This window comes from Sphingomonas hankookensis, assembly GCF_022664465.1.
Classification (GTDB): domain Bacteria; phylum Pseudomonadota; class Alphaproteobacteria; order Sphingomonadales; family Sphingomonadaceae; genus Sphingomonas; species Sphingomonas hankookensis.
Genome location: NZ_JAKREV010000002.1, coordinates 660,609 through 775,477 on the forward strand (window position 1 = coordinate 660,609; position 114,869 = coordinate 775,477).

The 114,869-nt window shown below is 67.3% G+C and carries 102 protein-coding genes and 1 pseudogene (1 of these 103 only partly in view); 58 read left to right on the plus strand and 45 right to left on the minus strand.

The features are described from left to right. Positions 1 to 105 precede the first annotated feature (105 nt). The gene (locus tag MF610_RS08575) at positions 106 to 543 is read left to right on the plus strand and encodes a copper chaperone PCu(A)C (RefSeq protein ID WP_242194881.1); all 438 of its coding nucleotides are present in this window, start codon (positions 106 to 108) and stop codon (positions 541 to 543) included. Then, positions 540 to 998, plus strand: a complete 459-nt coding sequence (locus MF610_RS08580) for a vgr related protein (RefSeq protein ID WP_242194883.1) — start codon at positions 540 to 542, stop codon at positions 996 to 998. The genes MF610_RS08575 and MF610_RS08580 overlap by 4 nt, the downstream gene beginning before the upstream one ends. Before the next feature lie 10 nt (positions 999 to 1,008). Here the strand turns inward: MF610_RS08580 and MF610_RS08585 are convergent, their stop codons facing one another. Then, complete coding sequence (locus MF610_RS08585; protein ID WP_242194885.1) at positions 1,009 to 1,812, minus strand: energy transducer TonB; 804 nt, start codon at positions 1,810 to 1,812, stop codon at positions 1,009 to 1,011. A gap of 118 nt (positions 1,813 to 1,930) precedes the next feature. Between MF610_RS08585 and MF610_RS08590 the strand changes: the two genes are divergently transcribed. The 9 genes from MF610_RS08590 to MF610_RS08630 all read left to right on the plus strand — a co-directional run bounded on the left by MF610_RS08590 (position 1,931) and on the right by MF610_RS08630 (position 8,335). Next, on the plus strand, positions 1,931 to 2,737 hold the full coding sequence (locus tag MF610_RS08590; protein ID WP_242194887.1) for a DUF1206 domain-containing protein: 807 nt from the start codon (positions 1,931 to 1,933) through the stop codon (positions 2,735 to 2,737). After that, on the plus strand, positions 2,734 to 3,105 hold the full coding sequence (locus MF610_RS08595) for a GCN5-related N-acetyltransferase (RefSeq protein WP_242194889.1): 372 nt from the start codon (positions 2,734 to 2,736) through the stop codon (positions 3,103 to 3,105). Before MF610_RS08590 ends, MF610_RS08595 begins: the two co-directional genes overlap by 4 nt. Further along, positions 3,102 to 6,062: an excinuclease ABC subunit UvrA gene (gene uvrA / locus MF610_RS08600; protein WP_242194892.1), complete on the plus strand. Its 2,961-nt coding sequence runs from the start codon at positions 3,102 to 3,104 to the stop codon at positions 6,060 to 6,062. Before MF610_RS08595 ends, uvrA begins: the two co-directional genes overlap by 4 nt. Continuing rightward, entirely contained in the window at positions 6,059 to 6,604 is a 546-nt protein-coding gene (locus MF610_RS08605) for a hypothetical protein (RefSeq protein WP_242194895.1), read from the plus strand. Before uvrA ends, MF610_RS08605 begins: the two co-directional genes overlap by 4 nt. Continuing rightward, on the plus strand, positions 6,585 to 6,782 hold the full coding sequence (locus tag MF610_RS08610; RefSeq protein ID WP_242194898.1) for a hypothetical protein: 198 nt from the start codon (positions 6,585 to 6,587) through the stop codon (positions 6,780 to 6,782). The genes MF610_RS08605 and MF610_RS08610 overlap by 20 nt, the downstream gene beginning before the upstream one ends. 95 nt (positions 6,783 to 6,877) lie before the next feature. Next, positions 6,878 to 7,297, plus strand: a complete 420-nt coding sequence (locus MF610_RS08615) for a hypothetical protein (protein ID WP_242194901.1) — start codon at positions 6,878 to 6,880, stop codon at positions 7,295 to 7,297. Between the two features lie 187 nt (positions 7,298 to 7,484). After that, on the plus strand, positions 7,485 to 7,697 hold the full coding sequence (locus tag MF610_RS08620) for a cold-shock protein (protein WP_242194904.1): 213 nt from the start codon (positions 7,485 to 7,487) through the stop codon (positions 7,695 to 7,697). A 56-nt stretch (positions 7,698 to 7,753) separates the two neighbouring features. Further along, entirely contained in the window at positions 7,754 to 7,957 is a 204-nt protein-coding gene (locus MF610_RS08625) for a hypothetical protein (protein ID WP_125654449.1), read from the plus strand. 51 nt (positions 7,958 to 8,008) lie between these two features. Further along, on the plus strand, positions 8,009 to 8,335 hold the full coding sequence (locus MF610_RS08630; RefSeq protein ID WP_242194905.1) for a hypothetical protein: 327 nt from the start codon (positions 8,009 to 8,011) through the stop codon (positions 8,333 to 8,335). Between the two features lie 215 nt (positions 8,336 to 8,550). On the opposite strand, the gene MF610_RS08635 is transcribed toward MF610_RS08630, so the two are convergent. Genes MF610_RS08635 through MF610_RS08680 form a run of 10 tightly spaced genes read right to left on the minus strand, consistent with a single transcriptional unit; the run spans position 8,551 to position 16,957 of the window. Next, positions 8,551 to 10,581: a TonB-dependent receptor gene (locus tag MF610_RS08635; RefSeq protein ID WP_242194908.1), complete on the minus strand. Its 2,031-nt coding sequence runs from the start codon at positions 10,579 to 10,581 to the stop codon at positions 8,551 to 8,553. Positions 10,582 to 10,603: 22 nt separating this feature from the next. Further along, complete coding sequence (locus tag MF610_RS08640) at positions 10,604 to 10,951, minus strand: HesB/IscA family protein (protein WP_055817866.1); 348 nt, start codon at positions 10,949 to 10,951, stop codon at positions 10,604 to 10,606. Further along, the gene (locus MF610_RS08645; RefSeq protein WP_242194911.1) at positions 10,951 to 11,409 is read right to left on the minus strand and encodes an SUF system Fe-S cluster assembly protein; all 459 of its coding nucleotides are present in this window, start codon (positions 11,407 to 11,409) and stop codon (positions 10,951 to 10,953) included. Before MF610_RS08645 ends, MF610_RS08640 begins: the two co-directional genes overlap by 1 nt. Continuing rightward, entirely contained in the window at positions 11,406 to 12,611 is a 1,206-nt protein-coding gene (locus MF610_RS08650; protein WP_242194912.1) for a cysteine desulfurase, read from the minus strand. Before MF610_RS08650 ends, MF610_RS08645 begins: the two co-directional genes overlap by 4 nt. Next, positions 12,608 to 13,684: a SufD family Fe-S cluster assembly protein gene (locus MF610_RS08655; RefSeq protein WP_242194914.1), complete on the minus strand. Its 1,077-nt coding sequence runs from the start codon at positions 13,682 to 13,684 to the stop codon at positions 12,608 to 12,610. Before MF610_RS08655 ends, MF610_RS08650 begins: the two co-directional genes overlap by 4 nt. Then, on the minus strand, positions 13,684 to 14,427 hold the full coding sequence (gene sufC, locus MF610_RS08660) for a Fe-S cluster assembly ATPase SufC (RefSeq protein WP_242194916.1): 744 nt from the start codon (positions 14,425 to 14,427) through the stop codon (positions 13,684 to 13,686). Before sufC ends, MF610_RS08655 begins: the two co-directional genes overlap by 1 nt. 40 nt (positions 14,428 to 14,467) lie before the next feature. After that, on the minus strand, positions 14,468 to 14,764 hold the full coding sequence (locus MF610_RS08665) for a hypothetical protein (protein ID WP_242194918.1): 297 nt from the start codon (positions 14,762 to 14,764) through the stop codon (positions 14,468 to 14,470). Further along, positions 14,761 to 15,069, minus strand: a complete 309-nt coding sequence (locus tag MF610_RS08670) for a hypothetical protein (RefSeq protein ID WP_242194920.1) — start codon at positions 15,067 to 15,069, stop codon at positions 14,761 to 14,763. Before MF610_RS08670 ends, MF610_RS08665 begins: the two co-directional genes overlap by 4 nt. Further along, positions 15,066 to 16,529 carry a Fe-S cluster assembly protein SufB gene (gene sufB / locus MF610_RS08675; protein WP_242194923.1) on the minus strand — a complete coding sequence of 488 codons (1,464 nt, stop codon included), beginning with the start codon at positions 16,527 to 16,529 and terminating at the stop codon, positions 15,066 to 15,068. Before sufB ends, MF610_RS08670 begins: the two co-directional genes overlap by 4 nt. Further along, positions 16,529 to 16,957, minus strand: coding sequence for an SUF system Fe-S cluster assembly regulator (locus tag MF610_RS08680; RefSeq protein WP_242194925.1), 429 nt, complete (start codon positions 16,955 to 16,957; stop codon positions 16,529 to 16,531). The genes sufB and MF610_RS08680 overlap by 1 nt, the downstream gene beginning before the upstream one ends. A gap of 398 nt (positions 16,958 to 17,355) precedes the next feature. Between MF610_RS08680 and MF610_RS08685 the strand changes: the two genes are divergently transcribed. Together MF610_RS08685 and MF610_RS08690 are read left to right on the plus strand one after the other, a co-directional pair. After that, the gene (locus MF610_RS08685) at positions 17,356 to 18,342 is read left to right on the plus strand and encodes a quinone-dependent dihydroorotate dehydrogenase (protein WP_242194929.1); all 987 of its coding nucleotides are present in this window, start codon (positions 17,356 to 17,358) and stop codon (positions 18,340 to 18,342) included. Next, positions 18,339 to 19,019, plus strand: coding sequence for an HPP family protein (locus tag MF610_RS08690; RefSeq protein WP_242194932.1), 681 nt, complete (start codon positions 18,339 to 18,341; stop codon positions 19,017 to 19,019). Before MF610_RS08685 ends, MF610_RS08690 begins: the two co-directional genes overlap by 4 nt. A gap of 41 nt (positions 19,020 to 19,060) precedes the next feature. On the opposite strand, the gene ggt is transcribed toward MF610_RS08690, so the two are convergent. Further along, entirely contained in the window at positions 19,061 to 20,815 is a 1,755-nt protein-coding gene (gene ggt, locus MF610_RS08695; protein ID WP_242194935.1) for a gamma-glutamyltransferase, read from the minus strand. Between the two features lie 101 nt (positions 20,816 to 20,916). On the opposite strand from ggt, the gene MF610_RS08700 reads away from it, so the two are divergent. From MF610_RS08700 to MF610_RS08720, 5 genes are all read left to right on the plus strand, one after another. After that, positions 20,917 to 22,707 carry an AMP-dependent synthetase/ligase gene (locus MF610_RS08700; protein WP_242194938.1) on the plus strand — a complete coding sequence of 597 codons (1,791 nt, stop codon included), beginning with the start codon at positions 20,917 to 20,919 and terminating at the stop codon, positions 22,705 to 22,707. Further along, positions 22,704 to 23,024, plus strand: a complete 321-nt coding sequence (locus tag MF610_RS08705) for a low molecular weight protein tyrosine phosphatase family protein (RefSeq protein WP_242194942.1) — start codon at positions 22,704 to 22,706, stop codon at positions 23,022 to 23,024. Before MF610_RS08700 ends, MF610_RS08705 begins: the two co-directional genes overlap by 4 nt. Before the next feature lie 220 nt (positions 23,025 to 23,244). Next, positions 23,245 to 23,676 carry a hypothetical protein gene (locus tag MF610_RS08710; RefSeq protein WP_242194945.1) on the plus strand — a complete coding sequence of 144 codons (432 nt, stop codon included), beginning with the start codon at positions 23,245 to 23,247 and terminating at the stop codon, positions 23,674 to 23,676. A gap of 161 nt (positions 23,677 to 23,837) precedes the next feature. Next, positions 23,838 to 24,371: a hypothetical protein gene (locus tag MF610_RS08715; protein WP_242194948.1), complete on the plus strand. Its 534-nt coding sequence runs from the start codon at positions 23,838 to 23,840 to the stop codon at positions 24,369 to 24,371. 60 nt (positions 24,372 to 24,431) lie between these two features. Beyond that, on the plus strand, positions 24,432 to 25,652 hold the full coding sequence (locus MF610_RS08720) for an MFS transporter (protein WP_380870929.1): 1,221 nt from the start codon (positions 24,432 to 24,434) through the stop codon (positions 25,650 to 25,652). Positions 25,653 to 25,936: 284 nt separating this feature from the next. Here the strand turns inward: MF610_RS08720 and MF610_RS08725 are convergent, their stop codons facing one another. Continuing rightward, entirely contained in the window at positions 25,937 to 28,855 is a 2,919-nt protein-coding gene (locus MF610_RS08725) for a M16 family metallopeptidase (RefSeq protein ID WP_242194954.1), read from the minus strand. A gap of 104 nt (positions 28,856 to 28,959) precedes the next feature. Further along, positions 28,960 to 29,679 (minus strand): Crp/Fnr family transcriptional regulator, encoded by a 720-nt coding sequence (locus tag MF610_RS08730; RefSeq protein WP_242194959.1) that lies wholly within the window; start codon positions 29,677 to 29,679, stop codon positions 28,960 to 28,962. 141 nt (positions 29,680 to 29,820) lie between these two features. Here MF610_RS08730 and MF610_RS08735 point away from each other — a divergent pair, with 141 nt between their 5' ends. The 7 genes from MF610_RS08735 to MF610_RS08765 all read left to right on the plus strand — a co-directional run bounded on the left by MF610_RS08735 (position 29,821) and on the right by MF610_RS08765 (position 34,206). Continuing rightward, positions 29,821 to 30,393 carry a NifU family protein gene (locus tag MF610_RS08735; RefSeq protein WP_242194963.1) on the plus strand — a complete coding sequence of 191 codons (573 nt, stop codon included), beginning with the start codon at positions 29,821 to 29,823 and terminating at the stop codon, positions 30,391 to 30,393. Next, positions 30,393 to 30,983: a malonic semialdehyde reductase gene (locus MF610_RS08740; RefSeq protein ID WP_380870931.1), complete on the plus strand. Its 591-nt coding sequence runs from the start codon at positions 30,393 to 30,395 to the stop codon at positions 30,981 to 30,983. The genes MF610_RS08735 and MF610_RS08740 overlap by 1 nt, the downstream gene beginning before the upstream one ends. 8 nt (positions 30,984 to 30,991) lie before the next feature. After that, complete coding sequence (gene tsaB, locus MF610_RS08745; RefSeq protein WP_242194965.1) at positions 30,992 to 31,609, plus strand: tRNA (adenosine(37)-N6)-threonylcarbamoyltransferase complex dimerization subunit type 1 TsaB; 618 nt, start codon at positions 30,992 to 30,994, stop codon at positions 31,607 to 31,609. Next, on the plus strand, positions 31,606 to 32,088 hold the full coding sequence (locus MF610_RS08750) for a GNAT family N-acetyltransferase (RefSeq protein ID WP_242194968.1): 483 nt from the start codon (positions 31,606 to 31,608) through the stop codon (positions 32,086 to 32,088). Before tsaB ends, MF610_RS08750 begins: the two co-directional genes overlap by 4 nt. Before the next feature lie 463 nt (positions 32,089 to 32,551). Then, a complete protein-coding gene (locus MF610_RS08755) occupies positions 32,552 to 32,965 on the plus strand; it encodes a Ros/MucR family transcriptional regulator (protein ID WP_242194971.1) in 414 nt (137 codons plus the stop codon). An 85-nt stretch (positions 32,966 to 33,050) separates the two neighbouring features. Then, on the plus strand, positions 33,051 to 33,473 hold the full coding sequence (locus MF610_RS08760) for a Fur family transcriptional regulator (RefSeq protein WP_242194974.1): 423 nt from the start codon (positions 33,051 to 33,053) through the stop codon (positions 33,471 to 33,473). A gap of 4 nt (positions 33,474 to 33,477) precedes the next feature. Beyond that, the gene (locus tag MF610_RS08765; RefSeq protein ID WP_242194977.1) at positions 33,478 to 34,206 is read left to right on the plus strand and encodes a lysophospholipid acyltransferase family protein; all 729 of its coding nucleotides are present in this window, start codon (positions 33,478 to 33,480) and stop codon (positions 34,204 to 34,206) included. Positions 34,207 to 34,253: 47 nt separating this feature from the next. Here the strand turns inward: MF610_RS08765 and MF610_RS08770 are convergent, their stop codons facing one another. Continuing rightward, positions 34,254 to 35,186, minus strand: a complete 933-nt coding sequence (locus MF610_RS08770) for a Gfo/Idh/MocA family protein (RefSeq protein WP_242194980.1) — start codon at positions 35,184 to 35,186, stop codon at positions 34,254 to 34,256. Positions 35,187 to 35,246: 60 nt separating this feature from the next. Continuing rightward, a complete protein-coding gene (locus MF610_RS08775; protein ID WP_242194983.1) occupies positions 35,247 to 36,002 on the minus strand; it encodes a competence/damage-inducible protein A in 756 nt (251 codons plus the stop codon). Positions 36,003 to 36,066: 64 nt separating this feature from the next. Between MF610_RS08775 and map the strand changes: the two genes are divergently transcribed. From map to MF610_RS08795, 4 genes are all read left to right on the plus strand, one after another. Further along, on the plus strand, positions 36,067 to 36,894 hold the full coding sequence (map, locus tag MF610_RS08780) for a type I methionyl aminopeptidase (protein WP_242194986.1): 828 nt from the start codon (positions 36,067 to 36,069) through the stop codon (positions 36,892 to 36,894). A gap of 321 nt (positions 36,895 to 37,215) precedes the next feature. Then, positions 37,216 to 37,554 (plus strand): P-II family nitrogen regulator, encoded by a 339-nt coding sequence (locus tag MF610_RS08785; protein WP_055759592.1) that lies wholly within the window; start codon positions 37,216 to 37,218, stop codon positions 37,552 to 37,554. Between the two features lie 89 nt (positions 37,555 to 37,643). After that, positions 37,644 to 39,056 (plus strand): type I glutamate--ammonia ligase, encoded by a 1,413-nt coding sequence (gene glnA / locus MF610_RS08790; RefSeq protein ID WP_242194989.1) that lies wholly within the window; start codon positions 37,644 to 37,646, stop codon positions 39,054 to 39,056. A 522-nt stretch (positions 39,057 to 39,578) separates the two neighbouring features. Continuing rightward, on the plus strand, positions 39,579 to 40,529 hold the full coding sequence (locus tag MF610_RS08795) for a metallophosphoesterase (RefSeq protein ID WP_242194992.1): 951 nt from the start codon (positions 39,579 to 39,581) through the stop codon (positions 40,527 to 40,529). Here MF610_RS08795 and MF610_RS08800 read toward each other — a convergent pair. The 4 genes from MF610_RS08800 to MF610_RS08815 are packed head-to-tail and all read right to left on the minus strand — an operon-like array spanning position 40,519 to position 48,334. Continuing rightward, positions 40,519 to 41,943, minus strand: a complete 1,425-nt coding sequence (locus MF610_RS08800; protein WP_242194995.1) for a short-chain fatty acid transporter — start codon at positions 41,941 to 41,943, stop codon at positions 40,519 to 40,521. The two genes, MF610_RS08795 and MF610_RS08800, sit on opposite strands and share 11 nt — an antisense overlap. A gap of 24 nt (positions 41,944 to 41,967) precedes the next feature. After that, positions 41,968 to 46,125 carry a translocation/assembly module TamB domain-containing protein gene (locus tag MF610_RS08805; RefSeq protein ID WP_242194997.1) on the minus strand — a complete coding sequence of 1,386 codons (4,158 nt, stop codon included), beginning with the start codon at positions 46,123 to 46,125 and terminating at the stop codon, positions 41,968 to 41,970. Further along, entirely contained in the window at positions 46,122 to 48,059 is a 1,938-nt protein-coding gene (locus MF610_RS08810) for an autotransporter assembly complex protein TamA (protein WP_242195001.1), read from the minus strand. The genes MF610_RS08805 and MF610_RS08810 overlap by 4 nt, the downstream gene beginning before the upstream one ends. Positions 48,060 to 48,115: 56 nt before the next feature. After that, positions 48,116 to 48,334, minus strand: a complete 219-nt coding sequence (locus tag MF610_RS08815; protein ID WP_242195004.1) for a hypothetical protein — start codon at positions 48,332 to 48,334, stop codon at positions 48,116 to 48,118. 168 nt (positions 48,335 to 48,502) lie between these two features. Here MF610_RS08815 and MF610_RS08820 point away from each other — a divergent pair, with 168 nt between their 5' ends. Continuing rightward, complete coding sequence (locus MF610_RS08820; protein ID WP_242195007.1) at positions 48,503 to 48,673, plus strand: hypothetical protein; 171 nt, start codon at positions 48,503 to 48,505, stop codon at positions 48,671 to 48,673. On the opposite strand, the gene MF610_RS08825 is transcribed toward MF610_RS08820, so the two are convergent. Further along, positions 48,648 to 48,980: a hypothetical protein gene (locus MF610_RS08825; protein ID WP_242195011.1), complete on the minus strand. Its 333-nt coding sequence runs from the start codon at positions 48,978 to 48,980 to the stop codon at positions 48,648 to 48,650. The two genes, MF610_RS08820 and MF610_RS08825, sit on opposite strands and share 26 nt — an antisense overlap. 1 nt (position 48,981) lies before the next feature. Then, positions 48,982 to 49,593 (minus strand): outer membrane protein, encoded by a 612-nt coding sequence (locus tag MF610_RS08830; protein ID WP_242195014.1) that lies wholly within the window; start codon positions 49,591 to 49,593, stop codon positions 48,982 to 48,984. A 97-nt stretch (positions 49,594 to 49,690) separates the two neighbouring features. Here MF610_RS08830 and MF610_RS08835 point away from each other — a divergent pair, with 97 nt between their 5' ends. Continuing rightward, on the plus strand, positions 49,691 to 50,314 hold the full coding sequence (locus MF610_RS08835; RefSeq protein WP_242195016.1) for a hypothetical protein: 624 nt from the start codon (positions 49,691 to 49,693) through the stop codon (positions 50,312 to 50,314). Then, positions 50,314 to 50,550: a helix-turn-helix domain-containing protein gene (locus MF610_RS08840; RefSeq protein WP_242195019.1), complete on the plus strand. Its 237-nt coding sequence runs from the start codon at positions 50,314 to 50,316 to the stop codon at positions 50,548 to 50,550. Before MF610_RS08835 ends, MF610_RS08840 begins: the two co-directional genes overlap by 1 nt. Here the strand turns inward: MF610_RS08840 and MF610_RS08845 are convergent. Continuing rightward, entirely contained in the window at positions 50,545 to 51,159 is a 615-nt protein-coding gene (locus tag MF610_RS08845; RefSeq protein ID WP_242195022.1) for a S24 family peptidase, read from the minus strand. The genes MF610_RS08840 and MF610_RS08845 overlap by 6 nt on opposite strands. A gap of 99 nt (positions 51,160 to 51,258) precedes the next feature. On the opposite strand from MF610_RS08845, the gene MF610_RS08850 reads away from it, so the two are divergent. After that, positions 51,259 to 51,444, plus strand: a complete 186-nt coding sequence (locus tag MF610_RS08850) for a hypothetical protein (protein WP_242195025.1) — start codon at positions 51,259 to 51,261, stop codon at positions 51,442 to 51,444. Beyond that, entirely contained in the window at positions 51,441 to 51,743 is a 303-nt protein-coding gene (locus MF610_RS08855) for a hypothetical protein (RefSeq protein ID WP_242195028.1), read from the plus strand. The genes MF610_RS08850 and MF610_RS08855 overlap by 4 nt, the downstream gene beginning before the upstream one ends. Before the next feature lie 139 nt (positions 51,744 to 51,882). On the opposite strand, the gene MF610_RS08860 is transcribed toward MF610_RS08855, so the two are convergent. The 3 genes from MF610_RS08860 to MF610_RS08870 are packed head-to-tail and all read right to left on the minus strand — an operon-like array spanning position 51,883 to position 55,367. Beyond that, a complete protein-coding gene (locus MF610_RS08860; RefSeq protein ID WP_242195031.1) occupies positions 51,883 to 52,695 on the minus strand; it encodes a hypothetical protein in 813 nt (270 codons plus the stop codon). Next, positions 52,692 to 53,933, minus strand: a complete 1,242-nt coding sequence (locus tag MF610_RS08865) for a TIGR04063 family PEP-CTERM/XrtA system glycosyltransferase (RefSeq protein WP_242195034.1) — start codon at positions 53,931 to 53,933, stop codon at positions 52,692 to 52,694. Before MF610_RS08865 ends, MF610_RS08860 begins: the two co-directional genes overlap by 4 nt. Before the next feature lie 57 nt (positions 53,934 to 53,990). Further along, positions 53,991 to 55,367, minus strand: coding sequence for a helix-turn-helix domain-containing protein (locus tag MF610_RS08870; protein WP_242195036.1), 1,377 nt, complete (start codon positions 55,365 to 55,367; stop codon positions 53,991 to 53,993). 153 nt (positions 55,368 to 55,520) lie between these two features. Here MF610_RS08870 and aceA point away from each other — a divergent pair, with 153 nt between their 5' ends. From aceA to MF610_RS08885, 3 genes are all read left to right on the plus strand, one after another. Then, positions 55,521 to 56,795 (plus strand): isocitrate lyase, encoded by a 1,275-nt coding sequence (aceA, locus tag MF610_RS08875; RefSeq protein WP_242195039.1) that lies wholly within the window; start codon positions 55,521 to 55,523, stop codon positions 56,793 to 56,795. Between the two features lie 24 nt (positions 56,796 to 56,819). Then, a complete protein-coding gene (locus MF610_RS08880; protein WP_242195360.1) occupies positions 56,820 to 56,969 on the plus strand; it encodes a hypothetical protein in 150 nt (49 codons plus the stop codon). Positions 56,970 to 57,162: 193 nt separating this feature from the next. Continuing rightward, entirely contained in the window at positions 57,163 to 57,945 is a 783-nt protein-coding gene (locus tag MF610_RS08885; RefSeq protein ID WP_242195041.1) for an SDR family oxidoreductase, read from the plus strand. A gap of 331 nt (positions 57,946 to 58,276) precedes the next feature. Here the strand turns inward: MF610_RS08885 and MF610_RS08890 are convergent, their stop codons facing one another. Further along, positions 58,277 to 58,987 carry an SDR family NAD(P)-dependent oxidoreductase gene (locus MF610_RS08890; RefSeq protein ID WP_242195044.1) on the minus strand — a complete coding sequence of 237 codons (711 nt, stop codon included), beginning with the start codon at positions 58,985 to 58,987 and terminating at the stop codon, positions 58,277 to 58,279. Positions 58,988 to 59,112: 125 nt separating this feature from the next. On the opposite strand from MF610_RS08890, the gene MF610_RS08895 reads away from it, so the two are divergent. Beyond that, positions 59,113 to 59,832 (plus strand): hypothetical protein, encoded by a 720-nt coding sequence (locus tag MF610_RS08895; RefSeq protein WP_242195047.1) that lies wholly within the window; start codon positions 59,113 to 59,115, stop codon positions 59,830 to 59,832. A gap of 250 nt (positions 59,833 to 60,082) precedes the next feature. On the opposite strand, the gene MF610_RS08900 is transcribed toward MF610_RS08895, so the two are convergent. Beyond that, positions 60,083 to 62,338 carry an NADP-dependent malic enzyme gene (locus MF610_RS08900; protein WP_242195050.1) on the minus strand — a complete coding sequence of 752 codons (2,256 nt, stop codon included), beginning with the start codon at positions 62,336 to 62,338 and terminating at the stop codon, positions 60,083 to 60,085. A gap of 168 nt (positions 62,339 to 62,506) precedes the next feature. Between MF610_RS08900 and mutS the strand changes: the two genes are divergently transcribed. Next, positions 62,507 to 65,077 carry a DNA mismatch repair protein MutS gene (gene mutS / locus MF610_RS08905; protein WP_242195333.1) on the plus strand — a complete coding sequence of 857 codons (2,571 nt, stop codon included), beginning with the start codon at positions 62,507 to 62,509 and terminating at the stop codon, positions 65,075 to 65,077. Positions 65,078 to 65,104: 27 nt separating this feature from the next. On the opposite strand, the gene MF610_RS08910 is transcribed toward mutS, so the two are convergent. Continuing rightward, entirely contained in the window at positions 65,105 to 65,440 is a 336-nt protein-coding gene (locus MF610_RS08910; protein WP_242195052.1) for an EF-hand domain-containing protein, read from the minus strand. A 190-nt stretch (positions 65,441 to 65,630) separates the two neighbouring features. Between MF610_RS08910 and MF610_RS08915 the strand changes: the two are divergent. Continuing rightward, positions 65,631 to 66,776 (plus strand): annotated as a pseudogene (locus MF610_RS08915) (acyltransferase family protein). Positions 66,777 to 66,821: 45 nt separating this feature from the next. Continuing rightward, a complete protein-coding gene (locus tag MF610_RS08920; RefSeq protein WP_242195055.1) occupies positions 66,822 to 67,751 on the plus strand; it encodes a glutaminase in 930 nt (309 codons plus the stop codon). A 97-nt stretch (positions 67,752 to 67,848) separates the two neighbouring features. Here the strand turns inward: MF610_RS08920 and MF610_RS08925 are convergent, their stop codons facing one another. The 4 genes from MF610_RS08925 to MF610_RS08940 all read right to left on the minus strand — a co-directional run bounded on the left by MF610_RS08925 (position 67,849) and on the right by MF610_RS08940 (position 71,919). Continuing rightward, entirely contained in the window at positions 67,849 to 68,199 is a 351-nt protein-coding gene (locus MF610_RS08925) for a hypothetical protein (RefSeq protein ID WP_242195058.1), read from the minus strand. Positions 68,200 to 68,291: 92 nt separating this feature from the next. After that, the gene (locus MF610_RS08930) at positions 68,292 to 69,593 is read right to left on the minus strand and encodes an amidohydrolase family protein (protein WP_242195061.1); all 1,302 of its coding nucleotides are present in this window, start codon (positions 69,591 to 69,593) and stop codon (positions 68,292 to 68,294) included. Then, complete coding sequence (locus tag MF610_RS08935) at positions 69,590 to 70,993, minus strand: amidohydrolase (RefSeq protein WP_242195339.1); 1,404 nt, start codon at positions 70,991 to 70,993, stop codon at positions 69,590 to 69,592. Before MF610_RS08935 ends, MF610_RS08930 begins: the two co-directional genes overlap by 4 nt. A gap of 47 nt (positions 70,994 to 71,040) precedes the next feature. Further along, positions 71,041 to 71,919 (minus strand): hypothetical protein, encoded by an 879-nt coding sequence (locus MF610_RS08940; protein ID WP_242195064.1) that lies wholly within the window; start codon positions 71,917 to 71,919, stop codon positions 71,041 to 71,043. A 59-nt stretch (positions 71,920 to 71,978) separates the two neighbouring features. Here MF610_RS08940 and MF610_RS08945 point away from each other — a divergent pair, with 59 nt between their 5' ends. From MF610_RS08945 to MF610_RS08980, 8 genes are all read left to right on the plus strand, one after another. Then, positions 71,979 to 72,653: a DUF4129 domain-containing protein gene (locus MF610_RS08945; protein WP_242195065.1), complete on the plus strand. Its 675-nt coding sequence runs from the start codon at positions 71,979 to 71,981 to the stop codon at positions 72,651 to 72,653. Next, complete coding sequence (locus MF610_RS08950) at positions 72,650 to 73,864, plus strand: hypothetical protein (protein ID WP_242195069.1); 1,215 nt, start codon at positions 72,650 to 72,652, stop codon at positions 73,862 to 73,864. The genes MF610_RS08945 and MF610_RS08950 overlap by 4 nt, the downstream gene beginning before the upstream one ends. Continuing rightward, complete coding sequence (locus MF610_RS08955) at positions 73,861 to 74,817, plus strand: AAA family ATPase (protein ID WP_242195072.1); 957 nt, start codon at positions 73,861 to 73,863, stop codon at positions 74,815 to 74,817. Before MF610_RS08950 ends, MF610_RS08955 begins: the two co-directional genes overlap by 4 nt. Then, a complete protein-coding gene (locus tag MF610_RS08960) occupies positions 74,814 to 76,043 on the plus strand; it encodes a DUF58 domain-containing protein (protein WP_242195075.1) in 1,230 nt (409 codons plus the stop codon). Before MF610_RS08955 ends, MF610_RS08960 begins: the two co-directional genes overlap by 4 nt. Then, positions 76,040 to 77,032 (plus strand): stage II sporulation protein M, encoded by a 993-nt coding sequence (locus MF610_RS08965; protein WP_242195078.1) that lies wholly within the window; start codon positions 76,040 to 76,042, stop codon positions 77,030 to 77,032. Before MF610_RS08960 ends, MF610_RS08965 begins: the two co-directional genes overlap by 4 nt. After that, entirely contained in the window at positions 77,019 to 77,924 is a 906-nt protein-coding gene (locus tag MF610_RS08970) for an RDD family protein (protein ID WP_242195081.1), read from the plus strand. Before MF610_RS08965 ends, MF610_RS08970 begins: the two co-directional genes overlap by 14 nt. Before the next feature lie 44 nt (positions 77,925 to 77,968). After that, positions 77,969 to 79,735 carry a sensor domain-containing diguanylate cyclase gene (locus tag MF610_RS08975; RefSeq protein WP_242195084.1) on the plus strand — a complete coding sequence of 589 codons (1,767 nt, stop codon included), beginning with the start codon at positions 77,969 to 77,971 and terminating at the stop codon, positions 79,733 to 79,735. 101 nt (positions 79,736 to 79,836) lie between these two features. Beyond that, positions 79,837 to 80,505 (plus strand): hypothetical protein, encoded by a 669-nt coding sequence (locus MF610_RS08980; protein WP_242195086.1) that lies wholly within the window; start codon positions 79,837 to 79,839, stop codon positions 80,503 to 80,505. Between the two features lie 108 nt (positions 80,506 to 80,613). Here MF610_RS08980 and MF610_RS08985 read toward each other — a convergent pair whose 3' ends face one another. The 7 genes from MF610_RS08985 to MF610_RS09015 all read right to left on the minus strand — a co-directional run bounded on the left by MF610_RS08985 (position 80,614) and on the right by MF610_RS09015 (position 89,070). Then, positions 80,614 to 81,456: an HpcH/HpaI aldolase/citrate lyase family protein gene (locus MF610_RS08985; RefSeq protein WP_242195089.1), complete on the minus strand. Its 843-nt coding sequence runs from the start codon at positions 81,454 to 81,456 to the stop codon at positions 80,614 to 80,616. Further along, positions 81,453 to 81,902, minus strand: coding sequence for a MaoC family dehydratase (locus MF610_RS08990; RefSeq protein ID WP_242195091.1), 450 nt, complete (start codon positions 81,900 to 81,902; stop codon positions 81,453 to 81,455). Before MF610_RS08990 ends, MF610_RS08985 begins: the two co-directional genes overlap by 4 nt. Next, positions 81,899 to 83,758: an acetyl/propionyl/methylcrotonyl-CoA carboxylase subunit alpha gene (locus MF610_RS08995; RefSeq protein WP_242195093.1), complete on the minus strand. Its 1,860-nt coding sequence runs from the start codon at positions 83,756 to 83,758 to the stop codon at positions 81,899 to 81,901. The genes MF610_RS08990 and MF610_RS08995 overlap by 4 nt, the downstream gene beginning before the upstream one ends. A 121-nt stretch (positions 83,759 to 83,879) precedes the next feature. Then, positions 83,880 to 84,791 (minus strand): DUF3088 domain-containing protein, encoded by a 912-nt coding sequence (locus MF610_RS19155; RefSeq protein ID WP_242195095.1) that lies wholly within the window; start codon positions 84,789 to 84,791, stop codon positions 83,880 to 83,882. Between the two features lie 265 nt (positions 84,792 to 85,056). Beyond that, entirely contained in the window at positions 85,057 to 86,652 is a 1,596-nt protein-coding gene (locus MF610_RS09005; protein WP_242195097.1) for a carboxyl transferase domain-containing protein, read from the minus strand. Next, positions 86,649 to 87,809, minus strand: a complete 1,161-nt coding sequence (locus MF610_RS09010) for an acyl-CoA dehydrogenase family protein (protein ID WP_242195099.1) — start codon at positions 87,807 to 87,809, stop codon at positions 86,649 to 86,651. Before MF610_RS09010 ends, MF610_RS09005 begins: the two co-directional genes overlap by 4 nt. Positions 87,810 to 87,876: 67 nt before the next feature. After that, positions 87,877 to 89,070: an MBL fold metallo-hydrolase gene (locus tag MF610_RS09015; RefSeq protein WP_242195341.1), complete on the minus strand. Its 1,194-nt coding sequence runs from the start codon at positions 89,068 to 89,070 to the stop codon at positions 87,877 to 87,879. Positions 89,071 to 89,168: 98 nt separating this feature from the next. Between MF610_RS09015 and clpB the strand changes: the two genes are divergently transcribed. Further along, positions 89,169 to 91,745: an ATP-dependent chaperone ClpB gene (gene clpB / locus MF610_RS09020; RefSeq protein WP_242195101.1), complete on the plus strand. Its 2,577-nt coding sequence runs from the start codon at positions 89,169 to 89,171 to the stop codon at positions 91,743 to 91,745. A 73-nt stretch (positions 91,746 to 91,818) separates the two neighbouring features. Here the strand turns inward: clpB and MF610_RS09025 are convergent, their stop codons facing one another. The 4 genes from MF610_RS09025 to folD form a co-directional block, all read right to left on the minus strand. Then, positions 91,819 to 94,770 carry a TonB-dependent receptor domain-containing protein gene (locus MF610_RS09025; protein ID WP_242195102.1) on the minus strand — a complete coding sequence of 984 codons (2,952 nt, stop codon included), beginning with the start codon at positions 94,768 to 94,770 and terminating at the stop codon, positions 91,819 to 91,821. Positions 94,771 to 95,229: 459 nt separating this feature from the next. After that, positions 95,230 to 98,208, minus strand: coding sequence for a TonB-dependent receptor domain-containing protein (locus tag MF610_RS09030; RefSeq protein WP_242195104.1), 2,979 nt, complete (start codon positions 98,206 to 98,208; stop codon positions 95,230 to 95,232). 195 nt (positions 98,209 to 98,403) lie between these two features. Further along, on the minus strand, positions 98,404 to 99,024 hold the full coding sequence (locus tag MF610_RS09035) for a MarC family protein (RefSeq protein ID WP_242195106.1): 621 nt from the start codon (positions 99,022 to 99,024) through the stop codon (positions 98,404 to 98,406). Beyond that, entirely contained in the window at positions 99,021 to 99,896 is an 876-nt protein-coding gene (folD, locus tag MF610_RS09040) for a bifunctional methylenetetrahydrofolate dehydrogenase/methenyltetrahydrofolate cyclohydrolase FolD (protein WP_242195108.1), read from the minus strand. Before folD ends, MF610_RS09035 begins: the two co-directional genes overlap by 4 nt. A gap of 219 nt (positions 99,897 to 100,115) precedes the next feature. Here folD and otsB point away from each other — a divergent pair, with 219 nt between their 5' ends. Genes otsB through MF610_RS09055 form a run of 3 tightly spaced genes read left to right on the plus strand, consistent with a single transcriptional unit; the run spans position 100,116 to position 104,025 of the window. Next, positions 100,116 to 100,859 carry a trehalose-phosphatase gene (gene otsB / locus MF610_RS09045; protein ID WP_242195109.1) on the plus strand — a complete coding sequence of 248 codons (744 nt, stop codon included), beginning with the start codon at positions 100,116 to 100,118 and terminating at the stop codon, positions 100,857 to 100,859. Continuing rightward, entirely contained in the window at positions 100,856 to 102,652 is a 1,797-nt protein-coding gene (locus MF610_RS09050; protein WP_242195111.1) for a glycoside hydrolase family 15 protein, read from the plus strand. The genes otsB and MF610_RS09050 overlap by 4 nt, the downstream gene beginning before the upstream one ends. After that, positions 102,649 to 104,025 (plus strand): alpha,alpha-trehalose-phosphate synthase (UDP-forming), encoded by a 1,377-nt coding sequence (locus tag MF610_RS09055; protein ID WP_242195114.1) that lies wholly within the window; start codon positions 102,649 to 102,651, stop codon positions 104,023 to 104,025. Before MF610_RS09050 ends, MF610_RS09055 begins: the two co-directional genes overlap by 4 nt. A gap of 504 nt (positions 104,026 to 104,529) precedes the next feature. Here the strand turns inward: MF610_RS09055 and MF610_RS09060 are convergent. After that, entirely contained in the window at positions 104,530 to 106,050 is a 1,521-nt protein-coding gene (locus MF610_RS09060; protein ID WP_242195117.1) for a fumarate hydratase, read from the minus strand. 119 nt (positions 106,051 to 106,169) lie between these two features. On the opposite strand from MF610_RS09060, the gene MF610_RS09065 reads away from it, so the two are divergent. The 5 genes from MF610_RS09065 to MF610_RS09085 form a co-directional block, all read left to right on the plus strand. Continuing rightward, positions 106,170 to 108,221 carry an EAL domain-containing protein gene (locus tag MF610_RS09065; protein ID WP_242195120.1) on the plus strand — a complete coding sequence of 684 codons (2,052 nt, stop codon included), beginning with the start codon at positions 106,170 to 106,172 and terminating at the stop codon, positions 108,219 to 108,221. Positions 108,222 to 108,515: 294 nt separating this feature from the next. Next, on the plus strand, positions 108,516 to 110,654 hold the full coding sequence (gene ligA / locus MF610_RS09070; protein ID WP_242195122.1) for an NAD-dependent DNA ligase LigA: 2,139 nt from the start codon (positions 108,516 to 108,518) through the stop codon (positions 110,652 to 110,654). Between the two features lie 154 nt (positions 110,655 to 110,808). After that, positions 110,809 to 113,301, plus strand: coding sequence for a TonB-dependent receptor (locus tag MF610_RS09075; RefSeq protein ID WP_242195125.1), 2,493 nt, complete (start codon positions 110,809 to 110,811; stop codon positions 113,299 to 113,301). Positions 113,302 to 113,427: 126 nt separating this feature from the next. Beyond that, positions 113,428 to 114,528 (plus strand): sensor histidine kinase, encoded by a 1,101-nt coding sequence (locus MF610_RS09080; protein WP_242195128.1) that lies wholly within the window; start codon positions 113,428 to 113,430, stop codon positions 114,526 to 114,528. Continuing rightward, positions 114,525 to 114,869, plus strand: the 5' portion of a protein-coding gene (locus tag MF610_RS09085; protein ID WP_242195131.1) for a LytR/AlgR family response regulator transcription factor. Its footprint extends 459 nt past the window's final position; 345 of the gene's 804 nt are visible here — the first part of the coding sequence; the start codon lies at positions 114,525 to 114,527; the stop codon falls past the right edge of the window. Before MF610_RS09080 ends, MF610_RS09085 begins: the two co-directional genes overlap by 4 nt.

Sequence of the window (114,869 nt, forward strand, 5' to 3'; positions counted from 1 at the left end):
GGGGAGGTGCCGTCCGGGTCGTTCCGAGGGCGGATATAGGCAGGGTTCGGCTTGCCGCAAGATTATGTGGCGCTTAGGGAACCGTATCGAAACGGGAGCGTGGGCGTGAAGACACGGTGGATGGCGCTGGCGGGAGTGGCGGTCACGCTGGCGGGATGCCAGAACCCGCCGCGGGTCGAGGATGCCTGGGTCCGCCTGCCCGCCGTGCCGGGACGGCCAGCCGCGGCCTATGCGACTGTGTCGGGTGGATCGTCGACCATCGCGCTGATCGGCGTCACCACGCCGGCGGCGGCGCGCAGCGAACTGCACGAGAGCATGACCGGCCATGGCGGCATGGCGGCGATGCGCCCGCTGAAGGAACTCTCGTTTGCGCAGGACAACAAGGTCCTGCTGCAACCGGGCGGCGCGCACGTCATGCTGTTCGACCTGAAGGGCGAGGTGCGGCCCGGCGGCACGATCCCCCTAACCTTCCGGTTCGACGGGTGGGAGGACATCACCGTGAATGCGAAGCTGGTCGGCGCGGGCGATCCGGCGCCCGAATGAAACGTCTGCTGACCCCGGCCGAAACCGAACTCGCCCGGACGATGTTCGGCGACAGCATCGATTACGGCCGGGCGCGGGTGGCGCATGCGAAATGGGCGTTCTTCCAGCCGAAACAGGTCGCGATGGCGCCAACCGGCTGCATCCATTTCCATCCGGGCGGCACGCTCTACCGCGACGACTTCGCCAGCGCCGGTCGCGACCTAGCCGCGCTGTTCCTGCACGAGATGATGCACATCCACCAGACGCAGCATCGCGGCCGCTACTGGTTGCCGCTGATGCGCCATCCGTTCTGCACCTATCGCTACACGATCGTGGCCGGCAAACCGTTCGAGGCGTACGGCATCGAACAACAGGCGGAGATCGTCCGCCACGCCTTCCTCCTGCGGCAGGGGGTGGCGGTGCAGGACAAGCCGCCGCGGGAGGTCTACGAGGCGCTGCTGCCGTTCGGGCGGTGAGGCGTGTTGATCAGCGCGGCAATACCCAGTTGAAATTCAAACTCTTGTAGGATTCGATCGGCTTGCCATTCGCATCCTGGCCCGGATGAAAGCGGATGCGTTCGACCAGTATCGGACAGGTCGCCTGATCGAGGGCGGCAGCGCCGGACGTCTGCAGGATCCGACAATCGCTGATGCGACCGTCGGGTGCGACGGTCATCCCGACAAACGCCTTTCCCTGCTGTTTCGCCTTCAATGCCGCCTGGGGATAATCGCGATCGGTAAGCCAACTGGCCATGTCGCCACTCGGCGGTGTAGCGACCCGGGCCACCTTTTCCGGATCATAGCCGAACTTCTGGAGGAGATCGGTTTCGCAACGGCGCAGCGCCGCCACGGTCGATTTACCGAGCGACAGCGCAACCGTGACAGGCGGACCATTCGCCGTATCGATCGTTATCGACGGTACGCCAGCTAATGACTCGAAGGCGTCGGGGGACAGAATATATTGCATCACTGCGCGGCCGCCGGTCGGTAAATGGACCCGCGTACCGGGCGTCTTGATCGGCCCGTCGCGCCCCGGGATCGCCAGCGTCACGTTTACGGAACCCGGTTTCCCCAACTGGCTCGCAGTACCCATCGCGAATGCCTTCATCACCCCGCCGAAGATATTCGGCTGGAACGCCAGCGTGATCGGCGACGCGGCATCGCCATAGGCACGACTGAGCGTACACAGGCTATCGGCATATTCGACGCCCCATGGTGCGGAGGGTTGCAGCGCCGGGGCCTCCCCGCCCGCCTGCCCCGCCATCAACGCCGCCAACATCACCGTCCGCATCGCATACCCCCTTGCCTTGCTGCGAATGGTGCCATCACGCCATGCCGTTCGCAATCGCCGGAACCGTCCCCGACCCAGGCTGTTGAGACCGCGAAACGATTTCGAAAGTCCGCTCCCCATGTCGATGCGCATCGGCGCTACCCTGCTCGCCCGTCTGGGGTTCGCCGCCCGCGGTATCGTCTATTGCATCGTCGGCTGGTTCGCGATCGATGCGGCGCTGCGCGGGGGCAAGGCGGGCGACAATCAGGGCGCGATCGCCAGCCTGGCCGACGAGCCGTTCGGCGAATGGCTGCTGGCGGCGATGGCGGCGGGGCTGGCAGGCTATGCGCTGTGGCGACTGACCGAGGCGCTGTTCGATCCCGAAGCGCAAGGCAGCGATGCGAAGGGCGCGTTCCGCCGCGCAGGGCACGCGGTCAGCGGCATCGCCCATGTCGTGCTGGCGTGGACCGCCGCGCGACTGGCGGTACACAGCGCGCGGGCGACCGGTCGGGTCGGCGGGGAGGACAGTGCGCAGGACTGGACCGCGTGGCTGCTCGACCAGCCGGGCGGGCAGTTGCTGGTGGCGCTGGTCGCCATCGCGTTGCTGGCGGCGGCGGCGCAGCAGGCGAAGAAGGCATGGACCGGCGAGTTCGCCCGCACCTTGTCGGGTGGCACGCCGGTGCCCGGCTATGTCTGTACCATGGGCCGCATCGGCTATGGCGCGCGCGCCGCGGTGTTCGCGGCGATCGCGGTCCTGTTCGTGGGCGCGGCATGGGCGGCGGATGCCGACGAAGCCGGCGGGATGGCGAGCGGCATGGCATTGTTGCAGCGGCAGGCGGGCGGACAGTTGCTGCTGACCGCGATCGGCATCGGCTTCGTTGCGTTCGGCGCGTTCAGCTTCGTCGAGGCGCGCTGGCGGCGGTTGCAGGTGCGGTTGCCGGCATGACCTTGCGGGCGGCGCTGGAAGCGCGTTGGCTCGACCTGACGCGGCGTGAGTTGCCGGCGGTGGCGCGGGCACTCGGATGGCAGGTGGTGGCGGACCATTGTTTCCAGCGAATCCTGCTCGACAATGCGTTCGGCGGCGTCTGGTATGACCATGTCGCCGGGCGCCCCGCCTATGCCCATGCCGACCCAGCCGCGCTTGCCCGTGCAGTTGCGCTGGGCGAAGCGGCGATCACGGGCGAGACCGATCTGGCTGAACTCAACCGCCGCTCGCTCGACTGGCGCGGGAAAGCCCCCTCGCAACGGCGGTCGACCGACCCCATGTCAGCGTCTAGCCAATCCAAAAGAACGAAGATAGAACGGACCGCATGAGCCTGACCCATATCTCCGTCCGCGGTGCGCGGGAGCATAACCTCAAGGGCGTCGATATCGACATCCCGCGCGATACGCTGACGGTCATCACCGGCCTGTCGGGATCGGGCAAGTCGTCGCTCGCCTTCGACACCATCTATGCCGAGGGGCAGCGGCGCTATGTCGAGTCGCTGTCGGCCTATGCGCGCCAGTTCCTCGAACTGATGCAGAAGCCCAATGTCGAGCATATCGAGGGGCTGTCGCCGGCGATCTCGATCGAGCAGAAGACGACGTCGCGCAACCCGCGTTCGACCGTCGCGACGGTTACCGAAATCTACGACTATATGCGCCTGTTGTGGGCGCGGGTCGGCGTGCCGTTCTCTCCTGCCACCGGCCTGCCGATCAGCGCGCAGACGGTCAGCCAGATGGTCGACCGCGTGCTGGCGCTGCCCGAGGGGACGCGGCTGTTGCTGCTCGCGCCGGTCGTGCGCGGGCGCAAGGGCGAGTATCGCAAGGAACTGGCCGAGTGGCAGAAGGCCGGGTTCCAGCGCGTGCGCGTGAACGGTGAAGTGCATCTGATCGAGGACGCGCCGGCGCTCGACAAGAAGTTCAAGCATGACATCGAGATCGTCGTCGATCGCCTGGTCGTCAATCCGGAGGCGGCGACGCGGCTGGCCGAGAGTTTCGAGACGGCGCTGAAGCTGGCTGATGGCCTCGCCTATGTCGATCTGGTCGATACGACGGTGGCGCAGGCGCAGTCGGGCAACCCGCCGCTGGACAGCGAACAGGGCGACCGCGCGACCGAGGCCGCGCCGCAGACCGGCAAGCTGAAGGGCGCCGGCATTCCCGACAACCGCATCGTGTTCTCGGAAAAATTCGCCTGTCCGGTCAGTGGCTTCACGATCAGCGAGATCGAACCGCGCCTGTTCAGCTTCAACGCGCCGCAGGGGGCTTGTCCCGCGTGCGATGGTCTTGGCGAACGGCTGGAGTTCGACGAGGATTTGATCGTCCCCAACCATGAACTGTCGATCAAGAAGGGTGCGGTGGTGCCGTGGGCGAAGTCCAACCCGCCCTCCCCCTATTACATGCAGGTGCTGGGGTCGCTGTCGAAGGCGTACGGCTTTTCGCTCGACGCGGCGTGGAAGGATTTGCCCGAGGAAGCACAGCGGGTGATCCTGCACGGGACCGCGGGCAAGCCGGTGACGCTGACCTTCATCGACGGCAAGAAGTCGTACGACGTCAAGAAGCCGTTCGAGGGCGTGCTGGGTAATCTCAACCGGCGGATGCTGTCGACCGAGAGCGCGTGGATGCGCGAGGAATTGTCGAAATACCAGGCGTCGCAGCCGTGCGAGACCTGTCATGGCGCGCGTTTGAAGCCCGAGGCGCTGGCGGTGAAGGTGGCGATGCAGGATATCGCCTATGCCACGCACCTTTCGGTGGTCGACGCGCTGCGGTTCTTTGAAGCGCTGCCTGAGCATTTCAACGACCAGCAGAAAGCGATCGCGCAATCGATCCTCAAGGAGATCGTCGAGCGGCTGGGGTTCCTCAACAATGTCGGGCTAGATTACCTGAACCTCGACCGGACCAGTGGGACGCTGTCGGGCGGCGAGAGCCAGCGTATCCGCCTCGCCTCGCAGATCGGCAGCGGTCTGTCGGGCGTGCTGTACGTCCTCGACGAACCGTCGATCGGGCTGCACCAGCGCGACAACGACATGCTGCTGGCGACGCTGCGGCGGCTGCGCGACCTCGGCAACACCGTGCTGGTGGTCGAGCATGACGAGGATGCGATCCGTACCGCCGACTATGTCATCGATATGGGACCGGGTGCCGGCGTCCATGGCGGCGAGGTCGTCGCCAAGGGAACGCTGAAGCAGATTTTGAAGGCCAAGGGGTCGGTCACCGCCGATTACCTCAACGGTACCCGGATGGTGCCGCTGCCGGAAAAGCGGCGCAAGGGCAATGGCAAGAAGCTGACGGTGCACAATGCCACCGCCAACAACCTGACCGGCGTCACCGCGTCGCTGCCGCTCGGCACCTTCACCTGCATCACCGGGGTGTCGGGATCTGGCAAGTCGAGTTTCACGATCGACACGCTCTATGCTGCCGCCGCGCGCACGCTGAACGGTGCGCGGATCGTGCAGGGCAAACACGACAAGATCACCGGGCTGCAACATCTCGACAAGGTGATCGACATCGACCAGTCGCCGATCGGCCGCACGCCGCGGTCGAACCCGGCAACCTATACCGGTGCCTTCACCCAGATTCGCGACTGGTTCGCCGGACTGCCCGAAGCGCAGGCGCGCGGCTACAAGCCCGGCCGGTTCAGCTTCAACGTCAAGGGCGGTCGCTGCGAGGCGTGCCAGGGCGACGGCGTGCTCAAGATCGAGATGCACTTCCTGCCCGACGTCTATGTGACGTGCGACGTGTGCCACGGCGCGCGCTATAATCGCGAAACGCTGGAGGTGAAGTTCAAGGGGATGAGCATCGCCGATGTGCTCGACATGACGGTCGAGGACGCAGTCGAGTTCTTCAAGGCGGTGCCACCGATCCGCGACAAGATGGCGATGCTGGCCGAAGTCGGCTTGGGATACGTCAAGGTCGGGCAACAGGCGACGACGCTGTCGGGTGGCGAGGCGCAGCGGGTGAAGCTGGCCAAGGAACTGGCGCGGCGTGCGACCGGCAATACGCTCTACATCCTCGACGAACCGACGACGGGCCTGCATTTCGAGGATGTGCGGAAATTGCTGGAGGTGCTCCACCAGCTGGTCGAGCAGGGGAATACGGTGGTGGTCATCGAGCATAATCTCGACGTCATCAAGACTGCCGACTGGATTCTCGACATGGGTCCGGAGGGCGGCGTCAAGGGCGGCCGGGTGGTTGCGGAAGGAACGCCGGAGGTGGTCGCGGCGGTCGAGGGCAGCTTTACCGGACGGTATCTCAAGCCGTTGCTGACGCCGAGGGCGCAGGCGGCGGAATGACGGTCTGGCGCGCTCCGTTCGAGGCGGCGTTGCTAATGTTCGCTGCCGTCAGCGAAGCGTTGCGCGCCACCGGCCAGCCCCGACCGATCCTGGTGGGCGGGGCAGCAGTCGAATATTGGTCGGGTAGCGCGGTTGCGACGGGTGACTTCGACCTGTGTTCGCCCGTACAGTCCGAACTGGAGGCGGTGATGCGCGATCACGGCTTCGTCCGTCCCAGCGGAGCAGGCGTGGCTACGCGTGGCTGGATACATCCGGAGCTGGCGCTAGGGTTCGAAATCGTCGGCAGCGTGCCGCTCGACGGCCTCGTCGATCGTAACCGCATTCCCCTGATCGAAAACATCCTGCCTGATGCGACATTCGCCATTCTCGGCGTGGAGGATTTGATCGCCGATCGGATGGGACAATATGCATCCGGCACCGCGCCGGATCGGATCGAACAGGCAAGGCTGCTGTTCCATCTTCATCCCGACCTCGATCGAGACTATCTTGAGCGCCGGGTACGGGAAGAAAGTTCAGGCGATTATGGCGTCGGCGATTTGTAATTCAGACAGCGAAGACTGGCCCGGTCCGCGGGTTGATCACGCGACCTTTGCCGCGCGCCTTGCCGAACGCCGCGCCGCGCTCGGCAATCCCGAACTTCCCCGCAACGCCGGCACCAACCGGACCGAAAGCAAGCGCGCGCTGCTCGCTGCGATCGAGGCGGCCGGCGGACGCTGGTAACCGGCCAACCAAACGACGACGCGCGGTATAATGTCGGAACCTACGCCGGTCCCCCGCATTCGGGATTGATCGATATCAAGCGAAGGATGCTCGACATGCGTGCGCTCACCCTCGGCCTTGTGGCCGCTGCCACCCTTGTTTCCGGCTGTACCGATTATGGCATGGGCGGTCCGCGCTATGCCGATGCGGGCTATGGCCGCTATGACTATGACCGGCCTGATCCGGCCTATAACGGCTATGACGCCGCCCGCTATTACCGCGACGACCGTCGCTATCGCGAACGCCGCCTGTCGCGGAACGACCGGGTCTATGTCGGGCAGGACGGGCGCTATTATTGCCGCCGCAACGACGGCACCACCGGCCTGATCGTCGGCGGTCTCGCCGGCGGTGTGCTGGGCACGGCGCTGCGTCCGGGCGGCTCTGGTCTGCTAGGCGCGATCCTCGGCGGCGCGGCTGGCGCGGCCGGCGGTCAGGCGATCGACCGCAGCAACGGCAACAATGTACGCTGCCGCTGATCCGGCACGATAGCGTCGGAACTAAATCGGCTCGCTCCTTGTCCGGGGGCGGGCCGATACCCATATCTATTTCGCTACAGTCGCAAATCGATGGTTTCCTGCTTTGCGGCAAGTTCCTTCTTTCCCTGCTGCCTAAGGCACGGGTGACGGGCAATTCCGCCGCCCGAAACATCCGGAAGGAACTCATATGGCCACGCTTGGCACCGTAAAATTCTTCAACATCGACAAGGGCTATGGCTTCATCGCGCCTGACAATGGCGGCGGCGACGCCTTCGTCCACATCTCAGCCGTCGAGCGCGCCGGCATGGTGACGCTGAACCAGAACCAGCGCGTCGGCTACGAGCTGGAAGAGGATCGGCGCGGCCGCGTCAGCGCGGTCAACCTGACCGCCGCAGACTGATTCATGAGGGCGGGCGGAGCAATCTCCGCTCGCCCTTTCTCTACGGGAGGATAATCTTGGCCGATACCGCCGAAGCCTACCGCGCCCGCGCCGCCGTGGAACGGGCCAATGCCGAAGCCGCGACGCTCGACAATGTCCGCGATCGTTGCCGCCGGGCCGAACATGCCTGGACCGAAATGGCCGACCGCGCCGAACGCACGACCGAACAGCGGCTGATCCGCGAAGCGGCGACCGCGCGCCGGAGCGACACCGTCGATTGAACCTGTCCGCCCGCCGGTCGTTGGACCGGCGACAGGTGAAAAGGATCGACGATGCCCAAGCATAAGAAACACAAGCCGAAATCCCGCACCGCCGGGGTATCGACCCTGCGCACCGTGGCACTGGCGGCGACGGGTGTCGCGGTCGGGCTGTTCGGCGTCCTGCTGGCGCGCCGCAAGCCGAGCGAGGGCCATGCCGCGCCCGACCTCGCGCTCGACAAGCCGCGTCCGGAGGCCGGCGATCGGGCACCGGAAGCGTTCCGTCCCGATCCGACTGCCCCCGTGTCCGCCGCCGATCGTGAAGCGTTGCGGCCCGCCACCGGTCCGGTGCCGTCGATGGTCGAACCGCGCGGCAGTATGGCGTCGCAGACCGGGGCTTGAGGGCAGCATCTCGCCCGCTGAGGCGACGCCGATGCTTGCGCTGGAGATTTGGCGTTAGACTGAGATGACGGTCATCAGAACCGTTCGTGCCGAGTAGGGGTTGCGCGAAGTCGAAGACCCGTATCGAAGCACCCGCCCCAGAAGGTCCTTCAATACGCCGCTTCGACAAGCGCAGCGGCTACTCAGGACGAACGGCTAATCCTGACGTAAACCTCCTAGCCGCCCAGCCGGACCCCCAACCACAGCGTACGCGGCGTTGCGCGTTCGACCACGCCGTCCCCGCCGATCGCCGCCTCGACCCGTGTATCGGTCACATTCTCCGCCCGCGCCTCGAACGCCATCCAGCGGGTCGCGGGCAGCGTTGCGATCAGGTCGAGGGTGGTCGCCGCCGCCAGCCTTCGCTGGTTCGCGTCGTCCTCGAACTGGCCGGCGATATGGCGCACGGTCGCCGCGGCCTGCCATCGCGCCTGCCGCCAACCGAGCGTCGCCGAAGCACTATGCGCCGGCGTCTGTGCCGGCCGCAACCCATCGAGCGTGCCGCCGTCGCGCACACGCGCATCGGTATAGGCATAGGACAGCCGCGCCTCGACTGCACCCCAGCGGCCCGACGCGTCGACTTCCGCTCCGCGTACACGAACATGGTCAAGGTTCGCGCGACGGCGGAAGACACCCGAAGCAGAGACGAAGCCGACCCCCGGAAAGGTCCCCGGCCCGTTGGCGACGGTCACGTTGGCGATAGCGTTCCGCAAGTCGTTGGCGAAGGCCGTCGCCGCGAGCCGAATGCCGCTGTCAGGCCGCACCTCGACTCCCGCCTCGCCGCCCCACAGCGTTTCCGGCGCCAGCGCGGCATTGGCGGCGGTGGCATCGGCCCCGACGCGAAACGGACGGTAGAGTTCGTTGAGCGTCGGCAGGCGCCAGCCGCGATAGCCCGCCATCCGCAGCGTCACCGCCGGATCGGGCGTCCACGCCACGCCGGCGCGGCCGGTCGGTTGCCACCCCCGTCGGTTGGCGAAGCGCTGGTCGGTCAGCGTCGCGCCGGTCAGCGCCGCCTCCTGCAACCGGCCATCGGCGATCGTCCAGCGATCGATCCGGCCACCGGCGGTGAACAGCAGGTCTCCCGCGGTCGCGCTGGCATCGGCGAACAGCCCGGCGGTCGTGTTGCGCCCGCCTGCGACGCGGCGCCGCGTCGGACTGCCCGCGACATAGGTATAAAGCTCCTGGGTCTCGCCGGTCACGACGCGCAGGTCGCTGCCCAGCCGCAGCGACACCGCGCCGAGGGCCGGTGCGATCTCGGCCCGCCCGCCGATGCCGGTGGCGGGGACGTTATACTGGTCGAGCGTCGGCGCGGTCGATGCCCGCCCTGCCCCGACGCTGGCGAAGCGGCTGGCGAAGGCACGCGTCTGGAGATAGCCGAGCAACGACCAGCCGAGCGGCCCCCGGCCCACCAGCCGGACACTGGCATCGGCACCTTCGCTGCGATTGTGGGTGAAGTCGAGCCCGCGGTCGCGGCGGTCGGTGAAGGCGGAGACGTTCGCCTGTAGTTCGGTGGCCCTCCCCACCTGTACGACCGCGCGGGCGGCGGCGCTGGCCTGTTCGAACGGTGCGGCGCGATCGGCGGGGCCGCGATTTTCGGGGACGACGGGAATGAAACCGTCGCCGCGCGCGTACGCGCCGGACAGCGTTGCGAACCCGCCGCTGCGCGTCAGGCTGGCGGTACCACGCGCGTCGAGCGAGGCGCGGCTGCCATAGGCGAACGATCCCGATAGCGGCGACAAATCGCCGGGACCGGCGCTGTCGAGCTCGACCGTGCCAGCAAGCGCCCCGGGGCCAGCCACGCCGCTGCCTCCGCCGCGCGTGACGCGCACCCGGCCCAACCGGTCGGTGGCATAGGCCGGAAAGGCGACCCAGCCGCCGAACGGATCGGCCTGCGGCACGCCGTCGAGCAGCAGCAGCGCGCGGCTCGACGCGTTGCCGCCAAGGCCCCGTAGCGTAATCCCCTGCGACGTCGGATTGGCGCTGCGCGAATCGGAGCGGCGGAATTGCTGGAGGCCTGCGACGTCGCGCAGCACGTCCTCGACCCGGCCACTGGCCGACGACAGGATGCGGTCGCGGTCCAGCGTCACGATGTCGAACGCACGGTCGCCCGGCGCATCGGCAAGGCCTCGCCCGGTAACGACGATCTCCGGCACGTCCTGCGCTGCCGCGACGCCCGGCCAAGCGGCCAGCAACCCAAGAAAACGCCTCACACCCTACCCCTTCAGGGGACGATCAGACCGTGAAGCTTTCCCCGCACCCGCACGCGCCCTTGGCATTCGGATTGGCGAAGACGAAGCCCGCGGTGAAATCGTCCTCGACCCAGTCCATCGTCGAACCGATCAGGTAGAGGATCGATCCGCCATCGACGAAGAAGGTCCCGCCCGGCGTTTCGATCCGTTCGTCCATCGCGTTGGCGGTGGTGACGTAGTCGACCGAATAGGCAAGACCCGAACAACCGCGCCGCGGAGTCGACAGCTTGACGCCGATCGCATCTGCCGGCGCCTTCGCCATCAGGTCGGCGACACGGCGTTCGGCGTTGGCGGTCAGGTTGATCGCGGCGGGGCGGACGCGCGTGGCCATTACAGCATTCCCAGTTCGAGCTTGGCGTCGTCGGACATCTTCTGCGGGTCCCATGGCGGGTCCCAGACGAGGTTGACGTCGGCGGTCGCGACGCCCGGCACCGCCGAGACGCGCAGTTCAACCTCCGCAGGCATCGATTCCGCGACCGGACAATGCGGCGTGGTCAGCGTCATGGTCACCGCGACATGGCCGTTGTCGGCGACGTCGACGCCGTAGATCAGCCCGAGATCGTATATATTGACCGGAATTTCGGGGTCGAAGATTTCCTTGAGCGACTGGACGACCGCTTCATAAATGTCGCCGCCGGGTTCACCGGTCGAGACCGGCTCGGGCTTCTTCGCAAGGAAGTCGCCCAGATAGTCGCGACGGCGCGGTTCGTCCGCATCGGTCACGCGGGCACGGGGCGGCGACGGGACCGCCGTCACTTCCTCGACCTCGATGTGATGTTCGTTACTCATCCGAAAATCCTGCTTACCCGTTCCAGTCCGCGCACCAGCGCGTCGACATCGGCCCGTCCGTTATACACGCCAAAGCTCGCCCGCGCGGTGGCGGGGACGTCCAGCACGTCCATCAGCGGCTGCGCGCAGTGATGGCCGGCACGGATCGCGACGCGTTCCTCGTCCAAGATGGTGCCGACATCGTGCGGATGCACCCCCTCCACCACGAAACTGACGATTCCGGCGGCATCGTCCGGCCCCAGCAGCCGTACCGAATTGATCCGGCCGAGCGCCTCGCGGGTGGCGGTGACCAATGCGGTTTCATGAGCATGGATCGCGTCCAGCCCGATCCCCTCGACATAGTCGACCGCGGCGTGCAGCCCGAGCGCACCGACGATATGCGGCGTCCCTGCCTCAAACCGGGCGGGCGGCGGGGCATAGGTGGTGCGTTCGAATGTGACGCGATCGATCATCGCGCCGCCGCCCTGCACCGGTTGCATCTCGTTGAGCAGTTCGGGGCGCCCCCACAGCACGCCGATACCGGTCGGGCCGTAAAGCTTGTGCCCGGAAAAGACGTAGAAGTCGCAATCGAGCGCCGCGACGTCGACGCGCACGCGCGGCACCGCCTGGCACCCGTCGAGTAGCAGCTTCGCACCCACCGAATGGGCGATATCGGCGGCGCGGCGAGCGTCGAGCATCGAGCCGAGCACGTTCGATACATGCGCCAGCGCGACCAGCTTGTGTTCGGGCCGGATCATTGCCGCCATCGCGTCGAGATCGATCCGCCCGTCCTGCGTGAGGGGCACGACGTCGATCGCCGCCCCGATCCGCTCGGCCACCAGCTGCCACGGCACGATATTCGAATGATGCTCTAGCATCGACAGCAGTATGCGATCGCCGGCCTTAAGGTGGCGATCGGCCCAGCCCTGTGCGACGAGGTTGATCCCCTCGGTCGCGCCGCGGACGAACACGCATTCTTCCGGAGCCGCCGCGCCGATGAACGATGCCACGCGGCGGCGCGCAGCCTCATAGGCGAGCGTCATGTCGGCCGAACGCTGGTATACGCCGCGATGCACGGTGGCATAGGTCGTGTCGTACGCGCGGGTGATCGCGTCGATCACCACCTGCGGCTTTTGCGCGGTCGCGGCGGTGTCGAGATACGCCCAGCCGGCGGGGATCGCCGGAAAGTCGCTGACGCGGTCGAGGGGGGTAGTTTCGCTCAAAGGGATGCTTCCAGCCAGGTATCGGCATCGGCGGCGAACGCTTCGCGCACCGTGTCGTCGCCGATCCGGTCGAGGGCGTCGGAAACGAATGCCTTGGTCAGCAATGCCTTGGCCCGTGCTTCGCTGACACCGCGGCTGCGCAGATAGAATAGCGCACGGGCGTCGAGCTCGCCGACCGTCGCACCGTGTGCGCACTTCACGTCGTCGGCGAAGATTTCGAGTTCGGGCTTCAGGTTGACCGTAGCCGTGCGCTGCAACAGCAACCCGCGCAGCGACTGTTCGCCGTCGGTCTTCTGCGCACCGCGTGCGACTTCGACCCGGGCGGCGAGGCTAGCCTGGCTGCGGTCAGCGGCGACCGCGCGCCACGTCTGGCGGCTGGAGCCGTTCAGCGCGGCGTGGCGGACGGCGACGGCGCATTCCTGCCGCTGCTGCTCGCGGGTCAGCAGCGCACCGCCATAATCGACGAACGCGCTGTCGCCGTCGAGCGTCAGCATCGCGTCGATGCGGCTGCCCATGCCGCCCGCGCCGAGGAACTGGGTGATGAGGCTCGCCGCTTCGCCGACCACCGCTTCGTCGCGGATCGACACGAAGCCGTCCGACTGGAGCAGGCGGACGCTGCGCATCAGCCGCGCGCCGCGCTCGAGGTCGATCTGGGTCAGGCGGTTGGTCCAGCCGGTGCCAACATAGGTTTCGACGACCTGCGCCACCGCATCCTCGTCCAGCGTCAACCGCGCGGGGAGATGGCTTTCGGCGCCGGTGGCGAGGTGGACGATCTGGACCGGATCGACGATCTCGGCCGCCGACAGGTCGATCGACCAGCCCGCCGCGCCCGATGCCTGTGCGCCGAGCGGATGGGCGGTGTCGAGCGTCAGCGGCGAAAGCGCGACATGGCCGGGGGTGCTGTGCTCGAGCGCATACACGCCGTCGACAAACACGATCCGCGGACCGGGAATGCCGAGCCAATAGCTTTCGGCGGCGGGGGCGTCACCGCGCGGCGACGCCGCGGCGCTGGTCAGCGCGGCGAGGTCGGTCCAGCGCCATGCCTCCTGCGCGTTGGTGGGAAGCGTCGCCATTACGCCGCCACCGCTCCATAGCCTTCGCGCTCCAGTTCGTGCGCCAGTTCCTTGCCGCCCGAGCGCACGATGCGGCCATCGGCAAGGACGTGCACGAAGTCCGGCTGCACATAATCGAGCAGGCGCTGATAGTGGGTGATCAGGATCACGCCCTTGTCCGGCCGCCGCATGATGCGGTTGATGCCGTCGCCGACGACGCGCAGCGCGTCGATATCGAGGCCGCTGTCGGTTTCGTCGAGGATCGCGAGCTTCGGGTCGAGGATGCCCATCTGCACCATCTCGTTGCGCTTCTTCTCGCCGCCCGAAAAACCGACATTCACCGGCCGCTTCAGCATATCCATGTCCATGCCGAGGCCATCGGCCTGCGCACGCGCGAGCTTCAGGAACTCGGCGCCCGACAGCGGCTTTTCGTCGCGGGCGCGGCGCTGGCTGTTCAGGCTTTCACGCAGGAACTGGACGTTCGACACGCCCGGAATCTCGACGGGATACTGGAAGCCGAGGAACAGACCGGCGGCGGCGCGGGCATCGGCATCCATCTCCAGCAGGTCCTCGCCGGCGAAGGTCACTGACCCTTGGGTTACTTCGTAACCGGGCCGGCCGCCCAGCACATAGCCGAGCGTCGACTTGCCCGCCCCGTTCGGCCCCATGATCGCATGGACCTCGCCGGCGTTCACGCTGAGCGACAGACCTTTGAGGATTTCCTTGCCGTCGATTTCGGCGTGGAGGTTTTCGATGTTCAACATGTTCCGTCCTGTTCGTGCGACAGCAGTCGCAAATCTCGTGTTACGGCGTCTCGCCCGCGACCGGTTCGGTGCCAAACTCGGCCTCGGCGGCTTGCGGGTTGGTCAGCACCGCCTTCATTGACGCATCGATCTTGTCCAGCATGGGCGCATGGGCCTTCGCCACTTTCGCCCGCACCGGCGCGCAGGCCTTGGCCGCGTCGTCGAAGATCGCGACCCGCGCTGCGGCTTCGGCTGGCGGCTTTTCCATGCGCGCATCGGCGTTGATCCGCTCCGACAGACAGTCGGCATACGGCGCGGTCGGCGCGACCGCCTGTAGCGCCAGCAACAACGCGATCATCGTGCCACCCTCAGTTCTGCGATCCGGTCGAGGATTGCGGGCCGCCGCTCGGCGATACAGGCACCGATTTCGTCCTTTGCCGCGCGCTGCTGCCCGGCGCACCAGCCGATCGCCTCGCACCCTGCCGTCTGGATTACCGGATCGACACCCTTGGTCGTTGCCCGACAGCTCCGCAGCGTCGTCTTGCGCAGGGCGTAGTGGAATTTCGCACTACGCAGCTTGCGCCCGAGCACGACGATCTCGTCCTCGGGCGTCGCGACCGGCGCGGGCGTCTGCATCACCAAGGCAGCGGCGAATGCGATCACCCCACCGACCCTTCAAGGCTGATGCCGAGCAGCTTCTGCGCCTCGACCGCGAATTCCATCGGCAGCTGTTGCAGCACTTCGCGCGCAAAGCCGTTGACGATCAGCGCGACCGCCGCCTCCGAATCCAGGCCGCGCTGCATCGCGTAGAACATCTGGTCCTCGGAAATCTTGCTCGTCGTCGCCTCATGCTCGATCTGTGCCGAGGGGTTCTTGACCTCGATATAGGGCACGGTGTGCGCCCCGCACTGGTCGCCGAGCAGCAGGCTGTCGCACTGGGTGAAGTTGCGCACGCCTTCCGCCGAAGGACCGACGCGCACCAGCCCGCGATAGGTATTGTCGCTGCGGCCGGCACTGATCCCCTTCGACACGATGGTCGAACGCGACCTCTTGCCCAAATGGATCATCTTGGTGCCGGTATCGGCCTGCTGGCGGTTGTTGGTGACCGCGACCGAGTAGAATTCGCCGACGCTATTCTCACCCGCCAGCACGCAGGACGGGTATTTCCAGGTGATCGCCGAACCGGTCTCGACCTGGGTCCACGACACCTTGGAGTTCTTGCCCTGACACAGCGCGCGCTTGGTCACGAAGTTGTAGATGCCACCCTTCCCGTTCTCGTCGCCGGGATACCAGTTCTGGACGGTGCTGTACTTGATCTCGGCATCGTCGAGCGCGACCAGTTCGACGACCGCCGCGTGCAGCTGATTCTCGTCGCGCATCGGCGCAGTGCAGCCTTCGAGGTAGCTGACATAGCTGCCCTTGTCGGCGACGATCAGCGTGCGTTCGAACTGGCCGGTATTCTCGGCGTTGATCCGGAAATAGGTCGACAATTCCATCGGGCAGCGCACACCCTCCGGAATGTAGACGAAGGTGCCGTCCGAAAAGACCGCGCAATTCAGCGTCGCGAAGAAATTATCCCGCTGCGGCACGACCTTGCCCAGCCATTTGCGGACCAGATCGGGATATTCGCGGATCGCTTCGCTGATCGAGCGGAAGATGACGCCGGCGGCTTCCAGTTCCTTGCGAAACGTCGTCGCCACCGACACGCTGTCGAACACCGCGTCGACCGCGACCTTGCGGCTGCCCTCGACGCCGGCAAGGACCTTCTGCTCCTCGATCGGGATGCCGAGCTTCTCATAGACGCGTAGGATTTCGGGATCGACCTCGTCCAGCGAGCCGAGCTTCGGCTTGGCCTTGGGTTCGGCGTAATAATAGGCGTCCTGATAATCGATCGGATCGATGTTCAGCTTCGACCAGTCGGGCGCTTCCATCGTCTGCCACAGGCGGAACGCCTTCAGCCGCCAGTCGAGCATCCATTCCGGCTCGTTTTTCTTGGCGCTGATGTAGCGGACGGTGTCCTCGCTCAACCCCTTGGGCGCGAAGTCCTGTTCGATGTCCGAGGAGAAACCCCACTCGTACTTCTTGTTCGCGGCGGCGAGCGCCTCGGCATTCTTGGTGGCCATCACACTACCTCTTGGGGCATCGCCCCGGTGTTCGCGAGTTGGGCGAGCGTCACGCCCGCAAGCGCCCCCCGGACCACGGCGTTGACCGTGCCGGCATGGGGGCGGATCATGCAGTTCGTCTCCACCGCGCAGTCGTGGCGCGCGGCATCGACGCAGGTGGTGAGCGCGATCGGCCCCTCGATCGCCTCGATGATCTGGGCGAGATCGATCGCCTGCGGTGCGCGGGCGAGGCGGAAGCCACCGCCGGTGCCGCGTCCCGTCTCGATCAGCGCGGCGGCGGACAGGCGGCTAACCAGCTTCTGCACGGTCGGCAGCGGCAGGCCGGTTTCCTCCGCCAGCATCGTCGCCGTCACACGCGCCTCCCCACCCCGCCGCGCGGTGGCGGCGAGCAGGACGACGGCATAGTCGGCAAGGCTGGAAAGGCGCATTATTTCCTTAATCGGATCATTCCGGTCGGATTGGCATGTGGTCGTGCAGGGGCTTGAGGTCAACCGGGTTTGTTTCGATCGTTGTGATCGATTGTTGGGGCGGAGGAGGATTTGGTTTCACGCGAAGGCGCGAAGGCACGAAGAGAAGAAGCCGGTAGGGGTTCGCGCGGAGGCGCGGAGACGCGGAGGGTTGCATCTGCGGCCTCGTCTCGCGTCAGCGAGACCTTAGCTCTTCCGGCAGCCAGCAACATGAAGGCCGCTGGCGCGGCGGACCAATCCACAAACGCACCTCCTCCGCGTCTCCGCGCCTCCGCGCGAACCACTCTTCTTCGTGCCTTCGTGCCTTCGCGTGAAACCGAATCTTCCTTCCGCCGCCGGTGGCCGGTAAAGCGCCCGACATGGCCTGGTATCACCCGCTCCTTTTCGCTCTCGACGCCGAACGCGCGCATTCGCTGACGATCGCCATGCTGGAGGCGTGGGGAAAGGCCGGCGCTCCGCTTGCGCCGAAGACCGACGACCGCCACGCGGTGACGGTTGCCGGCATCCGCTTTCCCAACCCGGTCGGGCTGGCGGCGGGTGTCGACAAGGATGCGCGCGCGGTCGCCGGCTTCCTGGGGTTGGGGTTCGGGTTCGTCGAGGTCGGCACGCTGACCCCCAAACCACAGCCCGGCAACCCGAAACCGCGCATCTTCCGCCTGCCCGAGGACAGGGGCGTGGTGAACCGGCTCGGCTTCAACAATGGCGGGATCGACGCAGCGCTGACGCGGGTTGCTGCGCTCACCCCCCGTCCCGGCATCATCGGCATCAACGTTGGCGCCAACAAGGATTCGACCGACCGCATCGCCGATTACGGCACGGCCGTCGCCAAAGCCGCGCCGCTGGCCGACTATGTCACGATCAACATTTCCAGCCCGAACACACCGGGCCTGCGCGACCTGCAATCGCAGCCCGAACTGGGACAGTTGATCGCCGCCAGCGACGCCGCCCGCTATGTCGGCGCAAAGCGCGTGCCGCTGTTCCTGAAGGTCGCGCCCGATCTGTCGCGCGAGGGAATGGAGGTCGCGATCCGCGCGGCGGTCGACGGCGGGATCGATGCGCTGATCGTGTCGAACACCACCATCTCGCGGCCGCCCACGCTGCGGTCGGCGCATGCGAAGGAAACCGGCGGGTTGTCCGGTGCGCCCCTCGCCCCCCTCGCGCTCGCCAAGCTGGTCGAGGCGCGCGCGATCGCCTGCGACGCGCTCCCCCTCATTTCGGCCGGCGGAATCGGGTCGGCGGACGAGGCGCAGCGGCGGCTCGATGCCGGGGCCAGCCTCGTCCAGCTCTACAGCGCGATGGTCTATGAGGGGCCTGGGCTGGCGCGGCGGATCGTCGCGGGGCTGTGACCGACTGGTTCCAACCGCTGCTCGCCAATGCCGGATTCGGGCGGCGGGTCGTGGCGTGCATCGGCGCGGGCATCGGCATCGCGCTGACCATCCTCGTCTGCGGGCAATTCCCGTCCTATGGCAGCGACCTGCCGATCATCGTCGCACCCCTGGGCGCATCGGCGGTGCTGGTGTTCGCGGTGCCGGCCAGTCCCCTGGCGCAACCATGGCCGGTGGTCGGCGGCAACATCCTGTCGACGCTGGTCGGCGTCGCGATGTTCCGGGCGATCCCGAACGTAACCGCCGCCGCCGGGGTGGCAGTGGGTCTCGCCATTCTCGTCATGTCACTTGCGCGCTGCCTGCATCCGCCCGGCGGCGCGGCGGCGTTGACCGCGGTGATCGGCGGCGCCGGCATCCATGACGCGGGCTATGCCTTTGCCTTCGCACCGGTCGGGATCAATTCGATCGCACTGGTGGCGATCGGCATGTTCTACCACCGGATGACCGCACTCAGCTATCCGCACCAGCCGGCGTCGCCGGTCACGATTCAGGCGGCGGTGGAGCCGGGCGGGGTCCGGCTGGAGGATATCGACGCGGCACTGGCCGAGACACCGGACGCTTTCGATATCGCGCGGGAAGATTTGGCACTGCTGCTGGAGCGGGCGGAGCATTTCGCGAAGGTGCGGCGGGGAAAGTAAGCCTCTACGCATATTCGTCACCCCGGCCTGCGCGGGTGACGTTACTCCACGATCACCTTGCCCTCGCGCCGCGGATCGAACCCGCCATCGACCTTGCCGTCGCGGATGATCACCCCGTGGAGCCCCGAATCTTCGCCCTGCCCCGGCTGCAACCGCACACCGCGCGCCGCCAGCGCGCTGAGGATTTGCGGCGAGAACTTCGTCACTTCGCCCTGAAAGCTATTGCCGCGGGCGACGAGGTTGGGCAGCGCCAGCGCCTGTTGCATCGGCAGCTTCCATTCGACCGCGCCGATCAGCGACTTGCCGACATAGGCGAGGATCGCATTGCCGCCGGCCGATCCCAGCGCGCCGGCGAACTTGCCCTGCCGGTCGATCATGATCAGCGGCGTCATCGACGACCGCGGCCGCTTGCCCGGCGCCACCGCATTGGCCGCCGTCCGGCCCTGCGCATCGCGCGGCGAGAAGGCGAAATCGGTCATCTGGTTGTTGAGGAAGAAGCCGTCGACCATCCGCCCGGTGCCGAAGAAGCTCTCGACCGTCGTCGTCATCGACACGACGTTGCCCGCCGAGTCGCCCACGATGAAGTGCGACGTCCCCGCCGGTTCGCGCGTCGTATCCGCCGCCGCCGTGACCAAGCCCGCCGGCATCCCGGCCGCGGGCGCCGCCGCGGCGAACGGGCCGATCAGCTTTGCGCGTTCGGCGATATAGGCCGGCGCCAGGAGTCCTGCGACCGGCACGTTCACGAACTTAGGATCGCCGACATACAGGTCGCGATCGGCGTACATCAGCCGGCTGGCCTCGGCGAACAGGTACCAGCTCTGCGGATCGTTCGGCCCCCGCTTGTCGATGTCGGTCCGCCCGAGGATCGCGAGCAGCTCGAGCAGCCCGACCCCGCTCGACGGCGGCGGCGGGGTGCAGACGATATAGGCGCGCCAGTTGCCACACAGCGGCGCACGCTTGACCGCGCGATAGGCGGACAGGTCGGCGAGCGTCATCGTGCCCGGCAGGTCGCCACCGGTCGTCCGCGCAACGATCCGCTGCGCCGTCTTGCCGGTGTAGAGCGCGTCCGGCCCCTGTTTGGCGAGGCGACGGAGGAAATCGGCATAGTCGCCGTTCTTGATCCGGTCGCCGGTGGTGGCGAGCGCGCCGCCCTTGCCCTTGAAATAGCGGCGGACATCCTCCGCCTGCAGCTGCGGCGACTGGCCACCGAGGAACCGGCCGAGCCGGGGCGAGATGACGAAGCCCTTGCGCGCGACCTGCTCGGCATCGTCGAACAGCTGGTCCCAGGCGAGCGTACCGTGATCGGCATGCGCCTGCCCCAGCATCCGGACGGCACCCGGCACGCCGGTCGCGCGCCCGCTCAGTACCGCCTGGCCAAACGGCAGCGGCTGGCCGTCGCTGCCCAGCAGCATCGTCGGCGTGGCACCGGCAGGCGCCACTTCGCGCCCGTCATAGATTTCGACCTTGCCGGTCTTCGCATTGAAATAGGTCAGGAACGCGCCGCCGCCGAGGCCAGAGCTTTGCGGTTCGACCAGCGACAGCATCGCCTGCATGGCGATCGCCGCGTCGACGGCGCTGCCGCCGCGGCGCAGTACCGCCATCCCCGCGTCGCTGGCGATCGGATTGGCCGAGACGACGAACTTCTGCGCCTGCCCCGCGGCGGTCGGTGCCGAAGGCGACGCCTGCGCCGGCGGTGCGGCGGTGGTGGCGACGTCGTTCTTGCCGAATGACAGGACGTTGCAGCCCCCCAGCGTAACGGTGGCGAGCGCGGCGATGGTGGTGGCGAACATCTTCATGCCGTCCTTCCTACCCAAGCGCGTCGCCCCCGTCACCCGCTCTCGGGCGTTGCCGTTACGGTTCTGCCTGGCCTACACCCGGGACAGGAGAAGGATACGAAATGGCCCGGCAACTGGAACGATTCCCTAATCTGGTCGCGATGTTCTTTACGCGCGCCGCCGAACGCGGCGATGCGCCGTTCCTCTGGGCCAAGACCGGTGGCCGATGGGTGTCGACCAGCTGGGCGGAGGCGGCGCGGCAGGTCGCCAGCCTCGCCACCGCGCTGAACGCCATCGGCCTGAAACGCGGCGACCGGGTGATGCTGGTCAGTGAGAACCGTCCCGAATGGTGCATTTCCGACCTAGCGATCATGGCGGCAGGCTGCGTGACGGTGCCGACCTATGTCACCAACACCGTACGCGATCACGGCCATATCATCGAGAATTCGGGCGCCTGCGCGATCATCGTGTCGACCGAGAAGCTGGCGCGTACCGTACTGCCCGCAGCTCTCCGCGCCACCCATTCGTCGGAAAAGATCATCATGATCGAACCGATGCGGACCGCGCAGCAGGGCAGCCTCGAATTCCACGACTGGCGCGACCTGATCGCGCAGCATCCCGCCGACCCGGCGATGATCGCGGCGGCGGCGGATTTTCAGCGCGAGGACCTTGCCTGCATCATCTACACGTCGGGCACCGGCGGTTCCCCGCGCGGCGTCATGCAGCATCACGGCGCGATCCTGCACAACGTCAATGGCTGCTGCACCGTGATTTCGGAAGATTTCGGCTGGGACGACGAAGTTTTCCTGTCGTTCCTGCCCTTGAGCCACGCATACGAACATACCGGCGGACAGCATTTCCCGATCGGGCTGGGCGGGCAGATTTATTATAGCGAGGGCCTCGACAAACTGGCGAGCAATATCGAGGAAGTGCGCCCGACGATCATGGTCGTCGTCCCCCGCCTGTTCGAGGTGCTGCGCACGCGGATCACCAAGACCGTGCAGAAACAGGGCCGCGTGTCGTCATGGCTGCTCGACCGCGCCGTCGCGATCGGCGGCAAGGAAAACGGCCCGTCGCTGCTCGACCGCCCGACCAAGCTGCTGGTCGATACGCTGTTGAAACCCAAGGTCGGCAAGCGCTTCGGCGGCCGGTTGAAGGCAATGGTGTCCGGTGGCGCGCCGCTCAACCCCGAAGTCGGCGGGTTCTTTCAGTCGCTCGGCCTTACCTTCCTGCAAGGTTATGGCCAGACCGAGGCTGCACCAGTCATTTCGTGCAACCGCCCGGCGGCGGGGATCAAGATGGACACGGTCGGCCCGCCGCTCGCCGAAACCGAGGTCCGCATTGCCGAGGACGGCGAAATCCTGGTCCGCGGCGAACTGGTCATGCACGGCTATTGGCGCAACGAGGTCGAGACCGCGCGGGTGCTCAAGGACGGCTGGCTCCATACCGGCGACATCGGCGAGATCGACGCGAAAGGCCGCATCCGCATCACCGATCGCAAGAAGGACATCATCGTCAACGACAAGGGCGACAATGTCGCCCCGCAAAAGGTCGAGGGGATGCTGACGCTGCAGGACGAGATCGCGCAGGCGATGATCGCGGGCGACCGGCGGCCGTACATGGTCGCGGTCATCGTGCCCGATGCCGAATGGACCCAGAAATTCTGTGCGAAGGGCGGCGCGCGGTGCGACTTCGCCCGGCTGCGCGAAGACAGCGACTATCGCGCCGCACTGGGCGCGGCGGTCGAGCGGGTGAACAAGGATTTGTCGGTCACCGAACGCATCCGCCGCTTCATCATCGCCGACGAACCCTTCGCGATCGAGAACCAGCAGCTGACGCCGAGTTTGAAGATCCGGCGGCATGTGCTCAAGGAAGTCTATGGCGAACGGCTGGACGCTTTGTACCGGGGGTGAGAAACTGGCTGTTCGTGTGCAGCCGCAACCGGCTGCGCAGCCCGACCACCGAGGCGATGTTCGGCGACCTGCCCGACACTGAAACCGCGTCGGCCGGCACCAGTCCCGACGCCGACAATCCGTTAACAAGCGAACTGATCGAATGGGCCGACACGATCTTCGTCATGGAACGCGCGCATCGGACGCGGGTTCAGCGGCGCTTTCGTCGGCATCTGAACGGCAAGCGGGTCATCTGCCTTGATATTCCCGACGATTATGCGTGCATGGACCCGGCACTAATGGCGTTGCTGACAAAGCGCATGGCCCGGTTTGTGTGACGTCGGACGGCCAAAGTTCACTAAGTTCACACTAATGGGCGTTTCGCGCGTCACGGGAGCGTATGCGGCGCGGCGGTGGATCGACGGTGAGACAGAGCCTCAGTCGGCATCGCACGATACGGGGATTGTAGGAAAGCGGTTCGTTAACCATCCTGTGCGACCATTACGGCGACGCAAGGATGGGACGCCGACCATGATCAACGCCATCGGACTGGATCGGATGACGACACCCGCGGCGCGGTTGGGTACGGCGGCGAGCGGCATAGCCAGCTTCGCCGCGACGTTCGACATGCTGACCGCTCCCTCTTTCACCATCAGCCACCCTGCCCCGGTACGCGAGAGCGAGCAGACGACCGCCGTGAATGCCGACACCGATCGGCTGGACGCAGCGCTTGCCGCGTTCAAGAAGAAAATGTCGATGACCCCGGCGGAGCGCGTCCGGCGCGACGTGCTGAAGAGCATGAACCTGACCGAGGAAGCGGTCGAGGCACTGCCGCCCGAGGAGCGGGCCGAGATCGAACAGAAGGTCGCGATGGAAGTCGCCCGGCGGGTGAAGGTGATGGAGGGCGGCGGGAGTGGCACGAACCTGTCGAGAGCAGGCATGATTGCGACGCCCGGATGCCGGAATGAGCCGAGCGATCCGATCGGGTGAAATGACGCGAAATCGCGGGCTGTTCCGATCTCGACTACGAAGTCATGCCAACTTCCATGTGACTTCCGGTAGTAGTGATAGCGTGATACTATTTTCCCCACAGTTTCGGGGGAGATATTAATATGCGGAGCATTGTAATCCGGTCGATAGGTTTCACTGTAATGTTTGTCGCAGGAGCGATGGCACTGGGCCCAGCCAATGGACAGAGCGACCCGAGCAACGACGATCGACCCATCCTCGGGGCATCCATGCTCAATCGCGGTGCAGAATCTTACGGAAAAACTCCTTTATTCAAGAAAATCAGCACAGCCGTCAGAGCCGCCCGATTAGGCAACACCGACGAATTTTTCGCGCTACTGGCTCCGAAGGCAGCGGCCGAGTTATCGCACGATGAGGGCGAACGCAAAGTCGTACCCCTCAGCCCCCAGATACTTCAGTCCATAGCCAGCAATTGCCGTGGTCCGTTCCCGATCGGAGAACGGCCGTCATGGATACAGTTCTCCTTCATCTGCAATCCGGACGCGAAGACATCCTTGGCAACTTGTATCCACTTCGTGAACACTCCAGAACTCACCATGACGGCTGGATTTAAAAATGGCCGGATGCTTTGGCTCGATGCGTTTGAGGTTCCCGTGGTACCCGGACGGCGCTATGTCGCGATGGATGCATATCAGCACGCAACCGATCGGAAATAGGCGGTGAATCGAGCGTTACGCATAGCTATTCATCGTTGAACTCGTCCCACCTCTTCCCATATGGCCCGCTTGAAATGCTGCGATGCAGCAAGGAGCGTGCCTGTGACCCCGACCCGTAACCCTGCCCTTGTCCACTTGGCACTCGCGCTGGGTGGGTTCGCGATCGGGACGACCGAGTTCGCGACGATGAGCCTCGTGCCGTTCTTTGCGCCGGGCCTCGGTATCGACGAGCCGACGGCGGGGCATGTGATCAGCGCCTATGCCCTGGGCGTGGTGGTCGGTGCGCCGCTGCTGGCGGTGCTGACCGCGCGGATGGCGCGGCGGACGGTGTTGATCGCGTTGATGGCGTGTTTTGGGATCGCCAATGCCGCCAGTGCGCTGGCGCCGACCTATGAAGCGATGCTGGTCGCGCGTTTTTTCAGCGGATTGCCGCATGGTGCCTATTTCGGGATCGCGGCGCTGGTCGCTGCTTCGCTGGTGCCGGTGGAGAAACGGGCGCAGGCGATCGGACGGGTCATGCTGGGGCTGACGACCGCGACGATCGTCGGTGTGCCGTTGGCCAACGCACTGGGGCAGGCGATCGGATGGCGCTGGGGCTTTGGGGTGGTCGCGGTGCTGGCCGCCGCGACGATGGCGATGGTCGCGTGGGTCGCGCCGCGTGATCGGCCGGACCGCTCGGCCAGCCCGATGGCGGAGCTGAGCGTGCTGCGCTCGGGCCAATTGTGGCTGACGCTCGGCATCGGCGCGATCGGCTTTGGCGGCATGTTCGCGGTCTATACCTATCTCGCCTCGACCCTGATCGAAGTGACCGGGGCCGGTCCGGCAATGGTGCCGGTGGTGCTGGCGGTGTTCGGCATCGGCATGACCATCGGCAACCTGATCGTGCCGCGCTTCGCGGATCGCGCACTGATGCCGACCGCAGGCGGGTTGCTGCTGTGGAGCGCCGCGACGCTGGCACTCTATCCGCTGGCGGCGGGGCAGTTGTGGTCGATGCTGGCGATTGTGTTCCTGATCGGCATTGGCGGGGCGCTTGGCACGGTGCTGCAGACGCGGTTGATGGACATTGCCGAGAACGGCCAGAGCCTTGCCGCATCGCTCAACCATTCGGCGTTCAACACCGCCAATGCGATCGGGCCATGGGCTGGCGGACTGGCGATCGCTGCGGGCTATGGCTGGACGTCGACCGGGGTGGTCGGGGCGGCGCTGGCGCTGGGCGGGTTTGCGATCTGGGGGCTGGCGGTGCTGGCCGGGGCGCCGGTTCGACGGGTGGCCGAGGCGTAAGAAGGTTTGATTCACGCGAAGGCGCGAAGACGCGAAGAAGGTTCGTTCTCCGTAGCGTCCCCCGCGCCAGCCGCCTCGTCGCTTGGCTGTCCTGTCGCGTAAGGTCTTCCGTTCGCGGACCGCTCGCCCGGAACGCAGCCCCTCCGCGTCTTCGCGCCTTCGCGTGAACCCATTTCTTCTGAACACGAAAGGGGCACCCGCCACCGGTTCGTGTGCGGGCGCCCCCCTCCACCATTCGCTTCGCGAACGGTCCCCCTCCCCATGGAACGGGGAGGATCTTTTCCTTACTTCTTCTCGGGCAGGACCTGCATCGACCAGTCCTTCGACGGGACCAGATATTTCGCCGCCAGCGCCTGCAACTCGGCCGGGGTGGTCCCGCGGATGTCGTTGATGATGCCGGGGATCGCCGCCAGCCGCGCCGGATCGCGCGTGCCGCCGGCGGTCTGGTTCATCCAGAACATGTTGCCGCTCGACATGCGCGCGACCATCTGGATCACCGGCAGCTTGGCGCGGTCCAGTTCGTCCTCGGGCACCGGCGTCTTGACCAGGTCGGCGGCCAGCTCCCGCGCCAGCTGGAAGAAGAAGCCGGTCTTGTCGGGCGGCACCATGCCGATCGCCATGATCCGCCCGCCACCGGGCAGGCCGACCGGCCAGCCATTGTCGACGTTGGGCGAATAGCTGACCCCCGCCTGGCTGCGCAGCCGGTCGAGCAGCCGGTCGCGGAACACCGCGGCCAGCACCTCCAGCTTGCGGCTTTCGGTCAGCCCGGCGCTGCCGGCACCGGTCGGCCATGCGATCGCCGCCGCTGCCTGATTGGGCTGGCCGCTATGCGTGCGCGTCACCGGAGCGGCAATATGATCGGGGAAGCGGACCGGCGGCAGCGGCGTAGTGGCGGGCGTGCGCGGCGTCATCGCGCCGATCGTCGCCGCGACCGCATCGATCGCCGCCTGCTGCGGCACGTCGCCGAACACCTGCACCTCGATCGGACCCGAGGCGAGCAGCGGCGCCCACAGCGCCTTGAACGCTGCCGGGGTCAGTGCCTCGACCTCCTTGCGATCGGGCGTGCCCCAGCGCGGATCGCCGGCATGGAGCAGTCCGTCGAGATCGCGCGCCATCACCCCGTCGGGCGAGGCGCCGAGCGCGTCGTAGCTGGCCAGCATCACCGCGCGGGCACGGGCGACCGGCGCCGGGTCCCATGCCGGTGACTGGAGCTTCGCCGCGATCAGCTTCAGCTGGTCGGTCAGGTCGGCGGCGGTCGTGACGCCGGACAGGGTGAACGCGTCGTCGCCCATGCCGAACGACAGCCCGATCTGCCGCCCGCCGGTCAGCCGGTCGAGCTCTTCCTGCCCTAATACACCCTTGGGCGTCTGGATGCCCGAGGCGACCAGCGCGAGATCGGCGGCGAACGCCGGGGTGCGGCGATCGGTCGGCAGCGCGTTCAGCCCGCGGCCGAAGCGGACGCTGACATAGACCTTGCCCGTCTCCGATTCATTGGGGAACAGCAGCAGCGACGACCCGTTGGCGAAGTCGACGCGTTCGACCGGCGGATCGGCCAGCGCCATGCTACGCGTGGTGATCGCGCCGGGCTTGCCCAGCGGGGCCAGCCGGTCGAAGCCGATCGCCGCCTGTCCGCGGCGTTTGGCGGCGGTGCCGGCGACCTTTTCGGTCAGCGCGGCGGTCAGCTTCGTCTGGGCGGTCGGGTCGGGCACGCGGCTGTTCAGGATCGCGCGGGTGGCGGTGCCTTCGAACACCTTTTTCGTCGCCGCCTGCACGCGCGCCGGGGTGAAAAACTTCTTCGTCACCGCGCCTTCGAAGATGCGCAGCGACGTTTCGGGTCCGGCGACCGTTTCGCGGATATCGGTCGCGGAGATGAGGTTGTCGGCCAGCAGCGCGCCGGCGGTCACGGGTGCGGTGCGAACCTCGTTCTCCATGCCCGCCCGGATTTCGGCGACTTCGCGGTCGATCTCGGCCTGGGTCGGGGGGGTGCGCATCGCGTCGGCGATCGACTGGCGCACGTCGCGCAGCGCCGCCGCCCAGTCGTCGCCCAGCGGGAGGATCGACAGCTGGGTGATGTTGGCGGAGCGTGACACGTCGTCGAGGTTCGCACCCGCGGAGATATAGCTGCCCCCGGCGCGCGCGCGGCTTTCCAGCCGTCGGTTGAGGATACGGAGTGCGATCTGGTCGATCATCCGCTCTTGGTTGAACAGGATGGTGTCGTCCCCGACGGTCCACGGCCGCAGCACCGCCATCTGCACCAGCGTCGGCATGGTCGGTTCGCTGACCACCGCCGCGACCGGCTCGTTCGCCTTGGGCGATCCGAATTTGGGGTCGGCGGGCGACGGGCCATTGCCCTGCCAGGCCGAGAAATGCTTCTTCACCATCGCTTCGAGGATGGCGGGATCGGCGTCGCCGGCGATGACGATTATTGCGCGGTCTGGGCGGTACCAGCGGTCGTGGAACTTCTTTACACTGTCGGCGGTCGCCGATTGCAGCGTGTCGACGTTGCCGATCGGCGAGCGGTCGGACAGCGGCTGCCCGGCGAAGAACAGCGCGCGCACCGCGTCGCCGAAGCGCACCTGCGGGCCCGGCTGCTCGCGCTGTTCGGAGAGGACCACCGGCCGTTCGGCATCCAGCGCCGCCTGGCTGAGCGTCGGTTCGGCCATCATCCCCGACAGGATCTTCATGCTCTCGTCCAGACCCGCAGGCGTCGCAGAGGGCAGGTCGAGCTTATATACGGTCTGCGTAAAACTGGTCGAGGCGTTGCTGTCCGAACCGAAGGTAACGCCCAGACGCTGCCACACCCGTTTCGATTCGCCGTCGGGCACATGGACCGATCCGCGGAAGGTGAGGTGTTCGATCAGGTGCGCGAAGCCACGCTCGCTGTCGGTTTCCATCAATGAACCGGTGCCGATCGCGACGCGGATCGCGACCTGCCCCGGCGGCACGCCATTCTTGCGCACGGCATATTTCAGGCCGTTGGACAGCACGCCGTAGGTCCACGTCCGGTCAGGCGGAATGTCGCTGCCCTTGAACAGCCACGGCGTGTCCGGCCCCTGGGCCACCGGTTCCAGCGGCGGAAGCTGGCGCGCGGGCGCCGGTGAGGCGGGCACGGGCGATGCGGGCGGGGTCTGCGCGGCGAGCGGCGCGGCGATCAGGGCCAGGGTCGTGAAGCCACCCGTGGCCAGTCGATACAGGGATGCCATGCGCCAAGGTGTAGCGTCGTTGCAACGCCGCGACCAGTATCGACGCGCCGGTGGAAATATAAAGCTGTAACCGCCCGTGCGTTCAGCCCCGGCTCAGCTTTACGCTACCGCTCCTCCCGCCGCAGATAGAGGTAGGAATCGTCGAATTCGGCGAGCGAGCGCAGGCCGGCAAGGTCCTGGATCGATGCCCGCCGCCCGCGAAACGCCATCAGCCCGCGTTCGCGCAGCTCGCGCAGCGTGCGGTTGACATGGACCGGGGTCAGGCCGGTGCAGTCCGACAGGTCGGCCTGTGTCAGCGGCAGCGCAAAGCCGGTATCGTCGGCCTGCCCGATCAGCCCCAGCCGCACATGCAGCTCGCAGATCAGATGCGCGATCCGCTGGATCGCGGTCCGCCGGCCGAGCGACAATTCCCATTCGCGATGGATCGCGGCGTCGAGCGCGGTGATGAACCAATAGACCCGCGCCAGATGGGGATGCTTCTCGGTAATCTCGGTCAGCTTCGTATGCGGGACCAGCACGACGCGGCACGGTGTCAGGGTCATGACGTTATGATCGAGCTGTTTCAGCGAGAAGCTGTGCAGGTCGAGAAAGTCGCCCGCGACGTGCAGTTCGGTGATCTGCCGTTCGCCGCCCGGCAGGTCCTTGTACCGGCACATGAGGCCTTCGAGCAGCAACGTGCTGGCATTCAACCGTTCGCCGGCGCGGATACAGGTATGGTGGGCCGGCAGGTCGCGCACCTCGCCCAACGATGCCCGGATGACCGCTTCTTCCTCCGGCGATATCGTGTCGCGTGCGCGCAGCTTCGCCAGATGCGTTTCGATCACCGGTCGTCATCCCCCTCGTCAGATCGTTACGGCTGGTAACGCACTGCAGCGACGGAGGCAACGCGGCCATACCAAAGGGGGAACGCAGCGTTTCCTGTGGCTGCCCTTGATCCCCCGAGCCCATGCCGCCACATGGGCGGCATGTTGATCGAAACCGAATCCACGCCCAATCCGGCGACGTTGAAGTTCCTGCCGGGGCAGATCGTCATGGATGCCGGCACCCGCGATTTCGCGAGCCCGGAAGAGGCGGAGGCCTCGCCGCTCGCCACGCAGCTGTTCGCATTGGGCGACGTCGTCGGCGTGTTCTTCGGCCGCGATTTCGTGTCGGTGACCAAGGCGCCGGGCAGCGAATGGGCCGACCTGAAGCCCGACGTGCTGGCGCTGCTGCTCGACCATTTCGGCGGGCGGATGCCATTGTTCCACGCGACCGGCAGCGCCGGTTTCTCGGTCCCGGCCGAGGAGAGCTTTTCCGACAATCCGGAAGACGCCGATATCGTCGAACAGATCAAGGAACTGATCGAGACGCGGGTACGCCCGGCGGTCGCAAACGACGGCGGCGACATCGTCTATCGTGGGTTCGACCAGGGCAAGGTCTACCTCCAGCTGCAGGGTGCCTGTGCAGGGTGCCCGTCCTCCAGCGCGACGCTGAAGAACGGTATCGAACAGCTGCTGAAATATTATGTCCCCGAAGTCACGGAGGTTCGTGCAGTCTGATGTCCAAGCTCGACGACCAAGCGCTCGACACGCTGTTCCGCAGCGCCCGCACCTATAATCATTATACCGACCAGCCGGTCGACGACGCGACGCTGCACTCGATCTGGGACCTGGTGAAATGGGGCCCGACCAGCGCGAACCAGCTGCCCGCGCGGATCGTGTGGTGCACGTCGGAAGAGGCGAAGGAACAGCTGGCGGCGTGTGCGACCGGCACCAATCCCGACAAGATCCGCGCCGCGCCGGTGACCGCGATCATCGGCATGGACACCGAGTTCCACGAGTATCTGCCCGAGTTGTTCCCCCATGCCGATGCGAAGGCGTGGTTCGACGGCAATGCCGAGCTGCGTCAGGCATCGGCGTTCCGCAATTCGTCGTTGCAGGGCGGGTATCTGATCCTCGCCGCGCGTGCGCTGGGCCTCGATACCGGGCCGATGTCCGGGTTCGATGCCGGTGCGGTCGACAAGGCATTCTTTGCCGACACGCCTTCGGTGCACGCCAATTTCATCACGACGCTGGGCTATGGCGATCGCGAGACGCTGTACCCACGCTCGCCGCGGCCCGATTTCGCCAAGTTCAACCGGATCGCCTGACGCCGATCGTGCGCACGCTGGTCATCGAAACCGCCACTGCCGCCTGTTCGGTCGCGTTGATCGACGACGGCGTGGTGATCGCGCGCGACCATGTCGTGGTCGGGCGCGGCCATGCCGAGCGGCTGGTACCGATGATCGCCGCGCTGCCGGGTGAAGGCCGCGCCGACGCGATCCTCGTCGATTGCGGGCCGGGCAGCTTTACCGGCGTGCGCGTCGGGCTGGCAGCGGCGCGGGGCCTCGGCATAGGTTGGGGCGTACCGGTCAGCGGCTATTCGTCGCTGGCGTCGATCGCCGCCGCGGCGCTGGCCGAGCAACCGGGCGACGCGATCGTCGCGGTGCTCGACGGCGGCCATGGCGAGGTGTTCCAGCAGGGATTCGATGCCGACCTGACGTCTGACGGGCCGGCGGTGTCGCGCAAGCCGGCCGACGCCATCGCCGCGCTGGCGGGACGCCGCGTCGTCGGACAGGGGCTGGCGCGATTGCGTACGGTCGACGACCGCCTGCCCGACGACGACCGGTTGCCCGATGCCGCCGACGCGCTGCTGCTGCCCGAAGCACAACGGACGCTGCCCCCCGCCCCGCTGTACGGCCGCGCGCCCGATGCGGTGCCGAGCGTCCGCGCATGAGCGACACCCGCGACGCCATCGCGATCGGCGACGGCACCGCCGCCGATATCGCGGCGGTCGATGCGGTGATGCAGGCGGCGTTCGACCCGCGCTTCGGCGAGGCGTGGACGCAGGCGCAATGCCTGGGGATGCTGTCGCTGCCCGGCGTGTGGCTGACGCTGGCGCATGACGACGAATTGCTGGTCGGCTTTGCACTGACCCGTGCCATCGCCGGCGATGCCGAACTGCTGCTGATCGCGGTGCGGCCCGACCATCGCGGGCGAGGCATCGGGCGCGCGCTGTTGCGGCGGGCGATCGCCGATGCCGCGAAGCGCGGTGCGGGGCGCCTGTGCCTCGAAATGCGGGCGGGGAACGATGCGACCCGGCTGTATGTCGGCGAAGGCTTCGTCCAGTGCGGCGAACGGCGCGACTATTATGCCGGGCGCAGCGGCGAACGGTTCGACGCGCATACCTATGTCCGGCCGATCCCGCTGGGCTAGCGCCTGATCCATTCCGGTTGGGCCATACGTCCTCCCGGCGCAATATGGGACCTTCCCTTGCAGTGCGGGACAGGCGCCGCTTGAGGCCCCGAGCGTCGTTGGGGTGATGGTTCCGTTCGGGTCGATCAAACTCCAGCGCGGATCGATCTCCGACGACCACGAAGGTTCGTCATTCCCGCGCAGGCGGGGATCCATACACGCCAAAGTTTCGGCTGAAGTCGCGACGCTGGCGCTTATGGACTCCCGCCTGCGCGGGAGTGCGAAAGAGGGCGGAAAAGGCTGGAGTCCCCTCGAGCTACTGTTGCATGCCATCATCCGAAAATTTCAGCCTTCGCGCGGCTGACGTTGCTGCAGATCGATCGAACGCCAATTCCAAAAAAAGCTTCTTATATTGTTGCGCGTCGCCCGGTCAGCGTCGATAGCGGGGCCGGCCACGGTATCGGCCGCGTATGCGAGGGACATTATGGATATGCACGCTGGGCGAGACGATACGCTCATCGCCCTGACCGCCGACATCGTCGCCGCCCATGTCGGCAACAACAATATCGACGTGGGGGAGATCCCGACCCTGATCCGCAGTGTCCATGGCGCGCTGGCGACGCTGGGCGCCGCCGCCGACGAACCCGCCGCGCGCCCCGAACCAGCGGTCGCGATCCGCGCGTCGGTGAAGCCCGACTATATCGTCTGCCTCGAAGACGGGCGAAAGCTGAAGATGCTGAAGCGTCACCTGATGACGCAGTACAACATGACGCCCGACCAGTATCGTGCCAAGTGGAACCTGCCCATCGACTATCCGATGGTCGCGCCCAACTATGCCGAACAGCGCCGGACGCTGGCCAAGCAGATCGGGCTGGGTACGCAGCGGCGCGCAGGCTGAACCGGTCCGGACCACTTAGCGTCTTTCGCTGAACGATCCGGCACGCTAGAACGCCGCCACCGCCAGTCTGGACGTACAGGAATTCATGCCCCGCAAGATCGATCTCGAAGCGCTGTGTCACCAAAAGGGGCTGCGGATCACCGAGCAACGCCGGGTGATCGCCCGCGTGCTGTCCGAAGCCGACGACCATCCCGACGTCGAAAAGGTGTATGAGCGCGCATCGACGATCGATCCGGGCATCTCGATCGCGACCGTGTATCGCACGGTGCGGCTGTTCGAAGAGGCCGGCATCCTCGACCGCCACGATTTCGGCGACGGCCGCGCGCGCTACGAACCCTCGCCCGAGGCGCATCACGATCACCTGATCGATGTCGAAACGGGCCGCGTGATCGAGTTCGTCGATCCCGAGCTGGAGCTGCTGCAAAAGCAGATCGCCGAGCGGCTGGGCTTCCGTCTGGTCGATCACCGGATGGAACTCTACGGCGTCAGCCTCGACCGCAAGGACTGAGGCGATGCCCCTGCCCGCGCGGCTGCGGATGACAGCGCGGGCGGCAGGCATGTTGGCGGCGCTGCTCGGCTATCTGGTGCTGCATGGCAGCTGGCGGCTGGTCAGGGCGCGGTCGCCATGGCCGCCGCGCTTTCTGGGGCGGATCGCACGGGTCGTCGGGGTACGGACGACGGTGGTCGGCACGCCGGTGACGCGCGACGTGCTGTATCTCGCCAATCACCAGAGCTGGATCGACATTCTCGCCATTGCCGGCGCGAGCGGGAGCGCGTTCGTGGCGAAGGGCGAGTTGCGCGACGCGCCGCTGGTCGGGTGGCTATGTACGCTCAACCACACGCTGTTCGTCGATCGCGGCGACCGGCTGGGCGTCGCGCGGCAGATCGATACGCTGCGGCAGGCGCTGCTCGCCGACCATCCGGTGACGGTGTTTCCCGAAGGGACGACCAGCGCGCCGGGCGAATTGCTGCCGTTCAAGGCGGCGCTGCTGGGCGCGATTGACCCGCCGCCGCCGGGGTTGCGGGTGCAGCCGGTCTATTGCGACTACGGCGATGCGCGCGAGGTCGCGTGGCTGGGCGACGAACCGGGGACGGCCAATGCCGCGCGGGTGCTGGCGCGGCCGGGGCGGATCGGGCTGACGATCCATTTCCTCGAACCGTTCGATCCGGCGGGGATGGGACGGAAGGCGGTGGCGGCGCGGGCGCGGGCGGCGATCGTCGGGGCGATGGCGGGCGCCTGAAAGTCGTCACCCCAGCGCAGGCTGGGGGGTGACGACTTTGGGGGCCGTTACTCGCTGAACGCCCCCACGGTCACCCGGCGCCCCAGCAGGAACGCGTCGTTGACGTGGACGAACGGCGACAGGTCGACATCGCTCTGCCGGTCACGCAAACATTCGGCGAAGCGGCGATACAGCCGCGCATATTCCGCTTCGTCGCCGACATCGACCGCGACGCCGTCGACCGCCATCTGCGACGCGCCCATCGACAGCTTCAACTGGCCGTCATCGGTCTCGACGTCGATGTCCCACGTCTGCGGCCCGGTCTGGTCGAAATCGAACTCGACGCGCACCGGCACGCCGGCGGTATCGGTGAAGTCGAGATCGGCGGCGATCGGCGCGTCGCGGTTCGACGGGAAGCGCAACTCCGCCGCGTCGAGCAGCAGCGGACGCGGCAGGATGCGGGTAATGACCGACAGCGCGTTGATGCCGGGGTCGAACACGCCGATTCCCGGTTCCCAGATCCAGTCCTGCCCCGGATGCCAGACGCGGACGTCTTCCTTCCAGTTCACCGCGACGCGGCGGATGTTGCGCTCGGCCAGCCATGCCCGCGCCGGTTCGACCGCCGCCGCCTCACGCGAATGCCATGTCGCGAACAGCACCTTGCCGGCCTGCTGCGCGGCGCGGGCGAATACCTGCGCCTCCGACAACGTGGCGGCCGGCGGCTTTTCGATCATGACGTCGAGGCCGTGGTCGAGCGCCTGCTGGATCAGATTCAACCGCCCGCGCGGCGGGGTGCAGATCGAGATCGCCTGCACGTCGGGCATTGCCGCCATCATCTCGGCAATCGTCCTGAACCCCGGCACACCCTCAGGCGGGGTATGGCCGGTAACGGCGGCGACAAGTTCGAAATCCGGGCTGGCGGCGATATGCGGGATATGCTGGTCGCGCGCGATCTTGCCGATGCCGGCCAACGCGATGCGGGTCGGGGAAGCCAACGTCATTCTCTCCTGCCGGTTATTTGTCTGACATACTAACCGGTCAGGCCATCCGCAAGCGCGGTGTCAGATGCCGCCGACCACCGCGTCGCGCCCGCTGGTCTGCAACTGCGCAGCGAGATCGGCGATACAGGCGTCGACAACCGCAGCATCGGTGGCGCGTACGACGAAGTTCGCGCCGGTGCGGCCTTCGCGAAAGAACGGATAGCTGCCGATCGCCACGCCGTCATGCGCGCGCTCGACAGTGCGGAGCAGTTCGGCGACCTCGCTCTCGCCGACCCAGCAGCCCAGCGTCCCCGAGACGACCGGCAATCCGCCCTCCAGCGTACCGGTCAGGCTGTCGAGCATGGCGGCGGCGATGTGGGGCACGCCGGCCATGATGAAGATGTTGACGACATGGATACCGGGCGCGCCCGACATGCGGTTTTCGATCAGTTCGCCGCCGTCGGGCACCCGCGCCATCCGCATCCGCGCGTCGGTCAGCCCACCGCGCGTTTCGTAATAGGCCTCGAGGATCGCGCGCGCCTGTGGGTGAACGATGACCGGCACGCCCAGCGCCGCCGCGATCGAATCGACGGTGATATCGTCGTGCGTCGGGCCGATGCCGCCGGTGGTGAACAGATAGTCGTTGCGCGCCCTGAGCGTGTTCACCGCCTCGACGATCGCCTCCTCACGGTCGGCAACGACGCGCACCTCGGCGAGGCGGATCCCCTGCACGTTCAGCCACGTCGCGAGCTGCGCGATATTCTTGTCCTGCGTCCGGCCGGACAGGATTTCGTCACCGATGACGATCAAAGCGGCGGTCCAGATGCGGTCGGTCATAGGGGGCGGCATAGCGCGTGCCCGTGCCCTCGCCTAGCGCCGCATCCTTGCCTATATGCACGGCATGACCGAATATCAGACCGTCACCGCCGATATGCCGCTCGCCCGGACCGGCGCGATCAAGCTGCACGATGCCGCCGGGTTCGAAGGGATGCGCCGCGCCGGCCGCCTCGCCGCACATATCCTCGACGAGATCACCCCGCATGTCGTGCCGGGCGTGACCACCGCCGAGCTGGACGCGATCATCTTTCGCCTGATGCGCGAGGGCGGCGCGGTGCCGGCAACGCTCGGCTATCGCGGCTATGCCCATTCGACCTGCATCTCGATCAACCATGTCGTGTGCCACGGCATCCCGTCGGACCGGACGCTGAAGGACGGCGACATCGCCAATATCGACGTCACCCCGCTGCTCGACGGATGGCATGGCGACAGCAGCCGTACCTATCTGGTCGGCGACGTGCCGATCAAGGCGCGCAAACTGGTCGACGTCACCTATGAATGCCTGATGCTCGGCATCGAACAGGCGAAGCCCGGCAACCGGATGGGCGACGTCGCGCATGCGATCCAGCGCCACGCCGAATCGCATCGCTACGGCGTGGTCCGCGACTTTTGCGGGCACGGATTGGGGCAGCTGTTCCACGATGCGCCGGAGGTGATCCATGCCGGCCGCCCCGGTACCGGTCCCGAGCTGCGCCCCGGCATGTTCTTTACCATCGAACCAATGATCAATATCGGCCGGCCCGACGTGAAGATGCTCGACGACGGCTGGACCGCGGTGACGCGCGACCGGTCGCTGTCGGCGCAGTTCGAGCATTCGATCGGGATCACCGAGGACGGGTGCGAGATCTTCACGCTGAGCCCGAAGGGGTTTACCAAGCCGCCGTATCTGTAAAAAATCCTCTCCAATCCATGGGGAGGGGGACCGCTCGCGCCAGCGAGTGGTGAAGGGGCGTGGCGGCACACGCAACGACGGCGTTCGGGGCGATGCCCCTCCACCATGCTGCGCATGGTCCCCCTCCCCACCATGTGGGGAGGATTTCCCGCACCTCTGCCCGAAAAACCGGCACCCTGCCCCTTCTGCGGGCAATATCGACAGTCCCGGGCAAATCCCCGATGATCGTATCCAAGGCGAATCGCCGGTTGGCACGGTAATTGTTTAACAGGATGCAAACGGCCCGCACGGGCCGCACGTCCGAGGGGATCGGCAAGGCGCATGAAGAAGATCGAGGCCATCATCAAGCCGTTCAAGCTGGATGAGGTGAAGGAAGCGCTGCACGAAGTCGGCGTGAGCGGCATCACCGTGACCGAAGCGAAAGGCTTCGGCCGGCAAAAGGGCCATACCGAACTGTATCGCGGCGCCGAATATGTCGTCGACTTCCTGCCCAAGGTGAAGCTGGAAGTGGTGGTCGAGGACGGCCTTGCCGAGCGCGTCGTGGAGGCGATCGCCGCCGCCGCGCAGACCGGCCGCATCGGTGACGGAAAGATTTTCGTCATTCCGGTCGAGACCGCCTTGCGCATCCGCACCGGTGAGCGCAACGACGACGCGATCTGACGCAGCGCAGCAATATTTCGAATCGAGCGGCGTTCCGGGGTGTTTATTACGCCGGATCGCGGGGTTTAATCCAGAAAGGGCAGTTTCCGATGGCTATTACCGCCAGCACCATCCTGAAGCGGATCAAGGACGAAGAGATCGAGTGGATCGACCTGCGCTTCACCGATCCCAAGGGGAAGTGGCAGCATCTGACCATGGTCGCGTCGATCCTGACCGATGACGAACTGACCGACGGCCTGATGTTCGACGGTTCGTCGATCGAGGGCTGGAAGGCGATCAACGAGTCCGACATGGTGCTCAAGCCCGATCTGGACGCGGTCTATACCGATCCATTCTCGGCCACGCCGATGCTGGTCATCTTCTGCGACGTGGTCGAGCCGTCGACCGGCGAACTCTATGCCCGCGACCCGCGTTCGACCGCAAAGCGCGCCGAGGCGTATCTGAAGACCACCGGCATCGGCGACACCGTCTATGTCGGGCCGGAAGCCGAATTCTTCATGTTCGACGACGTCCGGTTCGAAAACAGCTATTCGACCAGCTACTACAAGATCGACGACATCGAACTGCCGGGCAATTCGGGCCGCGAGTACGAAGCCGGCAACATGGGCCACCGCCCGCGCGCCAAGGGCGGGTACTTCCCGGTCGCGCCGGTCGACAGCGCCGTCGACATCCGTGGCGAGATGGTGTCGACCATGCTCGAAATGGGCCTCCCGTGCGACAAGCATCACCACGAAGTCGCCGCCGCGCAGCATGAGCTGGGCCTGACCTTCGGGACGCTGACCACGACCGCCGATCGCATGCAGATCTACAAATATGTCGTGCACCAGGTCGCGCATGCGTACGGCAAGACCGCGACGTTCATGCCGAAGCCGATCAAGGAAGATAACGGCTCGGGCATGCACACCCACTTCTCGATCTGGAACGGCGGCTCGCCGCTGTTCGCCGGCGACGGCTATGCCGGGCTGTCGGACATGTGCCTGTATTTCATCGGCGGCATCATCAAGCATGCCAAGTCGGTCAACGCGTTCACCAACCCGACGACCAACAGCTACAAGCGGCTGGTGCCGGGGTACGAAGCGCCGGTGCTGCTCGCCTATTCGGCGCGCAACCGGTCGGCATCGTGCCGCATCCCGTACGGCACCGGTCCGAAGTCGAAGCGCGTCGAAGTCCGCTTCCCCGACGCAATGGCCAACCCGTATCTCGCCTATGCGGCGCTGATGATGGCCGGCCTCGACGGCATCCAGAACAAGATCCATCCGGGCGAGGCGATGGACAAGAATCTGTACGACCTGCCGCCGGCAGAGCTCGCACAGGTTCCGACCGTGTGCGGCTCGCTCCGCGAAGCGCTCGACAGCCTCGAAGCCGATCACGACTATCTGCTGAAGGGCGACGTGTTCTCGAAGGACCAGATCGAAGCTTATGTCGAGATCAAGCGTGGCGAAGTGGCACGGTGGGAAATGACCCCCAGCCCGGTGGAATATGATATGTATTACAGCGCCTGAGGTTGCCGGGTCGGCAACCGGTGGCACGCAGGCGTGCCACAGGCGCTGTCGGCCGGCCTCGCTTTTGGCGAGGACCGACGACGTGGCTTTGCCACGTCGCGCTGAGATTTGGAGAAAGGCGTCGGACGTGATTCCGGCGCCTTTTTCTTTTGGGTAGATTACCGCCGCGGTTCGACTGCGTTCCAAAGATCGACACTCTCCCGTCACCCCGGATCAAGTCCGGGGTGACGATGGGGGCGACGGCTTTCCATTCTCACGAACGCCCCGTCGCCATGAACACCACCTCGCCACGATCAGCCCCCAGCCACGATCCGCCCCTCGCCACGCAAGCCCCCCCTTCCCCACAAACGTCATCCCAGCGAAGGCTGGGATCTCCCGGTACTGGCCCAGCCTTCGCTGGGGTGACGAGCTAATTGCGGAAGCGGATGAGACGATCCACCTCCACCCATCACCCCAACCGCCACACAACCGTCATATCCCCATGCTCCAAGCGCCCGCATCCGCCCGTCAACAGGAACGCCCATGACCCTCGTCCTCGACCGCCGCACGTTACTCGGCGGCTTCGCCATCGGCGCGGCCGGGCTGACCGTGGCACCCGCCACCGCACGCACGCGCCCGGCGAAAAGCTGCACCTTCGCGGTGCTGGGCGACTGGGGTCGCGACACCCCCGAACAGCACCACGTCGCCGCGGCGATGGGGCGCGCAGCCGCCGCGGCGCAGAGCGATTTCGTGCTGGCGATCGGCGACAATTTCTATAGCGACGGGGTGGCGTCGGTCGACGACCCGCTGTGGCAGTCGGTGTTCGAGGGCGTCTATACCCATCCGGCGTTGCAGGTGCCGTGGTACGCGCTGCTCGGCAATCACGACTATCGCGGCAATCCGCAGGCGCAGATCGACTATGCCGCGCGCAGCAAGCGGTGGCGGATGCCGGCGCGCTATTATCAGGTCGCCGATGCCGCGCTGGTCCGGGCCGATACCGACCTGTTCGCGATCGACACCTCGCCCTTCGTCGAACGCTATCGCGCCAATGACGGCACGATCGGCAGCAACACGCGGTCGCAGGATACCGCCAAGCAGCTGGCGTGGCTCGACAACGCGTTGTCGCAGTCGCGGGCCAAGTGGAAGCTGGTAACCGGCCATCACCCGATCCGGTCGGGCGGCAGCGGCCATGGCGACCAGCCGGAGATCATCGCCCAGGTCCTCCCCATTCTGAACCGGTACGGCGTGCAGGCCTATATCGCCGGCCACGACCACGACCTGCAGCATATCCGGCGCGATGGAATCGACATGATCCAGTGCGGCGGCGGGATGGAGGCGCGGCCGGTCGTGCCGGTCGAGGGCACGCGCTTCTGCCGCGCCGCCGCCGGCTTCGGCATGGTGCAGATCGCGGGCGACCTGTTGTCGTTCGACCTGCGCGACGAACGCGGCGCGAGCCTCTACAACGCGTCGGTGCCGGTCCGCGCTATGGCATGACCGGCGGGGTGTAGGGCAAGGTGAACGCCAGCGCCCAGAGCAGGAACAGCACCAAAGGCAGATGGACGATCAGCTGCAGGAAGCTGAACCCGACGATGTCGCGCGCCTTCAGCCCGAGGATGCCGAGCAACGGCAGCATCCAGAACGGGTTGATGAGGTTGGGTAGTGCTTCGGACGCGTTGTAGATCTGTACCGCCCAGCCGAGATGGACTTGCAGGTCGTTCGCCGCCTGCATGACATAGGGCGCCTCCAGCAGCCATTTGCCACCGCCCGACGGGATGAAGAAGCCGAGGATCGCCGAATAGACGCCCATGGTGATCGGAAAGGTCTCGGTCGTGTTCATCGCGACGAAGGCATGGGCGATGACGTCGGACAGGGTCGATCCGTCGGCGCTCTTCGCGGTCGTCATCATCGCGGCGATCGCGGCATAGAAGGGGTATTGGATCAGGATGCCCGCCGTCGCCGGCACCGACCGGGCGAGTGCGTTCAGGAAGCGCTTGGGCCGCCAGTGCAGCACCAGCCCAGCCATCAGGAACAGGAAGTTGTAGGTGTTCAGGTTGGAGATGGCGATCATCCACGATTGCCGCGCGAACTCCTGCACCAGCCAGCCTGCCGCCAGCAGCCCGATCAGCACGGTCAGCAGGGGCGCATGTTCCAGCCACTCGCCGGGCTGGGTGCGCGGCGGCAGCGCGTCGTCCTCGCGCGCGGGATCGATCCCCATGTCCTGCGCCGTCACCGCGCTGTCGCGACCGGGGGCGGAGGCGATCGCGATCACCGTCGACACGACGATCAGGATCGCCGCGATCAGCATCGATTGCCACAGGAAGATCGTCTGGCTGAACGGAATGACGCCGGTGATCGGCAACAGGCCGGGCGGCAGGCTGGCCGGGTTCGCCTGTAGCTGCGCCGAGGACGACGACAGCCCCATCGCCCAAGTGGCGCCCAAGCCCAGATACGCCGCCGCTCCCCCTGCGCGGTAATCCATCCGCAACTCGGTCCGCCGCGCCAGCGCGCGGGTCAGCAGGCCGCCGAAGATCAGGCTCAGGCCCCAGCTCAAGAGCGACGACAACATCGTCGCCACCGCGATCAGTCCGATCGCGCCGCGCGCGCTGTTGGGGATCAGCGCCAGCCGGTCGATCAACCGCTGCATCGGCGCGGAGGTCGCGACGACGTATCCGCCGATGGTGACGAACGCCATCTGCATGGTGAACGGGATCAGCGTCCAGAATCCGTCGCCGAAGCTCTTCGTCACCGACGCGACCGGTGCACCGTTGGCCAGCACCGCGACGGCGACGACCACCACCGCCAGCGCGACGAAGACGAAGGCGTCGGGAAACCAGCGTTCGGCCCAGTCGGTGAAGCGCAGCGCGATGCGGGCAAGGCGTCCATCGGTCGCGGGGGCGGCAGCGGGCATCGGCGTCTCCGGGGTCAGGGGGCGTCAGTAATCGCGTGAGATGCGGACGTTGGTACTCTGTCGCCCGATCGTCGAAATCGACGCGAGCAGCGACAGCCAGCGCGTGACCTGGAACTCGATGCGGGTCGCCGAATAGCCCTGCCCGTCGGTGACGATCTCGGCATAGAAACGCCGCGTCAGATATTTGCCGGCGGCGACGGAGGTGCCCTGCCCCGTCTGCGGATCGGCGGGCAGGATGCGCAGGCGATCGAGACCGGCGGCGCGGCGGACGGCGTTGATCGGGTTCAGCCCGCCCTCGCCATTCTGCAACGCTGCGACCGCCGCCGCCAGCTGCAATGCCTCGGGCGCCGACAGGTTGGTGATCGAGGTGCCGAACAACAGCCGCGACAGCAACTCGTCCTCGGGCAGCGCGGGTACGCTCTGGAAGCTGATTTCGGGGCGGGTCGCGGTACCGGCGACGCGGATGGTGGCGTTCAGCCCCTGCGTGTCGGCATTTGCGACGATGTCTAGCGCGGGGTCGGCCGGGCTTTCGCCGTTGAAGCGCAGCGCGCCGCGATCGAGCTGGAATTCGCGGCCGGCGAATTCGTAATTGCCACGGACGAGGTCGGCGCGACCGTTGATGATCGGGTTGGTCGGCTCACCGGTGATGGCGAGGTCGGCGGACCATTCGCTCGACAGGCCGAGGCCGGTGACGATCAGGCCGCCGGGCGCGCGCGCCTTCAGGTCGAGCTTCCACGGGACCACCGCCGCGCCGGTCTCTTCGTCGCCATCCGGCCGATTAATCTCGCGGATATTGAGGCGCGGCAGCGGGGCGGTGGCGGTGGCGCGGCCGAGGCGGTAGCGGCTGCCGTCCATCCGCACCTCGCCCGAAATCGTGCCGCCCGCGCCGTCGCTACGCACGCGGATCGGACCGGTGACGGTCGCACCGATCGAGTCGGTGTTGATCAGGCGGGCGCGGTCGGCGTTCAGCGACAGGTCGATGCCGAAGCCGCGCACCGCGGCGAATTCGAACGCGCCGGTGCCACTGACGCGGCCCTGCCGCCCGTCCTGCGCACTGAAGCGATCGATCACGAGGCGCGATCCGTCGAAGCGGCCCTGCGCCTCGACGCCGGTGAGCACGGTGCCGGTGATCGCGCTGTCGAGGCGCGCGCCGCTGGAGCGCACCACGCCGCGGATGCGCGGGTCGGCGAGGCGACCGTTGACGTCGGCGCCGACCGATACCGGGCCGGACAGGTCGAACAATTCGATGCCGGTCAGCCGCCACAGCGTGTCGGCGGGGCCGCCATAGCGTAGCTGTGCGATCAGCGGCGCGTTGGCGAGACGGGTGGGCAGGTCGCCCTGGCCCAGCGGCGCCAACCGCGCCTGCGCCCGGCCGATCGTCTTGCCGCCGCTGGCCATCACCGCGCGCACCCCGGCGCGGTTCGCGTCGAGCACCGCCGCCACGCCGACATCGATCGGGGTCGACGACACGACCAGCCCGGAGCGGCTGAGCCCGCGTATCGTCATGTCGACCCGGCCGCTGGGCGTATCGCCGCGCGTCGCATAGGCAATCCTGCCCGACGCGGTGCCGCTCAACCCCAGCCCCGGATAGCCGATATCGAGCACCGCCAGCGGCATGCGCGCGACGTCGAGCGTCAGTTCGGTGGCGTCGGCGGTCAGCGCCCCGGCGACCGTCGCGGTGCCGCCGGCAAAGCTGAACTTCGTCGGATCGAGCCGCCAGCCTTCCCCTTCGCGCCGCAGTACAGCCGGGGTTTCGAGCTTCAAGGGCCGGCGGTCGAGCGTCCCCTCCGCACTGATGCGATAGGCGTCGGCCGATACCTGCGTCACGCTCTGGATCGAGAAGGCGCGACCGCGCGATCCGGCGATCGCGGCGCGGACTTCGCCGACACCGTCGACCAGCTTCGCGCTTCCCGCCAGCCGCGCGATCGACAGCTGGCCACGGCGGAAACCCTGCGCGGTGGCGGTCGCGTCGAGCGTGGTGCCGCCCGGCGCCAGCACGATCGCCGCCTCCAGCCGGGCGCGGCGGACCGATCCCGCGACGCCCAATTGCGCGCGGGTGGCGTCGAGCGCGATATCGATACGCTGGTCGCTGCCCCGCGGACGGAAATCGATCGTGCCGGCGATGCCACCGCCATCCACGTTCAACCGGCCGAGGAACCCGTCCTCGACGATATCGATCGCACCGGTCGCGCGCGTCCCGCTGACCTCGAGCTCGTCGACCGCGATGCGCGCGGTGCCGCCGGTCGGCAACAGGATGCGGCCATTGGCAGTAAACGGGCCGAGCCGCGAGCCGCCCCGCGCGCGGTAGGCAAAACCCTCCGCCGTCGGGTCGAGATGGGCGACGACGTCGCTCAAGCCCAGCGTGGCGTTTGGCGAGGTGAAGCGCAGGTCGAGCGTCGGCTTGGAGATGTTGCCGTCGAGGACGAGCTGGACCGGGCCGTAGGTCGCCTGCCGCCCGCCCCCTTCGAAATGGAAGGTGCCATCGCGGCGGCGATAGCCGTTGCCGGTGAGCGTCAGCCCCGGCGAGGTCAGTCGCAGTCCGCGCAGATAGAGGATGCCGTCGCGCCCACGCTGCAGCCCGGTTTCGATCCGCGGCAATCCTTGCGTCAGCGAGCGGAAGAAGCCGTTGTCGAGCCGGCGGACCTGCGCCATGCCGCGTCCGACGATGCGCGTGCCGCCGCCGGGGATCGGCACTGCGGTCAGCTTCGTCTGGACGTCGACCAGCCCGAGCCCCGGGATCAGATAGCGTTGCAGCGCGCCGCTGATCCCGACCTCGTAGCGGCCGGTGGTGAGCTCGAGCGTCAGCATGATCCGCCCGTTCAGCTTGTCCGACCGCACGATCAGGTCGTTGCCGACCAGCGTCCGCGCATCAACCGCCAACCGACCCGTCACCGACAGATTGCGCAGGATGCCGCCCGCGACGTCGCCCACGCCGGTGACGCGGGCAGCGGCGAGGCGGATCGGGACAATCACCGGTGCCTTGGACAAGCGGCCCTGCCCGGCGGCGACCACGCCCTCGAAACCCGTCTGGTCGAACGCCAGTCGCGACGCGCGCAGGCGATAGTCGAAACGCGCGGTGGCGAAGGCGCCATCGAGGATCGCGCGCAATTCGATATCGCGCCCGGTCATGTTGGGGAACATCGCGGCGGGGCGCAGCAGCCGCGCGCGCAGCCGCAGGTCGCGAAACGCGCTGGTGCCGAGATCGACGATGCCGTCCGCCTCGATCGCCAGCGCCGCGCTGCGCAACGCCAGCACGCCGTCGATGCGGCGGTCGGCCAGCGTCGCGCTGCCGGTCACGCGGACGGTCGGCGCGGTCAGCCGCTGCAGCTTGCCCTGCAGCAGCGATGACGGGCGCAGCGTCCCGCCGAGCGTGTAGCGTCCGGCGCGTACGCCCAGCGTCAGGTCGGCGATCCGGGTGGCGCCGGCATCGGCGACCGCGCGTCCGTCCCATGCCACCCAGCGACCGTCGCCCGACACCTCGACGCTGAGCGGGCGGCGGATACCGCTGGCGGTGGCGAGCAGGCCGTCGGCGACGCTCTTTGCGCGCAGGTCGATATCGAACCGGTCGCGATCGGGCTCGGCATCGAGGCGCAGGCGCAGCCGGTCGCTGTTGGCGACGTCGAGCGCGAGGTCGACCAGTGCGCGGCCGGAACGGATATCGGCCTGTCCCGCCAGTTTGCCGATGCGGGCGGTGCCGGTCACCGCCTTGCCCAGTTCGAGCCGTTCGACGCTCAGCCGGCCGATGCGGATGTCGAAGCCGGGCAGGATTGGGCCCTGGCGCCCGGTCGGGGTCGGTTGCGGCAGCTTGGCGAGGATCGCGCGCGGGATCGTCAGGCTGTCGATCGACAGGCGGTTCGACACGAATTCCCACGGCCGCCAGTCGAGCCGGGCGAGCGGCGCGCGCAACACCAGCCCGTGCTGGTCATAGATGCGGACGTCGATCAACCGGGCGCGGCGATAGATCGAGCCGTCGATCCGCCCGATGCGATAACGCAGGCCGTTGGCGGGCTTCATCGTCGCGATCCGGTTCGCGATCAACCGGTGGCCGGGGCCAGTGTCGATGACGATCAGCAGCCCTGCGATCAGGACGACGATCGCCAGCAGCAGCTGCGCCAGACGGCGACCCCAGCCGATCCGCCGCTTGGGAACGGCGGCGGGAGTTTCCGGCACGGGATCGGTCAAAAGGCCTGCCCCAGCGAGACATAGACGGCGACGCGCGGGTCGCCGCGCTGCGGGTTGATCGGCGTACCGACATCGACGCGGATCGGGCCGAAATTGCTGTAATAGCGCACCCCGACGCCCGCGCCGTAGCGTAGCCCCGAGAATTGCGGCAGCGTGGAAGTATAGATGTTGCCGGCGTCAAGGAACGGCACGACGCCGAAATTGCCGAACGCCTTTACCCGCGCCTCCAAAGAGAATTCGGCGAGGCTGCGGCCGCCGATCGGATCGTTGTTCGGATCGCGCGGGCCGATATCCTGGAACCCATAGCCGCGCACCGACGCACCGCCGCCAGCATAGAAGCGCCGCGACGGCGCCACCGCATCGCGCGGCGCACCGAGGATCGAACCGATGCGGGTGCGCGCGGCCAGAACGACGCGCGACGTGACCGGGCGATAGACGCTGGCGTCGATCTGGGCACGGGTATAGCCGAAGACGTTGCCCTGCAGCGACACTTCGGGGCTGACCCGCCCGCCCAGCCGGAACCCCCTGGTCGGGTTCAACAGGTCGTCGGAGCCGTCATAGTTGAGGCTGGTCGGCAGCGCGCCGATGAAGAAGGTGCGGCGGCGCGGTTCGCCGGTGGCGACGATCACGTCGCGTTCGTCGGTCGCGACCAGTTCGCCGCCCAGCGACCACGTCCACGTCTTTTGAAAGAAGATGTTGGTCTGGCGCTCCAGCCCGGCGGACAGCGAGACGGTATTGGCCTCGAACGCGTTGCGGACGAGGTGGGTGGCGGCGATCTGCGCGGTCAGCACCCGGTCGCGGCCATGGAAATTGTTGCGGCGATAGGTGACGGCGGCGACCTGTTCCAGCGTGCCAAGTACGCCGCGCAGCGTCAGCGCGCCTTCGGGCGGGAACAGGTTGCGGTGGGTCCAGCTGGCTTCCACGCGGGCGCCTTCGCCGGTGCCATAGCCGATTTCGCCCGCGATGGTGCGCGGCGGGGCGGGCTCCATCGCGAGGTCGAGGTCGACCGTGCCGGGCGCCTGCCCCTCGACCGCGGTCAGCCGGACCTGCGACACCAGGCTGGTCTGGATGATCGCACGGCGCAGGTCGTCGACCATCGCGGAATCATAGGTTTGGCCGGGTTTGAAGCGGGCGATGTCCTGCGCATGGTCGCCGTCGAAGACGCGGTTGGGGCGCGCGACGATCCGGCCGAAGCGCCGCTCGCCGCCGGGTGCCACGTCGACCTCGATCGTTGCGGTGCGGGTGGCGTGGTCGACGGTGATCTGCGGTTCGCCGACCTTGGCGAAGGGAAAGCCTTCGCGGCTGATGGTCGATGCCAGCTTGTCCTGCGCGGCGACGACGGTGTCGCCCTGTACCGGTGCCTCGGGCTTCAGGCCGAAAGCGTCGCGCAGGTTGTCGGCCTTGGCCCCCGCCGCGGCGATGCCGGGGGTGCGGACCTGTGCGAAGCGGTAGAGCTGGCCCGGCTCGACCTCGAGATAGACGATCAGCTTGTCGGCTTCGGGGCGGACGCTGGTCGATATGCGCGCGTCGAAATAGCCTTCGTTGCGCAGCAGTTCGTCGAGCGTCCGCGCATCTTCGCGCGCGCGGCGGTCGATCTGCGCGGCGTTGGCCAGTTGCCCTTCATTGGCGCGCAGCGTCGACAGTTCGTTGAACCGCTGGCGGAACAGGTCGGTGTTGATGCTGTCAATGCCGGTGATGCGGTAATTGTAGCGGAACTCGCCGCCCGCACGCTGCGGTCCGGCGGTTGTGGCCGGATCGGTCGGGGCGGTCGACAGGTCGGGCCATGCTACGCCGATATCGGGCAGGTCGGTCATCGGCGCATTGGGGTCGAGCGGGGTTTCCGGCACGGCCGGCGTCGTTTGCGCGAACGCCGACGGACCCGCGAAAGCGAGCCATCCGGCGCTCAACAGCACGGCAAGCCGGCAGCTCGACATTCGATTGTCCTAGCCCGGCAGTACGCCCGCCGCCAAGGGCAAACGCGCCCGAATGGTCAGTGAATCGTACCCCAGGCGGCGGGATGCGCCAGCAGCGTGACGAGCCGGGCGACCTGACGCCAGCGGCAGAACTGTACGACATTGTCGCGGTCGCGCGCCTGGGTCGCGCGGGCGGTCGCCTCATCGGCGGCGGCCGATCCGAACCCGCGCATCAGTTCGTGCGCCCGCACCAGATCGGAACGGTCGGCGATATAGGGTACGGTAGTGTCGCGCATGGAAGCTTTCGTTACAGGGATCGTGCCGGAACCGGTCCGACCGCCCTTCCCGCGCCTCTCGATCGTTAACGGCCGCGACGCAATCCCGATGCGGGACATCCGCCGTCCCGATCCGGCACGGACGGGACGCGGTGGCGCCGGGAACGCGAGTGTGGCAGAGCGGCGGCGATGAACAAACCTCCCCATAGTCCGAAGGCCGGCGGCATGCCGATCGCGCTGGGCGTGATGGCCGGCGCGATCGGCGGCGCAGCGTTCGGCGAAGCGACCGCCGGGCTGTTGATCGGCCTGACGATCGGGATCGTCATCGCGGTCGTCATCTGGCGGCGGGATCGCCGCTGAACTCCCGCCGTTCGCTGGCGTAGAGGCCGGGCAACGTCTCGAACCCCTGCTTCACGCACCCCTCGATCTGTGCGACCGAGGTACCGCCCCGGGTACAGCGCAGGCCGCGATCGCACATCGCGGTGTCGAGCGCCGGATCGCCGCTGGTCCGTCGGACGATGCAACGATAGGCGCGGCGGCGGCGGTCGTATTTCACCGCGAACCGCATGTCGCGGATACGGCGGCCGATGACGGTGATCTCGTCCTCGGGCGGCGCGGGTGGCGCCACCGCCTGTTGCAGCATCAGCACGAGCGCGGCGACCAGCATGTCAGAACCGCACCGGCACGCCGAGCGTCAGCGCGCGCGACACGCCGCCGAGTTCGCGATAGTCGAGCCGGACGCCGACGCGCCGCGACACGCGATATTCCACGCCGCCACCATAGCTGACGCCGTTCGACCAGTGATCGGCATTATCGACGCCCAGCCCGTCGCGGAAATCGTGCCGCTGCGCACCAAAACCTGCGGCACCATAGACCAGCGCGCGATCGCCGACGACGTATCCGATCCGCCCGCCGACGCGGTAGCCCCATTGCGGGTATTCGCGGTAGCTGCGGCCGTTGACGCCGGCGACCGGCGATCCGCCACCGGCGACGACCGCGGCCTCCACCCCCAATCGCAGGCGCGACGTTGCAGCGAGGTCGTAGCCGGCGAACGCGCCGCCGCCGAACCCGATCGCGTCGTACCGGCGTGTCTCGGTCGTACCGAAGCGCGGTTCGGTCACTTCCAGTTCGAAGCGGTGCTGGCGCACGCCCGCCTCGATCCCGGCATAGGCGCCGGTGAAGATCGGCGCGTCGGTCGCCCCCGACCGGTCCTGGGCATGACAGGACATCGCCGACACGGCCATCGCCGCCCCGGTCGCAACCAGCAATTTGGCACGCATGCTGTGGTTCCCTTCCCCGCGCCGGCCAGCGACTCTCGCCCCGTTCGCATCCATCGTGTAGGATAGAAATTAGTTTCTGTAAAACAGAAAGAGATTCATGTCCGACAGCTATTCGTTGAGCAATAGTCAGGCGCGGGCGTGCCGGGTGGTCGGCGCATTGTTCCTGCTGGCCCCCGCCTTCATGATGGCGCTGACGGTCGCCGCCGCGCTACCCGGCGGTGCCGAGGTGATCTGCAGCAAGGACGATTGCGGCTATTACGACGCGGTGAAGGAGGCCCTGCCCGACGAGTCGCGTATGAAGCTGGATACGTCGAAGGCGGTCGAGGCGCGGTTCGAACGCCATCTCGACGATCCGTGGGTGACGGCCGGACTGGACACGCTGTCGGTCGGCGAGTTCGTACCCGGATGGGCGCTGGCGATCTTCGTCGGCATCGCGCTACGCCGGTTGGGCGCGCGTTCGCGCGACGGGCTGGTCGCGGCGCTGCCGTGGTTGCGACGCGCGGGCTGGGCGGCGCTGGCAATGGCGGTCGCCACGCCGCTGATCGCCAGTTTGCGCGCGATGCTGCTGTTGCCGGGGATCGACGGGTATCGCAGCTGGTATTTCGTCGTCGATGCCGGCGTGCTGGGGCAGAACCTGATGCTGGCGTTCGCCGCCATCGCGGTCGGATGGGCGTTGTCGGCGGGCAGCCGGGCGCAGGCCGACATCGCGGAGATCATCTGATGCCGGTGACGGTGAACCTCGACGTGATGCTCGCCAGGCGGAAGGTGCGGTCGAACGAGCTGGCGCGCGCGATCGGGATCACCGAATCGAACCTGTCGCTGCTGAAATCGGGCAAGGTGAAGGGCGTGCGCTTTTCGACGATCGCCGCGATCTGCCACTATCTGGAGTGCGAGCCGGGCGACCTGTTCGGCTATGAACGTTCCGACGACGATCGGATCGTCGAAGGCGAGCTATAGAGAGCGCGCCAGCCACACCACCCGCCCGACGATATCGGGTGCGCCGTCGAGCGCGATCGGCGGATAGTCCGGATTGTCGCTGAACAACTCGACGCCCCCCGCTCCGCGCACCAGCCGCTTGACCAACAACAACCCGTCATGCCGCACGACATGGATCGCGCCCGACACGCCGCGCCGGTCACCGCGATCGACGAGGATCGCATCGCCATCGGCCAGCGTCGGCAGCATCGAATCGCCGGCCACCGCGATCATCGACGCATTGGCGGGACGAACGCCCAACTGGCGCAGCATCGCGGGATCGACCCGCATCGCGCCGTCGTGCAGATCCTGTTCGACCAGCCCGCCGGGGCCTGCCGAGGCGGCGGCATCGATCCGGGGGACGGCGATCCATTCCCGTTCGGGCGGGCCACCCAGAAACGATTCGGGAACGCCCAGATAGCGGGTGAGCGTCGCGCGGTCCGGTTCGGACAGGCGGCGCGGTGATCCCCGCTCGATATATTGCTGCACATAGGCCGGGTTGCGCCCGAGCACGCGCGACAGCTCGGCAAAGCTGACGCCGCGTTCGCCGGCGATGCGCGCGAGCGCGGCGCGAATGTCGACTGATTCCATGCCCGCATCCTAGCCGTAGGATTTTTCCTAGACAAGTTGGATTTGAGAGAACATTTCAGGAACATCATTCGAGTCGAGGGAGCGCGTGGGAGGTGATGGATGCATACGATATTGCAAAGGATCAGCCGGCATCTGCAGGAAACCGGCATGCCGGAAACGCTGTTCGGGCGACGGGCGGCGGGCGACCCGCGACTGGTCGGCGACCTGCGCAACGGCCGCCAGCCGCGCCCGCCGCTGGTCGCGCGGATCGAAGCCTATATCGACCGGCAGGAACGCGCGGAATGAGCCGGGGACCGGATGCGACGACCCTGCTGGAGCGGCGACTGCGCATCGCGGCAGAGGCGGCGGGGGTGACGATCGCGATCGTCCGGTCGAGTGCGACGCCGTGGGCCAGCGCGACGTTCAACGGCGCGCGGCATCGGCTGACACTGATCGGTGAGGGCGCGGCGTTCGAGCGGTGGGTTGCAGGGTTGCCCGATGCGGATTTGCCGCTGCGCGGGCATCTGGTCGCCGATCTTGCTGTGCGGCGGAACGCGACGGGAGATGGCGTCGACGTCGAGGTGCTGACGGTCGAGGAGCGCTGATCGTCATGCCTGCACAGGCGTTAATCGATCGATTGTAGTAACCCTCACCCTTCCAGCGCTGCGCGCCTCTTTCCCTCTCCCATCGGGAGAGGGAAAGACGCCGAAGGCGGCGCAGGGTGAGGGTGAGACGAGGCGGGACCTATTCCCCGCCCGCCATGCGGCGTAGCGCGCCGAGGGCGGACGCTAGACCGGGCGATGGTTCAGGCGACGGTTCGGCCGCGTCGAGCTTGCGCCGCTGCAATCCCCGGTCCAGCCGGTCGAGCAACGTCGCGATACTCGGTGCCGGGGCGGCGGGTACTGCGGGGGGCGGCGCGGCGGGTTCGACCGGTTCCGGATCGCGGGCAGGCGTTGCCTCGGCGACCGGTTCCGGTTCGTACGCCGTCACGTCGACCGGTTCGGGTTCGACGATCGGCACGAACTCGGCCAGTTCGTGCTCGGACTCGACCGGGCGGAACAGCGGGCGGACAGTCGGTGGCGGGGCGGCGGGAACCTGCGGCAGGGCGTGCGGATCGAACATCGCCATCGGCGTGTCGAGGTCGCGCGGCAGGGCGATCTCAGGTTCGACCGATTCGATGGGATCGAGGAACGGCGTGCCCAGATCGCGCCCGGCACGCACCGGCGGGCGCGGCGGCGCATCGGGATGGGCGTCGGCGCGGCGGACGCTGGGCGGCAACTCGTCCTCAACTTCCTCGGCATAGGTCAGCGCGGTCGGTCGCGTGGCGCCGAGCAACGTCAGCCCGATCCATAGCGGCACCGCGACCAGCAGGCCGGCGAGCAGCATCAGCGTGGCGCGTGCGGTCCAGCCGAGCGGCGGGGCGGCGATCGGCAGGAAGGCGGGCAGTCCGCTTTCCGATACGACGGTTTCGATCCGCCATGCCGGCACCAGCGCGATGACGATAGCGACAGCTAGGCCGGCGACGCCGGCGATGACGGGGGGCAGCGCGCGGTTCATGCGTCCACCATCGCGCGGTCGGTCGCGGGCAAGTCCGCGGTCCCTGTCCCGATGAGGCTCTGGTAGAGCGGCTGATAGCGCGCTACGTTCGATGCCCAGTTGCGCTCCGCCTCGACGAAAGCACGGCCGCGGTCGCGCATCGCGTCCCAGCCCGAGCGATCGGCGAGCAGCGCCGCGACGCGGGTGGCGAGTGCGGCGGGATCGTCGGGCGGGAACAGCGTGCCGGTATCGCCGTCGCGGATCAGTTCGCGGTGGCCGCCGACATTGGACGCGGCGACCAGTCGGCGCTGCGCCATCGCCTCCAGCGGCTTCAGGGGCGTGACCAGGTCGGTCAGGCGCATCGCCTTGCGCGGATACACCAGCAGGTCGACGAGGCCGTAATAGCGTTCGACCTCGTGATGCGGCACCCGGCCGATGAAGTGGATGGCATGCGCGACCCTCGACGCCGCCGCCTGGGCACGCAGCGCCGCTTCCATCGGGCCGCCGCCGACCATCAGCAACCGCACGTTCGGCCGCGCCGCGACCAGCGCCGGCATCGCCGCGATCAGCGTGTCGAGCCCTTCGTAATCGTAGAAGCTGCCGAGATAGCCCAGCACGTCCTTGCCGGTCAGGCCGAGTTCTTCGGCGAGCGCGGTGTCGGGCGGGGGCGGATCGCCGAACAGGGTCAGGTCGACGCCGTTGGGCGATACCATGATCTTGCCCGCATCGATCCCGCGCGCGACCAGATCGCGACGCAGGCCTTCGCAGATGACGGCGACGCCATCGGCGCGGCGCACCGCCCAGCTTTCGAGCGCGCGAGTCGCGCGGTAGCGCAGCGACCCTTCGGTGCCGGTGCCGTTGCCGACCGCGGCGTCTTCCCAGAAAGCGCGGATTTCGTAGACCAGCGGCAGGTTGCGCTTCTTGGCAACCTTCAGCGCGGCCAACGCGTCGAGTACCGGCGAATGGGCGTGGAGGATATCGGGCCGGAAAATATCGACCACCCGGTCGATCGATGCCGCAAAGGCGCGGATTTCCGCCAGTTCGCCCAAGGGGGCCGGCAGTTTGCGCGGCGGGACGGTGCGGTGGAAATCGATGCCGTCGACCGTTTCGCGTGGGCATGTCGTCGCCCCCTGCCGCGCGCCGGTGACCGCAGCGACCTGCCACCCACGCGCCATCTGCGCGGTCAGGATCGCCCGCGTACGGAACGTGTATCCGCTATGCAGCGGCAGGCCATGGTCGAGGATATGGAGGACTCGCATGTCCGCGTTGTGCCACGACAGGGTTAAGGGAGACGTAACGGGAGCATAGCGTGCAGCTCAGTCCCCGGCAAAGGCGAACGGCGTCAGCCCGCCCTCACGGTCGTCGAGCCGCATCGCCCGGGCCAGTGGCGGGGCGGAGCGTTGCGGACAGTCGCTGCGGGTGCAGGCGCGGCACCCTGCCCCAACCGGAACGCCGCGCGCCGAGAGGTCGAGGCCGCGCGCCATGGCGAGGCCGGCGGCCTGTTCGGCGGCCAGCCCAAGCATCACGACGAAGCGCGCGCGGACTTCGCCAGCCAGCGCACCGGGCGGCGTGACGGTGCGGGCGATGGTCAGCCATTTGCCGCCGTCTTCGGGTTCGACCAGTTGCACGATCGCCTCCCCGCTGCGGGCGAAGGCGTCGAACGCGCCGAGCAGCGGACAGGGCGCGCCCTCGACCAGCGGCGACTGGCTGGCGCCGGCGAAGCGCTTCGACACTTGGCCCGCGCGGTCGAGCCGCAGCAGGCAGAAGGATGCGCCGCGCGCGCCGACGCGATGGAGCGTGGTCAGGCGGTGGGCGACATGTTCGAACCCCGCGCCGAACCGGCGGCCGAGCAGGGCGATGTCGTAGCCGGTCGCCTCGCACGCGCGCAGGAAGCGGGCATAGGGCATCATGACTGCGGCGGCGAAATAGCCGTGGAGATGGCGGCGGAGCCATTGCTCGGCGGTGCGATCGGTCAGGGCGGCGCCGCGGACGACCGCGTCGACCTCGGCACGGGCCTCGGCATGGCCCAAAGCGCGGGCGAGCGCGAAGCTGCGCGAGGCGGGGTCGAGGCGTTCGGACAGTTGCAGCTGGCGGGCGTGGAGGTCGGTGCGGTGGAGGCGGTCGGGCATCGCCTCCACCGGCAGCAGGCGGACCGACAGGTGGTGGCGAACGCGCAGGCGATCGGCCATCGCCGCCGCCGGGTCGCCGCCGCTCTGCCGCAGATCGTCGGCGAGCGCCTCGGCCTGGGCGTCTAGGTCGGGGAAATGGTTGCGCCAGCGCTCGATCGCGGCGCGGGCTTCGCGGGCGGGGTCGGCGGCGACGGGCTCGCCTGCCCCGCTGCCCAGCCGGTCGAAGACGCGGGCGAACGCCTCCGCGCCGCCGGGTGCGCTGGCGAGCCATTCGGCGATGTCGCCGCGATCGAGCGCGAGGTCGGCGAACATCGGGTCGGCGAGCCGCCGCCGGAGCGCATCGGCGCCGCCCGCCGGCTCGCTTGCCGCCAGCGTCCGCGCGTCGAAGCCGAAGCGCTCGGCCAGCGCCACCAGCAGCGTCGCGGTCAGCGGGCGCTGGTTGCGTTCGATCAGGTTCAGATAGCTGGGGGAGACGCCGAGCAGTTCGGCCATCGCCGCCTGGGTCAGCGCCTGTCCGCGGCGAAGGCGACGGACGGCATGGCCGGCAAAGAGCTTGGTTTCCATCTGCGACGCCTTGTCACGAATTTACATCATTACAACAGCAACACCAGCGAACGTGACATTGCAACCGCAATTTCGGCGCGTCCCAGCTGACGGGACGCGGTTTATCGCGGCATAGCGGTGTCAACGGAAACGCACGCTGTAAAGGACATGACAATGGACATCGCCGATCTGGTCCCCGCCCCGCCCGGCCGCTTCGACGGGATCACTCGCCCGTACACCGCGCAGGACATCGCGAAGCTGCGCGGATCGGTCGCGGTCGAGCATACGCTGGCGCGGCGCGGAGCGAACCGGTTGTGGGAGCTGCTGCACAGCGAGGACTATGTCCACGCGCTGGGCGCGCTGTCGGGCAATCAGGCGATGCAGATGGTGCGCGCGGGGCTGAAGGCGATCTATCTGTCGGGCTGGCAGGTCGCGGCCGATGCCAACACCGCCGGGCAGATGTATCCCGACCAGTCGCTCTATCCGTCGAACGCCGGGCCGGAACTGGCCAAGCGGATCAACGCGACCCTCGGCCGCGCCGACCAGATCGAGCATATGGAGGGCGGTGCGACCCGCGACTGGTATGCGCCGATCGTCGCCGATGCTGAAGCCGGGTTCGGCGGCCCGCTCAACTGCTTCGAGATCATGAAGGCCTATATCGCCGCGGGCGTGGCCGGCGTGCATTACGAGGACCAGCTGGCGTCGGAGAAGAAGTGCGGGCATCTCGGCGGCAAGGTGCTGATTCCGACGCAGGCGCATATCCGCAACCTCGATGCGGCGCGCCTCGCCGCGGACGTCGCGGGAGTACCGACGATCATCTGCGCGCGGACCGATGCCGAAAGCGCCAAGCTGATCACGTCGGATATCGACGAGCGCGATCATCCGTTCCTGACGGGCGAGCGGACGCCGGAAGGCTTCTTCCGGTTGAAGGACGGGACCGGCGTCGATCACTGCATCGCACGGGGCGTCGCTTTCGCCGAACATGCCGACCTGCTGTGGTGGGAGACGAGCAAGCCGAACCTCGACGATGCGCGGCGTTTTGCCGAGGCGATCAAGGCGAAGTACCCGAACAAGCTGCTCGCGTATAATTGCTCGCCGTCGTTCAATTGGGAGAAGAATCTCGACAAGGACGATATCGCCCGCTTCCAGCGCGAGATCGGCGCGATGGGGTATAAGTTCCAGTTCGTGACGCTCGCCGGGTTCCACCAGCTGAACTTCGGCATGTTCGAGCTGGCGCGCGGGTACCGTGACCGGGGGATGGCGGCGTATAGCGAGCTGCAACAGGCAGAGTTCGCCGCCGAGGCCAATGGCTATACCGCGACGCGGCACCAGCGCGAGGTCGGGACCGGCTATTTCGACCTCGTCGCCACGACGCTGGCCGGAGGGAGCAGTTCGACCACTGCGCTCGGCGAATCCACCGAAACGGCCCAGTTCGAACAGGCCGCCTGACCATCACGACCAAGGAGAATGATGATGCCCGAACCGACCCGCAGCCGCGCCGTCTTCTCAACCGAAGACTTCAAGCTGATTAAGGAAGCGCTGGCGACGCATATCCAGACGATCGCCGACCAGCCGCAATCGAGCAAGTTCGCCCATCTGTACCATCGGCTAGGACGGATCTGATCGTTCCACGCTAGCCGTTCATACCCCAGCGCAGGCGGGGGTCCAGGGTCCGGCAGACCGACGGTCTGCGCAGAGGGCTCTGGATCCCCGCCTGCGCGGGGATACGGCTGTCAGGCGGATTGCAAGACCGGGTATCGCCTGCCATCCTGACGAACCGGACGATTCGAAACTCCGGTTTGCCGCAGGAGAGTTTATGGACACCGCCAACCTGTTCCGCCTCGACGGGCGTGTCGCGCTGGTCACCGGGGGATCGCGCGGGATCGGGCGGATGATCGCCGCCGGGTTCGTGGCGCAGGGGGCCAAGGTCTTCATCTCTGCGCGCAAGGCCGAGCAGTGCATCGCGACGGCCGACGAGATCGGCGCGATCGCTTTGCCGCAGGATGTCGGTGACATCGACGGATGTCGTGCGCTGGCCGACCGGCTGGGCGCGCAGACCGATCGGCTCGACATTCTCGTCAACAATGCCGGCGCGGCGTGGGGGGAGGCGTTCGAGACGTTTCCGGAGGCCGGATGGGACAAGGTCATGGACCTGAACGTCAAGTCGCCGTTCTTCCTTGCCCAGGCGCTGCACCCGATGCTGAAGGCGTCGGCATCGCGCGCACGGCCGGCCAAGATCATCAACATCACCTCGATCGACGGACAACGGGTCAATCCGTGGGAGACGTACAGCTATCAGGCGTCGAAGGCGGCGCTGATCCACCTGACGCGGCGGATGGCGGCGCGGCTGGTGGCGGATGCGATCCATGTCACCTCGATCGCGCCCGGCGCCTTCGCCAGCGACATGAACAAGGCGGCGCGCGATCACGGCGACGGGGTGGCGAAGCGTATCCCTGCGCAGCGGATCGGGGTGGACGAGGATATGGCGGCGGCGGCGATCTACCTCGCGTCGCGCGGCGGGGACTATGTGGTGGGCGAGACGCTGACCGTCGATGGCGGGTTGGTCAACGCGTCGATGGGCGGCGCGATCGACGGGTAGCGGAAGTTGGCGAAGGTTGCGGTACGTTGAGCGTTTCGGCGGGGTGACTTTCTTTTATTTTTAGCAGGTTGAAACGGTTTTTGTCGCCCGTTCGGGCGCGGAAGTTGGCGGCGGTGCGCGGATGCGCTGCCGGCGACCCAAGCGGACGATGGGAAAGAGCGTCGGCGAGGCTGACAGAAGGGTCGGCTGTAGGAAAGTCGCTTTTCCGGCTCGTGGTCGGGGAACCCCGGACTTCGCGGTGGCGACAGTTATGGTGGGGCCGGATCGGCATCCGGACCTGCCGCCTTCTTCGTCACCCCGGACTTGACCCGGGGTGACGAAGAGGGCGAGGTCAGGGGGCGATCTCTGCCCCGTCCCATGCGAAGATGCGGCCGCTTTGCGCGGGGGTCAGGCCGTCCAGCACGCTGAGCAGGCGCTCGGCGCTATAGGCCGGGGTGAACAGCTTTTCGGCGGGCACGCCGCGCTGGAACGGCTTGCTCAGGCCGGTATCGACGGTGCCGGGGTGGAGCGCGACGCACACCGCCTGTGGCCGGCTGCGCGCCAGTTCGATCGCCGCGGTGCGGACGATCTGGTTCAGCGCGGCCTTCGACGCGCGATAGCCGTACCAGCCGCCCAGGCGATTATCGGAGATACTGCCGACCCGGGCCGAAATGCAGGCGATAGTCGCGGGCGCGTCCTTCGCCAGCAGTGGTGCGAAATGCTTCAGCGCCAGCGCCGGGCCGATCGTGTTGATCGCGAACAGATGGGCGAGGCGATCGGCGTCGAGGTCGCGTAACGACCGTTCGGGGCCGCCGGCGTCGTCGTGAAGGATGCCGGTGGCGACGATGACGCGGTCGAGCGGGAGGTCGATCCGCGCGGCGGCGGCCTCGATCGAGGCGGGGTCGGCGATGTCGATCGGCATATGCTCGACGCCCTCGGCCAGCGCATCGGGCGCGTGCCGGGCGGCGGCGATGACCCGGTCGTAGCGGCCCGAGGAGGCAAGCGCCGCGACCAGCGCCCCGCCGATGCCGCCGTTCGCGCCGATCACCAGTGCGGTGGCCATGTTTGTTGCTCCCTCGCTAACGACGCCGGTCAAAATGCTGCTCCCGTCTCGGCCTGTCGCGGCTGGTTTGACGGTCGGGTCACGGATCGTACAACGCGCCTTCACCAAAAGGGTCCGTTTCCGTCATGTCGATTGCCCGTTTCGTTGCCCTCGCGCTGACGGTCGCCGGCGCTGCGCCTGCCGCTGCGCGGGAGGCCAACAGCTATCCGGAGATCCCCGAACCGATGGTGTTCGACATGGTCCGGCCGATGGGCGCGCGACGGGGCGAGCTGGAAACCAACGTCCTCGCACTGTCGCCGTTGTCGGGGCAGGAGCGCGCGCTCGAATGGGCGCCGGAGGTCGAATATGCCGTGGCCGACGGCTTCGCGCTGGAGTTCGAATTGCCGTTCGAGGGAACGCGACTGGCCGAATTGAAGATGGGGGCGCAGGCGACGTTCGGGACGATGGACCGGGGGCGGATCGTCCACGGCGTCCAGTTCCTCGGCATCTACGAACGCGAGAGCGGGCGGACGTCGCAGGCGCTGCTGTACATGCTCGGGCGGCGGCATAACGAACGGATGAGCACGATGTCGATGGTCGGCGTGGGCGATGTGCGGCTGGGCCAGTCGGAGAGCGATGCCGGGCTGCTGATCAACCATTCGACCTTTTACGATCTGGGTCGCGACCGGGTCGTCGGGCTGGAGGTCAATTACAAGTCGCACCGCGACGGCGGCGTCGCGCTGATCCCGCAATTCCATGCGCCGCTGGCCGACAAGGTGAATGTGCAGTTCGGTGCGGGGGTCGATCGCCAGCGGGGCGAGCGCACGCGGCCGGTCGGCGGGGTGCGGTTGATCAAGGAGTTTTGAGGGAGGGGGCTTTGGCGGCGTCGGCGGTCTAGCCTCGACCGGCCGTAGAAAAGAAGCGGGGCCCCGGCTCAAGGCCGGGGTGACGGAAGCGATTGGAGATAGATCGCCATCGTCATCCCCGCGTAGGCGGGAATCCATACACGCATCGACAGCGACTCTATCGCGAACGTCGGCGGTTATGGATTTCCGCCTACGCGGGAATGACGATCGGGTGGAGGGGCGCTCGCTATCCGGCGAGCGCCCCTGCCCGTCACCCCACCATGCCGCCCGCCGCCAGCACCGCCAGCGTTACCAGTTCGTTCGCGGTGCTGGTCATCGGGGCGATCTGCACCGGCTTTTCCATGCCGATCAGCATCGGGCCGATCACGTCGTCGCCACCCAGTTCGCGCAGCAGCTTGGCCGAGATATTGGCCGATTGCAGCCCCGGCATCACCAGCACGTTCGCCGGACCCGACAGGCGGGCGAAGGGGAAGTTCGCCATCTGACGCGGGTTGAGCGCGACGTCGGGGGCCATTTCGCCTTCATATTCGAAGCCGACCTGCCGCTTGTCGAGCGCGGCCACGCCGTCGCGGACGTTATCGATCCACTGGCCCGACGGGTTGCCGAAGGTCGAATAGCTGAGGAACGCTACGCGCGGTTCGTGGCCCATGCGGCGGGCGACGGCGGCGGTCCGTTCGGCGATGTCGGCCAGTTCCTCGGCGCTCGGCCGTTCGTTGATCGTCGTGTCGGCCATGAAGACGGTGTGGCTCTGCCCCACCAGCAGGTGGATGCCGAACGGCACCTTGCCGTCGACCGGATCGATCACGCGGCGCACGTCGCGGAACGTCTGCGCATAGGTGCGGGTGATACCGGTGATCATCGCGTCGGCGACGCCCAGTTGCAGCAGCACCGCGCCGAAGGTGTTGCGATCCTGGTTGATCATCCGTTCGGCATCGCGCTTCAGGAAGCCGCGGCGCTGGAGTCGTTCGTAGAGGAAGTCGACCATCTGCGGCACCATCTCGCTGGTGCGGCTGTTATGGACTTCGTAATCGTCGGGGTTGGCGACGCCCAGGGCGCGCAGACGATCGTGGACGTCTTCGCGGCCGACCAGCACCGGGATACCATAGCCGCCTTCCTTGAACGCGATTGCCGCGCGCAGCACGACTTCCTCTTCGCCCTCGGCGAACAGGACGCGCTTGGGATGCGCTTTGGCCCCCTCATAGGCCATGGTCAGGACCGAGGTGGTCGGGTTGAGGCGCGCGCGCAGTTCCTGGCGATACGCCTCCATGTCGAGGATCGGGCGGGTGGCGACGCCCGAATCCATCGCTGCCTTGGCAACCGCAGACGGCACCAGTTCCATCAGGCGCGGGTCGAACGGCGCGGGGATGATGTAGTCGGGGCCGAAGCTGTGCTGCGTGCCATAGGCCAGCGCGACTTCCTCCGGCACGCGCTGGCGCGCCAGTTCGGCGATGGCGTTGGCGGCGGCGATCTTCATCTCGTCGTTGATGCCGGTCGCGCGCACGTCCAATGCGCCGCGGAAGATGAAGGGGAAGCCGATGACGTTGTTGACCTGATTGGGATAGTCCGACCGCCCGGTGGCGACGATCGCGTCGGGGCGCGCCGCCTTGGCCAGTTCGGGGCGGATTTCAGGTTCCGGGTTGGCCATCGCGAAGATGATCGGCGACGGGGCCATGTCCTTGACCATTTCGGGCTTCAATGCGCCGGCAGCCGACAATCCCAGGAACACGTCGGCGCCGTGCAGCGCTTCGGTGAGCGTCCGGCGGTCGGTGGCGGCGGCATGGGCCGATTGCCACTGGTTCACGTCGTCGCGCCCCTGATAGATCACGCCGGTGCGGTCGCACATGATGACGTTGTCGTGGGCGACGCCCATGGCCTTCATGAGTTCGGTGCAGGCGATCGCGGCGGCCCCTGCCCCGTTCACCACCACCTTGACCTCCGACAACTTGCGCTTGGTCAGCAGGCAGGCGTTGATGAGGCCGGCGGCGCAAATGATCGCGGTGCCGTGCTGGTCGTCATGGAACACCGGGATGTTCATGCGTTCGCGCAGCGTCTGCTCGATGATGAAGCATTCGGGCGACTTGATGTCTTCGAGGTTGATGCCGCCGAAGCTCGGCTCCATCAGCTCGACCGCATCGATGAAGCGGTCGACATCCTCGGTCTTCAGCTCGATATCGATCGAATCGACGTCGGCGAAGCGTTTGAACAGGACCGCCTTGCCCTCCATCACCGGCTTCGACGCCAGCGCGCCGAGATTGCCGAGGCCGAGAATGGCGGTGCCGTTCGAGATGACCGCGACGAGGTTGCCCTTGGCGGTATAGTCGTAGGCGGTGGCAGGGTCTTCGTAGATCGCCTTCACGGGCACCGCGACGCCGGGCGAATAGGCGAGCGCCAGGTCGCGCTGCGTCGCCATCGGTTTCGATGCGATGATCTCGATCTTGCCGGGGCGTCCCTCCGAATGGAACAGCAGCGCCTCGCGCTCGGAAAACTGGTCGGTGGTTTCGGACACTGGCGCTTCTCCCGTTTGGATGGGCTTTACGCAGGGGAAGGCGAGTGGGGCAAGGGTGTAGGTCCCGGCGGATACGCTTTGACACGCTTGCGCCGCGGGGCCGGCGGACGGTATCGCGCAGGGATGGCGACCAAGGCTCGGGCGGACGATGTCCCCGCCCCCACCCCGATGATGCAGCAATATCTGGCGCTGAAGGCGGAGGCCGACGACTGCCTGCTCTTTTATCGCATGGGCGATTTTTTCGAGCTGTTCCACGACGATGCGAAGATCGCCGCCGCGTGCCTCGACATTGCGCTGACCGCGCGCGGGGAGCATGAGGGATCGAAGATCCCGATGTGCGGCGTGCCGGTGCATGCGGCCGAGGGGTATCTGGCGCGGCTGATCAAGGCCGGGCACCGCGTCGCCATCGCCGAACAGGTCGAGAGCCCGGAGGAGGCGAAAAAGGCCCGTGGGTCGAAGGCGCTGGTGGCGCGGGCGATCGTCCGGGTGGTGACGGCGGGCACGCTGACCGAAGAGGCGTTGCTCGATGCGCGCGCGGCGAACTGGTGCGCGTGCATCGGTGAGGCGGCCGGCGGGGTCGCGATCGCGGCTGCCGATGTATCGACCGGGCGGTTCGAGGTGATCGAGACCGACGCCGCCGGGCTGACCGCCGCGCTCGCGCGGTTGCAGGCGGTCGAGGTGGTCGCGGCGGAGACTAGCGCCTTTGCCGAGGTCGCGACGTTGCTGCGGGCGAAAGCCGATTTCGACAGCGCGACCGGCGAAGCGCGGTTGAAGGCGCTGCACGGCGTGGCGACGCTCGACGGGTTCGGGCAGTTTTCGCGCGCGGCGCTGGCGGCGGCGGGCGGGCTGATCGCCTATCTCGACCATAATGCGCGCGGACAGATGCCGTTTCTGCGCCCGCCGGTGTGTGCGGCGGATGGGCAGTGCATGGCGATCGATGCGGCGACGCGCGAGAGTTTGGAGCTGACGCGGACCGCTGCGGGGATGCGCGCGGGCAGTTTGCTGGCGGAGATCGACCGGACGGTGACCGGTGCCGGCGCGCGGTTGTTGGCGAGCGATATCGCCGCGCCGCTGATGGACCGGGCAATGATCGAGGGGCGGCTGGCGGCGGTCGGCTGGGCGCATGACGATTCCGGTCTGCGCGACGAACTGCGCACCGCGCTCAGGGCGTTGCCCGATATCGGGCGAGCGCTGGGGCGGATCGCGGCGGGCCGGGGTTCGCCGCGCGATCTGGGGCAGTTGCGCGACGGGTTGAGCGCGGCGTGGACGTTGGGGCAACGGATCGAACAGTTGCCGGCGGTGCCGCCGTTGGTGGCAGAACTCGCGCCGCGGTTGCGCGGACATGGCGCGTTGATCGAGCTGCTGACGCGCGGGCTGGTGCCGATGCCGCCGATCGATGCGGCGGCGGGCGGGTTCATCGCCGAGGGGTATGATGCCGCGCTGGATGCGCTGCGCGATACCGGGGCGGGCGGCCGGCGGGCGATCGCCGCGCTGGAGGCGCAGTATCGCGAGCGGACCGGGATTTCGGCGCTGAAAATCCGGCATAACGGCGTGCTCGGCTATCATGTCGAGGTGCCGGCGCGCGCCGCCGACAAGCTGATGGCGCAGGATAGCGGCTTCACCCATCGGCAGACGCTGGCCGGGGTGGTCCGCTTCAACGCGCCCGACCTGCACGAGGCGGCGCTGAAGGTGACGCAGGCCGGTGCCCACGCGCTGGCGGCGGAAGCGGCGCATCTGGAGGCGTTCACCGAGAGCGCGCTGGCGGTGCGGGAGAGCGTAGCGGCGACGGCGGATGCCCTGGCGCGGATCGACGTGACCGCGGCGCTGGCCGAACGCGCGGCGGAGGGCGGCTGGGCGCGGCCGGAGCTGGTCGATCATAGCTGCCTCGACATCGTCGGCGGGCGGCATCCGGTAGTCGAAAGCGCGGTCGCGAAGAGCGGCGGGCGGTTCGTCGCCAACGACTGCCGGTTGTCGGAGGATTCGCGGCTGTGGCTGGTCACGGGGCCGAACATGGGCGGCAAATCGACCTTCCTGCGGCAGAATGCGCTGATCGTCGTGCTGGCGCAGGCGGGCAGCTTCGTCCCCGCCACGTCGGCGACGCTGGGGCTGGTCGACCGGTTGTTCAGCCGGGTCGGCGCGTCGGACAATCTCGCGCGGGGGCGGTCGACCTTCATGGTCGAGATGGTCGAGACGGCGGCGATCCTCGCACAGGCGACGCCGCGATCGTTCGTGATCCTCGACGAGGTCGGGCGCGGCACGTCGACCTATGACGGGCTGGCGATCGCATGGGCAGTGGTCGAGGCGATCCACGAGGATAATCGCTGCCGCTGCCTGTTCGCGACCCATTATCACGAACTGACCCGGTTGGCCGAACGGTGCGACGCGCTGTCGCTGCACCATGTCCGCGCGCGCGAGTGGAAGGGCGATCTGGTGCTGCTCCACGAACTGGCCGAAGGGCCGGCGGATCGCAGCTATGGCATCGCGGTGGCGCGGTTGGCCGGATTGCCGCCGGCGACGCTGCAGCGCGCAAAGGCGGTGCTGGCGAAGCTGGAGGCGGGCAAGGCCAAGACCGGTGGCATCGCGGCGGGGCTGGACGACCTGCCGCTGTTCGCGGCGATGGCGGTGGTCGAGGAATCGCCGGTCGATGGCTTGCGCGAGGCGCTGGCGGGGCTGGACGTCGACGCGATGTCGCCGCGCGAGGCGATGGAGGCGCTGTACCGGTTGAAGGGGCTGGCCTGAACGCCGCCCCTCGCCCCGGCGGATCGATCAGCTGGTCCGGTTCGCCTGCTGGAACTCCGTCCGGGTGACGCGGCCATCGCCGTTGCGGTCGAGTTTCGCGAACGCCGCATCCATCGCGGCGATCAGCTTGCCCTTCTGCTCGGGCGTGCGCCGCGCCAGCTGGCGATCCGCATTGGCCGCGATCGTCGCCAGTTCGCGAGCGTCAACGACGTCGTTCCGGTTGCGGTCGTAATTCTGGAAGAAGTTGATCTCGTTCTCCCAAGCGACGGTTTCGACCCCCTGAAGCGGATAGGATTCGGCGTAATGCGTGCCGCCGGCCGGTACGGACTGGAGCATCAGCGCGAGCAGGGTAGCAGCGGACATCGTCATTCTCCCATGGCAACCGGGTGAACGTGCCGGATAGGGCGGTGTCCGGCAAGCGCACATCGCCGTTCCCGGCAATCTTTCACCCTCAATTCAACCATTTATCCACCCGACAGTTCCACCTGTCCGCGGTTACCGGTCAGCCGGTCGAACGGTTGCATGGTCGTGCCCCTTCGCGCACAACGCGGCGATGATCGCTGACAGCGCTGCCACCGCCACCGACGCCGCGGCACCGGGCAAGGGACATTATGCGATCCTCGACGGGCTGCGCGGGGTCGCGGCGCTGATGGTCGTGCTGTTCCACCTGTGCGAGCCCTTCGCGCACGGCGATCCGCAGGTGCAGGTCATCAACCACGGTTATCTGGCGGTCGATTTCTTGTTCCTGCTGTCGGGCTTCGTCGTCGCCTACGCCTATGACGATCGCTGGGGCGGCATGACGGCGTGAGATTTCTGGAAACGGCGGCTGATCCGGTTGCAGCCCATGGTGATATTGGGCGGGGTGATCGGCGCGCTGCTGTTCGCCGCCCAGCAATCGTCGGTGTTCCCGAAGGTGGCGGACGCGTCGGCGATGCAGGTCGTCGCGGTCATGCTGCTGGGGTTCACCATGATCCCGTTGCCGATGGCGCGCGACATTCGCGGTTGGGACGAAATCTATCCGCTCAATGGGCCGCAATGGTCGCTGTTCTACGAATATATCGCCAATGCGCTGTATGCGGCGGGCTTTCGCAAACTGTCCAACCGGTCGATGGCGGTGTTCGTCGTGGCGGCGGCACTGGCATTGATCCAGCTGGCGGTCTTCGGCGATCGTGGCGACGTGATCGGCGGTTGGGCGCTGAGCTTCAGCGGGGTCGGCATCGGAATGACGCGGATGTTGTTTCCATTCTTTGCCGGGGTGTTGTTGTGCCGGACCCGCGCGACGATCCATCTGCGCCATGGCTTTGCAGTCGGCAGCGCACTGCTGGTCGTTGCGCTCAGCCTGCCGCGGTTCGGCGGGACCGAACGGCTGTGGCTGAACGGGCTGTACGAGGCGGCCTGCGTCATCCTGCTGTTCCCGCTGATCGTCGCGATCGGTGCGGGCGAGAAGCGCGCCGACGGCCAGGCGGTGCGCGTCGCGCGGCTGTTCGGCGGGCTGTCGTTTCCGCTCTACATCACCCATTTCCCGCTGATCTATTGCTACACCGCATGGGTCGCCGATGCGAAGCCGACGCCGATGATGGGCGCGATGGTCGGCGCGGGGGTGCTGGCGGCAGCGTTGCTGATCGCGCAGGCCAGCCTGACGCTGTATGACGAACCGGTGCGGCGGCGGCTGGCGGTGCGGTTCCTGCGCAAGCGCTGACGCGACGCTTCCGCCGCCCGGCCGGGTCGCCTACACCCCTGCCCCATGAACCTGTCGCAGATCGTCGCCGACATTGCCGCCGAGATGGCCGATGCCCCCGACCGGGGCACGCCCGCCGACTATATCCCGCCGCTTGCCCGCGTGGACCCGAAGCGGTTCGGGATGGCGGTGATCGAAGCGGACGGGACGTGCCATCTGGCGGGCGATGCCGAGGAAAGTTTCTCGATCCAGTCGGTGTCGAAGGTGTTCGCGCTGACGCTGGCGCTGGGTGCGGTGGGGGATCAGCTGTGGCGGCGGGTCGGGCGCGAGCCATCGGGCAGCGCGTTCAATTCGATCGTGCAGCTGGAAAGCGAACACGGCATTCCGCGCAACCCGTTCATCAATGCCGGGGCAATCGTGGTCGCCGATATCCTGCTCGGCCGCTACGAACCGCGCGAGGCGCTGGGCGAGCTGCTGCGCTTCGTCCGCGCGGCGGCGGGGGAGGACGGCATCTTCATCGACGAAGGCGTGGCGAAGGCCGAGCAGGATACGGGCTTTCGCAACCTCGCGCTGGCCAGCTACATGCGCGCGTTCGGCAATCTGCACCATGATCCGCACGTCACGCTGGGCGTATATTTCCACCAGTGCGCGCTGGCGATGAGTTGCCGGCAGCTGGCGCTGGCCGGGCGGTATCTGATGGCCGGCGGGATCAATCCGACGACCGGGCATCATGTCGTGTCGGCGCAGCGCGCGCGGCGGATCAACGCGCTGATGCTGACCTGCGGCCATTATGACGGGTCGGGCGAGTTCGCGTTCCGCGTCGGGTTGCCGGGCAAGAGCGGGGTTGGCGGGGGAATTTTGGCGATCGTGCCGGGGGTGGCGTCGGTCGCGGTGTGGTCGCCGGGGCTGAACGAACGCGGCAATTCGCAGCTGGGGACGGTGGCGCTGGAGCGGCTGGTGCAGCGGACCGGGTGGTCGGTGTTCGAGCCGCGATAGGGTCGATCTCGATCGCCTGCGCTCGCCCTCACCCTTCCGGCGCTGCGCGCCTCCCTCCCTCTCCCGATGGGAGAGGGAGTTGGCGGCGAAGGGTAGATTACCGCTGCGCCGGGGGCTGCGGCGTGAAGCTGGTCACGTTCGCCATGCCGTTGGCGCCGAAGGTGATGATGTGGCGCGATCCTTCCTGGCAGGTGGCGACCCAGCTGCCGGGCTTTTCGCCCTTTTCGGATTTGGTCACGCCCTGGCACGGCAGGCCGGCGTCGCGGATCGCGCGGATGAAGACGCCGTCGCGCTGGCCAGGCGACAGGGCGTCGACCTTGGTCGCCATCTCCTGCGCTTCCTGTGCATTGGCGACCGCTGCCGCATTTGATTGCGCCTGCTGTTCCGCATTGGGGCCGCACGCGGCCAGCATCAGCGATCCGCCCAGCATCATCAGCAGTGCCCGCATCTCGTCTCTCCCCTAAAAGCCGCGCCGCCGGCGCCGTCGTTCCGGACAAACAACGACGACGCCTGCGGGTTCCGTCCTACAAAGGGTTGAGCCTAGCGCTGATAGGCCTTGGGCAGCCCCTGTTCGGCCGGCACAAGGTAGCGGTCGCGCAACCTTGTCTGACGGTTGGTGAGCGGCTGTTCGATGCCGTCGATGAACAGCTGGGTCGGGACCGAGCCGATCTCCAACGGATCGCCGTCCCAGATCACCACGTCGCCGCGGCGGCCGGGGGTGAGCGAGCCGATTTCCCCCTCCATCCCGATCGTCCGCGCGGGTAGCGAGCTGATCGTGGCGAAGGCGGCGCCCCAGTCGAGCCCGGCAGCCCCCGGGATCTTCGACAGCGCGACGAGGTTGCCGGCATATTGCCGCACCAGCCGCGCCTGCCGCGCTTCGTCGTCGCCGATCGTGCCGATGCCGACGACGACCCCGGCGGCCTTCATCCGGCCGATGTTCGACTGGGTGGCTGCCAGCTGTTCGAAGCTGGCGGGCAGGTCGGACAGCGCGCTGGCCAGCACGGGCACGTTCGCTGCCGCGATCTGTTGCGCCACGGTCCAGCCTTCGCTCGCGCCGACCAGCACGGGTTTCAGGCCAGCAAATTCGCGCTTCATCGCCAACACGCCCAAAATGTCGGAGGCGCGCTCGACATGGATCAGCAGCGGCACCTGCCCCGACAGGACGCGCTGCAACGCTTCGGCATCGGTGCGGGTGAGCAGCGCTTCCTTGCCGCGATCGGCGAAGCTGGCCGGGTTGCGGGCATAGGCCTGCGCCTCGAACAGCGCGTTGCGGAACATCGCCATCGCCGCCGGCCGGCTGCCGCCCGCCGCCCGCGCGCCGCTTTCGCCCCATTCCATGAACTGGAAGGCGCGCGGACGGGTGAGCGCGTCCATGTCGTTACCGAGGTCGATGACCGCGCCCTGCCCCGCGAAGATCGAGCCGGCATTGTCGGGCGCGACGATCGCGCGGGTCACGCCGTCGGTGCGGTTGATCGCGATCGGCGTCGCCCGCGGATTCACCGCCGAGGCAATGTCGAGCCCGGCGTTAAACACGCTGTCGCGCGCGGATGCGTCGTTGGTGGTCGACACGCCGTCGACCTCGATGATGCCCAGACGGGTGAAGCCGGCGACGATGCCGGGCGTGACATAGCGTCCGCCGGCGTCGATCGTCTTGCCGCCCGCCACGGCGCCACCGCGCCCGGCCGAGACGACGCGGCCGCCGCGAATGACGACGGTGCCGCCCTCGATCGGGGCCGATCCGTCGCCGAGCACGAGCTTCGCATTGGTGATGGTCACGTCCTGCGCGGCGGCGGGAACGGCGGTGGTGCCGGCGAGCAGCGCGGCGAGGAACAGGCGCTTCACTTCACATCCCCTTCGCCGGGCTGGCCGAGTTCGAAATCGGACACCGGGCGTATCCGCGCATCATTGGCGTCGAACAGCAGCGCGCCGTCGACCCACACCTTTTCCGGCCGGGTATAGACGCTGAACGGATCGCCGTTCCACAGCACGACATCGGCCATCTTGCCGGGTTTGAGCGAGCCGGTGACCTGATCGACGCCCAGCGCCCGCGCCGGATTGATCGCCAGCCACGTCCACGCATGTTCGGGGGTCACCGCCATGCCGGCGCGCTTGGCCGAGGCGATGACCTTCGCCACTTCCTGGTTGAGGCGCTGGATACCATTGGCGTCGTCGGAATGGATCATCGCGCAGGCACCCTGCCGGTCGAGGATCGCGAGGTTCTCACCGATCGCGTCGTAGCTTTCCATCTTGAAGCCGTACCAGTCGGCCCAGACCGCCGAGCAGACGCCGCGCGCCTTCAGCAAATCGGCGATCTTGTAGCTTTCGACGGCGTGGTGGAAGGCGGTGACCTTGTACCCCATCTCCTGCGCCATATCCATGACGATCGCCATTTCGTCGGCGCGGTAGCAATGGTTGTGGACGAGGATTTCGCCGTCGAGCACGCCGCGCAACGTGTCCATCGCGATGTCGCGGGTCGGGGCGTCGCCGCCGTCGACCTCGTACTTGTCCCATTTGCGGTCGTATTCGCGCGCCCTGAGCCACGTCGCGCGATCGACCGCGACATTGCCCATGCGGGTCGAGGGCATCCGCCCCTTCGACCCATAGACGCGCTTCGGATTCTCGCCGCACGCCATTTTCAGGCCATAGGGCGCGCCGGGGAACTTCATCGCCTGCATCGTGCGGCCATAGACGTTCTTGAGCGTGACCGAGCGGCCGCCCATCAAATTGGCGGAGCCGGGCAGGACCTGTAGCGTGGTGACGCCGCCATTGGTCAGCGCGCGGGCGAAACCCGGGTCCTGCGGCCAGACGCTGTGTTCGGCCCAGACCTCGGCCGTGACCGGGCCGGTCATCTCGTTGCCGTCGCTATGCGCGTCGACGCCGGGGCTGGGATAGTCGCCGAGATGGCTGTGGACGTCGATGATGCCGGGCGTCACCCATTTGCCCTGCCCGTCGATCACGATCACGCCGTCGGTGGCGGCGATCGATTGGCCGACCTCGACGATCTTGCCGTCACGAAACAGCACCGATCCCCGATCGATCCGCCCGCCCTCACCATCGTAAATGGTGACGTTGGTGACCAGCGTCGGCCGCCCCGGATAGGCGCGATAGGTCGAGGGGAACGGGTCGTGGTCATAGCCCTTGCCCGCGCCCGGCCCCTTGCCCTTGGGCGCGTCGGCCGAGGCGGAGCGCACCTCCTTGCCATCGCCGGTACAGGCGACCAGCCCGGCGGCCAGTGCCACCATCGTCAACGTTCGGATCACGCGGAAAACTCCCCTTCTTATCGTTCTTGTCAGGCGAAGACGTCGGACAGGTCGTGGCTGCCCGATCCTTCCTTCGCGGTACGGACTTCGTGATAGACGGCGGCGGCGCCGGCCGCCTGCAACATGCCGGTAAGCGTGCCGGTGACCAGCCGGACGATCGCCGCCGGCCAGAGACCGTTCACGCCGCCGATGGCCGCCGCCACCCCCTGCCCCAGCGCGGCAAGCAGCGTCCACAACAGCAGCGCGATCAGCAGCAACAGCAGCAGGCGCCAGCGCATCCCGCGCATCAGTTCGCCGCTGCGGGCGAAACAGTCGAAGACGCCGCGCCCTTCGCCGACCATCACCGGCAGGACGACGAACCACGTCAGCAACAGGATGATCGCCGGCACGAAGAGGAGCAGGAACCCCACCGCCAGCCCGATCGCGCTGAGGAGGACCAGCCCCAGTCCCGGCAACAGCCGTCGCCCGGCCAGCGCGAACGCCGCCCCGGGATCGGCGGCGCGCCCGGCGAGCGTATCGAGCGCGAGCCGGGTCAGCGCCAGTTGCACGAACGGCCAGAGCAGCAGCCCGATGATACCCGCACCGCCGAACACCCCCCATTTCGCGTCGGGACTGCCCCCCAGCAGGAGCGGCATCAACGCGGACGGGGCGTTGAGGACGAAGCTGCCCCCAAGGAAGACCAGCGGCGCGCCGCCGACCGCGGCGAAGCTGTTCGACATCACCCGTCCGACGCCGAAGGCGTAGGGCGATCGCCGCCCTTCCCGCCATGCCCCGACAAGGATGATCGCGAGGGCCACGAGCGGGAGCACCAGCACCAGTATCCCGAGCGCCATCATGGCCGTCATCATCACTCCCCCCGGCGCCGCCCCCGGCCCGTCGCCCGAAACTTGGGTGGAAAAGCGTTGCATGTAAATCGGCGATTTGCTCCAAGCATCGCGACGCCAGCACGGCGACGGGGGAATGGTCGTTGGCGGGGGATCAGGTCGCGGAGAGCATGGGCCATGCCGCCGCGTCGGCGCCGCCGATCGATTCCGCAAAGGTCGATGCCGCGTGGAAGGCAATCCGCGCCGATGGATCGATCCAGTTCGACCTGCCCGAAAAGGCCGTACCGCCGCGCGACCCGCCGCCCGAATGGCTGGAACCGGCGCTGCGCGCGATCGGCAATTTCGTCGAATGGGTCGGTGGCGGCTGGCGCGTGATCCTGTGGGTCGTCGGCATCGCCATCGTCGTCGCATTGCTCTTCGCGGTCGTGCCGGGGTTGCGCGAATGGCTGGTCGAGAAGTTCGGGCGGCGGGCGGTCGAGGAGGCCCCGATATGGGTGCCGACCGAGACGCGCGCCCGTGCGCTGCTGGAGGATGCCGACGCGCTGGCCGGCGAGGGACGCTATGACGAGGCGGTCCATTTGCTGCTGTTCCGCAGCATCGACGATATCGTCGCGTGGCGCGGCGATGTGGTGCGCCCGGCCGATACCAGCCGCGACATCGCCCGCGCCGATGCGCTGCCCGAGAATGCGCGCGGCGTGTTCGCCGGGATCGTGGCGGCGGTCGAGCGCAGCCTGTTCGGCGGACGCGCGCTGGATGCGGGCGACTGGCAGCAGGCGCGCGCCGATTATGCCGGGTTCGCGTTGAAGGGTGCGCGATGAACCAGTCGTCGTCGCCCTTCGCCGTCCGTACGGTCGTGATCCTGGTGATCGGCGGCGCGCTGCTGCTGCTGGCATCGATCCTGATGTCGGGGTTCGGCGACGAGATCGCGCGGGTGGCGGGCGACGCCCCCGCCGCCGACCGCAAGGATGGCGCGGGTTATCATGCGTTCAAGCGGCTGGTCGATGCGGTGCAGCCGCCACGGAGCGCGCCCGGGGAACCGCAGGTCACGTCGGCGATCCTGATCCTGACCCCGACCGAGGCGACCCGTCCGGAGGATGTGAAGGCGATCGTCGACAAACGCATATCGCTCGCCGAAGTGGCGTCGGATGATGACGACGAGGATGCGGCGCCGCTGCGCTATCCGACCCTCATCATCCTGCCCAAATGGCAGGTCGAAAAGCTGCCGTTGCAGGACCGGGTGCAGCGCACCGGCGAGGTGAACGGGTACAAGGTGTCGCGGCTGATCCCGACCGAATCCGACCGCCATGTCGAGTACCGCAGCGATATCGGCATCGCGGCCGAGGAATATCCCGCGCTGCGGCCGTTCGCGCTGCCCGACCGGCCAGTGAGCGCGGTGCTGGGCAAGACGATCTATCCGCTGATCGGGGCGCGCGACGGGGCGGCGGTGCTGGGGCAGGTCGGCAGCAGCGATACGTTCGTGCTGGTCGACCCCGATCTGGTCAACAACCGCGCGCTGGCGGACGAGCGCAATGCGAAGGCAGCGCTCGCCATGCTGCGTGCGATCGATCCCGAAAATGACGGACGCGCGGTGTTCGACAAGTCGCTGCATTATGCGCGCGGCGACCGCAATCTCGTCAAGCTGCTGTTCCTGCCGCCGTTCCTGGGGGTCACGCTGGCGCTGATCGCCGCAGCCGTGCTGGCGGGGATCGCTGCGGCCGGTCGGTTCGGGCCGCCGATCGCCGAAAAGCGCGCGGTGGCGGCGGGCAAGCGCGCGCTGATCGACAATATCGTGGCGCTGACCCGGCTGGCGGGACGTACGCCGCAGGCGGGGCCGCACTATGCCGACACGATGCTGGAGGTCGTGTCGCGCCGGTTGCTGATCGGCGAGACGCCCTCAGCCGAACGGCTCGACCGGGTGCATCCCGGCTATTCCGATATCGACCGTCGCCTGCGCGATGCCCGCACCAAAAGCGAGGCATTGGCGGCGGCGAAAGACCTGACCGCATGGAAGAAGGAAACAGGCGCATGACGCTCGACGAGGTACGGTCGCTGGGATCGGCGATCGACCGGGAGATCGCAAAGGCGGTGGTGGGACAGGCGGGCGCCGTCCGGCTGCTGACCATCGCGCTGTTCTCGGCCGGTCACGTCCTGCTGGAAGGGCCGCCGGGCACCGCCAAGACGCTGCTGGCGCAGAGTTTCGCGCGCACGCTGGGCCTCGACTTCGGGCGCATCCAGTTCACGCCGGATTTGATGCCGGGCGATATCATCGGGTCCAACCTGTTCAATTTCCAGACGTCGCAATTCGCACTGACTCGCGGGCCGGTGTTCTGCGAACTGCTGCTGGCCGACGAGATCAACCGCACCCCGCCCAAGACGCAGGCGGCGCTGCTGGAGGCGATGCAGGAGCGCCGCATCACCATCGACGGGCGGACCGAGCATTTGTCCGACCGCTTCACCGTGGTCGCGACGCAGAACCCGATCGAGCAGCAGGGCGTATATCCGCTGCCCGAGGCGCAGCTCGACCGGTTCCTGTTCAAGATCGCGATCGGGTGGCCCGAGCTGGAAGCCGAGCGTGCGATCGTCGCGCAGTACGGCACGCGCACCGGCACCCCCGCCCCGCAGGATTCGGGCGTCGAACAGGTCGCCGACGCCGGCGCGATCGCCGCCGCGATCGATGCGGTGGGTCAGGTGCGACTGGTCGAGGAGGTCGTCGACTATATCGTCCGGCTGATCCGCGCGACGCGCGAGCATGGCGATCTGTCGTCGGGCGCCTCTCCGCGCGCCGCAACCGCGCTGGCGGCGGCGGCGCGGGCATGTGCCGCGCTCGACGGGCGCGACTATGTGCTGCCCGACGATGTGAAGACGCTGGCGCCCGCACTGCTGCGCCACCGGCTGATCCTGTCGCCCAGCGCCGAGATCGACGGGCGGCGGGTCGAGGATGTCGTCGCCAGCCTGATCGCATCGGTCGACGCGCCGCGATGATCGTGCCCACGCCCCGCGCGATCCAGCTGACCGCGCTCGCCGCGCCGGTCGGGCTGGCGCTGGGCGTCGTGGCGCCGGCGGCGTGGATCGCCGCGCCGATCTGGATTTTGGGGCTGGTGCTGTTGATCGTCGCCGATGCGCTGTTGGCGAAGAAGCCGGCGCTGGCGATGCCGACCCTGCCCGCGACGCTGAATATCGGCGAAGGCTTCACGCTGGGCAGCGACGATATCGCGGCCGAGTTCGATGGGCCGGTCGACCGCACCGCGCCGGGCAGGTTCCGCGCGATGCGGCGCGGCAAGGCGCAACTGCGGCGGCTCTGGGCGCGGCGTGCCGGGCCGATGGGGCTGGCGTGGCGGCAGGTAAGCGCCAAGTCCGATCGCGCGATTCCGGTCCTGCCCGATATCCGCCCGGTGCGCGATCAGGGGATGCGCCAGTATCTGAACAGCGTGTCGGCGGGCAATCGCCTGCGCCGCGACCATGGCGACGGGCAGGATTTCCAGGTGCTGACCGAGTTCCAGCCGGGCATGGAGCGCCGCGCGATCGACTGGAAGGCATCGGCGCGCCACGCATCGCTGCTGGCACGCGAATTCCACACCGAACGCGACAACATGATCGTGTTCGCGGTCGATGCCGGTCGGGCGATGACTGATCCGGTCGGCGACGTGCCGCGGATCGACCGGGCGGTGTCGTCCGCGCTGCTCGCCGCGTTCGTGGCGCTGAAGTCGGGCGACCGGGTGCGGCTCTATTCGTTCGCGGCACGCCCGCAGGTCGACAGCGGCAGCATCACGGGCGGCACGCGCGGCTTCGCCCGGCTGCACCACGCCGCCGCCGACATCGATTACGGCGTGGAGGAGAGCAACTATACGCTCGGCCTCGTCACGCTCGACCAGAAGCTCGACCGGCGGGCGCTGATCGTGCTGTTCACCGAATTCACAGACACGACCAGCGCCGAATTGATGCTGGCGGCGGCGCAGCGGATGCTGAAGCGCCACCGCGTATTGTTCGTGCTGTTCCGCGATACCGAGCTGGAGGGGCTGCGGGACCATGCGCCGCAAAGCGCCGACGATCTGGTGCGCGCGAACGTCGCGCAACTGCTGCTGCGCGACCGGGCGATCGTCATCGAACGGCTGCGGCGGATGGGCATCGACGTGATCGAGGCGACGGCGGACGCGATGCCGCTGGCACTGGTCGAACGCTATGTGAACCACCGGGAGCGCGGCCGATGACCGTCACCTTTGCCACGCGCCATTTCCGCGCCGAGCGCGAGGCCGACTGGGCGCGGCTGGAGGAGCTGCTCGGCAAGCTGGAGGCGAAGTCGCCCCGCCGGTTGTCCGACGAGGATCTGGTCGACCTGCCCCGCCTGTACCGCGCCACGCTGTCGTCGCTGTCGATCGCGCGGGCGACGTCGCTCGACGCATCGCTGGTCGGGTATCTGGAGGCGCTGTCGACCCGCGCCTATTTCGCGCTCTATTCGGCGCGCGAACCGTGGTTGCGGCAGGTGAAGGCGTTCTTCACGACATTGTGGCCGCGATCGGTGCGGGCGATCGCCCCCGAACTGCTGCTCGCCACCGCGCTGCTGATCCTGAGCGCGGTTGCGTCCTATCACCTCGTCCGTACCGATCCGGCATGGTATTCGGCGATGATCTCGCCTGAAATGGCGAGCGGGCGCGACATGAACGCCAGCGCGGCGACGCTGCGGGAATCGATCTATGGCGAACCGAACGAGAGCGGACTGGAAATCTTCGCGACATTCCTGTTCACGCATAACTCGCAGGTGTCGATCATGGCGTTCGCGCTCGGCTTCCTGTTCGGTATCCCCACGATCATCCTCGCGGTGCAGAACGGTGCGCTTGCGGGTGCGATGTTCGCCGCGTTCGTGCCGCATGGCCTCGGCTGGGGGTTTTTCGCGTGGCTGATGATCCACGGCACGACCGAGATCGGCGCGATCGCCATCGCCACCGCCGCGGGGATGCATATCGGGCGCGCGGTCGCCTTTCCGGGAGAACGCACGCGGATGGCGGCGGCGGCCGATGCGGGGACGCGCGGCGCGATCGTGATGATCGGCGTCATCCTGATGCTGCTGATCGCCGGACTCCTCGAAGGGTTCGCGCGCCAGTTGGTGACCGACGACAGCGCGCGGCTGGCGATCGGCGGGACGATGCTGGCGCTGTGGACGCTCTATTTCACCTTCGGGGGCCGTCGTGGCGCGGCGTGAGCGCAAGGCCCGCAAGCCGCGGGCACCCCGCACGCTCGACCGGCAACTGGTCACGCCCGAGGGTGTGCCGCTGAACCTGCGGCTGGGGTCGGCGGGGGCGCGGGCCAGCGCGTTCCTGATCGATGCGATCATCATGCTGGCGGTGCTGATCGGGGCGTCGCTGCTGATCCTTGCGCTGGTGAGCGGCGGCCCGAGCGGCGCGTCGTCGCTCTACGCGGTCGTGTGGCTGCTCGGCTTCTTCCTGCTGCGCAATTTCTATTTCGTCCTGTTCGAGGCGGGGCGGCGCGCGGCGACGCCGGGCAAGCGGCTGATGAAGCTCAGGGTCGTGTCGCGCAGCGGCGCGCGGCTGACCGGCGCGGCGGTGATGGCGCGCAACCTGATGCGTGAGATCGAGGTGTTCCTGCCGCTGTTCTTCCTCCTCTTCGCCTTTGCCGAGGGGATGGCGACCGCGTGGACCGCGACGCTGGCGCTGGGATGGGCGCTGATCCTGCTGTTCCTGCCCGTCTTCAACCGCGACCGGTTGCGCGCGGGCGACCTGATCGCAGGGACATGGGTGGTGGAGCGCGAGGTGCGCAAGCTGGGCGAGGACCTGCTGATCCAGACCGCGCATGAAAAGGACATGGCGCGGATCGCGCCGTTCACGGCGGCCGAACTGGACGCCTATGGCGCGTTCGAGCTGCAACGGCTGGAAGACGTGCTGCGGCGGAACGACCGGTCCGACCTGTTCGCCGTGTCCACCGCGATCCGCCGCAAGCTGGGCCGGACCGACGAGGGCGCAGACCTGGCGTTTCTCGAAGCCTATTACGCAGCGCTGCGCCACCATCTTGAACGAAAATTGCTGTTCGGGCAGCGAAAGCGCGACAAATACGACCAAATTAGCGCCAATTCGTAATTGGTTACACTTGGCATTAACGTCGGCCGGTACATGACGTCGGCATGGCGACGTGGATCAGCAGGCAACGGATCGGGCTCTTTACCGCCCTGATCTATTTTCTGCTGGCCGGGTTCGCGATGGCGATGAACCGGCATGGCGGGCTGTTGACCATGTCGCCCGCCACGCCGTTCCTGCTGGCGATGCTGATCGGACGGTCGCGGCGGCAATGGGGGCCGATCCTGATCGGGGCGACGATCGGCAGCGTCGCGGCGTCGAGCATATTCGGTTTCGGCGCGATCTTCGCACTGCCGATGGCCGCCGCCCGGGTCGGTGAGGTCGGGGTCGCGGCATGGCTGTTCAACCGGCTGCGCGTGCGGCGCGGGTTTCTGGCCTCGCTGGAGCGGGTCGGGCGGTTCGTCGCCGCCGTCGGGATCGCCGGGCCGGCCCTGGGCGCTACGATCGCGGCAACGACGGTCGCCATCGGATACGACCTGCCGTTCGAACAGCAATGGCGACTATGGTTCGTCGGGCATAGCCTGAGCATGATTTCGCTCACCCCGGTCATCTCGCTGATCCTGTCGGGTGCGATCCGGCGATGGTGGCGCGATGCGCCGCATCCGTTGCGGCTGGAGGGGGTGTTGCTGATCGGTGCGACGACCGTCGTCGCGGTCGGGGTGTTCGGACAGGACCATGTGCCGCTGCTGTTCCTGCCGATCCTGCCAGTCATGCTGACGACGTTCCGGCTGGGGCTGATCGGTGCGGGCGCGTCGTCGGTCGTGCTGGCGCTGGTCGGCGGCTATGCGACGCTGCACGACATGGGACCGGGCAATTTCCTGGGCAGCGGGATCCAGACGCGGATGGAGTTCCTGCAACTCTATCTGGCGTGCACCGTGCTGACCGCCTTTCCGGTCGCGGCCGATCTCAGCCGGCGGCAGGCGCTGTACCGGCGGCTGGGGGAGAGCGAGGCGCGCTATCGTCTGCTTGCCGATCATTCGACCGATATCGTCTTGAGCGTCGATATCGATGGGCGCATTCGGTATGTGTCGCCGTCGTTCGAGCAGATCACCGGGACCGATCCGGCCGGGCTGACGGGACAAATGGTGTTCGACCTGGTCGACCGCGTCGACCGGATGGTGGTGATGACCGCGCATCGCGACGCGATCGCCGACCCGCGCGGCACGCAGATCGTCGAATATCGCGCCCGGGTGCATGGCGGGGCGCAGCGCTGGTTCGAAACGCATACCCGTGCGGTGCTGGATGGCGACGGCATGGTCGGCGGCACGGTGTCGATGATCCGCGACGTGTCGCACCGCAAGTCGCGCGAGGCCGAATTGTCGCGCGCGGCTTCGACCGACCCGCTGACGGGCCTCGCCAACCGACGGGTGTTCGATGCGGCCTTGGCGGCGCGGATCGCAGCCGGCGGGCACGCCATCGCGGGCTGTGTCGCGGTGTTCGACATCGACCATTTCAAGACGGTCAACGACCGGTTCGGCCATGATACCGGCGACAAGGTGTTGCAGGCGTTCGCCCGCATGGCGCGCGGAGTGATGCGCGAGGGCGACGTCGTCGCGCGGCTGGGCGGCGAGGAATTCGGCATCCTGTTCCCCGATACCGGCATCGAACAGGCGCATAGCCTGTGCGAGCGGCTGCGCACGACGCTGGCCGCGACCAAGCTGCGCCACGGCCCGTCGATCGTCGAGTTGACAGTCAGCGCCGGGATCGCCGCGATCGACGGCAATGACAGTGCGACGGCGGTGCTGCGCGCGGCCGACCGCGCACTCTATGCCGCCAAGGCCGAAGGGCGCGACCGGTTGCGCCGCGCCGCCTGACGACCGCCCCGATCCGGCACGGGTCGATCGACACGCAGGGTCGACGCCGGTGCGATCGCTGCTAGGATCGCCGGTCGAAGCGGACACAGGGGAGAAGCCGGTTGCGCGACACATGGTATCGCGATCCACGCCTGGGACTGGCGGCGGGCGCCGTCGCCGCGCTGGTCGTCGGGATCGCTGCGGGATCGGCCGGGCAACCGGGATGGCGGGTAGTGCTGCTGGCGCTGGCCGGGTTCGCGCTGGTGGCGTGGGGCTGGTTCGCGATTCAGGGGATCGGCTGGCTGTGGCAGCGGCCCGACCGGGGCGAGGTGCTGCGCGCGCTGACGCTGCAGCGTAGCCAGCACGGCTTCAACCATGCCGCATGGGCACGGTTCGACCGCGATGCGGCGATGCTGCGGATGCTGCTGGCCGAACGCGCGCTGCTGCCGATCGAGGCGGAACTGGTGCGGCACGCGATGGCGGTCGAGCGGTTCGATGCGGTCGCGGCGACGCTGCCCGATTTCTCGCAGGCGGCGGCGCATTGGTACGATATCGCGTCGCAGGGCCATGCCGGCCTGCCGCCCGCGACGCCGGTACCGACCAGCGCCGCGCTCGACGAAGCGGCGCAGCAACTGCCGGCGACGACGCTGTCGGAGGAGGACCGGCGCGCGGCGCTGCACTATCTGGCGGTGCGCAAGCGGCTGGCGGCGGATCGGGCGGCGGTGGAGCGCGAGCGGACTGCGGCGCTCAGGAAACTGGCGGCGCCGCCGCCTGCGCCGCCGGTGGAGTGAGCCATAGCATCGTCACCCCAGCGCAGGCTGGGGTCTCCTGCGGCCAGGAGCGCCGCGTCGTAACGGGGAGATCTCAGCCTGCGCTGGGATGACGTTTGTGGCGGGCGCTCAGGAAGCCAACGCTAGTATCCGTCGCGCCTGTTTCAGGTGGGGCGCGTCGACCATGCGGCCGTCGACCTGTAGCGCGCCGGCGCCGGGGTTCGCGGCAAAGGCGTCGACGATCGCCTGTGCCCGCGCGATCGCCTGCGCATCGGGGGTGAAGGCGGCGTTGATCGTCGCAACCTGTGCCGGGTGCAGCGCCATCATGCCGGTGAAGCCGTCGCGTGCGGCGCGTGCGGCATAGGCGGCGAGGCCGGCTTCGTCGCGGATCGCGGGATAGACGGTGTCGATCGCCGCGACCCCGGCGGCGTGTGCGCCGAACAGGGTGAGCGAGCGGGTCAGTTCATAGGGTGCGGTGTAGCGGCCATCATCCTCGCGCGAGGTGGCGGCGCCGATCGCGGCGGGCAAGTCCTCCGCGCCCCACGTCAGCCCGGCGAGGCGGTGGGTGACCGCGCCATAGCTGCCGAGATGGAAGATCGCCGCGGGGGTTTCGGTCGCGATCGGCAGCAGGGGGATATCGGCAAGGCCGTGCGGGCCGAGCAGCGCGTCGAGCGTGGCGATCGTCGCGGCACCCTCCGCCTTCGGGACCATGATCGCGTCCGGGCGGGTGCCGGTGAGTGCCGCGAGGTCGGCGGCGGCGAGCGGGCCGTCGACCGGGTTGATCCGGACGATGCGCGGCAGCGACGCCCCCTCCCCGAGCCACGCGCGCACCGCGGCACGCGCGGTGTCCTTGGCGGAGGCGGCGACGGCGTCCTCGAGGTCGAGGATCAGCGCATCGGCGCCGCTCGCGGCAGCCTTGGCGAAACGATCGGGGCGGTCGCCGGGGACGAACAGCAGCGAGCGGAGCTTCATGCGCGGCGCTTCAGCAGGGCGGTGCGCAGGCAGCGGCAGACGACCTCGCCACGCTGGTTGTGCAGTTCGTGGGTGAAGGTGACGATCCCGGCATCGGGGCGCGAGCGGCTGTCCTTCAAGGCGGTGATCTCGGTCGTGGCGCGCAGGGTATCGCCGAGGAAGACGGGTTTGGGCATGACCAGCTGGTCGTAGCCGAGGTTCGCGACGAGCGTGCCGAGCGTCGTCTCGCCGACCGACAGCCCGACCATCAGCGCGAAGGTGAACGTGCCGTTGACGAGGATCTGGCCGAACTCCGACGCCTTCGCCGCCTCGGCATCGATGTGCAGCGGCTGCGGGTTGTGGGTCATCGCCGAGAACAGCAGGTTGTCGGTCTCGGTCACGGTGCGGCGGATCGGGTGGTCGATCCGGTCGCCGACCTGCCAATCGTCGTAGAAGCGTCCGGTCATGCGGCGTCCTTTTCGATGCGGGCGAGGACGACGCCTTCGGCGACCTGCGCCCCGGTTGCGGCGGACAGGTCGGCGACGATGCCGTCGAACGGGCTGAGCAACGCCTGTTCCATCTTCATCGCCTCCAGCACCACCAGCCGCTGGCCGGCGGAGACGCGGTCGCCCGCCGCGACCTCGACCGCGACGATGCGGCCGGGCATCGGCGAGAGGATCGCGCCGTCGCCCGCCGAAGCACCCCCGCCCTGCCCCGCGACCGGCGCGGCGAAGGGGAAGGCTTCGCCGTCGGCGAACAGGACGCGCTCGGCGCCGACCTGCGCGGTCGTGCCGGCCGTGGCGGGGGTGGCGAGCCGGGTGCCGCCGCCGATCGATACCGCCACGCGGTCGTCGAGCGCGGCGTTCAGGCGGAAGCCGGGGAGCGCGCGCCACGGGTCGGTCGGGTCGCGCTGGACCAAAGCCGCTGCGGCGGCTCCGGCGACGGCATCCGACGCGCTGCCATCGGGGACCAGCCGGTCGGCGTGGCGTTCGATGAAGCCGGTGTCGATCCGCTCGGCCACGAAGTCGGGATCGGCGGCGCAGCGGGCGAGGAAGGCGGCGTTGGTGCGCACCGGCCAGACCTGTACCGACGCGGCGGCGCGGGTGAGCTTCGCGGCGGCGGCGGCGCGGTTGGGGGCGTGGACGATCAGCTTGGCGATCATCGGATCGTAATGCGGGGTGACGGCATCGCCCTGTTCCACCCCGGCATCGACGCGGATGTCGGTGGGGAGCTTCAGATGCGTCAGCGGGCCGGTGGAAGGCAGGAAGCCGGTCGCCGGGTTCTCGGCATAGAGCCGCGCTTCCATCGCCCAGCCGGTGATCGACAGCTCGTCCTGCCGCTTTGGCAAGGGCTCGCCCGAGGCGACGCGCAGCTGCCATTCGACGAGGTCGGTGCCGGTGATCGCCTCGGTGACGGGGTGTTCGACCTGCAACCGGGTGTTCATTTCCATGAACCAGATGCGGTCGGCGCGCAGGCCGGCGGAGGCGTCGGCGATGAATTCGATCGTGCCCGCCCCGACATAATCGACCGCGCGGGCGGCGCGGACGGCGGCGTCGCAGACCGAGGCGCGGGTCTCCGCATCCATGCCGGGAGCCGGGGCCTCCTCGATCACCTTCTGGTGGCGGCGTTGCAGCGAGCAGTCGCGCTCGAACAGGTGGACGGCGCCGCCATGGGCGTCGCCGAACACCTGCACCTCGATATGGCGCGGCGAGAGGATGTATTTCTCGATCAGGACGCGGTCGTCGCCGAACGACGCGGCGGCTTCGCGGCGGCAGCTGTCTAGGGCGTCGGCGAAGGCGTGCGCGTCGTCGACGCGGCGCATGCCCTTGCCCCCGCCGCCGGCCACGGCCTTGATGAGGACCGGATAGCCGATGGCATCGGCCTCGGCGCGAAGGCGTTCGGGCGACTGGTCCTCGCCGAGATAGCCGGGGGTGACGGGTACGCCGGCGGCGATCATCCGCGCCTTGGCGGCGTCCTTCAGCCCCATCGCGCGGATCGCGGATGCGGGTGCGCCGACCCAGACGAGGCCGGCAGCGACGACGGCGTCGGCGAACTCGGCATTTTCGGACAGGAAGCCATAGCCGGGATGGATCGCCGCGGCGTTGGTAGCGCGGGCGGCGGCGAGAATCTTGGCTTGATCGAGATAGCTCTCACGCGCCGGGGCGGGGCCGATGCAGACCGCCTCGTCGGCTTCGGCGACGAACGGCAGGCCGGCATCGACATCGCTATGGACGGCGATGGTCCGCACCCCCAGCCGGCGGGCGGTGCGGAGGATGCGGCGCGCGATCTCGCCGCGGTTGGCGATCAGCAGCGATTCGATCATCGCGCCGCCCCAAAGTTCACGAAGTTCACACTCGTGCGCAGTTCGGCGCCTGCGTGCCCCGGGGCGCTGGCGGGAACCTCCGAACGACGGTCTGACACGGACCGGGGGCTGTAGGAAAGGGTCATGGATGGGCCTCCGGAAAGCCGTGGCGGATATGGAGCGCGTGTAGCAACGCTTTCAGATCGCTGACGAAATAGGTGCCGTCGTGCCGACCGTCCGCCAGCGCCGGGTCGGCGCCGGGCGCGAGGACCAGCAGCGGCAGGTTCTGGTGCGCCTCCCCCACCGCCGCGATAACGGCGTCGCGCGGGCGGGGATAGGGGATGCGGACGACCTCCAGCATCGATGCCTTGTCGGGAAAGCGCGCGAGCAGGCCGTCGAGGGTGATGCAGTCGCGACAATAGAAGCTGCGGCCGGGATAGGCCGGGTCGTCGAACTGCGGGTCGAGCAGGTAGAGGCGGTCGCGCATGGGCTGTTCCGTAAGAGTCGGATCGCGGTCGGGATCGGTCGCGAGGGGGTGTGAGGTCGGGGTCGGACGGTCGGGATCGATGCGGCCGCCGAGCATCGCTGCGGCGGCGAGCGCGAGGTCGCGTGCGCTGACGTCGGCCGGGGTGGTGGGTAGCGGTTGCAGCGGGTCGGCAATGGCGGCGCGGGCGGCGGCCGGGTCGGCGGCGATGGTGGCGGCGAGGCGCTGGGCGATCGCTTCCGACAGGGTGGCGGTCGCGGCGGGGGTGCCGGCGGGTGCGCCGTCCGGTGCCGGCCCCGCGGGAGGACGGGCAGCGATCTGCGCCTCGACCTCCGCCGTCACGCGGGCGACGGTGGCGATGAAGCTGGACAGCGCCACGCCCGGCGGCAGGCTGGCGATGGCGCGAGTGACCATCGCCACGATCGCGTCATAGGCGACGGTGTCGATGCCGAGCGCTGTGTTGGGGGTGGGTGTCGCGGGCGCGGGTGGCGCTGCGGTCTTGCCCGGAGTGAGCGCGGGGTCCTGCGGGCCGGGTGGGCGGATCGGGGGGAGACCGGAGATGGTGGTCACCTGCCGTACCCTTTCCGAACATCCTCGTACCCCGGCGAAGGCCGGGGTCCAGTTGCGGAGGAGGTGCGGTTATACGGCGGCGTTGCCCAACTCGGCCCCGGCCTTCGCCGGAGTACGTCCAAGGCGTGGGGCGACCCGCTGCCCCATGCCTCCACGTACCCCCGCGCAGGCGGGGGTCCAGGGTTGCCAGCAACCAACGTCAGCCTGCTTGGCTCTGGATCTCCGCCTGCGCGGGGATACGGTAGGGCGCGCGGGAACAGCGCCATCACATCCGGAAGATACCGAACTGCGCCCGGTCGGCGATCGGCGCGTTGAGCGTCGCCGACAGCGCCAGCCCCAGCGCATCCCGGGTCTGTTCTGGCAGCAGGATGCCGTCGTCCCACAGCCGGGCGGTGGCGTAATAGGGGCTGCCTTCCGCCTCATAGCGTTCGCGGACCGGGGCCTTGAACGCCTCGGCCTCCTCCGGCGTCCAGCTGTCGGCGTCGCGGTGGACGGTTGCCAGCACACTGGCCGCCTGTTCGCCGCCCATTACCGAGATACGGCTGTTGGGCCAGGTGAACAGGAAGCGCGGGGAATAGGCGCGGCCGCACATGCCGTAATTGCCCGCGCCGAAGCTGCCGCCGATCAGCACGGTGATCTTGGGCACCTGTGCGGTGGCGACGGCGGTCACCAGCTTGGCACCGTGCTTGGCGATCCCCTCGGCCTCATATTTGCCGCCGACCATGAAGCCGGAAATGTTCTGGAGGAACAGCAACGGCGTGCGGCGCTGGCAGGCGAGTTCGATGAAATGCGCGCCCTTCTGCGCGCTTTCGGAGAACAGCACGCCGTTATTGGCAAGGATCGCGACCGGCATGCCCCAGATGCGGGCAAAGCCGCACACCAGCGTCGTGCCGTAGAGCGGCTTGAACTCGTGGAATTCGGACGCGTCGACCAGTCGCCCGATCACCTCGCGCACGTCATACGGTGCGCGGACGTCGGTGGGGACGATACCGGCGAGGTCGGCGGGATCGTGGAGTGGCGGGCGCGGAGCGGCCAGCGCCATTTCGGCACGGCGCGGCGGGGGCAGAGTCGCGACGATGTCGCGGACGATCAGCAGCGCCTGTTCGTCGTCGTCCGCCACATGATCGACCACGCCCGATTTGCGGCCATGGGTGTCGGCCCCGCCCAGTTCCTCTGCGCTGATAACTTCACCCGTCGCCGCTTTCACGAGGGGCGGGCCGGCGAGGAAAATCGTCCCCTGCCCGCGCACGATCACCGTCTCGTCCGACATCGCCGGCACATACGCACCGCCGGCGGTACAGCTGCCCAGCACGCAGGCGATCTGGGGGATGCCCTTGGCCGACATCTGCGCCTGGTTGAAGAAGATGCGGCCGAAATGGTCGCGATCGGGGAACACCTCCGCCTGATGCGGCAGGTTCGCGCCGCCGCTGTCGACCAGATAGATGCACGGCAGATGATTTTCGGTCGCGATCTCCTGCGCGCGGAGATGCTTCTTGACCGTCATCGGGAAGTACGCGCCGCCCTTTACCGTCGGATCGTTGGCGACGATCATCACCTGCCGGCCGTGGACTTGGCCCACGCCGGCGATGACACCCGCCGCTGGCGCCTCGTCGCCATACATGCCGTTGGCGGCCAACGCGCCGACCTCGAGAAACGGCGATCCGGCGTCGAGGACGCGGTGGATGCGATCGCGGGGCAGCAGTTTCCCACGCGACACATGGCGTTCGCGGCTGCGCTCGGGACCGCCCAGCGCGGTGGTGGCGATCCGGGCGCGCAGATCGTCGGCCAGCGCGGCATTGTGCGCGGCATTGGCGGCGAAAGCGTCCGAGTGGCGGTCGATCAGCGTCGGCAGCACCGTCATTGTGCGCGCGTCCCCTCGCCCAGCAATTCGCGGCCGATCAGCATCCGGCGAACTTCGTTGGTCCCGGCACCGATGTCGAGCAGCTTCGCGTCGCGGAAATAGCGTTCGACCGGCCAGTCCTTCGTATAGCCCGCCCCGCCCAGCGCCTGGATCGCGTCGTTGGCGACCTTCACCGCATTCTCCGACGCCAGCAGGATCGCGCCCGCCGCATCGTGGCGGGTGGTTCGGCCGGCGTCGCATGCCTTCGCCACCGCATAGACGTAGGCGCGCGCGCTGTTCAGCGCGACCGACATGTCGGCGATCTTGCCCTGCATCAGCTGGAACGCGCCGATCGGCTTGCCGAATTGCTTGCGCTCGGCGACGAAGGGCAGGACGGTGTCGAGGCAGGCCTGCATGATGCCGAGCTGGATGCCCGACAGCACGACGCGTTCGTAATCGAGGCCGCTCATCAGCACGCCGACACCGCCGTTGAGCGGCCCCATGACGTTCTCCGCGGTCACGAAACAGTCGTCGAACACCAGCTCGGCGGTGGGCGATCCGCGCATCCCCATCTTGTCGATCTTCTGCCCGATCGAGAAGCCGGCAAAGTCTTTCTCGATCAGGAAGGCGGTGATCCCCTTCGACCCGGCAGTCGGCTCGGTCTTGGCATAGACGACCAGCGTCGCGGCATAGGGCGCGTTGGTGATCCAGAACTTCGTGCCGTTCAGGCGATAGCCGCCCTCGACCTTGTCGGCACGCAGCTTCATCGAGACGACGTCGGACCCGGCGCCGGCCTCCGACATGGCGAGCGATCCGACATGCTCGCCGCTGATGAGCTTGGGCAGGTATTTCGCCTTCTGCTCGGCATTGCCCCAGCGCGCGATCTGGTTGATGCACAGGTTGGAGTGGGCACCGTAGGACAGGCCGACCGAGGCCGAAGCGCGGGCGACTTCCTCGCACGCGACGACGTGTTCGAGATAGCCTAGCCCCAACCCGCCATCTTCCTCCTTGACGGTGATGCCGTGCAGGCCGAGCGCGCCCATTTCGGGCCACAGCTCGACCGGGAAGCGATCCTCGGCATCGACCGCGGCGGCGATCGGCGCGATGCGGTCGACCGCGAAGCGCTGCGTGGTCTCGCGGATGGCATCGGCCATCTCGCCGAGCGCGAAATCGAGCATGTCTCTCTCCATCTGTCCGGTCGCTGCCGGATAGTATCTGTTGGAACCATTAGGCCGGGGTGGCCGGTCAGCGCAAGGCGTTGCCCTCCGCCGTGTCGAGGCAACGCAGGATCGCGTCACGGTCGAACGCGGGTGGCGGCGGGGTGGTCAGCGGAGCGATATCGACCGGGCGGCCGATCGCGACCGCGCCGAAGCGCCGGTCCCCCTGCCCCGCACAGCGTTTCGCGGCGGTGAGCAACTTGGGCGGGGTGGCCCAGCCTTCGTAGGACAGGCGGAACGTGCCCCAATGGATTGCCATCCCCTGCGATGCGCCCAGCCGCTGGAACACGTCGAGCGCATCGACCGGGCCGATATGCGCGTCGCTGGCCATCTGCCCCGGCTGAAAGCGGAATGCGCCGATGGGGATCAGCGCGAGGCGGATCGGGCCGAGTGCGGCGGCTTCGCGCACCCATGCCCCGTCGCCCATGCCGGTGTCGCCGGCGAAGAACAGGTTGCCGCCGGGCAGTTCGACGACGAACGCCGACCAGAGTGCGCGGTTGCGGTCGACGAACCAGCGGCTCGACCAGTGATGGTTGCGCACGACATGGACGGTGGCGCCGCAGACCCGCTCCGCCTGTCGCCAGTCGAGCGCGGTCGCGGTCATGCCGGCGCTGCGCAGGATGGCGTCGTTGCCGAGGCTGGTGACGATGGCGGGGCGGTCGCGATCCCAGATGCGTTTCAGCGTCGACAGGTCGAGATGGTCGTAATGATTATGGCTGATGAGGATCAGGTCGATCTTTGGCAGGTCGGCCAGCGCGATGCCGGGGGCAGCTACCCGTTTCGGGCCGAAGCCGAACGGACCGGCGCGGTCGCTCCACACCGGATCGGTCAGGATGTTGAGGCCCGGCGTCTGTACCAGCACGCTGGCATGGCCGACCCAGGTGACACGCATCGGCGTCTGCGCGGGGTCGCGTGGCCGAAGGGTTGTCGGGCCAAGCAGTTCGGCGGGCTTGGCGGGCGTTACCGGTATTTGGGTCGGCCATGCCGGACGGCCGTCGCTGCCGGTCGCCTGTCGCCAGAAGAAGCCGCGGCGGCTGCCGCCGGGCGGGGCGCTGGTATCGTCGCCATCGGGGTTGAAGAAGCGCGCGCCGTCGAAATGGTCGCCCGCGACCCCGCGATAATAGAGGCGGTCGAGGAAACGCGGGACGATCGTCACCGCGAGGCACGATGCTGCCACAACCCACACGCCGGTCCAGACCAGCCCTCGAAACATCCACCCCATCACGCCCGAACGCGTTCCGCGACGTTTCGATGCGCGGGGACCCTTGTGTTGCCCATTTACCACACCATATCACCGGCAACATCACAGGGGAGCATCCCATGAACCTAGAAAAATTCACCGACCGCGCGAAGGGTTTCCTGCAAGCCGCGCAGACGGTGGCGATCCGCAACAACCATCAGCGGATCAGCCCCGAACATATCCTGAAGGCCCTGCTCGACGACGATCAGGGGATGGCATCCGGCCTGATCAACGCCGCCGGAGGCGATGCGCGCCGGGCCAATGCCGAAACCGATGCCGCACTGGCGAAAGTGCCGTCGGTGTCGGGCTCGGGCGCACAGTCCTCACCGGGCCTCGACAACGATACCGTGCGGCTGCTCGATCAGGCGGAGCAGATCGCGACCAAGGCGGGCGACAGCTTCGTCACCGTCGAGCGGATGCTGCTGGCGCTGACGATGGCGCCGGGCGCGGCGGGCAAGGCGCTGACCACCGCCGGCGTGACGCCGCAGGGGCTGAACGCCGCGATCGACAAGCTGCGCGGCGGGCGTACGGCGGACACGGCGGGGGCGGAGGATCGGTACGACGCGCTCAAGAAATTCGCCCGCGACCTGACGGCGGCGGCGCGCGACGGCAAGCTCGATCCGGTGATCGGCCGCGACGAGGAGATCCGCCGCACGATCCAGATCCTTGCCCGGCGCACCAAGAACAATCCGGTGCTGATCGGCGAACCCGGCGTCGGCAAGACCGCGATCGCCGAAGGCCTCGCGCTGCGCATCGCCAATGGCGACGTGCCCGAGGGGTTGAAGGATCGCGCGCTGATGTCGCTCGACATGGGCTCGCTGATCGCCGGCGCGAAATATCGCGGCGAGTTCGAGGAGCGCTTGAAGGGCGTGCTCGACGAGGTGAAGGGCGCCGACGGGCAGATCATCCTGTTCATCGACGAGATGCATACGCTGATCGGCGCGGGCAAATCCGAAGGGGCGATGGACGCCGGCAATCTGCTCAAGCCTGCCCTGGCGCGGGGCGAGTTGCACTGCATCGGCGCGACCACGCTCGACGAATATCGCAAGCATGTCGAAAAGGACCCCGCGCTCCAGCGGCGGTTCCAACCGGTATTCGTCGGCGAACCGACCGTCGAGGACACGATCTCGATCCTTCGCGGGCTGAAAGAGAAGTACGAGCTGCACCATGGCGTGCGGATCACCGATGGCGCGCTGGTGTCGGCGGCGACCTTGTCGAACCGCTACATCACCGACCGCTTCCTGCCCGACAAGGCGATCGACCTGATGGACGAGGCCGCTAGCCGCATCCGCATGGAGGTGGAGAGCAAGCCCGAGGAGATCGAGAGCCTCGACCGTCGCATCCTGCGCATGAAGATCGAGCGCGAGGCGCTGCGCCGCGAGAGCGATGCCGCCAGCCTCGACCGGCTCGATACGCTGGAGGAGGAACTGGCCAATGCCGAGCAGGTGCTGGCCGGCCTTACCACCCGCTGGCAGGCCGAGCGAGACAAGATCGCGTCCGAAGCGAAGCTCAAGGAGCAGATCGACGCCGCGCGGATGGCGCTGGAACAGGCGCAGCGGTCGGGCGATCTCGCCAAGATGTCCGAGCTGACCTATGGCACCATCCCGACGCTGGAGAAGCAGCTGGCCGAGGCGCAGGGCGCGTCGACCGGCGCGATGTTGCGCGAGGAAGTGACCGCCGACGATATCGCGTCGATCGTCAGCCGCTGGACCGGCATCCCGGTCGACCGGATGCTGGAGGGTGAGCGCGAGAAGCTGCTGACGATGGAAGCGGCGCTCGGCAAGCGGGTGATCGGTCAGGCGGAGGCGGTGCGCGCCGTCGCCACCGCGGTGCGCCGTTCGCGTGCGGGGCTGCAGGACCCGAACCGGCCGCTGGGCAGCTTCCTGTTCCTTGGGCCGACGGGCGTCGGCAAGACCGAGCTGACCAAGTCGCTGGCCGAGTTCCTGTTCGACGATCCGAACGCGATGGTGCGGATCGACATGAGCGAGTTCATGGAAAAGCACGCGGTCGCGCGGCTGATCGGCGCGCCTCCCGGCTATGTCGGCTATGAGGAAGGCGGCGTGCTGACCGAAGCGGTGCGGCGCCGGCCCTATCAGGTCGTACTGTTCGACGAGGTGGAGAAGGCGCATGGCGATGTGTTCAACATCCTGTTGCAGGTGCTCGACGACGGGCGGCTGACCGACGGACAGGGGCGCACGGTCGATTTCTCGAACACGATCATCATCCTGACGTCGAACCTCGGCTCGCAATACCTCACCAACCTCGCCGACGGACAGCCGGTCGAGGAGGTCGAGCCGCAGGTGATGGACGTGGTGCGGGCGCATTTCCGGCCGGAGTTCCTCAACCGGCTGGACGAGATCATCCTGTTCCACCGGCTGGCCGCCGATCACATGGCGCCGATCGTCGATATCCAGGTTGGTCGCGTCGGGCGATTGCTGGCGGATCGCAAGGTGAAGGTCGAGATGACCGACGCCGCGCGGGCGTGGCTGGGGCGGGTCGGATACGATCCGGTGTACGGCGCGCGGCCGTTGAAGCGCGCGGTGCAGCGGTACCTGCAGGACCCGCTCGCCGACCTGATCCTGCGCGGGGAGGTCCGCGACGGATCGACGGTGCGGGTCGATGAGGGCGACGGGCGGCTGGAGTTGAGCGTCGGGTAATCGCTTCTTACAACAACGAAACGGGGCGGGTTCGTGAGAACCCGCCCTGCCTCTGTTTAAGCGTACACTGCAATTAGAAGCGCAGGCGCGCACCCGTGTAGAAACGACGACCGAACACGTCATAGACGCCCGCAGCGGTGTCCGTGCCGGTCACGTTGTTCGGCGACCCCGACAGAATGTTCGGAGCGCGCGTGTCGAGCAGGTTGTCGGCACCAACATAGAACTCGAACGCGCGACCGGAGCGGATCGTCAGCTGCGAGTCGAGATAGAAGCGCGACGGAACCGACACGTCGAACCGACCAACATCATAGCCCGCCAGCGACAGATCGTCCTCGTACGACTTGCCGATGAATGTTCCGGTGAAGTTCAGGCGGAAGTCGTCGTTTGAGAGGAACGCCGACGCCGTGAACCGGTCCTTCGCCCCACCGATTTCTCCAGCGAAGTTGTCGCGGGCAGCACCGGGCAACGGAATCTGATAGCCACGGAACACATGGGTGTAGCTGGCACGCGCGCCGATGGTACCACCGCCGACGAAGCTGACCGGAGCGTTCCAGCTCAGGACCGTGTCAATGCCGTCCGTGAGCAATGCGCCACCATTGATCCCGGGCGCGTTGATGAACTCGATCGAGCCGGCGCTTTCGTTCGCCGTTGCCGTCGGACGACGCGTGATCAGCGCACACGACGCCGCATTGCCCTGCTCGTAACACTGGCTGAGCGTGAAAGCGCGAGGAGCGGCCGTAATGGTGTTGTCGATCTTGATATTGAAATAATCGACCGACAGGGTGAGACGCGAGAACAGGCCACCGGCGCCGAATTCACCCGCCGTCAGCACGGCACCTGCCGTGAACGACTTCGAATCTTCTTCACGTAGGTTCGGATTGCCGCTGTTGAAGCCGCTGATGCCCTGCGTGTCGAGCTGTGTCGCCACGAAGCGGCCGTTGGCGGCAATATTGGCCGCAACACCCGGGGCTGCACGACAATTGGCCGCCAGCGCACCCGCCGTCGTCGCCGTCACGCCAATGCACGGATCGATGATGCCAGGGGGGAAGGTCTGTGCCGGCCCCTGGAACAGCTCGCCGATGTTCGGCGCACGCACCGAGCGGGCGTAGGTGCTACGCAGACGCAGACCATTAAACGGAGCCCAGTCACCGCCGACGTTCCAAGTGTAAATCGTTCCGACCGTCGAATAGTCAGAAATACGACCAGCAGCGCGCAGGCTCAGTTGCTGGAACAGCGTCGTGTCGGCAAGCAGCGGAACGTTGACTTCGCCGTACACTTCCTTGACGTCAAACGCGCCGAACGTGTCGGGCAGAGCGTTGCCCGCGTTCAGGCCGGCATTTGTCAGCGCGTCGTTGTTCTCGTTGCTGCTTTCGCGACGATATTCGGCACCGACGGCGACGCCCAAGCCACCCGCAGGAAGATCGACTAGCGTACCCGACAAGTTAGCCTGCACCTGCTGCTGCGTAATGCGGGTTTGCAGCGTCTGGTCAGCCGCGATGTAACGGACGGCCGCAGGGGAAATGCTTCCGGCGCCATAGATGTTGATCGGCACGCAGCCTTGCGCCCGCGCGTTCGCGTCGGCGCAGACGATTGCTCCGGTCGAGTCCCTGACCGCACTGAGCGCGTTGCGGAAGTTCAGGACGTTGACCTGGCCGTTCGACTGCTGCGTTTCGCTCGTGCGACCGAAGTTGTAGCTGACGTCCCAGCGGAAGTCATTGAAGACCTTGCCTTCGAGGCCGACCACGAAGCGGTAGAAGTCGCGGGTGGTGCTGCCGCTACGGGGTCCGAACTCGCTGATGCGGCGCGCGAACTGGATGTCGCGGATCCCATCGCCATTGGTGTCAGTTGCCGCATTGAAGATTGCGTCCGGCACGAACGGGTTGCGAACCAGCACACCGTTCACGTTGGTCTGAAGTGGAACCGCGCCGCCAACGCCCGGGAAGATGCCGTTGGAACCGTTCGACGCAAGCGGGAAAGCCTCGATCTGACGCGAGGCGCGGGTGCTGTTGTACGTGCCTTCGGTGATCAGTCGGACGTTATCGGTGAGGTCGTAACGGCCGCGCGCCGCGAACAGATAGCGCTCGACTGGCACCGCGATCGTACGGAAGTTCTGACGATTGAAGCCGTTGACCGCCGACGCGAACCCTTCCTGCAGCACACCCGACGGGCTGTAAGTAAAGTTGCGGCCACCGGCAGTGAACCGCCCCTGCGGCGCAAAGCCCGACAGCGCCGGCTGGAACGGAGTGCCGAAGTCCTTCGGATCGCCGGTCACGCCCCAAAAGGTGTCGATGTCGTCGACCTGGGTGTTCCGCCGCTCGCGCGATAGCAACTGACCTTCGTTCGAATAACCGAAGTGGATCATCATGTTGCCGCGGTCGTCGGCGAAATTGCCGCCAGCGGTAATATTCGCCTGATAGTTCGGTGAGTCACCGCGCTGGGTGATGCCATACTGGGCGTTGGCTTCGACGCCCTCGAAGTTGTCCTTATAGATGATGTTCACGACGCCGGCGACGGCGTCCGAACCGTACAGCGACGACGAACCGCCAGTCAGCGTGTCGATTTGCTGGATGAATGCCTGCGGAACGATGTTGAGGTCGACCGTCGCCGAACCTGGAACGCCCGACACGACACGGCGGCCGTTGATCAATACCAGGGTACGGGCGGTGCCGAGGTTACGCAGGTCAACCGATGCGACGCCCGTGCCCGACGTCAGAAACGCGGTGTTTGTCCGCGACAAGGTCGGCGCGCCAAACGCGGGATTCTCGAGCAACAGTTCCTGGATGTTGGTGAGGCCCGAATCGGTAATCTGTTCGACGGTCGTCGACTGGATCGGCGCAACCGACGTGATGTTCGGCGACGCAATGCGCGAGCCGGTGACGACGATGACCTGGCCCTCTTCGGCCGGTTCATCAGTCGCCGCACTGGTCGGGTCCTGTGGACCCCCAGCGACCTGGGCCAGCGCAGGCGTCGCCACTCCCATGAGCAGTGTGGATGCGAGCAAGGCGGTACGGACGGTTTGCTTCATGGTTGCCCCTGTTATTCGGACACGCTGCAATATCAGCGTAGCATCGCATGAATAACGGTCAGAAAACTTCGTTAGCAACCATACCAACGCCGGGTTGGCCAAAAACGAAACGTTCGTGATATTTTAGTTACAGTAGTTATCGCATTAGATTAATGCCGATTTATTACAAGATATTGCTGAATACATTCGTAATATATCAATCAGATCATAATGTTATTATCGGACTATAGAAGTATCATTGTATTTTAACGGCATGACTTAGCATTGAAAACGCCTTATAATTGCGTCTGTTAGGACGAAATTTCGCCGATGGATGGCTGCCGTGCCGCCGACCGTGCAGCTTTGTCGCGACACCTCGTACGACCATCGCCTGTTCCGCGATTGTTGCCTGGACGCAGACAAAAAAGGGCCGCTTCCCGGTTGGGAAGCGGCCCGCAAAGGCTTGCGCTGGTAGTGCGACTAGAAGCCGAATTTCGCACCGGCGCGGAAGCTGCGGCCGAAGATGCCGTTGCCGCCCTGCACCGGGTTGTAGAGGTGCGCGCCGTAGGTGACGACGTCGAGCGGCGGAAGCCGGTCGAAGATGTTCAACGCGTTGACGTAGAACGTGACCTTGTCGTTCACGTTGAAGCTGACGTTCATGTCGGCCGTGATGTAGCTCTTCACGCGGCAGTCGACATAGCCCGGGTTGAGCGAGCAGTCGCGATAGTCGCCGCCCTGGTCCTGCGCCGACAGGTCGTAGCCCGAGACATAGTTGACGGTACCGGTCACGTCGACGCGGTCGAACGAGAAGGTGTTCGACCAGTTGCCGCGCCACTTGAACGTGCCGTTGCCCGCCGTCAGGTTGAAGTTGCCGAGCGTGTCGACATAGGTTTCCTTCGTGCCGTCCGGGAAGGTCGTGCTGAGTTCGAGCAGCAGGCTGGCATTCGCCGCGGTCCGCCACTGGAAGCCGCCGAAGTCGACGCGCCCGGTCAGACCGAAATCGAGACCTTCCGAGAAGATCGTGTCCGAGTTGATCAGCTGCGATTCGACGAAGCCGATGCGCGGGCGACCGTTGGGCAAGTTGACGTCCGGGGCGTCCGGAATGACGTTGAACCCGGCCGGGATCGGCTGACCTGCATAATAGGCGGCGATCGCGGCGGCGTTCGACGGCGAGGTGATCGCGCCGGTCTTCTTGATGTTGAAGTAATCGACCGTGAACGTGAAGTTCGAGATCGGCGTGAACTGGATGCCCGCAGTGAAGCTGCGCGACTTTTCCGGCTGCAGGTTCGGCGAGGCGAGCGTGGTCGACCCGATCGAATAGGCGGTCAGATAGGTCGGGCAGGCGGTTGCCGCCGTCGCATTGTCGGCGCAGGCCGCGCCGTACTGCGCACGGAAGCTGGCCGGCACGTTGGTGATCGACTGGCTGACATAGCCCGTCGTCGGCAGCGCGTTGGCTTCCGCGAAGCTCGGGATACGGAAACCGCGCGACCAGGTACCGCGGATCGTCAGCTGGCGGAACGGCTTGAACCGGGCGCCTGCCTTCGGCGAGAAGTTGCTCTGACCGCTCGAGTAATGGTCGTAACGACCCGACAGGTTGACGTCGAGCATGTCGAAGATCGGCGCCTGGATTTCACCGAAGGCCGAGCTGACGGTACGATTGCCCTCGGTACCGAACGCATTGATCGTGAAGTAACGCTGCGACGGACCGTTGGTGTCCGGGTTGGCGCTGGGCGCGTCGACCGCTTCGTAGAAGATCGACCCGCCAACGCCGAGCTGCAGCGGACCGCCGGGCAGTTCGAACAGCGACTTGGTGAAGGTCACCTGCGCCTGGTACAGGTCCGACGATGCGTCGGTGATGTTCACCGGCGTGACGTAATCGCGCACCGCCTGGCTGTTCTGGCTCGGGTTGACGAAGTTGTACGAACCGTCGGCGATGACGTTCAGCAGGTTCTGGATATAGACATAGCCATCCTGCGTACGACGCAGGTCGGTGTGCATCGCCGTCGCGTTGAAGTTGTAGTCGATATCGTCGAAGATCGTGCCCGACAGGCCGAACGCGGCACGATATACGCGGCTGCGCGTCTCGTTATACGTCAGTTCCTGGTTGCGGCCGAGGATCTGCGCGGTCTGGCCGGCGGCGGCGAACGGGTTGTTCGGGTTCAGACGGCCATTGGCCGCGGTGCAGTTCACGCGCGCGGCGCAAACAAAGACCGGCAGCGTCAGGATCGCCGAACCCGGCGCGAAGGTCGCCGCGCCCGACGAGGTCGAGAACTGCGGGAACAGGATGCCGGTCGGCGCATTGCCGCGGATCGTGCCGGTCGAGCCGTAATAGCTGGAACGGGTCTGCTGGAAGTTGACCGACAGGAACGCTTCCGACGAATCGCCGACCTTGGCGGTGACGCGTGCCGAGCCGCCGAAGCGCTCGATATCCGGCGTCACGTTGCCGTAGTTGTAGGTGAAATCTTCCTGGCAGACGTTGCTGGTCGGCAGCGTCGCGCTGGCAGCGAGGCTGGCGGCGCTGGGCGTGATCGACGGGCCGGCATAGCAGCCATTGGCGGCGTTCAGGATCTGGTAGCGACCGGTGGTGCCCGGACGGACGTAGAAGGTGCTGCCGACCGAAAAACCGGCGAGGTTGCCATTGGCGTCGAGGCCGTTGAACACGCCGTTCGGGCCGCCGATGCTGCGCTGGTCGTCGGTGGCGAAGATGCCGGGCAGGTCGCGGTTCTTCACGCCTTCGCTGCGGAAGTAGAAGCCGCTGATATAGGCGTTGTAGCCCTTTTCATCGAGATCGCCGGTGCCGGCGGTCAGCGTGATGCGCTGGTTCGCGGCAACGCCGTCTTCCGAAATACCGGCTTCGACGCGGCCCGACACGCCGTTGAACGCGCGCTTCGTGATGATGTTGACCACGCCCGCGATCGCGTCGGCGCCGTAGCTCGACGAAGCGCCGTCACGCAGCACTTCGACGCGGTCGACGATGTCGTCGGGGATGGTGTTCAGGTCGACGAAGTTACGCGAACCGTCGTCGGCGAGCGGGTAATAGGCGGCGCGCAGGCCGTCGAACAGCACCAGCGTCGAGCTGGTCGACAGGCCGCGCAGCGAGACCGCCGATGCACCGCCGGCGAACGCGCCGTTGGCGGTGAACGAGTTGGTCAGCGCCGGGCCGTTGTTCGACGACAGCAGCTGGATCGCGTCCTGCACCGTGTTGATGCCGCGCGCGTCGAGGTTTTCGGCGGTCAGCGTGGTGACCGGCGAGATGCCGCTGTCGGCGCCGCGCAGGATCGAACCGGTGACGACGATGTCCTGCGTCGTGTCGGCTTCCGGCGTCTGCGGCACAGGCGCGGTGGCGCCCGCGGGAGCGACGTCCTGGGCAAATGCCGGGACCGCAAGCAGGCCGGCAGCGGCGACCGCCGACAAGGCGGTGCCGTGGCGCAACGATGCGCGCATCATGGTGGAAATCATTCGTAGGAGCCCTTGTTTCGTGCCTTTTCAGGCTTTTGGCCTGTCCCCTCGCCCTCCCTGAAAGGCTCGGTTCACGGCCCAACTATCGGGCTATCTTTCGATCGCTGTAAATACGCATCCTCGTATTCGTTACAACTTTCGTATCGGGTGTAACGAATAAGCAACAGTTTGAAACGCTGGCGAAGCGATTGGTTGCTACAGGAAACTCGCGCGCAGCCCGTCGATGACGAATTGCGCGGCGAGCGCGGCAAGCAGCACGCCCAGCAGCCGGGTGATGACCGCCTCGATCCGCGCGCCCAGCAGGCGCATGATCGGCCCGGCCGCCAGCAGCGCGAGCAGCGTCATTAGCAGGATGCTGCCGAGCGCGCCCAACACCACCGCCCGGTGGGTCCAGTCGCCGACCTGACTCATCAACAGCATGACCGATGCGATCGATCCCGGCCCGGCGATCATCGGCATCGCCATCGGGAAGGTCGACACGTCCTCGACTTCCGGCGTCTCGATGATCTTCTGCGCACGGTCCTCGCGGCGCTGGGTCCGCTTTTCGAACACCATTTCCAGCGCAATCAGGAACAGCATGATGCCGCCGGCGATGCGAAAGCTGTCGAGGCTGATGCCCAGTGCCTTCAACAGCGCCTGCCCGAACAGCGCGAACACGAGCAGGATCGCGGTGGCGATGCCGACCGCACGGATCGCCATCGACCGGCGCTGTACGTCGGACGCGCCGGTGGTGAGGCCGGCATAGATCGGCGCGCAGCCCGGCGGATCGATCACCACGAAGAAGGTGATGAGCGACGAGACGAACAGCTCGATCATAGCGCGCTGTCGTCGAACGCGATGCCGGCGCGACGGTGCGCGGCGACCAGCGTGTTGCGCAGCAGGCAGGCGATGGTCATCGGCCCGACCCCGCCCGGCACCGGGGTGATCGCCCCGGCGACCTGCGATGCGGAGGCGAAGTCGACATCGCCGACGAGGCCGGCGTCGGTGCGGTTGATGCCGACATCGATCACCGTCGCGCCCGGCTTCAGCCAGTCGCCCTGTACGAAATTGGCGCGCCCGACCGCCGCGACGACGATATCGGCACGGCTGACATGGCCCGGCAGATCATGGGTGCGCGAATGGGCGATGGTGACGGTGCAGCTCTCGGCGGTCAGCAGCGCCGACATCGGCTTGCCGACGATGTTCGACCGGCCGACGACGACCGCGTCCTTGCCCGACAGGTCGCCCAGCACGTCGCGGAGCAGCAACAGGCAGCCATAGGGGGTGCACGGCACCATTCCCGGCAGGCCGGTCGCCAGCCGCCCGGCATTGACCGGGTGGAAGCCGTCGACATCCTTGTCCGGGTCGATCGTCAGCAGCACGGCGTCGCTGTCGAGGTGGCGGGGCAGCGGGAGCTGGACGAGAATGCCGTCGACCGCCGGATCGGCGTTCAGTTGCTCGACCAGTGCGATCAGTTCGCCCTGCGACACATCGGCCGGCAGGCGGTGTTCGAAGCTGGCCATGCCCGCTTCGCGCGTCGCCTTGCCCTTCGAACGGACATAGACGGCCGACGCCGCATCCTCGCCGACCAGCACGACCGCGAGGCCGGCGGGGCGGCCTGTCGAGGCCGCAAAGGTGGCGGCATGGGTGGCGACCTTCGCGCGCAGCGTCGCGGCAAAGGCTTTTCCGTCGATGATCCGGGCTGTCATGGGGCCGGTCATAAGCGGTGCAGTCGGGGTTCGCCACCCCCGGTGCGCTTCGTTCCGGACAAGCCAACGACCGATGGGCAGAAAGCGGGACCCCGGGTCGAGCCCGGGGTGACGCGGGGGAGAGGGCCCGCCTTGGAACGGGGCCACAAGTGCCGCCGCCCGGTCAAAATACCCCGCACCTGCGAAACGATTCCGTCGCGCGCCGCGTTCACCGACCCGATGGCGCACCAAGACCTTCCTCCTCCGCCCGCCGGCCTGCTCGACGATGCCGGCCTGTTCCTCGATTTCGACGGCACGCTGGTCGAACTGGCGGACCGCCCCGATGGGGTCGTGGTCGGCGAGCCGCTGCGCGCGCTACTCGCCCGGCTGGCCGAGCGGCTGGACGGGCGGGTCGCGATCGTCAGCGGGCGGTCGGTCGAGCAGATCGACGGCTTTCTCGGGCAGACCATCGCGCCCTACGCAGTGGTCGGCAGCCACGGCGCCGAAATTCGGCCGGCCGGCGGCACCACGCTGCTGCCCGATCGGCCCGCCAGCCTGACCGCTGCCGAGCGTGCCTTTACCGATCGCTTCGGCGACGATCCGCGAATCGTGATCGAGATCAAGACATTGGGCGTCGCGATCCACTATCGCGGCGCACCCGAAGTCGAACAGGAGGCGCATGCGCTGGTCGATGCCTTTGCCCAGCGCGACGGGCTGACCTCGCAAGGTGGCAAGATGATGATCGAATTGCGCATGGACGGCCATGACAAGGGCACGGCGATCGCGACGCTGTGCGAAAGCGCCCCCTTTGCCGGGCACGATCCGATCTTCGTCGGCGACGACCTGACCGACGAACCGGGCATGGTGGTCGCCGCGCATCATGGCGGGGCGGGCATCCTGATCGGACCGATGCGCGACACCGCCGCGACCTACCGGCTGGATGACGTCGCCGCCTTTCTCGACTGGCTGGAGAACAACGCATGACCGCGACGATGGATCTTTGGCCGATTGGCAACTGCCAGGTGTCGGCGTTGGTCGACCGCAACGGGCGCTTCGTGTGGGGCTGCCTGCCGCGGGTCGATGGCGATCCGGCATTCTCGTCGCTGCTCGACGACCGGCGTCGCGGGTCGGACGGGGCGTTCGGGTTCTGGGAGATCGACCTCGACGGCTGTGTCGAGACGCAGCAGACCTATATCCGCAACACGCCAGTGCTGGTGACCCGCCATACCGACGCGGCGGGCAATGCGATCGAGGTCGTCGACTTCTGCCCGCGCTTCAAGCGGCACGATCGGATGTATCGCCCGGTCGCCTTCTGCCGCATCGTGCGCCCGATCGCGGGCAGCCCCCGCATCCGCGTGCGGCTGCGCCCCTCGGTCGACTGGGGCAGCGCACGGGCCGAGCGGACACGCGGATCGAACCATATCCGCTACCTGCTCGACCAGGAATCGATCCGCCTGTCGACCAGCGCGCCGGTCGGCTGGATCGAGGACGAGCGACTGTTCCGGGTCGAGCGCACGCTGCATTTCTTCCTCGGGCCGGACGAAAGTTTTGCCGACGAACTCCCCGCCTCGGTCGAGCGGATGCTCAAGAACACGATCGAGGAATGGCGCCACTGGGTCCGCGGCCTCGCCACGCCGGTCGAATGGCAGCAGGCGGTGATCCGCAGCGCGATCACGCTGAAGCTGTGCCAGCATGAGGAAACCGGCGCGATCGTCGCCGCGCTGACCACCTCGATCCCGGAGCACGCCAATAGCGGGCGCAACTGGGACTATCGCTACTGCTGGATTCGCGACGCCTATTATACGGTGCAGGCGCTCAACCGGTTGGGCGCGTTGGACGTGCTGGAGGGGTATCTCGAATATCTCCGCAACATCGTCGACAATGCCGCCGACGGGCAAATCCAGCCGCTCTACGGTGTCGGCGGCGAGGCGACGCTGGTCGAGCGCGAGGCCGAGGGGCTGGACGGCTATCGCGGCATGGGGCCGGTGCGCGTCGGCAATCAGGCGTACGAGCAAATCCAGCACGACGCCTATGGCCAGATCATCCTGTCGAACGCGCAGGGCTTCTTCGACCAGCGGTTGTTCCGCGTCGGCAAGCAAGCCGATTTCGAGGCGCTGGAACCGATCGGCGAACGCGCATGGGAAGCGTATGACAAGCCCGATGCCGGCCTGTGGGAGCTGCGCACCAAGAGCCACGTCCATACGTACAGCGCGGCGATGTGCTGGGCCGCGTGCGACCGGCTGGCCAATGTCGCGGGCACGCTGGGCCTTGCCGAACGTGAGATGTTCTGGCGCGACCGGGCGACCGCGATGCGCACCAAGATCGAGCGCGAGGCATGGCGGCCGGAAACGAACCGCATGTCGGCGACCTTCGGCGGCGACGATCTCGACGCCAGTATCATCCAGCTGCTCGACCTGCGCTTCCTCGAACCCAGCGACCCGCGCTTCCTCGGCACGCTGGAGGCGGTGGAAAAGGGGCTGCGGCGCGGCAGCCATATGCTGCGCTATGCGATCGAGGACGATTTCGGCCTGCCGCACACCGCGTTCAACGTCTGCACCTTCTGGCTGATCGAGGCGCTGCACGCGACCGGCCGCGACGACGATGCGCGCGAATTGCTGGAAGAGATGCTGTCACGCTGCACGCCCGCCGGGCTGCTGTCGGAGGATATCGACCCCGAAACCGGGGAACTCTGGGGTAATTACCCGCAAACCTACTCGCTGGTCGGCATGATCAATTCCGCCGTCCTGTTGAGCAAGTCATGGAATGTCGTCAGATGAGTCGCTTGATCGTCATCTCGAACCGGGTGCAGGCCCCGCAGCCGGGCACCGGCGGCGGCGCGCAGGGCGGCCTTGCCGTCGCGCTGAACGCCGCGCTGGCCGAAGAGGACGGTATCTGGTTCGGCTGGTCGGGGGACACCAGCGACAATCGCGAGCTGCGCTTCCAGACCTATGGCGGCGTCACCAGCGCCGTGATGGATTTGAGCGAGCAGGACGTCGAGGAATATTATGACGGCTACGCCAATCGCACGCTGTGGCCGCTGTTCCACTACCGGCTGGACCTGACCGAGTTCGAACGCGATTTTCAGGGCGGGTACGAACGCGTCAACCGCGTGTTCGGCGAACGCATCGGTCCGCATATCCAGCCCGACGATCTGGTCTGGGTCCATGACTATCACATGATCCCGCTGGGCTGGGTGCTGCGTCAGCAGGGCGTGACCAACCGCATCGGGTTCTTCCTGCACATTCCGTGGCCGCCGCGCCGGTTGCTGACCGCGCTGCCCGACCATCGCCGGATGGTCGAGGCGCTGTTCGCCTATGACGTGGTCGGGTTCCAGAACGAGGAATGGCTCGACAGCTTCTTCAACTATGTCCGCGAGGAAATGGGCGGCACGATCGAGGGCAATCAGGTCACGGTCGGCGGGCGCACCATCTGCGCGATCAGCTGCCCGATCGGGATCGAGGCGAAGGACTTCATCGCCGGCGCCAACGGCCCGGTGGCCAAGGCGGCGCAGCTCAACCAGCTCGAAAGCGCGGTCGGGCGCAGCCTGATCGTCGGCGTCGACCGGCTGGATTATTCGAAGGGGCTGCCCGAGCGTTTCTCCGGCTACGAACGCTTTCTGCAGAACCATCCCGACCGGCGGGCGCTGGTATATCTGCTGCAGATCGCGCCGCCGTCGCGCACCGCGGTGCAGACGTACCGCGACATCCGCAACACGCTGGAACAGATGTCGGGGCGGATCAACGGCGCCTATGCCGATACCGACTGGGTGCCGATCCGCTACGTGAACAAGGGCTATCCGCGCGAGGTGCTGGCCGGCATTTATCGCGCGGCGCGGATCGGATTGGTGACTCCCTTGCGCGACGGGATGAACCTGGTCGCGAAGGAATATGTCGCGGCGCAGGACCCGCGCGATCCCGGCGTGCTGATCCTGTCGCGCTTCGCTGGCGCCGCACAGCAGCTGTCGGTCGGCGCGCTGATGATCAACCCCTATAGCGCCGAGGATATCGCCGACGGCATCGACAAGGCACTGCGCATGCCACGCGCCGAACGTATCGACCGGTGGCAGGCGATGATCGACAATGTCGTCGAGGAAGATGTGATCTGGTGGCGCAAGCGGTTCATCGACGCGCTGACGGCGGAAGGACAATAGCTTCACACTTTCGTCACCCCGGGCTTGACCCGGGGTCCCGCTTCTACCCGCCGCCAGAAGAAGAAGCGGGACCCCGGATCAAGTCCGGGGTGACGATGAAGAGGAAGCCGTGCCCCTCACCACCAACGTCACCCCAGCGAAGGCTGGGGTCTTTCGCGGCTCCTGTCCCGCCCGTAACCGGGAGACCCCAGCCTTCGCTGGGGTGACGTAGTTGGGATGCGTGGCGTCCCGCCCCCCTCGTCATCCCGGCGCAGGCCGCGATCCATGGTTCCGCAAGCGCCGAAGCCATCGGGTATGCCGCCCGGTGGACCCCAGCCTTCGCCGGGATGACCAAGTGGGTGGGAAAGGTCACCGCCCTCTCCCATCGTCGTTCCCGCGCAGGCGGGAACCCATACACGCAACGCTCGCGGATCGGACCGAAACGTCGGCGTATATGGATTCCCACCTTCGCGGGAATGACGGGAGGGGGTCGACAGGCGGCCACCCCGCCCCCTCACGCCGCGCTCAAACGCCCTCGAGCAACCGCTCCTTGGCGATCTTCTCCCGCCATACCAGCGGGGCGAGGTGGTGGACGTTCTGCCCTTCGCTATCCACCGCGACGGTGACCGGGAAGTCCTGCACCTCGAACTCGTAGATCGCTTCCATGCCGAGGTCTTCGAAGCCGACGACCTTCGACCCCTTGATCGCCCGCGCGACGAGGTACGCCGCACCGCCGACCGCCATCAGATACGCCGATTTCCGCTCAGCGATCGCCTTGGTCGCGTCCGCGCCGCGCTCGGCCTTGCCGACCATCGCCAGCAGCCCCTGGTCGAGCATCATGCGGGTGAACTTGTCCATGCGGGTCGCGGTGGTGGGGCCGGCGGGGCCGACGACCTCTTCACCGACCGGATCGACCGGCCCGACATAATAGATCACGCGCCCGCGGAAATCGACGGGCAGTTCCTCGCCCTTGGCCAGCATGTCGGCGATCCGCTTGTGCGCGGCGTCGCGGCCGGTCAGCATCTTACCCGTAAGCAGCAGCCGGTCACCATGCTTCCACGTCGCGACGACTTCGGGGGTCAGCGTGTCGAGGTCGACGCGGATCGCCGCCTTGTCCGGCGTCCAGTTGACGTCCGGCCAGTCGGCGAGGTTCGGCTGCTCCAGATAGGCCGGGCCGCTGCCGTCCAGCGTGAAATGCGCATGGCGGGTCGCGGCGCAGTTCGGGATCATCGCCACCGGCTTCGACGCGGCATGGGTCGGCCAATCAAGAATCTTGACGTCGAGCACCGTCGACAATCCGCCCAGCCCCTGCGCACCGATGCCGAGCGCATTGACCTTGTCCATCAGCTCGATGCGTAGCGCCTCGACGTCGGTCTGCGGCCCGCGCGCCTTCAGCTGGCCCATGTCGATCGGCGCCATCAGCGATTCCTTGGCGAGCAGCATCGCCTTTTCCGCCGTACCGCCGATGCCGATGCCGATCATGCCCGGCGGGCACCAGCCGGCGCCCATTTGCGGGATCATCTCCAGCACCCAGTCGACGATCGAATCGCTGGGGTTCATCATCTTGAACTTCGACTTGTTCTCCGACCCGCCGCCCTTGGCCGCGACATCGACATGGACCTTGTCGCCCGGCACCATTTCGACGTGCAGCACCGACGGCGTATTGTCCTTGGTATTGCGCCGGGTGAACGCCGGGTCGGCGAGGATCGAGGCACGCAGCTTGTTTTCGGGGTGCAGGTAGGCGCGTCGCACGCCTTCGTCGACGACCTCCTGCAACGACCGCTCGCTGTCGAGGCGGCAATTCTGCCCCCATTTCACGAACACGGTGACGATGCCGGTATCCTGACAGATCGGGCGATGCCCCTCCGCACACATCCGGCTGTTGGTCAGGATCTGCGCGATCGCGTCCTTGGCGGCCGGGCTCGTTTCGGCGGCATAGGCCTCGCCCAACGCGCGGATATAATCCATCGGGTGGTAATAGCTGATGAACTGCAGCGCGTCGGCGACGCTGTCGATCAGATCGGCTTCGGTGATGGTGACGGTCATCGCGGTACATCCATATCGGTCGAAATTTCTTCTTGCCCTACAGGGTCGAAGCGACCGGTTGCAAAGAATTCGTTCACGATGCCGCGTTAGCATCGGCGCCGAACTCGAAAGGAAGCGCATTGACGAACGGTGGGTTGAAGGCGGCGTTGCGATCGTGGGTCCAGCGGCCCGACGATGGCGATCGCGTGCCCGCCGACCGTGCCGGGCGCCTGCTGCGCGAAGCGGAAAACCACGGCCCCAACTGGTTCTGGCAGACCGATCGCAACGGGCGGCTGACCTATCTGAGCGACAAGATCGTCGCGGTGTTCGTTGCCGCCGGCATCGACCCGATCGGCGCGCCGCTGATCGACATGCTGCGAATCGCCGGCAGCGACTCCGGGCTCGACGATGCCGAGCGGACCATCGCCTTTCACCTGTCGGCCCGCACCGCCTTCACCGACTATGCCGTCACCCCCGCCGCGCCGGGGTCGAGCGAACGCAGCTGGACCGTATCGGGCAGCCCGTTCACCGACCCTTACGGCCGGTTCGAGGGATTCGTCGGCACCGGCACCGACATGGCGGCGGTACGGCAATCGGATGCGGCGATCACCCGCCTCGCGCTGTTCGACAGCCTGACCGGCCTCGCCAATCGCCAGCGGATGCGCATGTCGCTGGAACAGACGCTGGCGCAGCCGGGCTATGACGGTACCGCGCTGTTCCTGCTCGACCTCGACCGGTTCAAGGCGGTCAACGACACGATGGGTCACCCGGTGGGCGACGCGTTGCTCAAGCAGGTCGCGCAGCGGCTGCTGCGCGTCGTCGCCGATGCCGGTCTGGTCGGGCGGCTGGGCGGCGACGAGTTCCAGGTGATCCTGCCGCGCATCGGCAACCGCGCGGAAATGGCGTCGCTAGCACAGGCGATCATCGCCAGCCTGTCGCAACCCTATTTCCTGAACGGTACCTCGGCATCGATCGGCTGTTCGATCGGGATCGCCGTGTCGCCCGATCATGGTGCCACCCCCGACGTGCTGGTCGCCAATGCCGACCTCGCGCTCTATGCCGCCAAGGATGCCGGGCGCGGCGTCGCCCGTTTCTTCAACGACGCGATGCTCGACGGCGCGCGGACGCGGCAGCAGATGGAGGGGGACCTGCGCCTCGCCCTCTCGCTCGACCAGCTGCGCATCGTCTATCAGCCGGTCGTCTCGCTCGACGGCGGGCGGATCAGCGGGTTCGAGGCGCTGTTGCGCTGGGAACACCCCACCCGCGGGCTGCTGGTCCCCAGCGAGTTCCTGAGCGTCGCGGAAGAATCCAAGCTGATCGAGCCGATCGGCGAATGGGTGTTGCGCACCGCGTGTCACGACGCGGCGGCATGGCCGGGCGATACGCGGCTGTCGGTCAATCTGGCCGGTGCGCAGTTCGCCAATCCGGCGCTGCCCGCGATCATCGCCAACGCCATCGCCCGGTCGGGGCTCGCGCCCGAACGGCTGGAGCTGGATATCGAGGAAGCCAGCGTGCTGCGCGACATGCGTGCCGCGATCACCGTCTTCGCTGCGTTGCACGGGATCGGCGTCCGCCTCGCGCTCAACGATTTCGGGGCGGGACAGGCGTCGATGGCGTGCCTGCGCCGGTTGCCGTTCGACCGGATCAAGATCGACGCGTCGTTCGTGCGCGGGGTCGGCGATCCCGAGGGGCGCAACGCCGCCGTCGTCCGCGCGATCGCGACCATGGCCGACATGCTCGGCATCGACACCACCGCGAAGGGCATCGAATATCACGACGAACTGGCCGCGCTGCGCGACCTTGGCTGCACCGACGTGCAGGGGTTCGTGTACGGCGCACCGGTCGGGGGAGCGGAGGCGGCGCGGCGGCTGATCGACGAAGGCGGTGCGCTGACGCCGCAGGGGCCAAAGGTCGAGCGCGCGCCGCGCACGCGGATGCTGCGATCGACCACGATCGAGGTGGACGGGGTCCGCCGCTCCGCCCGCATCCGCGACCTGTCGAGCACCGGTGCGTTGATCGACCTCGTCGATTTCGACGACGGCGCGATCGGGTCGACCGTCCGCATCGACACCGGCGGCGGCCACTGGACCGCGGCGACGCTGCGCTGGGCGGAGGACAGCCGCGCGGGGCTGCATTTCGACCACCCGATCACCGTCGAGCGCCGCATGACGATCCGGCGACGCGAGGCGTGACGGGCCGGCTGCGGGGTTCGCACGCTGATAGCCCTACCTCTCCGCCCCCTGCCCCCCTTCCCGTTCGGTTCGAGCAGCTTCGAGCTTGTCGAGAAGCGTCCGTCGAGAACGCGTAGTTTGGGGCAGCCCCTTCTCGACTACGGTTCTCGACAAGCTCGAACCTGCGCTCGAAGCAAACGGATAGGGAGGGGGGCCGAGGGACAGCAGGGAAAGGACAGCAGGACAAAGGAAAGCGGAAAGTCCCACACCACCCGCCCCCTTGATCGCCCGCCCGCACGCCGATAGCGGTCGGGCATGACCACGCCCCCCCTCCCCGCATCGCAAGCCGAGGCCGCCGCCGAACTGGCCGATCTGGCCGACCGGATCGCGCTGGCCGATGCCGCCTATCATGGCGAGGACGCACCGGTGATGACCGATGCGGACTATGACGCGCTGGTCCGCCGCAACCGCGCGATCGAGGCGGCGTTCCCCGCACTGGTGCGCACCGATTCGCCCTCGCTGCGGGTCGGCACCACGCCGGCGGGGCATCTGGCGAAGGTCGCCCATGCGCGGCCGATGCTCAGCCTCAACAACGCCTTCGCCGATGACGATGTGGCCGAATTCGTCGCCAGCGTGCGCCGGTTCCTGCGCCTGTCCGACGATGCCGCCGTCGCGCTGACCGCCGAGCCGAAGATCGACGGCCTGTCCTGTTCGCTGCGTTACGAAGGCCGCACGCTGGTCCGCGCGCTGACCCGCGGCGATGGCGCGGTGGGCGAGGACGTCACCGCCAATGTCGCTACGATCGCCGACATTCCCCAGACGCTGCCCGCCACCGCGCCCGACATATTCGAGGTCCGCGGGGAAGTGTATATGGCGAAGGACGACTTCGCCGGCCTCAACGCCCGGCTGCTCGCCGACGCCGCCGATCCGGCCAAGGCGCGCCAGTTCGCCAACCCGCGCAACGCCGCCGCGGGATCGCTGCGGCAAAAGGACGCCGCCGTCACCGCGTCGCGGCCGCTGAAATTCCTTGCGCACGGCTGGGGCGAGGTCGCGGCGCTGCCCGCCGACACCCAGACCGGGGTCGTCGCCGCGCTCAGGGCCTGGGGCTTCCCGATCGCCGACGCGTTCCAGCGCTGCGACGGCGCCGGCCAAGCGCTCGCCGTCTACCGCTCGATCGAGGCCACCCGCGCCGACCTGCCCTATGATATCGACGGCGTGGTCTATAAGCTCGACCGGCTCGACTGGCAGGAGCGGCTGGGCTTTGTCGGCCGTGCCCCGCGCTGGGCGATCGCGCATAAATTCCCCGCCGAACGCGCGCAGACCACACTGAAGGCGATCGACATCCAGGTCGGCCGCACCGGCGCGCTGACACCCGTCGCCCGGCTGGAGCCGGTGACGGTCGGCGGCGTCGTCGTCACCAACGCGACGCTGCACAATGCCGACGAGATCGAGCGGCTGGGCGTCCGCCCCGGCGACCGCGTCGTCGTGCAGCGCGCCGGCGACGTCATCCCGCAGATCGTCGACAACCTCACCCGCGACGAGCCCCGCGACCCTTGGGCGTTCCCGACCGAATGTCCCGAATGCGGTTCGCTTGCCGAACGCGGCGAGGGCGAGGTCGTCGTGCGCTGCACCGGCGGGCTCGTGTGCCCGGCGCAGCGGGTCGAACGGCTGATCCATTTCGTCTCGCGCCATGCATTCGATATTGCCGGGCTGGGGCTGGTCCGGGTCGAGGATTTCTTCCGCGACGGGCTGATCACCTCGCCCGCCGATATCTTTCGCCTGCACACCCACCGCGACGCGCTGGTCCAGCGCGAGCGCATGTCCGACCTTGTCGTCGGCAAGCTGATCGACGCGATCGACGCGCGGCGCAGCATCGGGCTCGACCGCTTCCTCTTCGCGCTCGGCATCCGCCATGTCGGCGAAGTGACCGCGCGCGACCTTGCCCGCCGCTGGACGTCGGCGAAGGACTTCGCCGCGATGATCCGCCGCGCGCTCCATGTCCGCCGCACCACGCTGCCCGCGATCGGCGAGAATGAGCGCAAGTTCGTCCTGCGCCGCGGCCGCGCGCTGGTCGCCGCGGTCGAGACGGCCGGGATCGGCCCCGAGGTCGCCGACGCGCTACTCGCCTTCTTCGCCGAACAGCATAATCGCGACGTCGTCGCCGACCTGCTGCGGGAGGTTCGGCCGGAGGACGTCGTCCATGCTGCAACGCAAAGCGAGTTGACCGGCAAGACCGTCGTCTTCACCGGCAGGCTCGAAACGCTCAGCCGTGACGAGGCGAAGGCGCAAGCCGACGCGCTCGGCGCCCGCGTCGCGGGGTCGGTGTCGAAGAAGACCGATCTGGTGGTGGTCGGTGCCGATGCCGGTTCGAAACGGGCGAAAGCGGAGGAATTAGGCATCCGCGTGATCGACGAAGCGGCCTGGGCGGAAATCGTATCCGCGGCAACAACGTGACGTTTTTGCAACGCGTCACAATAGACTGAGTTCCCCGCTTTCGATTGTCGCAAAATAGAAATATGGCGCGTCCATTGGCGCCAGGACGGTGAACGGCACCGCCTGAACCAGCGTACGAGTCGCGCCAGAAAGCATTGCGATTCAAAGGGGATTTATGAACACAAAGCTGTATGCCGGCGTGGCCTTTGCCGCGCTCTTCCTCCCTGCTTCGGCCTTTGCGCAGTCCACCGGTTCGACCGATTTCGAGTCGGAAGAGATCGTCGTCACCGGCAGCCGCGCCGACAACGGCGTCGATGGCATCAAGATTCCCGACGGCCCCAAGGCGCGCGTCGTGCTGGATCAGGAATTCATCGCAAAGCAGGCACCGGGTAACACGGTCCTCGACGCGCTAAACATCGTCCCCGGCGTCAACTTCACCCAGAGTGATCCGTTCGGTTCGTCGGGCGGCAACATCCGTATCCGCGGCTTCGACGGCAACCGCGTCTCGCTGACCTTCGACGGTTTCCCGCTGAACGATTCGGGCAACTACGCGATCTATTCGAACCAGCAGCTCGACCCCGAACTGGTCGACGAGATCAACGTCAACCTCGGCGCGACCGACATCGACAGCCCGACCGCATCGGCGGCCGGCGGCACGATCAACTATCGCACGCTGATTCCGTCGGAAACGCTGTCGGCGACGATGGTCGCTTCGTACGGCGATTTCGATTTCCACCGCGTGTTCGGCCTGATCGAAACCGGCAACCTGACCTCGTTCGGCACCCGCGCCTTCCTGTCGGCGTCGAAGGCGTCGAACGACAAGTTCCGTGGTCCGGGCGGCATCCGCAAACAGCAGTTCAACGCCGGCATCTACCAGCCGCTGGGCGACAATGGCGACTTCATCCGCGTGTCGGGCCATTACAACGAGAACCGCAACAACTTCTACCGCGCGGTTTCGGTGGGTGACATGCGCACCCTGCTCGGCACCGGCGTGATCCCGACGAACGCCAATGCGTCGCCCGCCAACCCGATCCGCATCGACCTGAACGAACAGCAGTTCGATAGGGTCAACGGCTTCGAGAACGAAGAATTCTGCAACCGCCCGACCCCGGTCCGCGGCACCGCGCAGAACGAGACGCAGGGCGCTGCCGCCAACTGTTCGAACTACTACGGCATTCGCGTGAATCCGTCGAACACCGGCAACATCCGCGCGAACTCGCGCTTTACGCTGTCGGACAAGCTGACGCTGACGCTCGACGGTTCGTACCAGTACACGCTGGCGCACGGCGGCGGCACCTCGACGCTGGCCGAAAACTCGCCACGTTCGCGCGGCAGCGCCACCACGTCGACGGGTGTCGATTACAACGGCGACGGCGACACGCTCGACACCGTTCGCTTTTTCTCGCCGAACATCACCAACACCAACCGCTACACCGGCATCGCATCGCTGCGCTACGACATCACAGAGGACCAGCGCGTCCGCGTCGCGTACACCTACGATAATGCCAACCATCGACAGACCGGCGAATGGGGTTACCTGTTCTCGAACGGCATGCCCGAGGACATCTTCTCGGGTCGCAACGGTCGTCCGGTGCTGACCGCCGATGGCTTCACCATCAGCCAGCGCGACCGTGAATCGACCGCGCTGCTGAACCAGATCTCGGGTGAATATATCGGTCGCTTCTTCGACCGGGCCTTCACGCTGCAGGTCGGTCTGCGCGCACCGTTCTTCAAGCGCGATCTGCAGACCAACTGCCCGATCGAGGCACGCGGTTCGGGCTTCGCCTATTGCACCAGCGAGCCGCTGACCTCGCTGCGCATCATCGCGCCGAACGCAGTCGTGCCGACGACCGGCGTCACGCCCTATTATGCGCCGTTCGCGACGACCTACAAGTATGACGCGATCCTGCCGAACGCCGGCTTCACGTACAACTTCGTCGACACCAACATCAGCATGTTCGGCAGCTATGCCAAGGGCTTCTCGGCACCGCGCACCGACAACCTGTATCGTGCGCCGTTCATCGGCGTGCAGCCGGAAAAGACCGACTCGTTCGATCTCGGCCTGCGCTACAACACCGCGCGCGTGCAGTCGCAGCTGACCGGCTGGTACATCAAGTACAAGAACCGCATCGTGTCGTCGTTCGACTTCGATCAGGGCATCTCGTTCGACCGCAACATCGGTGCGGTGGACAGCTATGGCTTCGACGGCACCGTCACCGTCCGTCCGACCACCTGGCTCGGCCTGACCGCGATCGCGTCGTACACTCACACCGAACTGCTCTCGAACGTCCAGACCGCCGGTACTTCGGTCGCCCAGACCAAGGGCAAGGCCGTTCCGGAAATGCCCGAATGGCAGTTCGGCGGTCGCGCCGAATTCAACTACGGCCCGGTCAATGTCGGCGTGCAGGGCAAATGGGTCGACGAACGCTTCGCGACCGACGTAAACGACGTCGTCGTCGGCGCTTATACGCTGGTCGATCTCGACGCGCGCTTCAGCCTCGAACAGTACGGCCTCGCCAAGACCAGCCTCGGCCTGAACGTCCGCAACCTGTTCGACGAGCGCTATTTCGGCAACATCAGCACGCAAGTCGACGCGCTGTCGGGCAACCCGAACTTCTCGGTCGGCTATCCGCGCACGATCATCGGGTCGATCAAGTTCGGCTTCTAAGCCTTACCCGCCCCTTCGAACGCGAACCGCCGTCCCGGCAACGGGGCGGCGGTTTTCGTTTGGGCGCGGTTTGCGCTAGAGCAGTCTCAGCAACCGCCCCGCCGGGGCTACCCAATGTCGGAGCACATGACGCCGAAGCCCGCCATTTTCTCGCGCCCGTTCTTCGAACAGAAGAACCGCGCCTTCTGGCTGCTGCAGGCCGCCGGGTGGACCGGTTATCTGCTGCTGCGCTCGGTCTCGACCGTGGCCAGCGCCGCGTCACTGAAGAACGTGCTGGGCAATATCGTCGAGGTGATCGTCGGCTATTGCCTGACTCTGCTGATGAGCGTGCTGTACGGCTATTATCGCTCGCTGCCGCGCGTGCCGGCGATCTTCCTGACGATGTGCACGCTGTCGGCGGCGACCTTCGCCTATTCGCTGATCGACGCGTTCGTCTTCACCTTCATCCGTAACGTGTCGCCCGATGTCAGCCTGTCGCTGGTGCTGGGCACGTTGTTCCTGAACTTCACCGTCCTGACCGGCTGGTCGGCGCTGTATTTCGGGATCAATTTCTACCTGGTGGTCGAACAGCAGGTGGACGAGATGCGGATGCTGGAGATGCAGGCGTCGTCGGCGCAGCTCGCCATGCTGCGCTATCAGTTGAACCCGCATTTCCTGTTCAACACGCTCAATTCGATCTCGACGCTGGTGCTGCTCAAACAGACCGAAAAGGCGAATGTGATGCTCAGCCGGCTATCGTCGTTCCTGCGCTACACGCTGGCCAACGAACCGACCGCGCACGTCACGCTGGAGCAGGAGGTTGAAACGCTGAAACTGTATCTCGATATCGAGAAGATGCGGTTCGAAGATCGTCTGCGCACCAGTTTCGATATCGACGCCCGCGTCGCGCACGCGCGGCTGCCCTCGCTGCTGCTGCAACCGCTGGTCGAAAACGCGATCAAATATGCGGTCACGCCGCAGGAGGACGGGGCCGATATCGCGATCACCGCTCGACTGGCCGGGGATCGGGTGCAGATCGCCGTGTCCGATACCGGGCCCGGCTTGATCGACGGGCCGAAGCGGCCGACGCTCTCCACCGGTGTCGGCATACAGAATATCCGGGACCGGCTGGCACAGGCATATGGCCCCGACCATCGGTTCGACACCCGTTCGGGAGGCGGGGGCGGATTCGTGGTCGAGATCGAACTGCCGTTCCAGACGCAAGACGTTACCAAAGAGGCTGCATGACCATCCGTACCATCCTTGTCGACGACGAATCGTTGGCGATCCAGGGCCTCGAACTACGCTTGGCAGCGCATGAGGATGTCGAGATCATCGACAAGTGCATGAACGGTCGCGAGGCGATCCGCGCGATCAAGACCCACAAGCCCGACCTCGTCTTTCTCGACATCCAGATGCCCGGTTTCGACGGGTTCTCGGTCGTGCAGGGGCTGATGGAAGTCGAACCGCCGCTGGTGGTGTTCGTCACCGCGTACAGCGACCACGCGATCCGCGCGTTCGAGGCGCAGGCGGTCGACTACCTGATGAAGCCGGTCGAGGAATCGCGCCTCGCCGACACGCTCGACCGC

Coding starts and splice junctions, on each gene's coding strand:
- MF610_RS08580 (WP_242194883.1), top strand. CDS start 540: ATGAAACGTCTGCTGACCCCGGCCGAAACCGAACTCGCCCGGACGATG.
- MF610_RS08585 (WP_242194885.1), bottom strand. CDS start 1,812: ATGCGGACGGTGATGTTGGCGGCGTTGATGGCGGGGCAGGCGGGCGGG.
- MF610_RS08590 (WP_242194887.1), top strand. CDS start 1,931: ATGTCGATGCGCATCGGCGCTACCCTGCTCGCCCGTCTGGGGTTCGCC.
- MF610_RS08595 (WP_242194889.1), top strand. CDS start 2,734: ATGACCTTGCGGGCGGCGCTGGAAGCGCGTTGGCTCGACCTGACGCGG.
- uvrA (WP_242194892.1), top strand. CDS start 3,102: ATGAGCCTGACCCATATCTCCGTCCGCGGTGCGCGGGAGCATAACCTC.
- MF610_RS08605 (WP_242194895.1), top strand. CDS start 6,059: ATGACGGTCTGGCGCGCTCCGTTCGAGGCGGCGTTGCTAATGTTCGCT.
- MF610_RS08610 (WP_242194898.1), top strand. CDS start 6,585: ATGGCGTCGGCGATTTGTAATTCAGACAGCGAAGACTGGCCCGGTCCG.
- MF610_RS08615 (WP_242194901.1), top strand. CDS start 6,878: ATGCGTGCGCTCACCCTCGGCCTTGTGGCCGCTGCCACCCTTGTTTCC.
- MF610_RS08620 (WP_242194904.1), top strand. CDS start 7,485: ATGGCCACGCTTGGCACCGTAAAATTCTTCAACATCGACAAGGGCTAT.
- MF610_RS08630 (WP_242194905.1), top strand. CDS start 8,009: ATGCCCAAGCATAAGAAACACAAGCCGAAATCCCGCACCGCCGGGGTA.
- MF610_RS08640 (WP_055817866.1), bottom strand. CDS start 10,951: ATGGCCACGCGCGTCCGCCCCGCCGCGATCAACCTGACCGCCAACGCC.
- MF610_RS08645 (WP_242194911.1), bottom strand. CDS start 11,409: ATGAGTAACGAACATCACATCGAGGTCGAGGAAGTGACGGCGGTCCCG.
- MF610_RS08655 (WP_242194914.1), bottom strand. CDS start 13,684: ATGGCGACGCTTCCCACCAACGCGCAGGAGGCATGGCGCTGGACCGAC.
- sufC (WP_242194916.1), bottom strand. CDS start 14,427: ATGTTGAACATCGAAAACCTCCACGCCGAAATCGACGGCAAGGAAATC.
- MF610_RS08665 (WP_242194918.1), bottom strand. CDS start 14,764: ATGATCGCGTTGTTGCTGGCGCTACAGGCGGTCGCGCCGACCGCGCCG.
- sufB (WP_242194923.1), bottom strand. CDS start 16,529: ATGGCCACCAAGAATGCCGAGGCGCTCGCCGCCGCGAACAAGAAGTAC.
- MF610_RS08680 (WP_242194925.1), bottom strand. CDS start 16,957: ATGCGCCTTTCCAGCCTTGCCGACTATGCCGTCGTCCTGCTCGCCGCC.
- MF610_RS08685 (WP_242194929.1), top strand. CDS start 17,356: ATGGCCTGGTATCACCCGCTCCTTTTCGCTCTCGACGCCGAACGCGCG.
- ggt (WP_242194935.1), bottom strand. CDS start 20,815: ATGAAGATGTTCGCCACCACCATCGCCGCGCTCGCCACCGTTACGCTG.
- MF610_RS08700 (WP_242194938.1), top strand. CDS start 20,917: ATGGCCCGGCAACTGGAACGATTCCCTAATCTGGTCGCGATGTTCTTT.
- MF610_RS08710 (WP_242194945.1), top strand. CDS start 23,245: ATGACGACACCCGCGGCGCGGTTGGGTACGGCGGCGAGCGGCATAGCC.
- MF610_RS08715 (WP_242194948.1), top strand. CDS start 23,838: ATGTTTGTCGCAGGAGCGATGGCACTGGGCCCAGCCAATGGACAGAGC.
- MF610_RS08720 (WP_380870929.1), top strand. CDS start 24,432: ATGGCCCGCTTGAAATGCTGCGATGCAGCAAGGAGCGTGCCTGTGACC.
- MF610_RS08725 (WP_242194954.1), bottom strand. CDS start 28,855: ATGGCATCCCTGTATCGACTGGCCACGGGTGGCTTCACGACCCTGGCC.
- MF610_RS08735 (WP_242194963.1), top strand. CDS start 29,821: ATGTTGATCGAAACCGAATCCACGCCCAATCCGGCGACGTTGAAGTTC.
- MF610_RS08740 (WP_380870931.1), top strand. CDS start 30,393: ATGTCCAAGCTCGACGACCAAGCGCTCGACACGCTGTTCCGCAGCGCC.
- MF610_RS08750 (WP_242194968.1), top strand. CDS start 31,606: ATGAGCGACACCCGCGACGCCATCGCGATCGGCGACGGCACCGCCGCC.
- MF610_RS08755 (WP_242194971.1), top strand. CDS start 32,552: ATGGATATGCACGCTGGGCGAGACGATACGCTCATCGCCCTGACCGCC.
- MF610_RS08760 (WP_242194974.1), top strand. CDS start 33,051: ATGCCCCGCAAGATCGATCTCGAAGCGCTGTGTCACCAAAAGGGGCTG.
- MF610_RS08765 (WP_242194977.1), top strand. CDS start 33,478: ATGCCCCTGCCCGCGCGGCTGCGGATGACAGCGCGGGCGGCAGGCATG.
- MF610_RS08770 (WP_242194980.1), bottom strand. CDS start 35,186: ATGACGTTGGCTTCCCCGACCCGCATCGCGTTGGCCGGCATCGGCAAG.
- MF610_RS08775 (WP_242194983.1), bottom strand. CDS start 36,002: ATGACCGACCGCATCTGGACCGCCGCTTTGATCGTCATCGGTGACGAA.
- map (WP_242194986.1), top strand. CDS start 36,067: ATGACCGAATATCAGACCGTCACCGCCGATATGCCGCTCGCCCGGACC.
- MF610_RS08785 (WP_055759592.1), top strand. CDS start 37,216: ATGAAGAAGATCGAGGCCATCATCAAGCCGTTCAAGCTGGATGAGGTG.
- glnA (WP_242194989.1), top strand. CDS start 37,644: ATGGCTATTACCGCCAGCACCATCCTGAAGCGGATCAAGGACGAAGAG.
- MF610_RS08795 (WP_242194992.1), top strand. CDS start 39,579: ATGACCCTCGTCCTCGACCGCCGCACGTTACTCGGCGGCTTCGCCATC.
- MF610_RS08800 (WP_242194995.1), bottom strand. CDS start 41,943: ATGCCCGCTGCCGCCCCCGCGACCGATGGACGCCTTGCCCGCATCGCG.
- MF610_RS08810 (WP_242195001.1), bottom strand. CDS start 48,059: ATGTCGAGCTGCCGGCTTGCCGTGCTGTTGAGCGCCGGATGGCTCGCT.
- MF610_RS08815 (WP_242195004.1), bottom strand. CDS start 48,334: ATGCGCGACACTACCGTACCCTATATCGCCGACCGTTCCGATCTGGTG.
- MF610_RS08820 (WP_242195007.1), top strand. CDS start 48,503: ATGAACAAACCTCCCCATAGTCCGAAGGCCGGCGGCATGCCGATCGCG.
- MF610_RS08825 (WP_242195011.1), bottom strand. CDS start 48,980: ATGCTGGTCGCCGCGCTCGTGCTGATGCTGCAACAGGCGGTGGCGCCA.
- MF610_RS08830 (WP_242195014.1), bottom strand. CDS start 49,593: ATGCGTGCCAAATTGCTGGTTGCGACCGGGGCGGCGATGGCCGTGTCG.
- MF610_RS08835 (WP_242195016.1), top strand. CDS start 49,691: ATGTCCGACAGCTATTCGTTGAGCAATAGTCAGGCGCGGGCGTGCCGG.
- MF610_RS08840 (WP_242195019.1), top strand. CDS start 50,314: ATGCCGGTGACGGTGAACCTCGACGTGATGCTCGCCAGGCGGAAGGTG.
- MF610_RS08845 (WP_242195022.1), bottom strand. CDS start 51,159: ATGGAATCAGTCGACATTCGCGCCGCGCTCGCGCGCATCGCCGGCGAA.
- MF610_RS08850 (WP_242195025.1), top strand. CDS start 51,259: ATGCATACGATATTGCAAAGGATCAGCCGGCATCTGCAGGAAACCGGC.
- MF610_RS08855 (WP_242195028.1), top strand. CDS start 51,441: ATGAGCCGGGGACCGGATGCGACGACCCTGCTGGAGCGGCGACTGCGC.
- MF610_RS08860 (WP_242195031.1), bottom strand. CDS start 52,695: ATGAACCGCGCGCTGCCCCCCGTCATCGCCGGCGTCGCCGGCCTAGCT.
- MF610_RS08865 (WP_242195034.1), bottom strand. CDS start 53,933: ATGCGAGTCCTCCATATCCTCGACCATGGCCTGCCGCTGCATAGCGGA.
- MF610_RS08870 (WP_242195036.1), bottom strand. CDS start 55,367: ATGGAAACCAAGCTCTTTGCCGGCCATGCCGTCCGTCGCCTTCGCCGC.
- aceA (WP_242195039.1), top strand. CDS start 55,521: ATGGACATCGCCGATCTGGTCCCCGCCCCGCCCGGCCGCTTCGACGGG.
- MF610_RS08880 (WP_242195360.1), top strand. CDS start 56,820: ATGCCCGAACCGACCCGCAGCCGCGCCGTCTTCTCAACCGAAGACTTC.
- MF610_RS08885 (WP_242195041.1), top strand. CDS start 57,163: ATGGACACCGCCAACCTGTTCCGCCTCGACGGGCGTGTCGCGCTGGTC.
- MF610_RS08890 (WP_242195044.1), bottom strand. CDS start 58,987: ATGGCCACCGCACTGGTGATCGGCGCGAACGGCGGCATCGGCGGGGCG.
- MF610_RS08895 (WP_242195047.1), top strand. CDS start 59,113: ATGTCGATTGCCCGTTTCGTTGCCCTCGCGCTGACGGTCGCCGGCGCT.
- mutS (WP_242195333.1), top strand. CDS start 62,507: ATGATGCAGCAATATCTGGCGCTGAAGGCGGAGGCCGACGACTGCCTG.
- MF610_RS08910 (WP_242195052.1), bottom strand. CDS start 65,440: ATGTCCGCTGCTACCCTGCTCGCGCTGATGCTCCAGTCCGTACCGGCC.
- MF610_RS08920 (WP_242195055.1), top strand. CDS start 66,822: ATGAACCTGTCGCAGATCGTCGCCGACATTGCCGCCGAGATGGCCGAT.
- MF610_RS08925 (WP_242195058.1), bottom strand. CDS start 68,199: ATGCGGGCACTGCTGATGATGCTGGGCGGATCGCTGATGCTGGCCGCG.
- MF610_RS08935 (WP_242195339.1), bottom strand. CDS start 70,993: ATGGTGGCACTGGCCGCCGGGCTGGTCGCCTGTACCGGCGATGGCAAG.
- MF610_RS08940 (WP_242195064.1), bottom strand. CDS start 71,919: ATGCAACGCTTTTCCACCCAAGTTTCGGGCGACGGGCCGGGGGCGGCG.
- MF610_RS08950 (WP_242195069.1), top strand. CDS start 72,650: ATGAACCAGTCGTCGTCGCCCTTCGCCGTCCGTACGGTCGTGATCCTG.
- MF610_RS08955 (WP_242195072.1), top strand. CDS start 73,861: ATGACGCTCGACGAGGTACGGTCGCTGGGATCGGCGATCGACCGGGAG.
- MF610_RS08960 (WP_242195075.1), top strand. CDS start 74,814: ATGATCGTGCCCACGCCCCGCGCGATCCAGCTGACCGCGCTCGCCGCG.
- MF610_RS08965 (WP_242195078.1), top strand. CDS start 76,040: ATGACCGTCACCTTTGCCACGCGCCATTTCCGCGCCGAGCGCGAGGCC.
- MF610_RS08975 (WP_242195084.1), top strand. CDS start 77,969: ATGGCGACGTGGATCAGCAGGCAACGGATCGGGCTCTTTACCGCCCTG.
- MF610_RS08985 (WP_242195089.1), bottom strand. CDS start 81,456: ATGAAGCTCCGCTCGCTGCTGTTCGTCCCCGGCGACCGCCCCGATCGT.
- MF610_RS08990 (WP_242195091.1), bottom strand. CDS start 81,902: ATGACCGGACGCTTCTACGACGATTGGCAGGTCGGCGACCGGATCGAC.
- MF610_RS08995 (WP_242195093.1), bottom strand. CDS start 83,758: ATGATCGAATCGCTGCTGATCGCCAACCGCGGCGAGATCGCGCGCCGC.
- MF610_RS09005 (WP_242195097.1), bottom strand. CDS start 86,652: ATGACGGTGCTGCCGACGCTGATCGACCGCCACTCGGACGCTTTCGCC.
- MF610_RS09010 (WP_242195099.1), bottom strand. CDS start 87,809: ATGCTCGATTTCGCGCTCGGCGAGATGGCCGATGCCATCCGCGAGACC.
- MF610_RS09015 (WP_242195341.1), bottom strand. CDS start 89,070: ATGGGGTGGATGTTTCGAGGGCTGGTCTGGACCGGCGTGTGGGTTGTG.
- clpB (WP_242195101.1), top strand. CDS start 89,169: ATGAACCTAGAAAAATTCACCGACCGCGCGAAGGGTTTCCTGCAAGCC.
- MF610_RS09025 (WP_242195102.1), bottom strand. CDS start 94,770: ATGAAGCAAACCGTCCGTACCGCCTTGCTCGCATCCACACTGCTCATG.
- MF610_RS09030 (WP_242195104.1), bottom strand. CDS start 98,208: ATGATTTCCACCATGATGCGCGCATCGTTGCGCCACGGCACCGCCTTG.
- MF610_RS09035 (WP_242195106.1), bottom strand. CDS start 99,024: ATGATCGAGCTGTTCGTCTCGTCGCTCATCACCTTCTTCGTGGTGATC.
- folD (WP_242195108.1), bottom strand. CDS start 99,896: ATGACAGCCCGGATCATCGACGGAAAAGCCTTTGCCGCGACGCTGCGC.
- otsB (WP_242195109.1), top strand. CDS start 100,116: ATGGCGCACCAAGACCTTCCTCCTCCGCCCGCCGGCCTGCTCGACGAT.
- MF610_RS09050 (WP_242195111.1), top strand. CDS start 100,856: ATGACCGCGACGATGGATCTTTGGCCGATTGGCAACTGCCAGGTGTCG.
- MF610_RS09055 (WP_242195114.1), top strand. CDS start 102,649: ATGAGTCGCTTGATCGTCATCTCGAACCGGGTGCAGGCCCCGCAGCCG.
- MF610_RS09060 (WP_242195117.1), bottom strand. CDS start 106,050: ATGACCGTCACCATCACCGAAGCCGATCTGATCGACAGCGTCGCCGAC.
- ligA (WP_242195122.1), top strand. CDS start 108,516: ATGACCACGCCCCCCCTCCCCGCATCGCAAGCCGAGGCCGCCGCCGAA.
- MF610_RS09075 (WP_242195125.1), top strand. CDS start 110,809: ATGAACACAAAGCTGTATGCCGGCGTGGCCTTTGCCGCGCTCTTCCTC.
- MF610_RS09080 (WP_242195128.1), top strand. CDS start 113,428: ATGACGCCGAAGCCCGCCATTTTCTCGCGCCCGTTCTTCGAACAGAAG.